This is a genomic window from Amycolatopsis arida (assembly GCF_900115565.1).
Classification (GTDB): Bacteria; Actinomycetota; Actinomycetes; order Mycobacteriales; family Pseudonocardiaceae; genus Yuhushiella; species Yuhushiella arida.
Genome location: NZ_FOWW01000002.1, coordinates 235,160 through 350,502 on the forward strand (window position 1 = coordinate 235,160; position 115,343 = coordinate 350,502).

Consider the following 115,343-nt stretch of genomic DNA (forward strand, 5'->3'; position numbering starts at 1 on the left):
ACCGCCGCGCGACGACCGCCGAGCATCGACCGAGCGCCCGCGAGGGAGGAGCGCAGGCGGGAGGAGTGCGGCCACGACAACGACAGCGACCGGAACGGCGGACACGCGGGTCAGGTGGTGTGGAGGTTGGTGAGCAGCTCGTCGGCGGCGGTGAACGGGTCCACCGCGCGGTCCACCACCCGCTCGGCCAGCTCGGTCAGCCGGCCCCCGCCGACTCCGGCCAGCTCGCCGCGCAACCGGTGCAGCGCGATCGCCTCGATCTCCCCCACCGCGCGGGCCGCCCGCCGTCGGCGCGACTCGCCACTGTCGGCCAGCCACTCGGCGTGCTCGTCGAGCGCGCGCAGCACGTCGCCTGCGCCCTCGCCGCGGGAGGCCACCGTGCGGACGATGGGCTGGCGCCACGGAGGTCCACCCGCCTCGCGATGCCCGAACGCGACCGCCTGGCGCAGCTCGCGCACCGTGGCGTCCGCGCCGTCCCGGTCGGCCTTGTTCACCACGAACACGTCGGCGACCTCCAGCACGCCCGCCTTCGCCGCCTGGACGCCGTCGCCCATCCCCGGCGCCAGCAGGAGCACCGTGGTGTCCGCCAGCCGGACTATGTCTATCTCGGACTGTCCAACCCCGACGGTCTCGATGAGCACGTCGTCGAACCCCGCGCCGTCCAGCACGCGCAGCGCCTGCGGCGTCGCCACGGACAGCCCGCCGAGGTGGCCTCGGGTGGCCATCGAGCGGATGAACACGCCGGCGTCCACGGCGTGCTCGGTCATCCGGATCCGGTCGCCGAGCAGCGCGCCACCGGAGAACGGCGAGGACGGGTCGACGGCGAGCACCCCGACCCGCCGGCCCGCCCGCCGCAGCGCGGAGACGAGCATGGACGTCGACGTCGACTTGCCGACCCCGGGCGGCCCCGTCAGTCCGATCACCCGCGCGTGGCCGGTGTGCGGCGTCAGCGCCGCGGCGATCTCCCGCAACTGGGGGTGGCCGTCCTCGACCAGGGAGAGCAGCCGGGCGATGGCCCTCGGTTGCCCCCGCCGGGCCCGCTCGACGAGCTCACCGACGTCGACCGCGGCCGGCACGCGCTCAGCTCTTCGGCACCCTGAGCAGCAGCGCGTCGCCCTGACCACCGCCGCCGCACAGCGCCGCCGCGCCGAGCCCGCCACCGCGCCGGCGCAGCTCGTGCACGAGGTGCACGGCCAGCCGCGCCCCGGAAGCGCCGATCGGGTGGCCCAGCGCGATCGCGCCGCCGTTGACGTTCACCTTCTCCGGGTCGACGCCGAGCTGCCGGGTGGACACCAGTCCGACCGCGGCGAACGCCTCGTTGATCTCCACCAGGTCGAGCGCGTCGACGTCCAGCTTCGCCTTGGCCAGCGCCGCCTTGATCGCGTTGGCCGGCTGCTCGTGCAGGCTGGCGTCCGGGCCGGCGACCACGCCGTGCGCGCCGATCTCGGCGAGTGGCGCGATGCCCAGCTCCTCCGCCTTGGCCCTGCTGGCGACGACGACCGCCGCCGCCCCGTCGGAAATCTGCGAGGACGAGCCGGCGGTGATGGTGCCGTCGGCGGCGAACGCCGGGCGCAGCTTCGCGAGGACGTCGACCGTGGTGTCGACCCGCACGCCCTCGTCGGCGCCGAAGACGACCGGATCACCCTTGCGCCGCGGGATCTCGATCTCCACCAGCTCGTCGGCGAACCGGCCGGCCTCGATGGCCGCGGCGGCGCGGGCGTGCGACCGGGCGGCGAACTCGTCCTGCTCCCGCCGGGTGAGCCCGTGGCGCGCGTTGTGCTTCTCCGTGGAGGCACCCATCGCCACCTGGTCGAACGCGCAGAAGAGGCCGTCGTAGGCCATGTGGTCGATTAGCGTGGTGTCGCCGTACTTGAACCCCGCGCGCGACTTCGGCAGCAGGTGCGGGGCCTGGGTCATCGACTCCTGCCCGCCGGCCACCACGAGGTCGAACTCGCCGGCGCGGATGAGCTGGTCGGCCAGCGCGATGGCGTCGAGCCCGGACAGGCACACCTTGTTGACGGTCAGCGCGGGCACGTCCATCGGGATGCCGGCGGCCACCGCGGCCTGCCGCGCCGGGATCTGTCCCGCACCGGCGGTGAGCACCTGGCCCATGATCGTGTACTGCACCTTCTCGGGTGCGACACCGGCCCGCTCCAGCGCCGCCCGGATGGCGAACCCGCCGAGCTGCGCTCCGGAGAAGTCCTTCAACGACCCCAGCAGGCGACCGATCGGGGTACGGGCGGCACCCAGGATCACCGAACCGGACACACTGGCCTCCCAAGCTCGTGGCGCGGACCTTCCGGACAACGATACCGCCGGTGCGTTCGAACTGAATCGAGCACTGTGAGCGGGCGCACGGGTCAGCGCGCCGGGAACGACCTATCCTCTCGTCGCATGAATGACGCGCTGCAGCCGTTCGTCACCACGATCGACCACGTCGGCGTCGCCGTCGCCGACCTCGACGCCGCGATCACCTTCTACGCCGACACGTTCGGGCTGCGGGCCACCCATGTCGAGGTCAACGAGGAGCAGGGGGTGCGCGAGGCCATGCTGCACGCCCCCGGCGACGACGCCGGGCCGGCCGTCCAGCTGCTCGCGCCGCTGCGCCCGGACTCGACGATCGCCAAGTTCCTCGACACCAGGGGCCCCGGCCTGCAGCAGCTGGCCTACCGGGTCACCGACGTCGACGCCGCGGCGGAGGCGTTGCGCGCCAGGGGAATCCGGCTGATCTACCCGGAGGCACGGCGCGGTACGGCGAACAGCAGGGTGAACTTCGTGCACCCCAAGGACGCCGGCGGCGTGCTGGTCGAGCTCGTGGAGCCCGCCGGCGAACGACCAGGTCACTGAGTAACCGGCGCCGCCTTCGCGGTGAGCGCGCCGGCGATGAAGCTCAGCTCCCGCTCCATCTCGTCCAGCGCGTCGTCGTCGGTGTGCCGAGCCATCGAGTGCCGGTAACTCACCGCCAGCGCGAGCAACGCGGAGGCGCTGTCCACGTCGGCGAGGGCGAGGCCGCCCGCCGCCGCGCCACCCGCCGCCGCCACGATCACCGAGCGGACCTGGTGCACCAGCACCTCGTACCGGGCCTGCAACGCGTCCCGCACCGCACGGTGGGTGTCGGCCTCCCGCCAGAGCAGGTGCGAGAGCATCCGGGAGGCCGACAGCCGCCGGTCGAGCTCGGCGACCAGCCGGCGCAGGCTCTCGGCGATGTCGCCGGGGACCACCACCCGGGAGGTCTCGATCCGCTCGTCGGGCAGCCGGTCCACCAGCGCGGTCAGCAGGTCGGACTTGCGGCGGAAGTAGTAGTGCACCAACCCCTTGGGCACGCCGGCCCGCTCGGCGATCCTGGAGGTGGGAGTGGCCTCGAAGCCGGCCTCGGCGAACAGCTCCTCCGCGGCGACGAGGATGCGCTCGCGCGCGGACGCGTCCGACTCCTGCCGCCTCGCGGCCCTGCCAGCCTTCGCAGGCTTCCCAGCCTTCGTGGCCTTCGACCGCCTCACCTCGGTACCCCTTCACGTGCATACGGGCCCACAACGTCGCCGTCGTGGGCCCGATGTCGACAGTTTCGACGGGTCGTCGCCTCAGTGCGAACCAGCCGTCCGACGGTGCACCGCGTTGGCGACCGGGAGGGCGGCGGCACCGGCGATCACGGTCAGCACGCCGATGACCCACGACGTCCAGGCCGCGCCGGTCAGCTCCGCGTAGCCCATGACCCACGGCGAGATGAAGAGTAGGGCGCCCAGCACGATCTGGATACCCTCGCCGTAGACCATCCCCGGCATCGCCAGCGACACCAGGCCGTCGATCGCGACCAGTGCACCGAGCACGATCAGCGTCCACATCGCGGCCGTGCTGGTCGTCAACCACAGCGGGGACAGCACCGCCACGACACCGAGTACGACCTCTGCCCAGTCGTGCGGCCTGGTCCAGGGACGTGCCGAGGTCTCGCGCATCGTCATCACCTCCGAGACGAACACTCCGGTAAGCACTCCTACAGTGCTTCCACCTGCCATTTTGCTCCTTGGTTGGCCGGCCGGTCAAGACGTTGGTCGGCCAGCCAGCCAACCAGGGGATCCCTCCGTCGACGCCGTTCCCGCGCCACCGGCGGGGCGGTCCAGGGGCGCGAGGCGCGCCGGCGGGGACCCACGACCCGGGTACCCACCGCGGCGGCGGCTGACCCGTCCGGGTGCCGCCCGTCCCATCTCGTTGTGCAACCGGTTACTCGCCAGTAGTTTCTCTGCTCTGGCCGCGACCACCCCGGAGGCACCGATGGCGCAGCACCCGCTCCGCGAGATCCAGCACGCCGTGCTGACCGACAACCTCGACGCGCTCGCGTCGCTGCCCGTCCCGGAGAGCTACCGCGGCGTCACCGTGCACGCCGACGAGACGGAGATGTTCGCCGGGCTGCCGACCAGGGACAAGGACCCGCGCGAGGCGCTGCACGTCGACGAGGTGCCCACGCCGGAGCTGGGCCCCGGCGAGGCGCTGGTGGCAGTGATGGCCAGCGCGATCAACTACAACACGGTGTGGACGTCGATCTTCGAGCCGCTGCCCACGTTCGCGTTCCTGCGGCGCTACGGGCGGCTCTCCCCGCTGGCGAAGCGGCACGACCTGCCCTACCACGTCGTCGGCTCCGACCTCGCCGGCGTCGTGCTGCGGACCGGGCCGGGGGTGCACACCTGGCGGCCGGGGCAGGAGGTGGTGGCGCACTGCCTCTCGGTCGAGCTGGAGGGGCCGGACGGGCACAACGACACGATGCTCGACAGCGAGCAGCGCATCTGGGGGTTCGAGACGAACTTCGGCGGGCTGGCCGAGCTGGCGCTGGTGAAGGCCAACCAGCTCATGCCCAAGCCGACGCACCTCACCTGGGAGGAGGCCGCGTGCCCCGGCCTGGTGAACTCCACCGCCTACCGGCAGCTGGTCTCGCGGAACGGGGCCGACCTGAAGCAGGGCGACGTGGTGCTGATCTGGGGTGCCTCGGGCGGGCTCGGCTCCTACGCCACCCAGTACGCGCTGAACGGCGGCGCCATCCCGGTCTGCGTGGTGTCCAGTCCGGAGAAGGCGGAGATCTGCCGGCGGATGGGTGCCGAGCTGGTCATCGATCGGGTGGCCGAGGGCTACCGGTTCTGGAAGGACGAGCACACCCAGGACCCCAAGGAGTGGCAGCGGTTCGGCGCCCGCATCCGGGAGCTCACCGGCGGCGAGGACCCGGACATCGTGTTCGAGCACCCCGGCCGGGAGACCTTCGGCGCGTCGGTGTACGCGGCGCGCAAGGGCGGGACGGTGGTCACCTGCGCGTCGACATCGGGATACCTGCACCAGTACGACAACCGGTACCTGTGGATGAACCTGAAGCGGATCATCGGCTCGCACTTCGCGAACTACCGGGAGTCGTGGGAGGCCAACCGGCTGGTAGCCAAGGGACACGTCCATCCGACGCTGTCCCGGGCCTACCCGCTGACCGAGACCGGGCAGGCCGCGCTGGACGTGCACCGCAACGCCCACCAGGGCAAGGTGGGCGTGCTGTGCCTGGCGCCGGAGGAGGGGCTCGGGGTGCGCGACCGTGAGCTGCGCGACCGGCACCACGCGGCGATCAATCGCTTCCGCGGAGCCTGAGTCGGCTCCGGCGCGACCCCGTCTGCGGCTAGGGTGGGACGCATGAGCCTTGGCGAGGAACGCGAGCTCGTACCCCTGGGTGCCGGTTTCGACTTCGAGAAGCGCGGATACAACCGGGCGCAGGTGGACGAGCATCTCGAACGGCTGGACGCCGACCTCAAGATGCTCGCCGCCGACCGAGACGCGGCCGTGTCGCAGGCCGGCGACCTCGCCCGGCAGCTCGAGATCGCCCGTGGCGAGATCGACGACCTGCGCGGCCAGGTCGAGCGGCTGGCGCAGCCGCCGACGACGTTGGAGGGGCTGTCCGAGCGGCTGCAGCGGATGCTGCGGCTGGCGCAGGACGAGGCCGCCGACACCAGGGCCCGCGCGGAGGCCGAGGCCGGGCACATCCGGGCGAAGGCGGAGAGTGACGCCAGCGCCATGCGGGCCCGCTACGAGGAGCTGTTGACCGAGCTGTCCGAGCGGCGCAAGGAGATGGAGGCCGAGCACCGCAAGGTGCTGGCCGAAGCCCGCGCCGAGGCCGAGGAGATCGTCAGCAAGGCCAAGGCCGAGCGGGACCGGCTCGACGAGGAGGCCGAGCAGCGGCGCACCCAGGTCGAGGAGGACTTCGAGATCGCGATGGCCGCGCGGCGCACCGAGGCCATGCGGGTGCTCGCCGAGCAGGAGGCCACCAGCAAGGCCGAGGCTGAGCGGCGGGTGCGCGAGGCCACCGAGGAGGCCAAGGCGATCCGAGCCAAGGTCGCCGAGGAGGAGACCACGGCGCGGGAGGAGATCGAGCGCCGCCGGCGGAAATCGGTCGCCGAAGCCAACCAGCGCAAGCAGAGTTCGATCAGCGAGGCCAACGCCCGCATCGCCGAGGCGACCGACGAGGCGAACCGCAGGGTGCGGGAGGCCACCGAGGAGGCCAACCGCAGGGTCAACCACGCGACAGAGCGGGTGAAGGCGCTGCGCGCGCTGCGGACGAGCATCGCCGAGCAGGTGCAGGCCGCCCGCTCGGTGCTCGCCGAGGCGGAGCAGCTGCTGGGTCAGGCGGCACCGGCCGAGCGCGCCATCGGCGGGCAGCGACGCGAGCCGGCGAGCTCCGGTGGGCGGCGGAGCGAGCCGGCCACCGCGGGCAAGCAGCGAGGACGGAAACCAACTCGCGAGTAGGTGGGGCCTGCGCCCGGGCCTCCGGCCCGCTAATCTCTGCGAGGAACACCGTCGCTACCGCCGAGTACGCTTCGCAGGAGGATCCGGATGGCCGCCTATCAGACCGTGGTCGTTGGCACCGATGGCTCGGACTCGTCGTTCGCCGCCGTGGACCGCGCGGCGAAGGTGGTCGCCGACTCCGGCGCGACCCTCGTCATCGCCTGCGCCTACTACCCCGCCAGCCGGCAGGACGTGGAGAAGGCCCAGGACGTGCTGAAGGACGAGGCCTACCAGGTGGTGGGCTCGGCGCCGGCCGAGGACACGTTGCAAACGGCCAGGGACCGCGCCGCGCGAGCGGGCGCGACGAGGATCGAGACCGCGCCGGTGCTCGGCGAGCCGGTGGAGGCGCTGCGCGAGGTGGTCGCCGAGCGGTCGGCCGACCTGCTGGTGGTCGGCAACCGCGGGCTGAACACGCTGGCCGGGCGCATCCTGGGGTCGGTGCCGTCGGAGGTGGCCCGCAAGTCCGGTGTGGACGTGCTCATCGTGCACACCACGTGAGTTGCCGGGCGAGGAGGGGGCGTGAACGGGGACTCGGCCGATCCCGCCGCCGGTGCCCTGCAGCGGCGGTTGGAGCGGATCCTGCTGGGTGGACGGCGCAAGCACACTCGGCTGCAGGTCGCGGCGAAGGCCGGGGTGCCGGAGGAGCGCACCCGACGGCTGTGGCGCGCGCTGGGGTTCGCCACCGTCGGTGACGACGAGGTGGTGTTCACCGACGCCGACATCGAGGCGGTGCGGATCGCCGACGGCCTGGTCCGCGCCGGGTTGATCGACGAGTCGGTGGAGACGTCGGTGACCAGGGCGCTCGGCCAGCACCTCTCCCGGCTGGCGGAGTGGCAGGTGCACCTGCTGTGGGAGCTGATCACCGAGAACCAGGAGCTCGGACGGAACGAGCGGCAGATCGCGCGGCTGGTGGATCAGCTGCTGCCGGAGCTGGAGCGGGTGCAGAACTACGTCTGGCGGCGGCACCTGGCGGCGTACGCCGGGCGGGCGCTGGCCAGCCCGGACGAGGACCTGCAGAGCCGTACCGAGGTGGTGGGCTTCGTAGACATGGTCGGCTACACGCGGCTGACCCGACGGATCGGGGAGGCGGAGCTGAGCCGGGTGCTGGACCGGTTCGAGACGCTGGCGACCGAGGTGGTGGCCGAGCACCGCGGGCGGGTGGTCAAGATGATCGGCGACGAGGTGCTGTTCGTGGCCGATTCCGCGGTGGAGGGGGCGGAGATCGCGCTGGCGCTGACCGAGCGGACCGCCGCGGACGCCGAGCTGCCGGAGGTACGGGCGGGGTTGGCGTGCGGGCGGGTGCTGAGCCGGTTCGGCGACGTGTACGGGTCGGTGGTGAACGTCGCCGCGCGGCTGACGTCACTGGCGCGACCGGGCACCATCCTGGTGGACCGGGACATGGCCACCGCGCTGGCCGACGAGCCGGCGTTCGAGCTGCGGAGCCGGCGACCAGCGGCGGTCCGCGGCTACCACCGGCTGCGGCCGGCGGCACTGCGCCGCGCGCGGCGGTCAGCGCGGTCGGGGCGCGAGGATTCCGGGAGTGCGGGCGGGGCGTTCGAGTCCGGTCAGCAACTCGCGGCCGAACTGCTCGGCCTGATCCGGCCGACGCCACCTCCGGGCTCCCCGCGCCGCCGCCCCGACGATTCCGATTGACCTCCTGGCCCTCCCCCGGGCTCCATCGCTCCCCGGTTCGGCGGACCTACCGCCGTGGGCATGGCCGGCGGCCGCGGTCGCCCGCGAGCCTCGACGGGAACTCCCCGTCCCACCGTGGATTTCGCCGTCCGCACCGTAGGGCTCGAGGTCCCGAATGTCGATCTCGCCGTTCCGGACGTGGGACTCGCGTCGGGTGGGTCAGAGGTTGGCGGGGAGGACGGCGTACTGGCGGACGTAGAGGTCGGTGTAGGTGACGGGGCCACGGGGGCCGGGGACCCTGTCCAGGTTGATCCCGGTCTCCGGCACGCCGAACAGCTTGAAGCCGTCGAGCAGGCGGGTCGGCGCGTTCCAGAACACGCCGGTGCCCTCGTAGGCGTCGAAGAACTCGGCCGCCGTGGCGGGATCCTCGGTGGCGATCCCGGCCGCGAGGCCGGAGGTTCGCTCGTTCGCGATCGCGGCGGCCTCGCGCAGGCCGTCCACCGGGGCCACGGTCACGGTGGCCTCCCGGTCGGCGTCGAGCGCCCACTCGTAGCCGATCGGATGGTCGTGCGGGGGCAGCGACGGCCGCACGTCCCGCTCGGCGAGCGCGTCCGCCACCACCGGCCACAGCCGGTCGTAGGCCGCGGCGTGGATCAGCAGCAGGTTCAGCCGGTTGCACACCCCGAGCCGGTCCAGGCTGTCGACGACCAGCGTGCGCACCCTGCCCTGGTCGGCGTCCTCGGCCAGGTACAGCACCCCACCACCGTCGGCGTGCGCGAGCGTGCGCACCCCGTGCCGGGCGGCCTCGGCCGCCAGCGACCGGGTGCTCTCCCCGCTGCCGCGCAGGATCACCAGCGGCACCAGGTCCGGCTGGCCCACCAGCGCCGCGGCGGCCTCGCGCTCGGCCCGCGGCACCAGCTGCACCACGTCGGCGTCGATGCCGGCCTCGGCCAGCGCCGGGACGACGACCTTCTCCAGCAGCCGTTGCGCCGAGCCCAGCGCCGCCGAGCCGGTGCGCAGCACCCCGGCGTTGCGCGACTTGACCAGCTGCGAGGCGACGTCCACGGTCACGTTGGGTCGGGCTTCGTAGTTGGCCCCGATCACCCCGACCGGGCGTCGGCGCTCCACCAGCCGCAGCCCTTCGGCCGGGCTGGACAGCGGGATCTCCCGCTCCGGATGCGGGGCGCCGGCGAGCAGCCGCAGCTGCTCGGCCATTCCGGTGAGTCGGGCGTCGGTGACGGTGAGCCGGTCCAGCAGGCCGGCGCTCATGCCCTCGTCCCTGGCCTTGGCGATGTCGGCCGCGTTCGCGTCGAGCACGGCCGCGCGCTCGGCGAGCAGCCGGTCGGCCATGCCCGTGAGCGCCGCGTCGACGGCGGCGCCGTCCGCCGCGGCGAGCGACGGCGCCGCCCGCCTCGCCGCGAGCGCGCACTCCCGAACCGCCTTCGCCACCTCGTCCGTCACGGCACTCGCCCTTCTCACCCGCGTTCTTCCCGGGCCATCAGTGTGCCGCACGGATCGCGCCACCCGTTCAGGCGGTCAGGGCGGCCACGGGCTCGAGGAGCAGCACCGTCCCGACGACGAGGCAGCAGACCGCCAGCACCCCGAGGATCAGCACCCACAGCAGCGCCGGCATCCCGGTGAGGCGGGCCAGCTGGTCGGCGTCGGAGTCGCGGGCGGCGCCGCGGCGGCGCTTGGCCTGCAGCTCGAAGACCGGCCGGACCGCGCCGAACAGCAGGAACCACGTCATCAGGTAGACGAACACGCCCTGCACGCCGGGCGGGGCGACCAGTGCGACCACGGCGAGCACCGCGGCCACGGTCACCACCGCGAACACCCCGTAGGCGTTGCGCACCATCACCAGCACGCCGAGCAGCAGCACGGCCGCGATGGTCAGCAGTGCGGCCATCCGGCCGGCGGCGAGGAGGCTGGCGAACGCCACCCCGAGCAGCGCGGGCGCCGGGTAGCCGGCGAACGTGGTGAGCACCATCCCGGGACCGGTCGGCTTGCCGCGGGACACGGTGACGCCGGAGGTGTCCGAGTGCAGCCGGATGCCGCGCAGCCGCCGGCCGCTGAGCACGGCGAGCAGGGCGTGCCCCGCCTCGTGCACGATGGTGATCACGTGCCGGGCGAGCCGCCACGGCCGGCGGGCCAGCACCAGGGCGAGCGCCGCCACCCCGGCGACGAGCGCCACCGCCGGCGGCGGTGGCGCCTGGGTGTCGAACAGCCGCCAGATTCCGATCGCGTCGGTCAGCTCCACCTGATCAGCTCATCACGACCCCCTTTCGTTCGAAGTAGGCACCCCCGCGGGGCGACGATGCCTGGCGCCCCGGACACCGACGGCCGATCCGTCGCCGCCGGCACGCCGACCCGCTAGACTCTGCGCCACAAAGTAAATGAAAACCGGCCTCGGGGCGCGGAAACCCGCAGGTCACGAAGTGTCTTCCCCGCACCCGCGGGGGTGGTCCCCCGCCGAGCACGTACAACACGGTGGTGTTCATGTCTTCCCCGCACCCGCGGGGGTGGTCCCGTAGGTGTCCAGGCCCCGGTACGACGACTGGGGTCTTCCCCGCACCCGCGGGGGTGGTCCGGACTGCTTCGTCCGCGCAGCGCTCGATACGAAGTCTTCCCCGCACCCGCGGGGGTGGTCCCCCGACGCCGAGCTTGCGGGTCTGCTGCCCGAAGTCTTCCCCGCACCCGCGGGGGTGGTCCGGCGGGGCGCGTCACCGACCAGCAGCGACGCCGGTCTTCCCCACACGCGCGGGGGTAGTCCCGTCACCAAGCGCGCCGGTGCGGGCTCGCGGTAAGTCTTCCCCGCACGCGCGGGGGTGGTCGTGCTGGTCGGGCGGCACGGGCAACCGCGTCATGGTGCGTCCCGGCGCGGCCGCACCGCCGGCTGGTCACGTCAGCCTCCCCCGCGGGCGGTCGGGCCCACCGGCTCGGGGGTGTCGTCGGCGAGGCGCACCAGGTGCGCCGCCCAGCCGCGGTACGGGCGCCACCGCTCGGCGAGGCGCTCCAGCGCGGGCACGTCCGCAGGGCCCACGCCGTACCGGCGCGCCATCGCCACGCGCAACCGCCAGTCGTCGCGCGGGAAGACGTCCGGGTGGCCCGCGCCCCGGCCCAGCACCAGCTGCGCCGAGTGCGGCCCCACCCCGGGCAGCTGCCGCAGCCGCCACAGCGCCTCCTCGGCCTCCATCCCGCGCAGCCGCTCCGCGTCCAGCTCGCCGGACCGGGCCGCCAGCGCGATCGCCCGCAGCCACTCGACCTTCCGCTCCGGCAGCCCGGCCACCCCGTCGACCTCGGCGAGGACCCCGGGCGCGGGGAAGGCGCACAGCACCGCCGTCCCCACCCGCACCCTCGGCCCGTGCCGGCGGGCGATCCGCTGCTTGACCGCCGTGGCGTAGCCGCCGCCCATCCGGTTGGCCATGATCGCCCAGCACGCCGCCTCGTAGGGCGAGGCGAACAGCACCGGGCGCATCCCCGGCCACCGCCGGTACAGCCCGTCGAGCACCGGGTCCGCCTCCGCCACGGCGGCGAAGTCACCGCCGTCGACGTCCAGGGACAGGATGCGCCCGGCCTGCACGGTCGCGGCGGGCACGACGTCCGGTGGCGCGCTCACCTCGATCCGCACCGGACCCGGGGCGCGCTGGCGCACCAGCACCCCGGCCGGCACCCAGCGGCCGTCGACCGGGAAGGCCAGCGCCAGCCCGTCCACCGCGGGATCGCGGGCGGGCGGCGGCACGTCGTCGAGAAACCCGGCGCTCGCGGCGAGGTCGAACGGGCCGCGAGCGGTGACATCGGTGACGATGCCGGCGTGCTCGGTCAGCGGCGCGGTCACGGCCCTGCTCCCGCCGCGCCGCGTCCCCACGAAAGCGCTCCCCCCGCGGCGGCCGGCCCGCGCGGGGCGGCCGATCCGCACCGGCCAGCGACAGCGACACAGTGGACCAGCGTGTCGGATCTGCTCACGGTGGACCTCGTCATTTCTGGACTCCCCTCCGGTCGTGGTGGTGTCCGACGCTAGGGCGGGGTGGCGACGAGGACCAGGAACAGTGGGAACGAAGGGACCACCCGGTCCCGGAAACCGCGCGAACGGGCACCTCGGACCCGTGCGAGCCGGCGCGAACGGGCGGGTCGGTCACCGGAGGAAGGGACGGCCGCGCCGGGGCATACTGGGGACGGCGGAAGGAGGAGCAGACGTGCCGACCAGCCCGAAAGCCCGCGAGCGGCTCCTGGACCTGCTGACCGAACCGGTGTCCGAGCCGGACCTCGCGCACGGCTACGTCGACCTCCTCGGCGGTGCCGAGCAGGCCGGCCCTTCCACCGGACTGGCCCAGCGGCTGATGCGCACCACGGCGGTGCCGATGGTCTACGAGCGGTACTGGCGCCCCGCGCTCGGCCGCGTCGCCAAGGGGCTGCGCGGGCCGAGCATGGAGCGCGAGGTCGCACTGGCCGTCGACCTGCTGCGGCCGCGCCCCGGCCGGACCGTGCTGGACGTCGCGTGCGGCACCGGCCGGTTCACCCGCGCGTTCGGCGAGGCGGTCGGCGCCGAGGGCCTCGCGATCGGGCTCGACGGCTCCCGCCAGATGCTGGCCAAGGCGGTCGCCGCCGAGCCGCAGCCGGAGTCGGTGGCCTACGTCCGCGCCGACGCCGTCACCCTGCCGCTCCGCCCCGCCTCCGTGCAGGGGCTCTGCTGCTTCGCCGCGCTGCACCTGTTCGCCGACCCCGACGCCGCGCTCGACTCGTTCACCAGCACCCTCGAGCCGGGCGGCCGGCTGGCCCTGTTCACCAGTGCCCGGCACGGCTGGCCGCCGGCGCGGGCGGCGATCACCCTCCTCGGCGCGACCACCGGCATGCGGATGTTCGACCGCGGGGAGATCGCCGCGAAGCTGCGCGACCGCGGCTTCACCGAGATCACCGAGGACTACGCCGGCGTCACCCAGATCGTGGCCGGCACCAGGGCCCCGTGACAGCCCTGACGCCGGGGATCCCCGGTCAGGACCGCAGGCCGAGCTCCCTGGCGATCAGCATCCGCTGCACCTCGCTGGTGCCCTCGCCGATCTCCAGGATCTTGGCGTCCCGGTAGAAGCGGCCCACCGGGAACTCGTTCATGAAGCCGTAGCCGCCGAAGATCTGGGTCGCGTCGCGGGCGTTGTCCATCGCCGCGTTGGAGGAGACCAGCTTGGCGATGGCCGCCTCCTTCTTGAACGGCTCGCCGCGCAGCATCTTCGCCGCCGCCGCGTAGTACGCCAGCCGCGCGGTGTGCGCCCTGGTCTCCATGTCCGCGACCTTGAACTGGATGGCCTGGTACTCACCGATCCTGCGGCCGAACGCCTCCCGCTCGTCGACGTAGCGCAGGCACTCGTCGACGCAGCCCTGGGCCAGCCCGACGCTCAACGCGGCGATCGCCACCCTTCCCTCGTCCAGAATGGACAGGAACTGGGCGTAGCCGCGGCCGCGGGAACCGAGCAGGTTCTCCTCCGGCACCCGGCAGTCGTCGAACGACAGCTCGTGGGTGTCCGAGGCGTTCCACCCGACCTTCGAGTACTTGGGCGCGACGGTGAACCCGGGCGTTCCGGACGGCACGATGATCGTGGAGATCTCCTTGCCGCCGTCGGGCTTGGTCCCGGTCACCGCGGTGACGGTGACCAGCCGGGTGATGTCGGTGCCCGAGTTGGTGATGAACGACTTGCTGCCGTTGATCACCCAGTGTCCCCCACCGTCGACGAGCTTCGCCGTGGTGCGGGTGGCCCCGGCGTCCGACCCGCCACCGGGCTCGGTCAGGCCGAACGCGCCCAGCGCCTCGCCGGCGCACAGCGCGGGCAGCCACCGCTCCTTCTGCTCGGCGGTACCGAACCGGTAGATCGGCATGGCGCCGAGCGACACCCCGGCCTCCAGGGTGATCGCCACCGAGGAGTCCACCCGAGCCAGTTCCTCCAGCGCGAGGCACAGCGCGAAGTAGTCGCCGCCCATGCCGCCGTACTCCTCGGGGAACGGCAGGCCGAACAGGCCCATCCGGCCCATCCGCGCGACGAGGTCGTACGGGAACTCCTCCCGCTCGTAGAAGCCGCCGATCACCGGCGCCACCTCGTTCTGCGCGAAGTCGTGGACGGTCTTGCGCAGTGCCTCGTACTCGTCGTCCAGCCTGAAGTCGATCACGGTGTCTCCTCGGGGGTGACCAGAGCAAGGGGTTCGTCCAGCGCGACCTGTTGGCCGGCCCGGACGTGCAGCTCGGCGACCACGCCGTCCACCGGCGCGGTGATGGTGTGCTCCATCTTCATCGCCTCCACGACGAGCAGCGGGGCGCCGGCGCGCACCACGTCGCCCTCGGCGACCTTCACCACGAGCACGGTGCCCGGCATCGGGCTGGTGACCGGGCCCGCCGCGGCCGACTCGCCGGAGGTGGCCAGCAGGTTCGGCCGCTCCCCGACCGGGAGGCAGAAGCCGTTGCGGGCCAACCAGAGCGTGCCGTCGGGGGCGCTGGTCCGGCGGAACCGGCGCAGCTCCCCGGCGTAGCGCAGCTCGAGCCCGGCGCGGGAGTCCGTCCAGCGGGCCGCGACCGGCACGGGCTCGGCGTCGTCGACGGTCACCGTGGCGTCGCCGGGCAGGCCCTCGACCCGCACCATCGCCTCGGTGTCGCCGGATCGCAGCCGGAACGTCACTCCGCCCGGCCCGCCGAGCCGCCACCCGCTGGGCACGTCCCACGGGTCCACCACCGGCCCGGTCGGGCTCAGCGACAGCAGCCGGTCCAGCGCGGCGGCGACGAAGAACTCCGCCGGGACCTCGACGCGCACCAACTGGTCCAGCCGCCGCTCGACCAACCCGGTGTCCAGCCGGCCCGCGCGCACCTCGTCGTCGGCGAGCAGCGCGCGCAGGAACGGCACGTTCGTGGGCACGCCGAGCACGGCGGTCTCGCCGAGCGCGTGGTCGAGCCGGTGCAGCGCGGCGTCCCGATCCGGTCCCCACGCGATGACCTTGGCCAGCATCGGGTCGTAGTGCGAGCCCACGGCGGTGCCCGCGCGCAGCCCCGAGTCCACCCGCACGTGCTCGGCGACCGGCTCGCCGACCGCGAGCACGGTGCCGCCGGTGGGCACGAACCCGCGGGCGGGGTCCTCGGCGTAGACCCTGGCCTCGACCGCGTGCCCGGTGAGCCGGACGTCCTCCTGGCGGAGGGCGAGCGGCTCGCCGGCCGCGACGCGCAGCTGCCACTCCACCAGGTCCATGCCGGTGACCAGCTCGGTGACCGGGTGCTCGACCTGGAGTCGGGTGTTCATCTCCATGAAGAAGAACTCGTCGGGGTCGTGCGCCGAGACGATGAACTCGACCGTGCCGGCGCCGACGTAGCCCACCGAGCGGGCGGCGTCCGCTGCCGCCGCGCCCATCCGGGCCCGTGCGGCGTCGTCGAGCAGCACCGAGGGCGCCTCCTCGATGATCTTCTGGTGCCGCCGCTGCAGGCTGCACTCCCGCTCGCCGAGGTGCAGCACCGTGCCGTGGGTGTCGGCGAGCACCTGGATCTCGATATGCCGCGGCGCGGTGACGAACCGCTCCAGCAGCAGCCGGTCGTCGCCGAAGGCGGCCCTGGCCTCCCTGCGGGCCGACTCCACCGCGCCGGCGAGCTCCTCGGGCCGCTCGACCAGCCGCATCCCCTTGCCGCCACCGCCGGCTGAGGGCTTGAGCAGTACCGGGTACCCCACCTCGGCCGCCGCGGCGGCGAGCGCGCCAGGGTCGTCGGCGTCCACATCGGACCTTCCTGGCACCACGGGGACGCCGGCCGCGGACACCGTGGCCTTGGCCCGGATCTTGTCGCCCATGGCCTCGATCGCCGCATCCGGCGGGCCGACGAACGCCAGCCCGGCCTCGGCGCAGGCACGGGCGAACGCGGCGTTCTCGGCGAGGAACCCGTAGCCGGGGTGCACCGCCTGGGCCCCGGTGTCCACCGCCGCACGCACCACGGCGGCGATGTCGAGGTAGCTGCGCGCGGCCTCGGCCGGCCCGATCCGGACGGCGACGTCGGCCTCCCGCACGTGCCGCGCGTCGGCGTCGGCGTCGCTGTAGACGGCGACCGAGCGCACGCCGAGCCGGCGCAACGTGCGGATGACGCGGACGGCGATCTCACCGCGGTTGGCGACCAGAACTGTGTCGAACATGCCTCACATCCGGAAAACGCCGTAGCCGACCGGTTCCAGCGGCGCGTTGGCCGCCGCGGACAGCGCGAGCCCGACCACCTGACGGGTGTCCGCCGGGTCGATCACGCCGTCGTCCCACAGCCGCGCCGTCGAGTAGTACGGGTTGCCCTGCTCCTCGTACTGGGTTCGGATGGGCTCCTTGAACGCCTCTTCCTCCTCGGCCGACCAGGTGCCGCCGCGGGCCTCGACCGCGTCCCGGCGGACGGTGGCCAGCACCGAAGCGGCCTGCTCACCGCCCATCACCGAGATCCGGGCGTTCGGCCACATCCAGAGGAAGCGGGGCGAGTACGCGCGGCCGCACATCGAGTAGTTGCCGGCGCCGAACGAGCCGCCGATGATCACGGTCAGCTTCGGCACCCTGGCGCAGGCCACCGCGGTGACCATCTTGGCGCCGTGCTTGGCGATGCCACCCGCCTCGTAGGCCTTGCCGACCATGAAGCCGGTGATGTTCTGCAGGAACAGCAGCGGCACCGAGCGCCGGTCGCACAGCTCGATGAAGTGCGCGCCCTTCATGGCGGACTCGGCGAACAGCACGCCGTTGTTGGCGATGATGCCCACCGGGTGGCCGTGGATCCGGGCGAAGCCGGTGACCAGTGTGGTGCCGTACTCCTTCTTGAACTCGGCGAACCTGCTGCCGTCGGTGATCCTGGCGATCACCTCGCGCACGTCGTAGGGGGTGCGCGGGTCGGTGGGCACCGCACCGTACAGCTCGGCGGGGTCGACGGCCGGCGGCTCGGTGGGCAGCACCTCCCACGGCCGCGGCGGGCGGGGGCCGAGCGTGCCGACGATGGACCGGACGATGCGCAGCGCGTGCGCGTCGTCCGTGGCGAGATGATCGGTGACTCCGGAGGAGCGGGCGTGCACGTCCCCGCCGCCGAGCTCCTCGGCGGTGACGACCTCGCCGGTGGCGGCCTTCACCAGCGGCGGCCCGCCGAGGAAGATCGTGCCCTGGTCGCGCACGATCACCGCCTCGTCGCTCATCGCCGGGACGTAGGCGCCGCCGGCGGTGCACGAGCCGAGCACCGCGGCGATCTGCGGGATGCCGCGGGCGGACATGGTGGCCTGGTTGTAGAAGATCCGGCCGAAGTGCTCGCGGTCCGGGAACACCTCGTCCTGCCTCGGCAGGAACGCGCCGCCGGAGTCGACGAGGTAGGCGCACGGCAGGTTGTTGTGCAGCGCCACCTCCTGCGCGCGCAGGTGCTTCTTGACGGTCATCGGGTAGTAGGTGCCGCCCTTGACCGTGGCGTCGTTGGCGACCACGACGCACTCACGGCCGGACACCCTGCCGACCCCGGTGATGATGCCCGCGCTGGGCGCCTCGTCGTCGTAGAGCCCGGTGGCGGCCAGCGGGGAGAGCTCGAGGAAGGGCGATCCCGGGTCGAGCAGCGCGTCCACCCGGTCCCTCGGCAGCAGCTTGCCGCGCTCGACGTGCCGGGTTCGCGCCTTCTCCGGCCCGCCCTGCCGCGCGACGGCCAACCGCTTGCGCAGGTCCTCGACGAGCTCGGCGTGCGCGGTGGCGTTGCGCGCGAAGGCCTCACCCCGCGGATCGACCGAGCTGGTGAGCACCGGCATGTCGGCCGGTCCACCTGGTGGCATGCCCGCCTCCTCCTGATGCGCCGGTGGAACGAATCCAGGTTAGCAGCCGTTAACTCCCCGCGGGATGTTAGCGACGGTTAACCCACCTGTCCAGGCAGCGGAAAGCAATGATGTTAGTCATCGCTAACCTGGCCGACTAGACTGGGGCGGTGACCCCGACCCCGCTCGTGAACGGCGAGAAGGCCAGCCGCAGGGAGCAGATCCTCGCGGCCGCGGCCGAGTTGTTCGCCCGGCACGGCTTCCACGGGGTGGGCATCGACGACATCGGCGCGGCCGTCGGCATCTCCGGACCCGCGCTGTACCGGCACTTCCGCAGCAAGGACGCGATGCTCGGGGAGATGCTCGGTTCGATCAGCCGGTTCCTGCTCGAGGGCGGCACGGAGCTCGCCGAGCGGGCCGGTGACCCGCCGGACGTGCTGGCCGAGTTGGTGCGCTTCCACGTGGACTTCGCGCTGACCCATCCGGCGCTGATCACCGTGCAGGAACGCAACCTCGCCAATCTCACCGACGCCGACCGCAAGCAGGTGCGCGCGCTGCAACGCCAGTACGTCGAGGTGTGGGTGACCGTGATCCGGGCCGCCATCCCCCGGGTGGACGAGGCACACGCCCGCTCGGCGGCACACGCCGTGTTCGGGCTGATCAACTCCACGCCGCACAACCGCCATCTGCCGGACACCGAGCTCGCCGAGTGGCTGACCCGACTCGCGCTCGGTGCCCTCCGGGCAGCGGGGTAGCCCAGCCCGCCCACCCGCCTGGGTGATCTTCACCCCGGCGCACGTATCCCACCGGTGCGGCGCCTGGTGTTTGATAGGCACGTGCAGCCCAACCGGAGCGAGGACGAGCGGCATCGGCTGGTCGAGAAGGCGCAGCGCGCACTGGTGGCCCTGCGGCTCGGCCGCGACGACGACGCGCTCGCCCACCTCATCCCCAGCATCGCCGACCCGGCCGACGCGCTCGCCGAGACCAGGGCGCTCATGCTGCTGCTGTTCGGCGAGTGCAGCGCGATGGTGGCCACCCTCGGCGACGGTGGCAGCGCACCGGTGAAGGTGCAGGTCTTCGACGAGGCCGGCGAGGAGGTGTCGATCGACCAGGCCGACCCGCCGGTGCGAACCGCCGTGCGCACCCTGCTGGCTGAGGTGCACGGCAACACCGAGGCGGCCGCGGAGCAGGTGGAGATCGCGCTGGCCAACGCGGCGCCGGACGAGGTGGACAGTCTCGTCCTGCAGGCCCTTCGCTGGACGGTCCGGCTGTCCGTCGAGTGCCTTGACCGCGGCCTTTCGGTGGCCCCCTGGATCGCCGAGGCACTGGCCGAGTAGCCGGCGGCGCGACTCCTCGACCAGGGCGGCGGCACTCGGTCTCATTGTCCATAATGGACATCTTGTCCCGCTGCTCGAGCCATCCGGCACTGGACGACGAGAGCTCCGACGGCCGCGAGGGTGCGCACCGCCGGGCGAGGCAGCCGCCGGCGGCGCCAACCGCCAGCGGGGCGCCGTCCGACCCGGTCCCCACTCGCGGGAGTGGGTCGTGATCAGTCCCGTTGCTGCAGCGCGTACCGGTTGCCCTCGGAGTCGAGGAACATCGCCCACCAGCCCCAGGGCTGCCTGGTGGGCTTGGCCGGAAACTCCACGCCCTTCGCGGACAGCTCGCGGTAGGTCCGCTCCACGTCGTCGGCGTAGAAGAAGAAGTTGGCCGTGGGCAGGTCGTCGCGGGTGGCGAAGTTGACCCGGTCGTCGGGATCGGCGCTGAGCACCAGCACCGTCTCCCTGTCCGCGGTGGTCACCTCCAGCCAGCGGTTGCCCTGGTCGTCGTAGGGGACGTCGGTGGCGACCTCGAAGCCGATGGTCTCGGTCCAGAACCGCTTGGCGCGGTCCTGGTCCCGGACCCCGATGACGGCCTTGCTGACACCCCGGATCGGCATGGCTCATCCCTCCGTGTTCGATATATCCACTTCGGATACAACGAAGTCGGAGTGTATTCTCGGCACATGGCGGACGGCACCCCCCCTGCGGTCACCCCCGCGGCGTTCCAGGTGCTGCTCGCACTGGCCCGTGGCCGCGCGCACGGCTACGCGATCATGGGGTTCGTCGGCGAGATCACCGACGGCGCCGTCCAACTCGGACCAGGCACGCTGTACCGGACGCTGGCCCGGCTCGCCGCCGACGGGCTGGTCGAGGAGGCCCCCGAGGAACGCGCCGACGAGCCGCACGATGCCCGCCGGCGCTACTACCGGCTCACCCGGCTGGGGTGGGAGGTGGCCCGCCGGGAAGCCGAGCTGGTGGACCGGCTGGCCGCGGCCGCCGCGGCCGCCGGGCTGCTGCCCGAGGCGCGAAGGGACACGGCATGACGACCCGGCCCCGGAGCCGCCCGATCGGCCTGGTGCCGCACCTGTTCGTCCGGGACGTGCCGGGGGCGCTGGCCTTCTACCGCGCGGCGTTCGGCGCCGTGGAGGTGTTCCGCAACGTCCTTCCCGACGGCACCGTCCTGTTCGTCGAGCTCGCCGTCGGCGACGCCCGGCTGCTGCTCAGCGAGGAGATCCCCCGCCTCGACGCGCTCTCCGCGGCCACCGTGGGCGGCTGCCCGATGCTGCTCGTGCTGGAGACCGCCGACCCGGACGACCTGGCTCGCCGCGCCGCCTTCGCCGGTGCCAGGATCGAGGCGCCGGTGACCGAGATGTTCTTCGGCGAGCGGTACGGCCGGATCGTCGATCCCGAGGGCTACCGGTGGGCGCTGACCACCAAGCGCGAGCAGTACACGCCCGACGACATCGACGCGCGCACTCCGGAAGCCTGAGCGATGGGTTCGGTGCGCGCCGTCGTCGACCGGGTCGGCCCCACCCTGCTGCACGTGGTGCACCTGCCCGAGCACTGCCCCACGGTCGCCGACGTGGTGATCGCCGAGCCGGGTGGTCGTGGCCACCTCGCCGCCGGTGACCTGGTGCTCGGGGTCGCGACCACCGATCCCGCCGAGGCGGTCGAGCTGATCCGGCACAGCGGCCAGCGCGCCGCGGCGGCGGTGCTGCTGAAGCCGCCGCTGCCCGGCCGTCCGGCGATCCGCCGCGCGGCCCGCTCCACCGGGATCGGCCTGGTCGAGGTGCACGCCGGCACGTCGTGGGCGCAGCTGGTGTGGCTGCTGCGCACGGTGCTCGACGCGATCGCCGACGAGTCGGAGACCCTGGAGAACGGGGGCGACCCCGGCGCGAGCGACCTGTTCCGGCTGGCCGACGCGGTGGCCTCGGTGGTGGACGCGCCGGTGACCATCGAGGACACCAACTCGCGGGTGCTGGCCTACTCGGCGCGGCAGGACCTCACCGACCCGGCGCGGGTCTCCACCATCATGGGCCGTCGGATTCCCGACGACGTGCTCGCCCGGTTCCGCTCCCGCGGGGTGTTCCGCGAGCTGTCCCGGGGCCGGCAGACGATCTTCGTCCCGGCCCAGCAGGACGGCACGCTGCCCCGGCTGATCGTGCCGATCCGGATGGGCGGGGAGCTGCTCGGCTCGATGTGGGCGGTGGTGTCCGGGCCGGTGTCCGACGAGCGCGCGGCCGCGTTCGCCGATGCCGCACCGGTGGTCGCGCTGCACCTGCTGCGGCGCAGGGCGCACGCCGACGCGCAGCGCCGCGCGTCGGCCGAGCTGCTGCGGGCGGTGCTGCAGGGCAAGGCCGGTCCGCGGGCGGCGCTCGCCGAGCTCGACCTCGCCGAGGGGCCGCACCGGGTGGTCGCCGTCGACACGGCGCGCGGCGACGGCCGTGACGTCACCGACGGTGAGGGGCTGCGGCTGGCCCTGCTCGAACGGATCTCGCACGGCATCGGGCGCCGACCGGTGGCCACCGAGCTCGGCGGCCTGCTGTACGCGGTCGTGCCGGAGGCGGGCGGGCAGGGCGACTGGCCGGAGCTGCGCGCGGCGCTGGGGTCGATCCCCGAGGTGCGCGCGGCCGCGGGGTCGGCGGGGGAGATCGACGCGCTGGCCCGCTCGCGGGCGGAGGCCGAGGAGGCGCTGGGGTTGTTGCGGGCCGGCCTCGTCCCCGGCCCGGTGGTCACCCACGACGACGTGTGGACCGCGCTGGTGCTGCACCGCGCGGCGACGGCGGCCGCGGGGGCGGACGTCACGGCGCTCGGCCCGCTCGACCGGCTGCGCGCGCACGACCGGACACAACGGACGGAGTACGTCGACACCCTGTACCAGTGGCTGCGGCACCCCGGCGATCCGCGGAGGGCGGCCCGGACCCTGCGGATCCACCCGAACACGTTGCGGTACCGGATGCGCCGGCTGCTCGAGCTGACCGGCGTGAACCTCGACGACCCGGACGTGCGGCTCGCGCTGCTCACGCAGCTCATCGCCCTCCACTGGCGCTGACACCGCGAGCTCACGCCCGGGAGCGCGAGTCTCACGTTCCGACCCGCGAGTTCCGGCTCGGGCACGCCCCCATGGCAGGGGGGCACGACCGGAAGGGAGCAATCATTCCCCTCCCCCAGATCCCGTCCGGCTCCAGGCGCCACACACCAGCGTGGGGGCACCATCCACTCCCCACCTCATCCGGCTCTGAGCCCCCCACCAAGCGTGGGGGCACCAGCCACTCCCCCTCCCCATCCCGATCCGAAGCCGTCAACACAATCCGGCTTCGGGATGGGGACCCGAGAGGACGCACCCTCCCCAGGATGGAAGGGGTGCACCGTCGCCGTCCCCTTCTGGAGCCGGCAGTGTGTTACGGGCTGGGGCTCGCGTCAAAGCCGGCAAGGACGAAGGGGACGGGGGAGAACCAAGGGGTCGCCACACTTCGGGCGATGTGGGGAGCTCCACGGCCAGCCTCGGCCAGGTGGGGCGGCTCCGGCGAAGGAGGCGGCGAGGACCAAGGCGGTGCCACGCCTCGAGGGTGCTTCGCGTGCCCTTACCGACCCGGGCCCCAACTTGAGGCATCGGGCACGCACCCCTGCCGCGTGCCGGACCCGCCTCTCAACCAGTGCCTTGCCTGGCTTGCTTCCGGCGGCCAGGTGCCGCTCTCGACAAACCAGGCGAAGCCCTTCGGTGGGTCAGAGCTCGACCGGGGTGTGGGACATGTCGTGGGCGACGGCGACCGGCTCGTTGGTCAGCCGGCCCGCGTGGGTGTTCAGCCCCTTGGCGAGGCTGTCGTCCGCGCGCAGCGCCGCGGTCCAGCCGTGGTCGGCGAGCTGCACGACGTACGGCAGCGTCACGTTGGTCAGCCCGTACGTCGACGTCCGCGGCACGGCGCCCGGCATGTTCGCCACGCAGTAGAACACCGAACCGTGCACCTCGTAGGTCGGCGCGTCGTGCGTGGTCGGCCGCGAGTCGGCGAAGCAGCCGCCCTGGTCGATGGAGATGTCCACCAGCACGCTGCCCTGCCGCATCCGGGAGACCAACTCACTGGACACCAGCCTCGGTGCCTTCGCCCCGGGCACCAGCACCGCGCCGACCACCAGGTCGGCCTCCAGCACGGCCTGCTCCAGTGCGAACGCGTTCGAGGTGACCGTCCGGATCCGCCCACCGAAGTCGTGGTCGATCTGCCGCAGCCGGTCGACGTTGGTGTCCAGCACCTCCACGTCGGACCCGAGACCGAGGGCGATCCGCGCGGCGTTCAACCCCGCGACGCCACCACCGATCACCACCACGCGCGCCGGGTGCACCCCCGGGATCCCGCCGGGCAGCACCCCGCGGCCACCGCTCGGCTTCATCAGCGAGTGCGCCCCCACCTGCGCGGCGAGCCGGCCGGCCACCTCGGACATCGGCGCCAGCAGCGGCAACGACCCGTCCGGCAGCTGCACCGTCTCGTATGCGATCGCGGTCGTGCCCGCGGCCAGCAGCGCCTCGGTCAGCGGCCGGTCGGCGGCCAGGTGCAGGTAGGTGAACAGCACCTGGCCGGAGCGCAGGAACCGGTACTCCGGCTCGATGGGCTCCTTGACCTTCAGCACCAGCTCGCCCTCGGCCCAGGTGTCCTCGGCGCTGGCGAGCACCTTGGCCCCGGCCGCGATGTACTCCTCGTCCGAGATCGCCGACCCGATGCCGGCATCGGTCTCGACGAAGACGTCGTGGCCACGCTGGGTCAGCTCGTGCACTCCGGCCGGCGTCAGCGCGACCCGGTACTCGTGTTTCTTGGTCTCACGGGGGACGGCGATACGCACGATGGTCTCCTGACGGGTTCGCGACGCTCTGGGGCTGGTGGGGTGTTGTTGCCCACGGTGAACCACCCGGACGGCGGTGTCATCGTGCCGCCCCGACAATCTTGCGCCCTTCGGATAGGTCTCGCACGACAAGCCTTGACCTCTCCTCAACTGGAGGTACGAGGCTGGGTCCACCACGTACACGAGGAGTAGGAGCAGGCATGCGTGCCGTGTGGTTGACCCGGTTCGGCGGGCCCGAGGTGCTCGTCGAGGGCGAGGCTCCGGACCCGGCCCCCGCCGCGGGACAGGCGCTGGTCGAGGTGGTGTTCGCGAACATCACCTTCGTCGAGACCCAGTTCCGCGCGAGCGGCCGGGGACCGTTCACCGGCACGCCGCCGGTGGTTCCCGGCAACGGAGTGGGAGGGGTGGTCAGCGCCCTCGGCCCCGATGTCGACCCCGACTGGGTGGGCCGACGGGTGGTGACGGCCACCGGAGGATCCGGCGGCTACGCCCAGCGAGTCGCGGTGCCGGCCGAGGGGCTCTTCGTGGTGCCGGAGGAGCTCGCCCTCGACGCCGCGGTCGCGCTGCTCGCCGACGGGCGGACGGCCGCGATGATGGTGGACGCCGCGCGACCGCGACCGGGGGAACGGGTGCTCGTCGAGGCCGCCGCGGGTGGCGTGGGCAGTCTCCTCGTGCAGCTGGCCGCGACGGCCGGCGCCAGGGTGGTCGCGGCGGCCGGTGGCGAGCGGAAGGTGGCGCTGGCCAGGGAGCTCGGTGCGGAGCTGGTTGTCGACTACCGCCAACCGGACTGGCCGGAGCGGGTCCGGGCCGCGGTCGGCGGGGTGGACGTCGTGTTCGACGGGGTCGGCGGGGAGACCGGACGGGTCGCCTTCGGCCTGCTCGACCGCGGGGGCCGGTTCGTCGGCTTCGGGCTGGCCAGCGGCAGCTGGGCGGACGTGCCGGCGGAGGCGGCCGCGGAGCGTGGGATCACCGTGACCTCGGGGCCGCCGGTGGATCCGGCCGCGGTACGCCGCTACACGGAGCACGCGCTGGCGGAGGCGGCCGCGGGCCGGCTGCGCCCGGTGATCGGGCAACGGTTCCCGCTGGCGCGGGCGGCCGACGCGCACGCCGCGATCGAGGCCAGGGCCACCGTCGGGAAGACCCTGCTGGAGGTGGCGTGATGGCGGGCGTGCGGATCGGCGTGGTGCTGCCGCCGTTCGGTGCCGACGCCGGGCGTGAGGTGGCCGCCGCCGCCCGGCACGCGGAGCGCCGCGGGCTGGACTCGGTGTGGACCGGCGACCATCTCGTCGCGGTGCGGCCGAAGCTGGACGCGACGATGGTGCTCACCGCCGCCGCGGCCGCGACCGAGCGGATCCGGGTCGGCTTCGGGGTGCTCGTGCTGGCGCTGCGGCCGGTGGCCTGGGCGGCGAAGCAGGTCGCCACGCTGCAGCACCTCTCCGGTGGCCGGGTGGTGCTCGGCGTCGGGGTCGGCGGTGACGTGCACGGCGACATCGGCTGGCACGCGGCCGGGGTGCCGTTCGCCGAGCGTGGCCCGCGCACCGACGCCGCGCTGGAGGTGCTGCCCGGCCTGGTCCGCGGCGAACCCACGGTGCTGGACGACAGGAAGGTCACCCTGGAGCCGGGCGCCCCGCTCCCGCCGGTGTTGGTCGGCGGTGGCCGGGCCGCGCTGCGCCGGGCGCTGCGGTTCGGCCACGGGTGGTACCCCGCGTTCACCGACGAGGCCGTGATCGCCGACGGCGCCCGCCGGCTCGCCGAGCGGGCCGCGGAGCTCGACCGGCCGGCGCCCGAGGTCACCGCCGGGGTGGTCGCGGTGCTCGGTGACGTACCGCGGGAGCGGATCGAGGCCGAGGCACGGTCGCTGGCGGGCTACGGGATGTCCGAGGACGAGGCGTTGCGCACCCTGCTCACCGGCGGCCCAGCCGCGGCCGCCGACCGGATCACCGCTCTGGCCGCCGCGGGTGCGACAGAGGTAGTCGCCCTCTGCCGAGGCGACGACTGGTTCCACCAGGTAGAACTCCTGGCCGAAACCCGCCGCCTGCTGACCACGGCCTGACCCCCCGGCCGCTCACCACTGGACCAGACCCCGCCCACCCCGGGGGCGGGCGGCCGGTCCAGCGTATCGGCGGACGGCCGCGGAACCCGCCACGCGCGAAATCTGTGGATGGTTTCGAGCGATGTGGACAACTCGACGGGCCGCTGCGGGTGCACCCTGCGGCGGGGTTGCCCCGTCGCGGGTGGTTGGGTCCCCACCCCGAAGCTGAATTGTGTTGACGGTCGTCGGTGCCGTGTCAAGGCGGGAAAGCGTGCCTTGACACGGCACCCCCGCCCGCAAGGCGGCTTCGGATCGGGGTGGGGAGGGGGAATGGCTGATGCCCCCGCGCCTACGGGGACGTACCGCGAGCCGGGTGGAACGGGGGCCGGCCACGTCTGAGGGCGTGCCCCGACCCGGGATGGAACGGCTAACGCCCCCACCGCTGAGTGAGGCGCACCCCGCCGAGGCTGTGTTCCCCGGGCAGCAACCTCGCGTCCTGACGGGGTGGGGACCTTGGCAGGACGCGAGCCGAAGGTGGCCTTTGGCTACCCACGCGATACTCGAGACCGCCGTGGGCTCGCAAGCAACGCCCCCCGAAAGCAGACCTCGCCGTCCCAAACGCGTAACTCGCGCTCCCGAACGAAGCGCTCGCGCTCTCGAGCCAGGCCCCTCACGCCCGGCCGCCCACGGCCCCCGCCGCGAGGCCCCAGCGAGCGAGCGCCAGCGAGCGAAGCGCCCCAGAAGTCCCAGAGCCAGCCCCAGCCAAACGCACCCTCACCCACAAGGCGCCCACCAACCCCACAGGTGACCCAGCGAGCGAGCGCCAGCGAGCGAAGCGCCCGACAGACATGGCACCCCCCGCATCGCTGGTCCACGACCAACGCCACCAGCGCTCGCCCAAGGCGAGGAGCTCGCACCGTGGGGGGTGTGGGGGGCTCGGCCCCCCACAGCGAAACAAGGAACCGGGAAGGTGGCGCGAAGCGACACCGAACAGGAAGGAAGGGGCGGCCCGCTCAACCAGCCTGGGGGTCACTGGGAGCGGGCCGCCGGGTACTAGCTTAGGGCGTCTCCGGAGATTTCGCGCGCCGGGGTGGGCAAGTCGTTGCAATTTTTTTGCCTCAGCGGGCCGAGCGGATTGCTCGACCCGACAAAGTCCCATGTCACGGGCTCGCCCCGACAGGAAGATTAATCGCCTTCGAGGCTGTCCCGCGTGAGTTTTCCGGGTCGGGAGGGTGAGCGAGATCGCCCCCGCGACACGCGGGAACGACCGGTGTACCCGATCGGTCCAACGGTGTGGTGCGGCAGGATGACGCCCACGAGCACGTGACGACACGGCGTAGGGAGCGGAATGCACGACGGCAGTGGCCGGATAGCGGTGCACGACCTCACCAAGCGGTTCGGGCCGGTCATGGCCGTGCAGAACCTGAGCTTCGCGGTGGAGCCCGGATCGGTGACCGGCTTCCTCGGCCCCAACGGCGCGGGCAAGACCACCACCCTGCGGATGCTGCTCGGGCTGGTGACCCCGACGGCGGGCACCGCCACGATCAACGGCCGCACGCACGACCAGCTCGGCAACCCGGCCAGGGTGGTCGGGGCGGTGCTGGAGAACGAGGGCTTCCACCCGCGCCGCGCGGCGCGCGACCACCTGCGGGTCTACGCGGCCGCGATCGGCGTGCCGGACCAGCGGGTGGATCAGGTGCTCGGCCTCGTCGGCCTGACCCCGGCGGCGACCCGCCGCGCCGGCGAGTACTCGCTGGGCATGCGGCAGCGGCTGGCGCTGGCCACGGCCCTGCTCGGCGACCCGCAGGTCCTCGTGCTGGACGAGCCGGCCAACGGTCTGGACCCGGAGGGCATCGCCTGGCTGCGCACCTTCCTGCGGTCCTACGCCAGCGAGGGCCGCACGGTCCTGGTCTCCAGCCACCTGCTGGCCGAGGTCGAGCAGACCATCGACCAGGTCGTCATCATCAACCGCGGCCAGACCATGTACCAGGGCAGGGTGGACCACCTCCGCGACGCCCAGCAGGCCCGCGTGGTGGTGCGCCCCGCAGACGCCGCCGCGCTGGCCATGGCGCTGCGGGAGGACGGCGTGTCGGACATCCAATCCACCCCGGACGGCGGGCTGGTGCTGACCGGCGCGACCCCGCGGCGGGTGGGCGACGTCGCCCTGCGGGCGGGTGTGGCGATCTACGGCCTGCACGAGGAGGCGGCCGACCTGGAGCGTATGTTCTTCCAGCTCACCAGCTCCCCGCCCGCCCCGGGCTGGGCGCCGCCACCGGCCCCTGGCCAGCCGCAGCCACCACCCGGCTGGGGCCCACCGCCGGGGTACCAGCAGCATCCGGGCGTGACGGGCCAGCAGGGTTGGGGAGGACAGGGCTGATGGGCCGGCTGATCAGGGCGGAGTTCCGCAAGACGCTGAGCCTGCACACGTGGTGGGTGCTGATCATCCCGCTGGTGGTGCTGTCCTTCGGGTTCTCCTTCGTCTGGGGCAGGATCACCAACGACTTCGTCGGCTACATCGGCAGCGGCACCGCCGGCGAGCTCGCCCGCGCGGTCGGGCTCGACCCGGACGCCTTCCCGGTGGGCCTGCTGTCGATCGCGCACGGCGTGAACATCGCCACGCTCGTCCCGCTGATCTTCGGCGTCTTCGCCCTCGCCGGCGAGTACCACAGCAGGACGATCACCACGACGTTCCTCACCGCGCCGAACCGGGTGTCCGCGCTGAGCGCGAAGATGATCGCCTACCTGGTGTGGGGCACGCTCTACGGTGTCCTGAGCTTCGGCGTGTCCGCGCTGGCCACGCTGATCACCGTGGACTCCGAGGGCCTGCCGACCGGCCCGCAGTGGCTGGGCGCGTTCGGCGGCACGGTGCTGGTCTCGGTGCTGGTGACGCTGTTCGGCATCGGGTTCGGCGCGGTGCTCAACAAGGTGACGCTCGCCGTGGTGCTGCTGCTGATCTACTTCCTCGCGGTCGAGAACGTGCTGGTGCTCATGCTCTGGGACACCACGACCGTGCTCGGCGGGATCCTGCCCAACGGCACGGCCAACGGCATCGTCGGCGGGATCGCCGCGGACGCCTTCGGCATCGACACGCTGAACCTGCCGGGCGCGGTGGAGACGTGGGAGCAGTACGGCCTGCAGATGGCCGCGGGCGCGCCGGGGGTGTTCTCGTGGTGGGCTTCGGCGCTGGTGTTCTTCTGCTGGACCATGGTGTTCTTCGTCGCCGGCTGGGCCGCCAACCAGCGCAGGGACATCACCTGAGACCCGCCGCTGTCGGACACCGCGCCTAACCTGGGCTCGTGATCAAGGCGAGCCCCGTTCCGGCGCGGCCCCGCGAGGCACCCGCCGACCACTCCGCCGATCCGGCCCCGCCGGCCACTCCGCCGGTCCGGACCGGCTGGATCCGCCGGTTGGTCGCGGCCTGCTGGCGGCACCCGGCGCTCGTGGTGCTGTCGCTGGCCGCCGCCGTCGTCGGGGTGGGGCTGCAGGCCGCCACCCCGCTGCTGGTGAAGGTCGCGGTGGACGACGCCGTGGCCGGGCGGACGGCGCGGCTGGGCTGGCTCGCCCTCGCGCTGGTGGGGCTGCAGCTGCTGACCTTCGGCGGCGCGTTCGCCCGCCGCTACCTCGGCGGCCGGCTCGCCCTGGACGTGCAGCACGACCTGCGCCGCTCGGTGTTCGGCGCGGTCTCCCGGCTGGACGGCGGCAAGCAGGACGCGCTGCGCACCGGGCAGATCGCCGCGCGGGCGATCACCGACCTGCAGCTCATCACCGGCATCCTGATGCAGGTACCGCTGTCCGCGGGCTCGCTGATCTTCGCGCTGCTCGCGCTCGGCGTGATGCTCGTGCTCTCGCCCGCGTTGACACTGATCGCGCTGGTGGTGGCACCCGCCATCGGCATCGTCGTCGCGGTGAGCCGGCGGCGGCTCTTCCCGGCCACCTGGTCGGCCCAGCAGCGCGCGGCCGACCTCGCCCAGCACGTCGAGGAGACCGTCACCGGCGTGCGGGTGGTCAAGGGCTTCGGCCAGGAGACCCGCGAGGTGAGCAGGCTGTCCGGGACGGCCCACCGGCTGTTCGCCGAGCGGCTGCGCGCGGCGAGGCTGTCCGCGGTGCCGACGGCCACCACGTCCGCGTTGCCGGCCGCCGGCCAGGTCGCGGTGCTCGGCCTCGGCGGGCTGCTCGCGCTGCGCGGGGAGATCTCGCTCGGCACGTTCCTGGCCTTCGCCACCTACGTCACCGCCCTCGTCGGTCCTTCTCGGATGCTCGCCAGCCTCGTCGTACAGGCGCAGCTCACCCGCGCCGGCGCGGAGCGGGTGTACGAGCTGATCGACGCCCAGCCCGAGGTGCGCGACCGACCGGAGGCGCGGCCGCTGCCGGAGGGGCCGCTGGAGGTCGAGCTGTCGGGCGTGCGGTTCGGCTACACCCGGGCCGAGCCGGTGCTCGACGGCCTGTCGCTGCGCGCCCGGCCCGGCGAGACGCTCGCGCTGGTGGGCACCGCGGGCTCCGGCAAGTCGACGGTGTCGCTGCTGCTGCCCCGGTTCTACGACCCGCACGCCGGGACGGTACGGATCGGCCCGCCCGGCGCGGCCGTGGACATCCGCGGATACCGGCTGGCCGAGCTGCGCCGGGCCATCGGCGTGGTGTTCGAGGAGGCGTTCCTCTTCTCCGCGTCGGTGCGCGACAACATCGCCTACGGCCGGCCGGACGCCACCGACGAGGAGGTGATCGCCGCCGCGAAGGCGGCCGAGGCGCACGAGTTCATCACCCGCCTCCCGGACGGCTACGACACCGCGGTCGGCGAACGCGGGCTGACCCTGTCCGGCGGGCAGCGGCAGCGGCTCGGCCTGGCCCGCGCGCTGATCACCGACCCGCGGATCCTGGTGCTCGACGACGCGACGTCGGCGGTGGACACGGCGACCGAGGCGGCGATCCACGACACCCTGCGCGCGGTCACCGCGACTCGGACGACGCTGCTGATCGCGCATCGCAGATCGACGCTCGCGCTGGCCGACCGGATCGCGGTGCTCGACGCCGGCCGGGTCGTGGACGTCGGCACCGCCGAGGAGCTCACCGGGCGCTGCGCGCTGTTCCGGGAGCTGATCGCCGACGACACGCTCGACACGCGGCACGCGCCGCCCCGCACCGCCGGCCCGGCGCGGGACGGTGTGACACCGGAGCTGTGGCCGGAGGTCGGCGGCCGGGACGACGTCGCCGAGCTGGCCGAGTCGGCGGCCCAGCGCGCGCCGGCCACCACGCCGCAGGGTTCGGGCGGGCCCCGCGCGTCCGCCGAGGTGCCGCCGACGCCCGAGCTGCTCGCCGGGGTGCGGGCCCTCCCGCCGGCCACCGACGCCCCGGAGCTGCCCGGCGTCGACCCGGCGGCACCCGACCCCGCGTTCCGGCTCGCCCGGCTGCTGCGCCCGGTGCGGGGCCTGCTGGTCGCCGTGGTGGCGCTGGTCGGCGTCGACGCGCTCGCCACCATCGCGCTGCCCTCGTTGTACCGGTACGGGGTGGACTCCGGAGTGACCGCGGGCGCGGTGTCGGCGGTGTGGATCGCCGCGGGGATCGGCGCGGCGGTGATCGCCGCCGACTGGTTGGTGATCGCCGCGCAGACCCGGCTCACCGCGCGGGCCGGCGAGTCGGTGCTGTACCTGTTGCGGGTGCGCAGCTACGCGCACCTGCAGCGGCTGGGTCTGGACTACTACGAGCGGGAGCTGTCCGGGCGGATCATGACCCGGATGACCACCGACGTGGACGCGCTGTCCACGTTCCTGCAGACCGGGCTGGCCACCGCCGTGGTGAGCGTGCTGACCATCGCCGGCATCGGGGTCGCGCTGCTGGTCACCGACCCGGCGCTGGCCCTGTACGCGCTGGCCGTGTTGCCGGTGCTGGTCGTGGCGACGGTGATCTTCCGCCGGCTGGCCTCCGCCGCGTACACCGAGGCACGGGAGCGGGTCAGCGCGGTGAACGCGGACATGCAGGAGAACATCAGCGGGCTGCGGGTGGCGCAGGCCTACACCCGGGAGGAGCGGTCGGCCGCGGCGTTCGCCTCGCGCAGCGACGCCTACCGGCGCTCCCGGTTGCGCGCGCAGCGCTACGTCGCGACCTACTTCCCGTTCGTGGCGCTGCTGTCCGGGGTCGCGGAGGCGATCGTGCTGGTCGCCGGGGCACACCGGGTGGCGGGCGGCACGCTGTCGCCGGGTGTGCTGCTGGCGTTCCTGCTCTACCTCGGGCTGTTCTTCTCCCCGATCCAGCAGCTGTCCTCGGTGTTCGACGGCTACCAGCAGGCGAAGGTGGGGCTGCGCCGGATCGGCGACCTGCTGCGCACGCCGACGTCGGTGCCACCGGCGGCGGACCCGGTGCCGGTGCGCGGGCGGCTCCGCGGGGACGTGGTGTTCGACCACGTCGACTTCCGCTACCCGGGCACCGAGGAGCCGGCGCTGCGCGACGTGTGCCTGGAGGTGCCGGCGAGGAGCACGGTGGCGCTGGTGGGGGCGACCGGCGCCGGGAAGTCGACCGCGGTGAAGCTGGTGGCCCGGTTCTACGACGTGACCGGTGGCGCGGTGCGAATCGACGGAGTGGACGTGCGGGACTACGACCTCGCGGCGCTGCGCGGCCGGCTGGGGGTGGTGCCGCAGGAGGCGCACCTGTTCTCCGGCACGGTGGCCGACAACGTGCGGTACGGCCGGCCCTCGGCGAGTGACGCCGAGGTGGAGGCCGCCGTGCGGGCGGTGGGCGCGCTCGACGCGGTGGCCGCGCTGCCGGCGGGGTTCCACCAGCCGGTCGGCGAGCGGGGCCGCTCGCTGTCGGCGGGGCAGCGGCAGCTGGTGGCGCTGGCCAGGGCGGAGCTGATGGACCCGGACGTGCTCCTGCTGGACGAGGCGACCGCGGCGCTGGATCCGGCGACCGAGGCGGCGGTGCTGCGGGCCACCGAGCACGTCACCCGCCGCCGCACGACGTTCGTGGTCGCCCACCGGCTGGCCACGGCCGCCCGCGCGGACCGGATCGTGGTGCTCGACCACGGCCGGGTGGTCGAGCAGGGGGGCCACGCCGAGCTGCTGGCCGCCGAGGGCCACTACGCCCATCTCTGGCGCCTCGGCTCCTGACGGCGCCGACAACGCCTACAACCGGTAGGTGTCGATGACCCGCTTCTGCTCGTCGGCCTGTGCCACCAGGAAGTCCACCAGCGACGGCCAGCTCCGGGTCACCGACTCCTCACCCTCGTCGTACCAGTGCACCCGCCCGGACGGCTCCCCCGGCTCCATCCAGTACACCTGATAGCCCTGGTGCAGGCCGACGACCACCGATCCAGGGAGCATCAGGTGCGCGACGTCGTTCTCCGCCAGCAGGTCGCGGGCCTCCTCGACCAGCTCGACGAGCTGAGGGTAGAAGAAGTCGCTGCCGCGGAGGAACCGGCCCGCGGACCGGCCCATCGTCCGGAGGAAGTCCACGTACTGCCCGGGCAGGGCCGGCACCCGCTGGACCGCTCGGATCTCCTCGATCTCGGTCGCCGAGCACGGCACCAGGTCCTCCCTGGCGGCCAACCCCAACGACACGAGATGCTCGACGACGTCATCGACCGTGTCCGGCACCGGTGGTCCTCCCGGGTCAACGCCCATAGTCCGAATAGGTCACCTCGATGTTCGGGAACGCCTCCCGGAACTGGCGGATGACGCCCTGGCAAGGGTCGCACACCGGCCGCTCCGAGTAGATGTGGATCCTGCCCTTGGCGGAGGGGTCGAGGTTCTTCGCGATGTCCTCCAGCATCTTCCACTCCGAGTCGGCCTGCTTCCACCCGGGATCGAACCTCGACGACTCGGGCATCGGCACCGAGCCGGGATACTGGTGCTTGCCGCTGACCCCGATCGACTCGCCCGAGACCCCGTCGATCTCGTAGCGGGCGATCGCGATGTTCTTGCTCTTGCCGACCTGGTTCCGCTCGCGGTAGTTGTCGATCTGCTCGCGCGGGCACGGGGACAACCCGAGCGGGTCGGCCTCCACCAGCGGATTCGGCGCGTAGCCGTACGGGTTGGGTCCCGGTGCGGCGCCGAGCGGGTCCGGACTGACGTACTGCCCGATCTCCGGGTCGTAGTACCGCTGGAAGTTGTAGTTGAGCCCGGTCTCCGGATCGTGGTACTGCCCGGGGAACCGCAACGGCGTGGACGCGGTGTAGTCCAGCCGGGCGAGCGCCTTGCCCCACACCGTGGTCCGCTGGGTCCAGGCGATCTCGCCGTTCTCGTACAGCAGCTCCGTGGGCGTGCCGATCAGGTCGGTGACGATCGAGTAGAACTGCTCGTCCACCCACTCCTGCGGCAGCTCCGCGGAGCGCACCCGCTCGACCTGGGCCAGCGGCCGGAACGTCTCCGGCTCGAAGTTCCACGTCGTCGCCCGACCGCCGGTGTCGATCTGCTCGGCCAGCTGGATGCCGTCCCAGACGAAGTGCACCGCCTCCAGCACCGTGCCGTCGGGTCCGAGCCGCTCCTTGCCGACCCGGCGACCGAGCGCGTCGTAGGAGTAGCGCCACCGGCTGCCGTCCGGGGTGACCACGGCGACCAGCCGGTCCTCGGAGTCCCAGGTGTAGTGCCACGTGTCGGGCTTCGCGGAGAGCCGCCGCTTCTGCCGAACCGTGATCCTTCCCTGGGCGTCACGTCGGTAGTGCACGCGCCCCGCCCTGCGGACCATCGTGCCGGCGTACTCACGCTCACCCTGCGATTCCTCCGCGCCCGGCCAGCTCGCCAGCACGGTGTTCCCCACGGCGTCGTAGGCGTAGCGCTCCCGCCAGCCCTGCCCGGCCACCGCGCTCACCCGACCGAGCCGATCGAGCTCGAAGCGCCGGGTGCCGGCCAACTGGTCCGCGACGAGGGCGAGTTGCCCGTCCGCGTGGTAGCGGTACTCGCGGTGCTGGACCAGGCTCGCCCGGTGGGATTTCGGGCCGCGGTTGGCGACGGTCGACACCGTCTGCGCGACGAGCCGGTGGTTGGCGTCCCAGGACTGCGCCAGAACCGTCCCCGTGTCCAGCAGGCGCTCGACCTCGCGGCCGGCCGCGTCGAAGCCGAACATCATCGTGCGGCCGGCGGTGCGCAGCGTCACGTGCCTGCCGTTGCCGTCGTAGTCCCAACCGCTCACGGACCCGGTCGGGGTGACCCGGCGGACCCGGCGCCCGACGGCGTCGTAGGTGGACCGGACCGCCCTGCCGTTGATCGTCTCCACCAGGACACGGCCCACGGGGTCTCGGTGGAACTCGACGTCGGCGGCACCGTTGACCGCCCGCACCATCCGGCCGATCGGGTCGTAGCGAAACTCGGCGGTGGTGTCGGCCGACTCCCGCCGCACCAGGTTGCCGAGCTCGTCGTAGTGGAACCGGGTGACCTGCCCCGCGCCGTTGACCCGTTCGACGAGCTGCCCCGCCGCGTCGTAGGTGTAGCGCAGTTCGCGGCCGGACGAGTCGGTCTCCCGCACCAGCCGTCCCGCGGCGTCGTAGGTGTAGCGCCAGGACAGTCCCGCGGCGTCGTCGACGGCGACCACGCGGAGGTCGGCGTCGTAGGTGAACGTGGTGCGCGAGCCGTCGGGCCTGGTCTGCGTCGCGGGGAGGTCGAAGTGCGTCGTCTCGGACCGGAAGGCCCGGCCCAGCACGTCGACGTGCTCGATCTGGTTGCCTTCGCCGTCGTACCGCCACCTTTCGGTGCCGCCGTCCGGCCTGGTCCGCGAGAGCAGCCGGCCCTCGACGGTCCAGGAGAACCGGGTCACCCCGCCCATCGGGTCGGTGACCGCGACGATCCGGCCGAACTGGTCGCGGTCGTACCGCGTCGTGGCGCCGAGCGAGTCGGTGACCGCGATCGGCAGCCCGGCGGCGTCGGTGACGACCTCGCGGACGTTGCCCAGCGCGTCGGTCACCCGCCGGACCCGGCCGAGCTCGTCGTAGTCGTAGCGGGTGACCGCGCCCGCCGGATCGGTGACGGCGACGACGTTGCCACGCTCGTCGTGCTCCCGGTGCCACGTTCCGCCGTCCGGGTCGACGACGACGGTCGGCGACCCGTCCTCGGTGTACTCCACCTCGGTGCGGCTGCCGTCCGGCCGGACGATGGCGACGAGGTCACCGGCGTCGTCGTAGTCGAACCGGGTGGTGCGACCGAGCGGATCGGTCCGGGAGCACAGCCGGTCGAGCTCGTCCCACTCCTGCCGAGTGGTGTTGCCGAGCGGGTCCGTCTCCGCGACGACCTGGTTCGCGGCGTTCAGCTGGTAGATGGTGGTGTGCCCGAGCGCGTCGGTGAACCGGGTGACCAGGTTCTCCCGCTCGTAGGAGAACGTGCCGTTCAGGAAGCCCCCGGAGCCCTGGTTGGCGATGCAGCGTCCGTCGGCGTCGTAGAAGTAGCGGTACCACTCGCCGTTGCGGTCGGTCCACTGGGTGAGCCGCCCGGCGGTGTCGTAGGAGAACCGCATGGGCCGGTTGGACGAGTTGCGGACCTCGGTGAGATGGCCGGCGTCGTCGTATCCGAAGCGGACGAGCGGGACGTCCGGCCCGCTCGCACCGCGCAACCGGAGCTCCCTGACCCGGGAGCCGGCGATGTCCACGTCGATCCGGTAGCCGCCGCTGTGCCGGACCGAAGCGACCATTCCCTCGGAATCCCGGTCGAAGTCGATCCGGTTTCCGTTGCGGTCGCCGACCGCGGTCAGCGGCGCCTCGGTCGGCCCCGCGGGGAAGTGCAGGGTCTGGCCGCTGTCCCGCCGGGTGATCGTGTACCCCTCGGCGGTCCGGCACAGCGGCCACCGCGGACCCACCCGCGGCAGCACCGCCTCGGTGTTGGTCGTGGCCGGGTACACCAGCAGCATGCCGTCCTCGGCGACGTACACCACGCCCTGGTCGTCGAACTCCAACCGCTGGTCCAGTGTGGACGCCCAGGACCGGCCGAAGCTCCGGCCGACCCGGTAGGAGGACACGTGCGTCCGGCGCAGCACCAGCGGAAGCACGCCGGGCAACTCGACGTCGACCTGCCCCGCCACCACCTCGCCGGTGGCGATGTCGATCGGGTCGTTGCAGGTGTTGCGCGAGCCCTCCGGGGTCTTCGTGTCGTGCGGGTTGTCCGGGCGGCTCGGGGTGCTCGACCCTGCCGACGACCGCTGGGTGCCGTCGGGGCTCCGCCCGCCGGGCGGCGAGTCCGGGCCGGTGCCGGACGGGCTGGTGCCGTCCGGTGACCTGGTCGGGCCGGGGGTGTCCGGGGAGCGGGTGCCGGACGGTGTGGTGGGCGCGTCGGGGGTCGACGACGGCGTGGTCGCCGAGGACGGGGTGGTGCCGCCGTCCGGCGTGCGGACGGTCGGCGCGTCGACCTTCGGCCCGCTGGGCGCCGCCGACGGCGTCGTGCCGCCGCCACCGCCGGCGCGGCGGGCGAGTTTGGCCAGCTTCTTTATGATCTCGCCGAGCTTGTCGACGATCTTCCGGATCCGCGGCGTGACGTTGGAGATCGTCTTCAGCAGCTTGCGGATGAACTCCGAGATCCGGTTCACCGCCTTGGTGATGGCCGCGGTGGCCTGCACCGCGATCGCCGGGGTCGCGAAGCCCAGCGTCGCCGCCGCCTCGAGCGCCCAGGTGATCAGCTTGCCGACCAGCTCGGCCACCAGGTCGCGGACCAGCTCGCGCACGGCGGCCACCACCGTACCCATGATCATCACGCCGGTGGAGATGCCGTCGGCCAGCGTGGCCGCACCGGCCAGCGCGTCGGCCTGCTCGGCGCCGGCCTGCCGGTAGGCGTCCGCGGCGTCGCCCCGCCAGCCGGAGGTACCCGCGTCGACCTCGTTGGCCAGGTCGCCGGCCACGGTGTTCACCTCGGCGGCCACGTTGGCCCAGGTCTCGGAGAACGACTGGATCACCGGCGGGTCGCCGGCCAGCCAGTCCAGCGCCTCCTTCAGCGGCTGGACGTGCTCGATCAACCACGACACGCCGTACTGGAGCAGGGTGCCGATGGGGTCGATTACCATCGACAGCACCTCGAGGCCGACGCCGACCACGCCGAGGCCGGCCTCCACCCAGCTGCCGTCGGCCACCCCGTTGGCCAGGTCGGCCGCGGACTCGGCGATCCCGATGCCGGTCACCGCGGTGGTCTGCGACCGCGGCTGCGCGACGAGCGGGTTCCCCTCGGGCATTACGGCGCACCCCCGGTTTTGGTGATGGCCGCGGCGGTGTCGTCCTCCCTGGCGGCGTACTCGGTGGCGGCGTCGCGCACCTTGCCCGCGCCGTCGCCGACCGACTCGGCCCCCTGCCGCAGCACCCGCACGCCCATCTGCTCGAACGGGTCGAGCAGCAGCGCGAAGGGCTGGCAGATGACCCCGTAGGCACTGTTGTCCATGGTCACCTGCTGCGCGGCCTGCACCGCCGTGCGCAGCCGCTCGGCGAGGCCCTCGACCTTGCCGGCGTGCGTCCGCAGCTCGTCCTCGAGGATCTCGAAGCCCTGCCCGTTGCCCATCCCTACCCCTCCAGTGGTGGCGCCCTACTCAGTCCCGTCCTCAGTCCCGTCCTCAGTCCCGTCCTCAGTCCCGTCCTCAGTCCCGCCGCAGGAACGACTGGTCGCCGAAGTCCTCGTCGTCGTCATCGGACCGTTGGGGGCGGCGCCGGTCCTGTCCCCGCTGCCCCTGCTCCGGGCCGGGTGGGGCGGTCCGCGGCGGCCGGGGCGGCCGGGGCGGTGCCTCCTGCTCGTCGGCCTCGGTCTCCACCCGGAGCTCGCGGCCGGACGGCTCCGGCGCGGCCGGCTCGTCCTCCTCCGGTGGGCTGGGGAACTGCTCGTAGGCGGTGGCGACGAGGTGCCGGGTGGTGTCGTCGTCGCCGACCGTGGCCGCGGTGATCTCCCGCAGCCGCTCCGGGTACCGGGACTGCGCCCTGCGCATCGCGCGCAGCACGTTGGCGGCGATCTCGTCCGGGCTCATCGCGCGCACGGCGTCGGTCATCCTGACGTCGGTGGGCAGGCCGTTGTGCCCGACCGTCACGCTCACCGCACCCGAGGCGACCGACTCGGTGATCGAGATCTGCTCCACCTGCTGCTGCATCCGCTGGTAGCGCTCGGCCGTCTCGGCGGCGCCCCGCTCCCAGTTCCGCACCATGCGCTCGACGTCGTCGAGATCGGCCACGGCGGCCCCCTTTCGTCCCAGGGACAGACGGCGCGCGAGGCGCGCCGGTTCCCACCCTGGCGCACGGCCGCACGCGGGTGGCGCGCTTCCGGCAAGGCCTACCCGACTGGCCCATCCGCGACCGCGGAGCGCGAGCAGCACGCCTGGTCAGAATCGATTCAGTGAGAAATCCCAACGACCGGCGGCTCCGCTCGCGCCAGTTCGCTCACATGGCGCTACGCGAGGGGGTTAGCCTGGTAGGCGCGTAGTCGGACAAGTTCAGGCCACAGGTGACGAGTTGCTCGAGGCGAGTGGTGGGCCCGCGACTCGGCGGCGCCCCTGCCGTCGGGAACCACTGGCCGTGGTCACGGCTGGCTCGGCGCATCCGGCGGCGCTGCAGTACCCAGACCACGAGATCGAGAATGGATAGAGGCGAGTCTCTGCCGTGTCCAGCAGCAGCAGTCCTGCGTCACAGTTCGGCCCCAACGAGTGGCTCGTCGAGGAGATGTACGACAAGTTCCTCGCCGACCCCTCGTCCGTAGATGCCGCCTGGCATGACTTCTTCGCCGACTTCAAGCCGACGCAGGCTGCCCGGTCGACCCAGTCATCCACCGCTACCCCCACCGAGCCGGCGGGCGGCTCGAGCAACGGCCAGGCACCGACGCGCGCGCCGCAACCGGCGAAGCCGGCGAGCGCGGGGCAGGAGGCCAAGGCCAGGTCCGCCGCCGAGCAGCGCGCGGCCAGCAAGCCGGCGGCGGCACCGGCCGCGAAGGCGCCGAGGACGGAGCGCCCCGCCCAGCCCAGGGCCGAGGAGAAGGCCCAGCCGGAGTCGAAGCCGCTGCGTGGCGCCGCCGCGGCCATCGCCAAGAACATGGACGCCTCGCTGACCGTGCCAACCGCGACCAGTGTGCGCGCGGTGCCGGCCAAGCTGATGGCGGACAACCGGATCGTGATCAACAACCACCTGAAGCGGACCCGGGGCGGAAAGATCTCCTTCACCCACCTCATCGGGTACGCGATGGTGCGGGCGTTGCACGACTTCCCGAACATGAACCGGTACTACGCCCTGATCGACGGCAAGCCGCACGCGGTGACGCCCGAGCACGTCAACCTCGGCCTCGCCATCGACATGAAGGGCAAGGACGGTTCCCGCTCGCTGGTGGTGGCGTCGATCAAGAACTGCGAGGACATGACGTTCCTGCAGTTCTGGCAGGCCTACGAGGAGATCGTCAAGAAGGCCCGCAACAACAAGCTCACCGCCGACGACTTCGCCGGCACCACGATCTCGCTGACCAATCCCGGCGGCATCGGCACCAACCACTCCGTGCCCCGGCTGCAGGCCGGCCAGGGCGCCATCATCGGCGTCGGCGCCATGCAGTACCCGGCGCACTTCGAGGGCACCAGCGAGCAGACCCTGGTCGGGCTCGGGGTCAGCAAGATCATGACGCTGACCTCGACCTACGACCACCGGATCATCCAGGGCGCGGAGTCCGGCGAGTTCCTCAAGCGGATCCACCAGTTGCTGCTCGGCGAGGACGGCTTCTACGACGACATCTTCACCTCGCTGCGGCTGCCCTACGAGCCGGTGCGCTGGGTCGAGGACATCCCCGAGGGGGAGATCGACAAGACCGCCCGGGTGCTCGAGCTGATCGACGCCTACCGGATGCGCGGCCACCTGATGGCCGACACCGACCCGCTGAACTACCGGCAGCGGCGGCACGAGGATCTGGACATCCTGTCCCACGGCCTGACCCTGTGGGACCTCGACCGCGAGTTCGCGGTCGGCGGGTTCGCCGGGCAGCAGCGGATGAAGCTGCGGGACGTGCTCGGTGTGCTGCGCGACTCGTACTGCCGCACCGTCGGCATCGAGTACACCCACATCCTCGACCCGGACGAGCGCCGCTGGATCCAGGACCGGGTCGAGATCCCGCACGCCAAGCCAGACCCGGCCGTGCAGAAGTACATCCTGTCCAAGCTCAACGCGGCCGAGGCGTTCGAGACGTTCCTGCAGACGAAGTACGTCGGGCAGAAGCGGTTCTCGCTGGAAGGCGGCGAGACGGTGATCCCGCTGCTGGACACCGTGCTGGACAAGGCGGCCGAGCACGAGCTGGACGAGGTCGTGATCGGGATGCCGCACCGCGGCCGGCTGAACGTGCTGGCCAACATCGTCGGCAAGCCGATCTCGCAGATCTTCCAGGAGTTCGAGGGCAACCTCGACCCCGGCCAGGCGCACGGCTCCGGTGACGTCAAGTACCACCTGGGCGCCGAGGGCAAGTACTTCCGGATGTTCGGCGACGGTGAGACGAAGGTGTCGCTGACCGCGAACCCGTCGCACCTGGAGGCGGTCAACCCGGTGCTCGAGGGCATCGTGCGGGCCAAGCAGGACATCCTGGACAAGGGCGGCGAGGGCTTCACCGTGCTGCCGATCCTGCTGCACGGCGACGCCGCGTTCGCCGGGCAGGGCGTCGTCGCCGAGACGCTGAACCTGGCGCTGCTGCGCGGCTACCGCACCGGTGGCACCGTGCAGGTGATCATCAACAACCAGGTGGGCTTCACCACGGCGCCGGAGAACGCGCGGTCGACCCAGTACGCCACCGACGTGGCGAAGATGATCGGCGCGCCGGTGTTCCACGTCAACGGCGACGACCCGGAGGCGGCGTTCTGGGTGGCGCAGCTGGCGGTCGACTACCGCCAGGCGTTCAACAAGGACGTCGTCATCGACATGATCTGCTACCGGCGCCGGGGCCACAACGAGGGCGACGACCCTTCGATGACGCAGCCGGCGATGTACGACATCATCGACACCAAGCGCAGTGTCCGGAAGACCTACACCGAGTCGCTGATCGGCCGCGGGGACATCTCCATGGAGGAGGCCGAGGCCGCGCTGCGCGACTTCTCCAGCCAGCTCGAGCACGTGTTCAACGAGGTGCGCGAGCTGGAGAAGCACCCGGTGAAGGCCAGCCCCTCGGTGGAGGAGGAGCAACAGGTCCCGGCCAAGGTGCCCACCGCGGTCTCCCACGGGGTGGTGGAGCGGATCGGCGACGCGTTCGTACAGCTGCCCGAGGGCTTCACCCCGCACCCACGGGTGAAGCCGGTGCTGGAGCGCCGGTACAAGATGTCCCGCGAGGGTGGGATCGACTGGGCGTTCGGCGAGCTGCTCGCGTTCGGGTCGCTGGCGATGGAGGGTCGGCTGGTGCGGCTGTCCGGGCAGGACTCCCGGCGCGGCACGTTCACCCAGCGGCACTCGGTGCTGATCGACCGGAAGACCGGGCAGGAGTACTCGCCGCTGCAGCACCTGGCCGAGCACCAGGGCCGGGTGATGATCTACGACTCGGCGCTGTCGGAGTACGCGGCGGTCGGGTTCGAGTACGGCTACTCGGTGGCCAACCCCGAGTCGCTGGTGATGTGGGAGGCGCAGTTCGGCGACTTCGTCAACGGCGCACAGACGATCATCGACGAGTACATCTCGTCGGGTGAGGCCAAGTGGGGGCAGCGGTCCGACGTGGTGCTGCTGCTGCCGCACGGGCACGAGGGGCAGGGCCCTGACCACACGTCCGGCCGGATCGAGCGGTTCCTGCAGCTGTGCGCCGAAGGGTCGATGACGGTGTCGGTGCCGTCGACGCCGGCGAACTACTTCCACCTGCTGCGACGGCACGCGCTGGACGGGGTGAACCGGCCGCTGGTGGTGTTCACCCCGAAGCGGCTGCTGCGGGACAAGAACGTGAAGTCGTCGGTCGAGGAGTTCACCGACCAGTCGAAGTTCCTCTCGGTGATCGACGACGCCGAGGTCGACCCCGGCACGGTGCGGAAGGTGCTGCTGACCTCGGGCAAGTTGTACTGGGAGCTGGCGGCCGAGCGGGAGAAGCGGGGCGTCGACGACGTCGCGCTGGTGCGGGTCGAGCAGTACTACCCGCTGCCGAAGAAGAAGCTGCTCGCGGCGGTGGAGCGCTACGCGAACGCGAGGGAGATCATGTGGGCGCAGGAGGAGCCGGAGAACCAGGGCGCGTGGCCGTTCTTCGGGTTGCACCTGCCGCGTAAGTTCCCGGACGTGTTCGCCGAGCTGCAGGTGGCGGCGCGCCGCCCGATGGCGGCCCCTTCGGCCGGCTCGTCGAAGGTGCACGAGGTGGAGCAGAAGGCGATCATCGACAGGGCACTGGGCTGAGTCTGGTGAGCTGAACCGGCCCGGGTGCTCCACCGGAGCACCCGGGCCGGTGCTCATTCGGGTGGCGTGGCGTTCAGCTGCCCGCGGCGACGCCGCACCACCGCGCGGTCCCACCGTCGACGTGGACCGTGAACACGAGCCGTACCGTGGAGCCGCCGCCGGTCCCGGTGAACAGCACGTGGTAACCGTCGGGTTCGGCGGGGGTGACCCGCCCTTCCGCGAAGTGGACCTTCACCCGGTGCTCCGGGTGCGCGGGATCCAGGGCGGGCCAGTGCCGGAGCAGGTCGGCGCGGGCGGCGCCGCCGCGGTGGCCGTCCTCGCACACGAACTGCAGCAGCCCGTCGACGTTCTTGTAGTTGAGGTTGGACTGCAACGCGATCCCCAGGCGCCGCACCTGGTCGATCTCCGCCGGGCGGGTTTCCGGTCCGGGTCGGGTATCCGTCGGCTCGGCCCGGGGCCGGTCAGGCGACGGCATCGGGTGGCTGGAGGGCTGGGCGAAGACGGTGAACGGTGCCCAGCGCGCCGGGTCGGGGCGGCCGAGCAGCAGGGCCGTGCCGAGCACGGCACCGAGCGCGGCCACGGCCGCCAGCGTAACGACGACGGTCACCAGGACACGGCGGGACACGGATGGCTCCCCTCCTCATGCCGACTGGTCGAGCCGGGCGGCAGAACTTGGGAGGGGGAAGAGTTCGTTGACCCAGGTGATGGCGCACTCCGGGCAGGGGCGATGGCCGGGTGGGCGATGCCGCCAGTGCTCGTCCACCGGCATCGAGCACAGCCCGGCGGCCCGGCCGCGCGGGACGAGGTGGGCGCGGCCGATGTAGTAGTCGGTGGTGCCCCAGGCCACGAGGGCCCGTGGATCCTCGGCCAGGAACAGGCTGCCGGGTGCAGTGGTGGACATGCTTCTCCTTGCTCGTTTCAACTCGGTTGATTAACCTCTTCCAGTAGCATGAGCGGGTTGATTAACCGAGTCAATCACACGAAAGAGTGCGGAATCTCGAGCCGCTCTCCCGTTAGCATTCAGACGTTCCGCGTCCCGGAAGGAGCCTCGTGCCGTCGTCCCCCACCGTCGCCAGTTGGGAGCTGGGCAGCCGGCTGCGCGCCAAGCGGGAGCTGCTGGGCCTGCGCAGCTCCGTTGTGGTGAAGAACCTCGGGATGTCAGTGCAGTTCCTGAGCGCGGTCGAGCACGGCAAGAAGAAGCTGCCGATGGACAAGCTCGACGCGCTGATCCGGGTCTACGAGGTGGACGCCGACGAGGCGGTGGAGCTGCGGGCCCTGCGCGAGGCCGCGGGGCTGCGCGGTTGGTGGAGCCAGTTCTCCGCGCTGTTCAGCGAGGAACTGCTGCGGATGTTCGGTCTGGAGCACGGCGCCGAGTCGGTGCGGGCGTTCGACAACGGCCTGATGAACGGCCTGCTGCAGACGGAGGACTACGCGCGGGCGATCATCGAGGCGGGTAGCCCCAACGTCCGGCTGGCCGAGGTCGACCGAAGGGTACGGGCGCGGATGATCCGCCAGCGCCGGCTCACCGGGGAGGAGCCGCTGCAGCTCACCGCGGTGATGAGCGAGTCGACCATCCACCAGCAGGTCGGTGGGCCGGCCGTGCTGGCCGACCAGCTACGACACCTGCTCGATTTGGTGGACACCCATGCGGACACCCTGGACCTGCGGATCGTCCCCTTCACCGCCACCGGCCATCACGCCATGGGCGGATCGAGCTTCAATCTGATGACGTTCCCCTCCAGCTTCCTTGGCACTCTTGTGTGGCAGGAGACGGTCACGTCGACCGAGCTGATCGAGGACGACCTCACAGTGCGTGAGTACAGCCTCGCCTACGCCGAGGTGTGCAAGTCGGCGCTGAGCCAGCAGGAGAGCGTGGACCTGATTCGGCAGGCCGCCAAGAAGCTAGAATGAGGGTATGACGCGCCGCGAGACCGTACCCACAGGGCCGCGGACTGAGTGGTACAAGTCGTCGTTCAGCGCGAACAACTCGTCCTGTCTCGAGGTGAAGTTCACTGCGGGAACGGTCCGGGTGCGAGACAGCAAGGACCACGTGCCCGGCCCGACGCTGAGCGTCAGCCGGGGCGGCTGGGCCGCGTTCATCAGCGCCCTGCGCGGCTGACCACATCGTCACACCGTGCTCACAGCCCGTTGCGCTACCGTGGACGAGTCGTGGCAGGACGGTAGGGGGTTCACGTTGGCGGCGTCGTTCAGCGCGCACCTGGCGGAGATGGACATCCTCATCGAGGATCTTGGCCTCCCCCGCTTCGTCTTCCCCTACGAGATCCCCTACGCGAGTTCCACGTTCCCGGAACGCGCCGAGCAGCGGCAACGCACGTGGAAGCGGCTCAGGGAGAGCGGGCTCGCGGACGCGGAGGCCCTCCACGACGAGGACCTGCTCACGGCGTGGGCCGATCCGGAGATGCTGCTGACCCAGCTCGCCTCGGTGCTGGACACCGGGGCGCGGTACCTCTACCGAGGCGGCTGGCGAAACGACCTCGGGTTCATGTCGAGGCAGGAAGGGGAGACCCTGATCATCGAGCGGCTGCGGCCGGAGCAGGTGGTGGCGGCCATGGTGGGCTTCCTGCCCGACTGGCCCGCCCTGCGGGTCCGACCGGTGACCACGACCACGGCACCGCCCTCGCGGCGGCCGGACGACGAGGCCGAGCCGCTACCGGTGACCGAGGAACCGGCCGATGTCCGAGGCGCCGAACACTTCCTCACCGCCCCGGTCCTGCGCTACGGGATGATGGCCTGTACCGCTCGCGAGCCGGGCACCGGCCTGCGCCGCGCCACCGAGCACGCACTGGGCGCCATGACCTGGATCGACACCTCCGACGGGCGGTTCTTCATCATCACCGAGGACCTCCCCGACGGAAGCCAGCGGCGCAGCTACGTGCCCGCGGACAACACCAGGCTGGCCCAGTGGCTGCGGGAACGGTTCAACGCGGTGCTGGCATCATGAGCAGCCGGAAACCCGGGACAGGGTGTCGCGTCATTGATACCGTGGGTGCGCGGCCGGTGACCGCGCCAAGGATGTCCAGGAGGTGCAGGGGTGGGCGCTGACGGAGACTCTGGGAACTCGTTCCTGCAGAACGTGCTCGCCGAGGGACTCGAGCCCGACAAGGTCAACAACTTCGCCGACGGCGCGAAGAACATCCTCGCCCAAGCCAAGGCTGGAAAGTGGGCCGTAAGCGAAGAAATGGGCGAAGCCTTATTCTCCGCCATCAAGACAGCCGAGGAGAAGGTAGCCTCAATTGATCCCAGGCTATGGAACCTCGTACAGACCCCAAAATTGGGGAATGACAAATACGCACAGCAAGTTTCTCAGCAAGTACTGCTGGCTTTGGATTCGGATGACCGGTCACTTGTCCCGACTTTCAGAACATTTCAGGAAGGCCTGGGCGACGTTCGTCACGCCATAGAAGCGGCAAAGAAGAACTACCAGATGGCTGACGAGGAATCTGCCCTACGACTTGGGCCACTGATGGACGGAAACCAGTGACCACAGCATCAAGGCGGCAAATCGCCGGCGTCGTGCTCACAGCTTGCACGGTGATCTCCGCGTGCTCTCCCACAGAGAACGGCAGCGCGGTTCCCATCCCCATCGAGCATAGTACAACGGCACCAGGCAATGATGTCTTCGCCGGACTGAACGCCTGCCGGGTGATAGACGACCTACTTGATGACCAGGGCTTCAACCCGGGAGAAAACAAGACCGCTCGCAACGAATGCGTGGCAAGCAAGCTTGAGTACGGAGGAATTGGTCTCGCGCTCGACAGTACTCAAGGAATTGCCGAGCTGGCCAAAAGAAGCCCGGATGCCGTTGAGCTGAAAATCAACGGCCGAAAGGCCTTGCAAACTCCTACGAACATCGGTACAGGATGCGCCGTCGCCCTGGAAGTAGACCAACACGCCCGAGCGATGGTTACCGTATCTCCAGTGGGCAGCTCGGATCTGGACGCGTGCGCCGAGGCCCGTCGCTATGCCGAAGAGCTGGAGCCGAAGTTGCCCGAGGCTCGGTAGGGAGAAGACGCCGTGGGTGAAGAGCAGAACTACGTGCCTCGGAAGTACGAGGCTCAGGTCTTCAACGAGACGGCCGGGAGCCCTCTCGGGCAGTTCTCCGTGTTCGATCCCGAACGGGTCGCCGGGCAGTACGCCCAGGCCGAGCGCGACCGGCTGATGGCGGGCCAGGAGTTCCGGCCCGGCGCGGAACCCCCGGTCATCGACTACCGGAGCAGGCCGCACGAGGAGCTGTACCGGTACGTGCACGACGGGGTGGACCCGGGCGCCGTCGACGAGCAGGGCATGATCGCCAACGACCTCGGGAACGCACAGAAGGAACTCGCCGAGGGGTTCCGGCAAGCCGCCGCCAAGGAGGAAGCCGCCTGGCAGGGTGAGGGTGCCGAGGCCGCCTTCACCTTCTTCAAACAGCTGGCGGACTGGTCGGACAGCGCGGGCGACGCGACACATCTGGCGGCCAACCGGCTCTCCCAGCAGTCGGCGGCCGTGGTCGTGGCGAAGAACAACATGCCCGAACCGTCCGGCCGCAGCGTCGAAGCCACGATGAACCAGGCCAACGAAGCCTTCACCAACGGCGACGTCTACGCGGGGGCCGTACTGCTGCAGACCGCGGAGACGGAGGCCCGCAAGCAACAAGAAGCCCACGAGCACGCCGCCGCGGTACTCACGGCCAGGGACCAAGCCTTCTACAGCACCGCGTCCACGCAGCCGACCTTCGCGCCGCCGCCCAGCCTCGACGGCTCGACGGCCACCGTGCCGAGCGGCGATATGGGGACCCGGGCGGCTGGTTTCAGCGGCGGTCCTTCCATCCCGGTCGGCGGCGCTCCCGGTACGCCCGTGCCCACCGGAGGTACGCCCGCGCCAGGCACCAGCAGCGGGGCCGGGCCCGTGCACGCGGGTGGCCCGCCGGTGGGTAACCCGCCGGGCGGGGGTGGGGTGCCGCGGGTGCCGGCGGCCAACCTCGGTGCTTTGGGTGCCATGCCCCCGGGCGGTAGCAACCTGGGGCGGCTCGGCTCCGAGACCACGCGCGGCACGCCCAACCGGGGCAGCTTCGCCAACCGCGCTGGGAAGTTCGTCTCCGGCTCGGCCGGTGGGCGGGGTGGCGCGGGCGGCCGCGTCGCGGGAGGCGGCGCCGGCGGCAAGGGAACTCCGATCGGACGCGGACCCGGCGGCCCGCCACTCGCCGGTGGCAAGGGCTCCGGGCTGGGCGAACCCGGCCGCGGCCCGAACGAGATCGCCCGCGGCGCGCAGGCCGCCGCCGGCTCCAAGTCGACCGGCCCGATGGGCGCCGGCGGTCCCGCCGCCGGCCGTGGCAACAAGGACGAGGACAAGGACCACAAGCGCGCCGAGTACCTGCAGGAGGAGAACCCCAACGAGTACTTCGGCACCGACGGCCTCGGCAAGACCACCCCACCCGTCATCGGCGAGACGAAACCGCGCCGGGACTGACCGCGGGATACCGCCGGCATGAGCGCACCACCGCACGGCCTGCCCCGCTACCGCCTGCTCACCGGCCCCGACGACGAGACGTTCTGCCGCCGGGTCAGCGAAGCCCTCGACCTCGGCTACCGGCTGCACGGCTCGCCGGCGCTCACCAGCACCGGCGACCGGGTCGTCGCCGCCCAGGCCGTGGTCTGGCCCGACCAGGACTAGCCAGCGGCACCGGTTCACGCGCCAGCGGGCCCCTCCGACAGACGCCAACCGCGGCGATCGACGAGACACGAGGCCGACACACCCGGCGGCGCAGCCGCGGCGCGGTCAGCGCCAAACCCCGGGGCGAGCGCATGCTCGACCAGGCGGGAAAGCAGGAGCCACGAACCGAGCAGCCGGCAGGCACGCACGTCACATCCTCGCGCGCACCTGCCGGTCCACGTCCCTTCGCTCGGTGAGAGACCGACGAGCCGCCAGCGACGCTCAGCCGCGGCAACACCTCCCCCGGCCCAGCCGCCACAGCATCCATCACCGCAGGTGCACGCCCCCGCGGCAGCACGATCCGGCGACAACGCCCATCAGATTCGTCGCTCCCGGCGCCTCCGGTAGCAGGAGAACCGAAGGTCGCGGCGAACGGCGAACCACCATGGCAGGAACGCCGCGAAGCCGTCGGGCTGGCTCCGCTCGGCTGCGCCGGAGGCCGGGCACCCCTCCGCTCTCGAGGCCGAGGAGTCCCGCCCGTACGGCGCGACGGCAGGGCCGCCGGCCCCGGGGAGACCGGGGTCGACGGCCCTGCGGTTCAGCTCAGCCGAGCCGGTGGCGAGTGGAGCCACCCGCCGGGTCACGGGGTGAAGGTCCACGACTCCAGGTAGCCGACGTCGTACCGGTACACGTCCTGCACCCGCAGGTTCCACGTCCCGTTCGCCTGCTCACCGGAGACGTCCACCGTGTACGTCGCGTCGACGTTGTCCGCCGAGTCGTTGCTCGCGTTCTTCAACCGGTAGCTGCTGCCGTCCGGCGCGACCAGGTCGATCACCAGGTCACCGCGGTAGCTGTGCTTGATGTGCACCTCCACCTTCGCGCTCGCCGCCGCCGCGCGGTTGCAGTTGCCCACCGTCACCGGGCTGGTCACCGCCGACCCGGCGTCCGGAATGTCCACCCGCGAGTTGTTCGTCACCGACGCGCACGCACCCGGGTCCGGGTCCGGCGGCGTGCTCCCGCCCCCGGTGTACAGCAGCACGTTCGGCGACCCCGAACCGGCGTTGCCGACCTTGTTCTTCGTCCCGTTGTTCACCAGCGCGTCGCGTACCCGCTGCGGCGACGCCGACGGGTTCGCCGCGAGGTGCAGTGCCGCGGCACCGGCCACGTGCGGCGTGGCCATCGACGTACCACTGATCGTCCTGGTCGCGGTGTTCCCACCGATCCACGCCGATGTGATGCTCGACCCCGGCGCGAAGATGTCCAGGCAGGGCCCGATGTTGGAGAAGCTCGACCGCGAGTCGGAGCTGGTGGTCGAGCCGACGGTGATGGCCTCCTGGGTCCGGGCCGGTGACACGTTGCAGGCGTTGGCGCCGTTGTCGTTGCCCGCCGCGAGCGCGTACGTCACGCCGGACGCGATCGAGCGCCGCACGGCGTCGTCGACCGAGGTGGACGCGCCACCGCCCAGGCTCATGTTCGCCACGGCCGGCTTCACCGCGTTGCGGGTCACCCAGTCGATCCCGGCGATCACGCCCGAGTAGCTGCCGGAGCCGCTGCAGTTCAGCACCCGCACGCCGTACAGCGTGACGCCCTTGGCCACGCCGTGCGCGGCGCCGCCGACCGTGCCGGCGACGTGCGTGCCGTGCCCGTTGCAGTCGTTGGCCACGGAATCGTTGTCGATGAAGTCGTAGCCGTTTCTCGCCCTACCGCCGAAGTCGTTGTGCGACGTCATCACACCGGTGTCGATGATGTAGGCACTCACGTTCGAGGCCGTGGTGGCGTAGCCGTACTTCCTGTCCAGCGGCAGGTCCCGCTGATCCACCCGGTCCAACCCCCAGGACGGCGGGTTGAGCTGGTCAGCGCTCAGCCGCACCACCCGGTCCTGCTCCACGTAGGCCACGGCCGGGTCGGCCGCCGCCCGCCTGGCCTGCCGCTCACTCATCGTCGCGGAGAACCCGCGCAGCGCGCTCGCGTAGGTCCGCTGCACCGTGCCGCCGTGCCGCTGGGCCACCGTCCGCGCGACGCCGGTCACCGACTGCGCCGACATCTCGTCCTTGAGCACGACGATGTAGCTGTCCTTGATCGCGTCGGCGGCGCCGGCGCCCAGGATCGCACCTTCCTGCGCCTGCGCGACGTTGCCGCCCAGCACGGTCAGCGCGGCGACCGCCGCGCCCACACCGAGACCGGCGAGTCTCATCCGTTTGCCGTTCACATTGTCCCGCACGGGTTCATTCCTCCTAGGCAGGGTGAGTCCAACAGCCCATGTGCTCGAGCCGCCTGACCACTAGGGGTGGAAACGCGTCCTGACGAACGCTGCGCGACAGCGTAAGTCGGAAAATCCCCCGAAGGAAGACCTTGCAACTTCGCCGGAGACGCGGTAGGCCGCCGCCGTCACTCGCTGGACCGCATCAGTGCAGGTCACGAGCACCCTTTTGCCGCGCGGGCGCTACCAGGGGTGGTTGTTACTGAGTCCATGCGGAGCAGTACGCAAAGAATTTCCACCCGATCGGACCACGACGAAAGTCGGTTTTTTTGCGGGCGGAACTTCCGACTTTCGCAGGTCGACAACGCCCCCGCGAGATGCCATCGCAACCAATTCTTGCCAGTCCGACCCCGGCGGAAACGAACCCACTACAACAATTCAGTAACTCGCCGCGAGCAACCCGTTCTCCCGGAGGAAATCCTCGGCGATGTCCAACGGGTTGCGCTTCAGCTCGGTGAACTCGACGTTGAGCCGGGTGAGCTTCTCGGTGGTGAGCACGGCGGACAACTCGTCGAGCGCGCGCACCTCGCGCTCGCCCAGCGTCCCCCGAGCGGCCAGCGGCACGATGTTCTGCGCCGGGAACATGTTCCGGTCGTCGACCAGCGGCACGAACCCGTTGCTCTCGATGGTCGCCGAGGTGCTGAACAGGTCGGCCACGTCGATCTCGCCGGAGCGCAGCGCCGCCACCGTCACCGGCCCGCCCGTGTCGGTCACCCGGATCTCCCGGAACCGGCAGCCGTACACCTGGTCGATCTTCTCCTTCCACCGGTCGGCCCACTGCCCGGGGCCGCCGAACACCAGCTCGGGACACCGCGGCGCGAGCTCGGAGATGGTGGAGATGCCCTGCGCCGCCAGCTCCGGGCGGATCACCAGGACGTCGGTGTCCTGCGCGGGCGCGGGCTCGAGCACCTGGAACCGCTCCGGCAGCACCCGCCGCAGCTCGGCGTACACCTCCTCGGGTGTGGTGGCCGTGGTGTCCGGATCGAAGTAGCGGAGCAGGTTCCCGCTGTACTCCGGCACCAGCGACAGCGACCTGTCCCGCAGCGCCTTCACCACCACCTCGCGGCCACCGACCGGCGGCCGTACGGTCACGTTCTCCGCGCCGGCGTGCCGCAGGGTCCCGGCGTAGATGTGCGCCAGCAGCAGCGACTCCCCCACGTCCGAGGACCCGATGACGATCTCCCCGCCGGACACCCCCTCGGCACCACCCTCCAGCGGGTTCGCGCACGCCGCCAGGAGCAGCAGTACCACGGCCACCACACCGAGCCTCACGCCACACCTCCCGAGGCCGTCGGACGTTGGGCCGCCGTGGCGAGCCGCACGCCGCGCGGCACGGCGGCCCGTTGCAACCCGGCGAACACCAGGTCGAGCACGACGGCGAGCAGAGCGGTCAACACCGCCCCGGCCGCCACCTCGCCGTAGTCGAGGATCGCCAGCCCGTCGAGCACGTACCGGCCGAGCCCACCCAGCCCGATGTACGCGGCCACCGCCGCGGTGGCCACCAGTTGCAGCGTCGCGTTGCGCACCCCGCCGAGCACCAGCGGCAGCGCGATCGGCACCTCGACCTGCCAGAGCCGCTGCCGCCCGGTCATCCCCATCCCCTCGGCCGCGTCGACCACCCGGTCCTCGGTGGCCTGCACCCCGGCGTAGGTGCCGGCCAGCACGGACGGCACCGCCAGCACCACGAGCCCGACCAGCGCGGCGGCCTCGCTGTCGGTGAGCAGCAGGAACAGGAAGGTGACCAGGCCCAGCGTCGGCAACGCGCGGACGGAGTTGCCGAAACCCACCAGCACCAGGCCGCCGCGGCCGGTGTGCCCGACGAACAGCCCCACCGGCACCGCGATCAGCACCGCGATCACCAGCGCCGACAGCACGTACCCGAGGTGTTGCAGCACCCGCCACGGCACACCGTCGACGCCCTGCCAGTTCGCCGGGTCGGACAGCCACCCCCACAGATCCGCGATCACGCCGCACCTCCCGTCACCGGCGCGGGCCGCTGCCACGGGGTCAGCAGCCGGCGCAGCAGCACCAGCAGGACGTCCATCACCAGCGCCAGCACGAGGGTGAGCACGATCCCGACGACGATCGGGGCGAAGTACTCGCGCTGGAAGCCGTCGGTGAACAGCACGCCCAGCCCGCCGATGCCGATCAGCGCGCCGACGCTGACCAGGCTGATGTTGCTCACCGACGCCACCCGCACGCCGGCGGTGAGCACCGGCACGGCCAGCGGCAGCTCCACGCCGAGGAACCGGCGCGCCGGTCGGTACCCCATCGCGGTGGCCGCCGCGACCACGGGCGACGGCACGGCGTCGAGCGCGTCGAGCACCGGGCGCACCAGCAACGCCGCGGTGTAGAGGGTCAGCGCCAGCACCACGTTGACGCTGTTCAGGATCTTCGTCCCGATGATGCCGGGGATCACCACGAACAGCGCCAGCGACGGGATCGTGTACAGCACGTTCGCGCCGACCAGCAGCGCCTTGCGGGCCGGTCGGAACCGGATGCCCAGCCACCCGGCCGCGACCGCGGCGAGCACGCCGAGCAGCAACGGCAGCAGCGCCAGATACAGGTGCTCCAGCAGGGCGTCCCACAGCTGCGCCCGGTTGTTCGCGCTGCCGAGGTAGTCACCCAGCTCGTCGAGGACGCTACCCATGGGCCACTCCCTCGGGATGGTTCTCGATCACGTCCAGCACCTGCCGCGCGGTCACCGCGCCGATCACCTCGCCGCCGGCGTCCACCACCACGCCCAAACCGGACGGCGAGGACAGCGCGGCGTCCAGCGCGCCGCGGATGGGCGCCCCACGCTGGTAGAGCGAGCCGCCCGCGACCAGATGCCCCTCGGTCAGCTTCTCGTCCACAGTGGAACCCGGTGGGAGCCAGCCGCGGGGCTCGCCGGCCGCGTTCACCGCCAGCAGCCACCCTTCCGTGGGCCCGCCCGGCACGTCGCCCAGCGGCACGGTCGGCACCTCGTCGATCCGCACCCGCTCGGCGGACAGGAACGACAGGCCGCGGTAGCCGCGGTCGCGGCCGACGAACCCGGCGACGAAGTCGTCCACCGGGTGCCGCAGCACGTCGGCGGGCGTGCCGTACTGGGCCAGCGCGCCGCCGACCCGCAGTATGGCCACCCGGTCGCCGAGCCGCACCGCCTCGTCGATGTCGTGGGTGACGAACACGATCGTCTTGCCGAGCCGCGACTGCAGCCGGAGCAGCTCGTCCTGCAACCCCTCGCGGACCACCGGGTCCACCGCGGAGAACGGCTCGTCCATGAGCAGCACCGGCGGGTCCGCGGCGAGCGCCCGCGCCACCCCGACCCGTTGCTGCTGGCCGCCGGAGAGCTGGGCCGGGTACCGGGCGCCGAGCTCGGCGGAGAGGCCGACGGTCTCCAGGAGCTCCTTCGCCCGCTCCCTCGCGCGCGCCCGGCTCCAGCCGAGCAGCAGCGGCACCGTGGCCACGTTGTGCAGCACCGTCCGATGTGGAAAGAGCCCGGCGTGCTGGATGACGTAGCCGATCCCCCGGCGCAGCAGTGCCGGGTCCTGGGTGGCGACGTCGGTGCCGTCGAGCAGGATCCGGCCCGAGGTCGGCTCGACCATCCGGTTGATCATCCGCAGCGAGGTCGTCTTGCCGCAGCCGGACGGCCCCACCAGTACGGTGATCGTGCCGTCCGGCACGGTGAGACTCAGGTCGTCCACCGCCACGGTCCCGTTCGGATACCGCTTGGTCACGCCCGCGAACTCGATTCCCACATCCAGCTCCCCTCGCCGCACGCCGCCCGACCGTAACCCACGCCACCGACAACGAGCGGGATGTCCCAGGATCTAGGCTCGGCCGGGTGCACCCGCTCGACGAGTTGTTCGCCGCGCACGGCGTCGCCACCCACCCGCTGCGCCTGGCGCTGGCCAGGCTGGCCGCCGGGTGGTGGGACCTCGACGCCCTGGTCCTGGAGACGGCCGCGCCCCGCCGCAGCGTGCAGGAGCTGCTGGCCGCGCTGGACGGCGACCTCGACCGCGACGGCGACCGGGTGCGGTTGCGGCCGTCCGTGGCGCCGGCCTACGAGCGGTACCAGGTGCCGCCGGCGCCGCCGCCGGACCCGGACACCGTGGCCGGATGGATCGCCGCCGCGCCGCCCCCGCTGCCGGCGCTGGACCACGTGCCGGCCACCCCGGAGACCGTGGTCCGCCGCGCCCGGTGGCTGGACGAGCGGTACGACCTGCGGAACACGCGGCTGGTCTTCCTCGGCGACCACGACCTGACCTCGCTCGCGGTACGGGCGCTGCGCCCCGAGGCGCGGCTGACCGTGGTGGACGTCGACGACCGGGTGCTGGAGTACGTCGACCGGCGCACCGACCGTTCCGTCCGCACCGTGCACGCCGACCTGCGGATCGGGCTGCCGCCCGCGATCGCCGGCGGCGCCGACCTGGTGTTCAGCGACCCGCCGTACACGCCGGAGGGCATGGGCCTGTTCGCCGCGCGGGGCGTCGAGTGCCTCGCCGAGCCGGCCAGGGGGCACCTGCTGCTGGCCTACGGGTACAGCCCGCGGCATCCGGCGCTCGGCGCCAAGGTGCAGCGGGCGCTGGCCGAGCTGGGCCTGGTCTTCGCGGCCATCCTCCCCGGCTTCCACCGCTACACCGGCGCGCAGGCCATCGGCGGCGCGGCCGACCTCTACGTCTGCCAGCCCACCGGCCGCCCGGGCCGGGGCAGGGGCAAGGGCAGGAGCAAGGACAGGAGCAAGGACGACGCCGGGATCTACACGCACGGGCCCCAGTCGGTGGAGGCGGCCGCGAGCCCGGCCGGGCTGATGGACGCGGTCACCGAGCTCGCCGACGGTCGTGAGGTGGTGCGCCGCCGGGCGGACTGGTCGGCGCCGGTCGCCGCGCCGGCCGTGGCACTCGACCTCGGCACCGACCCCGGGCCCTGGCTGCTGCGGGCGCTGCTCGCGGTGAACGCCGACCGGCTGGCCGTGCTGGTGCCCAACCGGCACCCCGACCTCGCCGACGCCGCCGCCCAGGCCGAGCTGCGCCGGCTGGTGGCGCCGAAGTACCGGCTCCGGTTGCTGCGCAGCACCCCGGACGGCACGCACGCCGTGGTGCTCGCCGAGGCCGCTCCGGCGGGCGCGCTCTCCTCGGTGTGGACGCGGGCGCACGGCAAGCTCGGCAACACGCTGCGCGAGGCGCTCGCCGCGACCGGCGCGCTCACCAGGAACGCGGCCAGGCAGCGTGCCACCGAGCTGGTGCCGGACGTCGCCGACCTGCGGCTGCTCGACCTGCCCCGGCACCGGATCGCCGAGCTGCTGGCCGCCACGTCGTAGTGGCCGGCGCCCCGCCGACCGGGCTCAGCCGGTGACCGCGTCGGCGACGGCGGCCTCCGCCACGGCCGCGGCCACCGCGGGCGCCACCCGCGGGTCGAGCGGGCTGGGCACGATCCGGTCGGCGGCGAGATCATCGCTCGCGACCGCCACGATGGCGTCGGCGGCCGCGATCTTCATCCGCTCGGTGATCGCCCGCGCCCCCGCGTCCAGCGCGCCGCGGAACACGCCCGGGAAGGCCAGCACGTTGTTGATCTGGTTCGGGAAGTCGCTGCGTCCGGTGGCCACCACCTTGGCGTACTTCGCCGCCACGTCCGGGTGCACCTCGGGGTCCGGGTTGGACAGTGCGAACACGATGGCGTCGTCCGCCATGCTCTCCAGCAGCGTCTCGTCGATGGTCGAGCCGGACAGCCCGAGGAACACGTCCGCGCCCTTCAGCGCGTCGGCCAGCCCGCCGCGCAGGCCGTGCGTGTTGGTGCTCTCGGCGAGCTCCGCCTTGATCGGGTTCAGGTGGCCCCGGCCGGCGTGGATGATGCCCTTGGAGTCGAGCAGCACCACATCGCCGACGCCGGCCGCCCGCAGGATCCTGGCGCAGGCCACCCCGGCCGCGCCGGCGCCGGAGATGACCACCCGCTGGTCGGCCATGCTGCGGCCGAGCACCAGGTTGGCACCGCGCAGCGCGGCGAGCGTGACGATGGCGGTGCCGTGCTGGTCGTCGTGCATGACCGGGCAGTCCAGCGCCTCCTTGAGCTTGTCCTCCAGCTCGAAGCAGCGCGGCGCGGAGACGTCCTCGAGGTTGACGGCACCGAACGACGGCCGCAGCCGCACCAGGGTCTCGACGATCTCGTCCACGTCGGTGGTGTCCAGCACGAGCGGGATCGAGTCCAGCCCGGCGAACGTCTTGAACAGCACGGACTTGCCCTCCATCACGGGGAGGGAGGCGCTGGCGCCGATGTCGCCGAGGCCCAGGACCGCCGTGCCGTCGCTGACCACGACCACCAGCCGGGCCGCCCAGGTGTAGCGCTCGGCGAGCGCGGCGTCCTCGGCGATGGCGCGGCTCACCTTGGCCACGCCGGGGGTGTAGGCGACCGACAGGTCCCTCGGCTGCGCGATGGGCCGGGTGGCCGCCGCGGAGAGCTTGCCGCCCTCGTGCCCGCGGAAGATCTCCTCGTCGGTCACCGGGGTGTCCCCCGCGACCGACCCGGTGCCGGTGGCGTCCTTACTGGCCTGGTCGTTCATCGCGATTCCCGTCGTCGTTTCCGTCACGGTTCCAGCATCGGCGACCGGCCTCGTGACTCGAGCATAAGACACTTGATTTCTCCGGAACTTACAGCGGAGCCGGCACGACGTCGGAAGACGTCGCCGGCCCCGACGATCAGGGCTCCTCCAGCGGGGCGGGGCGGTGCGGTAGCACCGTCCGCCGGCGAGGGCGTCCGTCGATGGCCTGGTGCGGCGTGACCGCGAACGCGGCGGTTGTACCAGTGTGACAGGCCGGCATCGGGATGCGATGCCTCGGTGCGGTTCACGTCACACGAGAGGCTTCCCGAGCACCCTTTCCCAAGACGTCCATCCGGCTTGTTTGGTCCTGGATAGGGTGTCCGCCATGGATGTGCGCGAGCTGGCCGTACGGGACGCCTACGAGTTCCGTCCCCGTACCTTTCCCGACCACCGCGGAGTTTTCGTCGCGCCATTCCAGGAGGCGGCACTCGTCGAGGCCGTGGGCCACCCGCTGCGGCTGGCCCAGAGCAACCACAGCCGGTCGGTCCGCGGCACCATCCGCGGTGTCCACTTCGCGGAGACGCCGCCGGGCCAGGCGAAGTACCTCTACTGTCCCCGCGGTGCGCTGCTCGACGTCGTGCTGGACGTGCGGGTCGGCTCACCCACGTTCGGGCGGTGGGAAGCGGTACGCCTGGACGACACCGAGTTCCGCGCGGTGTACCTGGCCGAGGGACTCGGCCACGCCTTCCTGGCACTGGAGGACGACACGGTCATGTCCTACCTGTGCTCGATGCCGTACAACCCCGCCATCGAGCACGGGATCAACCCGCTGGACCCCGAGCTCGACCTGCCGTGGCCGGCCGAGCTGACCCCCGTGCTGTCCGAGAAGGACGTGAAGGCGCCCACGCTGGCCGAGGCGCTCACCACCGGGATCCTGCCGGACTACGAGGCGTGCGTCACGCACTACGAGAAGCTCAGGGCGGGGTGAGCAGGTCCTCGGCCAGCACCCGCTCGATGTTGCGCTCGGCCAGCGCGGTGATGGTCAGGAACGGGTTCACCCCGACGTTGCCCGGCACGAGCGCGCCGTCGGTGACGTAGAGCCGGTCGTAGCCGCGGACCCGGCCGTATCCGTCGGTGGCCCTGCCCAGCACGACCCCGCCGAGCGGGTGGTAGGTGAACCGGTTCTCGAACTCACGGGTGTCGCCGAACAGTTCGGAGCGGTAGATCGTCCCGTTCGCCCGGTTGACCTTGTCGAACAGGGCCTTCGCCATGTCGATCGAGGGCTGGCCCTGCGCCGCGGTCCAGCGCAGCCGGGCCGAGTCGCTGGCGGCGTCGTAGGTGAAGTGGCCGCGCTCCGGGTTCCTGGTGATCGCCAGGTAGACGCTCACCCACGTCTCCGTGCCCGCCGGCAGCGGCGCGACCTCGGCGAACACCGGGTGCGCCGGATCGTCCCACGCGTCGATGCCCAGCGCCGGCATCCCGGACTGGGTGGCGCCGGTGGTGTCCCACATGTGGTTGGCCCTGCCCAGCATGACGTTGCCGTTGGTCCCCCAGCCGTGCCCGACCTCCGCGCTCAGCGCGGGCAGCGCGCCGGTCTCCCTGGCCCGCAGCAGCAGCTCGGTGGAGCCGAGGCTGCCGGCGCCGAGGAACAGGTGACGCGTGCCGATCCGCCGGGTGCCGAGCACCGCGCCGACGTCGTCGAGCAGCCGCACGGTCAGCACGTAGGTGCCGTCCGGCTCGCGCTCGATGGAGTGCACCTGGTGCAGGGTGCGGATCGTCACGTTGCCCGTGCCCAGCGCGGCCGCCAGGTAGGTCTGGTCCAGCGACCTCTTGCCGTGGTTGTTGCCGTAGATGACCTCGGCGGCCAGCGCGGAGCGGGGCACCTCGCCGGCCTCCTCGCGCCGCATGTGGTCGAAGTCGTACACGCTCGGCACGAACGTGGTGCGCAGCCCGGTCCGGTGCGCGTGCGTGCGGGACACCCTGGCGTACCGGTACACCTCGCACGTCTCGAACCACGCCGGGTCGACGTGGTTGACCCCCAGCATCGCGCTGGCCCTGGGGAAGTACGTGCGGTACAGCTCGTCGACGTCGATCCCGGGCAGGACCTCGGCGAGGTAGCCGCGTTTCGGGGTCACCGCCATGGCGCCGTTGACCAGCGACCCGCCGCCGACGCCACGGCCGACGTAGACCGACATCTCGCCGTGGTCGACGCGGTCGAGCACGCCGGTGTAGCGCTCGACGTCGCGGTTGACGTCGGCCCAGAGGAAGGTCGCCAACGGCGCCTGCGTGCGGGTCCTGAGCCACGTCGAGCGGCGGTCCGGCTGGAGCATGTCGCAGAAGATCCGGCCGTCCGGGCCCCGCGTGTTCCACAGCCGCCCCATCTCGAGCACGAGGGTGGGGACGCCGGCCTCGCCCAGCCGCAACGCGGTGACCGCGGCACCGTAGCCGGTGCCGACCACGAGGGCCGGGACAAACTCGCGGTCGGTGGCTTCCGCGGTGGGAGTGGTGCCGATCGTGGTCAGGCCGAGCGCCGCGGCGGAGTTGAGCGCGGCGAGGCCGAGGAACCGGCGGCGGGACAGGGCGGAGGGCGACACGGCGGCGGGCATGCGGCGAGCGTTTTGCGCGGACGGCGCCGGCACAAGCACGAAATTGAAACATGTTCTACCAAAGCCGTCTACTTCACCCATCCGGCTCAACGGCTCGGGAAGATCCGGGACGCCCCTCGGGAGCTTCCCGGATGTGCGCGGTCCCGGAACCGGACACCCTGCCGGAATGACCGTAACGCCCAGGAGACCCCGTGCCCACCACCTCGCCGCCGGACTCGCCGCGGTGGCCAGCGCCCTCGCGCTGACCGCCGCCCCGGCGGCCGCGAGTCCCCTTCCCGAGTTCGACTTCACCGACTGCCCCACGCTGCCCGCCGGCGCCGACCCGGCCCGCTGGCGCTGCGAGGTGCTGGTGTCCACCGGCACGCTGCGCATCAGCCGCCGCGAGGTGCCGCTGCGGGCGATGCGGCTGACCTTCGCCGAGGGCCGGCTGGACGGCCGCTACGCCCAGGTCTTCGGCTCGCTGGTGGCCGAGCCCAGCCCCGTCCCCTGGCTGCCCGGGGTCACCCTGCGGCCGCGGTATGCGGGCCACTCCGACTTCGAGAGCAACGACGAGCGCAAGGGCGAGATCGACCTCGCCTTCACCGTCCGCGGCCCGCTGCCGGGAGCGAGCTGCGCGATCGGCAGCGAGGTCGAGCCGGTGCACTCGGAGATCCAGCAGGTGGGCGAGACCGAGCTGCTCTCGCCGGACCCGCCGGTGCTGCGCTTCCGGTCGGTCGACGAGCGCCTGGCGCTGCCCGCGACGACCGGCTGTGGGCCGCTGGCCCGGCTGCTCGACCACCGGCTCGGGCTGCCCTCGCCGAGCGGCCGGAACAGCCTGCGCCAGGTGACCCTCGTCGGCCTGCGGCCCTACGCCTGAGCGCGCTCCTTCTTGCGGGTCACCCAGATGGTGATGGTCCCGGTCACCACCGGCGTGCCGGCCGTGTCCGTGATGGTGACCGGGACGTCGAGGTCGACGCCCTCGTCACCGAACTCGGGGATCGCCGGCAGCTCGGCCACCGCGGTGAGCGAGGTCTCGGCCTTGGCCACGTAGCGCACCGTCATGCCCTTGGGCAGCCAGCGATGGGTGGGCGGCACGGTCGCCTCGGCGAGCATGCCCATGGCGATCTCGGCGAGGTTGCACGCGGCGATGGCGTGGAAGGTGCGGATGTGGTTGTACACGCCCCACCACTTGGGCGCGCGCACCACGCACCGCCCCGGCCGCAGCTCCCGCACCGAGGGCAGCACGGTGCGGAAGTAGGGCACCCGGAGGCACAGCGCGGCGGAGAACAGCTGCCGCCCTCCCGGTTTGCCGGACAGCCGTCGCCACATCGCGAAGGTCGGGTTCTCCGCCATCGTGCACACTCCGTTCCCGGCCGAATGTTACTGATCGGTAGCCAACCAGAGGGGCGGCTATATTCGCAACGTGGCGCACGTCCTGTACCTGCTCCGGCACGGTGAGACCGAGTGGTCGGCCACCGGCCGGCACACCGGCCGCACCGACATCCCGCTGACCGGGGCCGGGCGGGAGCAGGCCCGCGCCGCCGCCACCACGTTGGCGGCGCTGCGCGGCGACGCCGCCCCCGCGCTCGTCCTCACCAGCCCGCGGCGGCGCGCCCTGCACACCGCGGAGCTGGCCGGGCTTCGGGTGACCGAGACCACCGAGGACCTCGCCGAGTGGGACTACGGCGAGTACGAGGGCATCACCACCGCCGACATCCGCCGGACGGTGCCGGGCTGGACCGTCTGGACCCACCCGAGCCCCGGAGGGGAGGGCCCCGAGCAGGTCGCCGATCGGGCCGACCGGGTGCTCGACCGGGTCGCCGCGACACTGCCGGAAGGGGACGTCGTCCTGGTCGGGCACGGCCACTTCGGCAGGGTGCTCGTCGCCCGCTGGCTCGGCCTGCCCCCGGGCGCCGGCGTCCACTTCGGCCTCGCGCCGGCGAGCGTCAGCGCGCTCGGTCACGAGCGCGGCCGGCCGCAGCTGCGACACCTCAACGTCCCCCCGCCCTTCCGGACCCAGCCGAGCAGGAGAGGACAGCCGTGACCGACGAGCGCGTCCACCGAGTACGGGAGTCCGATGTGGAGGCGGTGGTCGGGCTCGTGCACGAGCTCGCCGAGTACGAGCGGGCGCCCCGCGAGTGCCAGCTCGCCGAACGCGGCTGCTGACCGACCGCGATCCCGACGTCCGGGGACACGGACAGCCCGTGCGGCTAGCCGGCGTCGCGTCGCTCGTCGCGTTCCCTGGCCTCCACGCGACCGGCGTACCCGCCGCGCCGAGCGGCCTCCTCCTCCGACTCACCCTCCCGCATCCCGAGCGCCCAGGCCCGGGAGGGGCGGCGGAAGAGCAGCACGACGACCAGCACTCCGGCGGCCATCAGCGGCACGCCGAACTCGGGCCGCGCCGAGGGGCCGGTGGCGTACCAGCCGACCCCGACCACCACCAGCGCCAGCACCACGGCCGGCGAGCGGGCCCACGTCCTGCCGAGCAGCAGGCCACCCGCGCAGGCGAGCACCCCGGCGGCGAGCAGCGCGTAGTAGGCCACCTCGGCGTAGATGTCGCCGCCCACCGTCGACTGCCCCCGCAGGGCCGTCACCAGCAGCAACACGGCGAGGGCGAGCGCGGCGAGCCCGGGCAGCGCGGTGAGCGCCCCGGCGACGCGTACCTCGCGCGGCGCCGGCGAGATCCTGTCGACGAGCGGCACCCCTGCTGGCCTTCCTCGAACGCTGGACGCACGGCCTCCGAGTGACCGTGTGTGAACGGTTTCGATCGTATGCCACCCGGTCGGCCGTTGGCCCGCGGCCTTCCACGAGTCATGATCTGAACAGTCGTCGACGAGCGGGCGGTCGGCCCGGGTGCACTTGTCACGACAGCGGAAGGTCGCTGGACGAACGGAGGGCAACCGGCAGGTACGGGCAGGAGTCGACACATCCCTCACGCGCGCGGACGGATCACGACCGGTGGCGTGCCGGCACCGGTCGCGGGCCGGGCTTTCGCCCAACGCCCACTTCCCCGGATCGGACGCCTCCCCGATCGGGCGCTGCGCCGGTGGAAGACACCGTCTCGGCCGGCGGGTTCGACGTGACGAGTTTCCCAGCGCCACCCGATCGGGGCGCCCGGTCACTTACTCTCGAGTAATGCGCGCAGTCCTCGTGGTGAACCCGCAGGCGACCGCGACCACCGCGGGGGGTCGTGACGTGCTCGCCCACGCGCTGGCCAGCCAGCTGAAGCTGGACGTGGTGGAGACCGAGCACCGCGGCCACGCGATGGCCGTCGCCACGGCCGCGGCCGGCGACGACATCGACCTGGTGGTCGCCCACGGCGGCGACGGCACGGTGAATGAGGTCGTCAACGGGTTGCTCGCGGGCATCGGCGGCCGGCCGGGCGTCGCCGACACCGTACCCATGCTCGGGGTCGTGCCCGGCGGCTCGGCGAACGTGTTCGCCCGCGCGCTCGGCCTGCCTCGCGACCCGGTGGAGGCCACCTACCGGCTGCTGCACGCCATCGAGGAGCACCGGAGTCGCCGGGTCGGGCTCGGACTCGCCGACGGCCGCTGGTTCACCTTCAACGCCGGACTGGGTTGGGACGCCGACGTGGTGGCCGGCGTCGACCGGCGCCGTGGCAAGCGCACCGGGCCGTCGCTGTACCTGCGGATGGCCGTGGCGTGCTATCTGCGTCCCCCGGCGGGCCGACCACCGCTGACCGTACGGGTGCCCGGCGCGGAGCCGGTGACGGTGCGCACGGTGTTCGTCTCCAACACGGATCCGTGGAGCTACCTCGGCTCCCGGCCGGTGCACCTCAACACCGAATGCTCGTTCGACACCGGACTCGGCGTGTTCGCGCTGCGCGGCCTCGCGCTGCCCACCGTGCTCCGGCACCTTCGGCAGGCGTTGCGGGCCAATGGCCGGCACCGGGGCCGCCGCCTGGTCCGGCACGACGACATGCCCATCGTGCGGGTCGATTCCCCCGAACCGGTGAACTTCCAGGTCGACGGGGATCTCGTCGGTCAGCGCACCGGCGTGGAGTTCGTCAGCGTGCCCAACGCGCTCAGGGTCGTGCTCTGACGGTCGAGGGCATCCCGTTGATCGCTCGCGGCAAACTCACGGTTGCCGTTCGTCGACGGAGACGCTCCGCTCACCGCATCACTCCTTCCGACGGGTGGCGCATTTCGGGCGGAAACCGCTGGTCAGGACGGTAGCTCGGGCGGGTGAGCTGACTCACCGATCTCCGGAAAACCCTTGTCGAACTCTCTGCTTCGTGAAAGCATTCACAAGCACCCCAAAAACGACCGCCATGACGACTGTGGCGCGGCGTGCCGCGCCCCCTCGAAGGAGCTCACAGAAATGGACTGGCGCCACCGCGCAGCCTGCCGAGACGAGGACCCCGAGCTGTTCTTCCCCGTGGGAACCAGCGGTCCCGCGCTCTCGCAGATCGCCCAGGCGAAGGCCGTGTGCCACCGCTGCACCGTCGCGTCGGACTGCCTGGCCTGGGCCTTGGCCAGTGGTCAGGACGCCGGCGTGTGGGGCGGCATGAGCGAGGACGAGCGTCGCGCCCTCAAGCGGCGTCGCGCGCACATCGGTACCCGTTCCAACGCCTGACACAACATCACGCCCGCCGACCGGCACCGGACTCCAGCACCCGATGCGCCGGGTACGGCAGGGCACCCCGGAAACACCCAGTGACTTCTGCCGGAAACGGCAAGTCCTCCCGCGGAATACGTTCGAGGGTCGGCACCGATGCGGTGCCGACCCTCGAACGTCTCCACCTCCGGCCAGCCCACCAACGTGGACGGCGAACACGCCGACGCGAGCGGCAAACACGAGGTTTGAGCGTCGAACTCGGGGGCGGCGAAGGTAGAGCTCCGGGGGTCAGCGGAAGGCTCGGCTGAGGGGGATGCGCAGGGCCGCCTCGGTGCCGCCCTGCCGCCGCACGGTGTCCACTGTATCCTGCTCGCCGCCCTGTCCGCTTGGGACGGTGGGGGAGGGCGCGATGCCGCGCAGCGACAGGGATCCGCGCAGTTCGGACTCCACGAGAGTACGCACGATCTGCAACCCCAGCCCCTCGGCGCGTTCCAGCGAGAACCCCGACGGCAGCCCGCGGCCGTTGTCCCGGATCAGCACGTCCATCCGCCGTGCGGAGCGCTCCACGACGATCTCCACCTTGCCGGGCCGGCTGTCCGGAAAGGCGTGCCCGAGCGCGTTCTGCACCAGCTCGGTGATCACCATCACCAGCGGCGTCGCGATCTCGGCAGACACCACACCGAACGACCCGGTCCGCCGCAGCGACACCTGCGACTCCGCGGTGGCCACCTCGCCGACCATCGGCAGTACGTTGTCCAGCAGCTTGTCCAGGTCGACCCGCTCGTCCACCGACATCGACAGCGCCTCGTGCACCAGCGCGATCGACGCGACCCGCCGCACCGACTCCTCCAGCGCCTGCCGGGCCTCGGGGCTGGACGTGCGGCGGGACTGCAGCCGGAGCAGCGCGGCCACGGTCTGCAGGTTGTTCTTCACCCGGTGGTGGATCTCCCGGATGGTGGCGTCCTTCGACAGCAGCGCCCGGTCCCGCCGCTTGACCTCGGTGACGTCGCGGACGAGCACCAGCGCGCCGGCCGGCTGCCCCGCGGGCCGCAACGGCAACGCGCGGAACAGCACCACCGCGCCGCGCCGGCTGTCCACCTCGATCCGGTTGGTCGGCTTGCCGGCCAGCGCGTCGAGGATCCGGTGGGACACCTCGGTGGCGTCGAACGGGTCCCGGACCAGCGACCGGGTCAGTGGCGCCAGCCGGACCCCGACGAGGTCGGACTCGTGCCCCATCCGGTGGTAGGCCGACTGCCCGTTGGGGCTGGCGAACACCACCGATCCGGCCGAGTCGAGCCGGATGAGGCCGTCCCCCACCCGTGGGCTGGTGTGCACGTCCGTGGTGGTGCCGGTGCCGGGGAACGTGCCGTCGGCCACCATCTGGCAGAGATCGGCGGCGCTGCCCAGGTAGGCGATCTCCAGCGGACTGGGCACCCGCGGCGCGGCCAGGTTGGTCTCCCGGCTCAGCACGGCGATGACCTGGTCGCGGAAGGCGACCGGAATGGCCTCCCGCCGCATCGGCAGGTCCAGGTACCAGTGCGGGTCCTCCTCCCGGCAGATCCGGACCTCGCGGATCGCCCTGGCGAGCTGCGGGTGGTCCTCGGTGGTGAACCGGGTCCCGACGACGTCCTCGGGGTGCGCGGTGGGCGCCGTGGTCGGCCGGGCCTGCGCGACGCAGACGAAGTCGCCCTCGCCGTCGGCGGCACTGTCGACCGGCACCCAGAGCAGGAAGTCCGCGAACGACAGGTCGGCGAGCAGCTGCCACTCCGCCACCACCAGCTGCAGGTGGTCGGCCGCCTCACCGGAGAGACCGGTGTGCTCGGCGAGCAGCTCAGCGAGTGTGGACACCTCGGACTCCATCCCCTCCCGGCACCGCGCGTGCCGGCGCCCATGACACACTAGGACGGTAGCCCGAGCGCCGTCCCGGTCCGCGGGCGGTGCGCCACGGGCGCCGCCGTGCTCCGGGCCGTGTGCGCACCGGCCACCGGTCGACCGGACGACCCGAACCCGAGGAGTGAGAGATGTCGAAGCGAGCCCGCAAGCGTCGCGACCGCAAGAAGCGCGGCGCCAACCACGGCAAGAAGCCCAACGCCTGAGCCAGGCTCGGCAGCTCGCGAGGACCCCGGTACCGCCACGGCGCCGGGGTCCTTTCGCGTGGTGCTAGTCCGTGCGCTGCTCGATGCTGATCTCGGTGCGCTCGACGGTCAGGTCGCGGCGCTGCTCGACCGTCTTGCGGATGGTGGCACGCAGCCGGCGCCTCAGGTCTTCCGGCGCGTGCTCCCCGCCACACTTGCGGGCCAGCAGCTGCTTGATCTGCTCGTCGATGCCGTACTGCTCCAGGCACGGTGGGCAGCGCTCGAGGTGCCGACGAAGCTCGGCCTCGTGGTCCGGACTGCACTCCTTGTCCAGCAGCAGGTAGATCTCGGCCAGCGCCTCGTCACAGTTCACCTTGTCGGAGTCCCCGCAGCCGCTCATCGCCCAGCCACCTCCTGTTGGGCCGAACGGACGAAGCCACGGTCACGGGCCACGTCGGCGAGCAACGTGCGGAGCTGGCCCCGCCCGCGGTGCAGGCGGGACATGACAGTGCCGATCGGCGTGTCCATGATCTCGGCGATTTCCTTGTAGGCGAAGCCTTCGACGTCGGCGAGGTACACCGCCAGCCGGAAGTCCTCGGGCAGCTGCTGCAACGCGGCCTTGACGTCGGAGTCCGGCAGCTTGTCCATCGCCTCCACCTCGGCCGAGCGCAGGCCGGTCGAGGTGTGGCTCTCCGCCTTCGCGAGCTGCCAGTCGGTGATCTCCTCGGTCGGCTGCTGCACGGGCTGGCGCTGCCGCTTCCGGTAGCTGTTGATGTAGGTGTTGGTGAGGATCCGGTACAGCCACGCCTTGAGGTTGGTGCCCGCCCTGAACGAGGAGAACGCGGCGTAGGCCTTCAGGTACGTCTCCTGCACCAGGTCCTCGGCATCGGCCGGGTTGCGGGTCATCCGCAGGGCGGCCGAGTACAGCTGGTCCAGCAGGGGCATCGCGTCCCGTTCGAAGCGCTCGGCGCGTTCCTCGGCGGTCTCGTCCGTGGTCTCCGCGGGATCCTGCGTGCTCGGCAAACCGTTCCCTTCCCGATCGCGGGTGTCGGCGCCCGGCGTGCCCACGCGGCGGGGCGCGCGCGTGGTCGGGTGCGCATACGACAGTTCCGAGGATACGCCCCCCGATGCAGACCGCGCGTCGCCGCGGTCGGGACGGAGCTCGGTGGGTTCGAGGGTGGCCAGCACGTGGCGTTCCAACGCGTGACCTCGGCCGGGAATTCCCGCGCGCCGCCGCGCGGGGCCGTCCTAGGATTCGGCCCATGGCAGGCAAGGGCACGCCAGCGACGGCACTGCTGGCGAAGCGGAAGGTGGCGCACACGCTGCACGCCTACGAGCACGACCCGCGGCACGAGTCCTACGGGACGGAGGCCGCCGAGGCGCTCGGCCTCGATCCGGACCGGGTGTTCAAGACGCTGGTGGCCGAAGTGGACGGCCGGCTCACCGTGGGTGTGGTGCCGATCACCGCGCAGCTGGATCTCAAGGCGCTCGCCGCCGCGGTGGGTGGCAAGAAGGCCAGGCTGGCCGACCCGGCCGCCGCGCAGCGCGCCACCGGCTACGTCGTGGGCGGCATCTCCCCGCTCGGCCAGAAGTCCCGCCTGCCGGTGGTGGTGCACTCCTCGGCGACACGGTTCCCCACGGTGTACTGCTCGGCCGGTCGGCGCGGGCTGGAGGTCGAGCTGGCCCCCGCCGACCTGGTCGCGCTGTCCGGCGCCACCGTGGCCGACATCGCCGCCCGAGTTCCCGCCAGGGAGTGAGCGAGCTCCGACCGCAAAGGGGGGACGGCCGCCGCCCGGTCGGCGAGGGTCGGGCGGAACGCCGCGGCGGGCTGGCACACCGCCGGCGACACCGGTGCGCCGTCGGGTGGCTACAGCAGCGGGCGCAGCACCCGGGGCAGCCACTCCGCGACCGCGCGGTGCACGGCGTCGAGGTCGGCCTCGAGGCTGTGGTCGCCCGGCACCACGACGACCTCGTGGTGCCGGCCCGCCGCCGGCCGGCCGAACGGGTCGCGGTCGCCCTGGACGACGAGGGTGGGCACCTCCACGGCGTCCAGCTCCGGTTGCCGCGACCGGTCCGGCCGGCCCGGCGGATGCACCGGGAAGGCCAGGCAGAGCACGGCGACGGCCTGGCCGGGCGCGGCCGTGCGGCAGGCCACCCTGGCACCGGAGGAGCGCCCGGCGAACACCAGCGGGAGGTCGGCGAACCACCGCCCGCCCAGCTCCTCGGCCACGGTCAGCCACGCCTCGTCGAGCTGCTTGGCCGGTGCCGGTGCCCGCCGGCCGGCCACCCGGTACGGCTGCTCGACCAGCGCCACGTGCACCCCGGCGGCCTGCGCGGCCCTCGTCGCGGCGACCAGGTCGGGGGCGGCGAGCCCGCCGCCGGCGCCGTGCCCGAGCAGCAGCGCGGCGGAGCCCTCCTCGGCGCAGTGCAGCTCGGCCCGGGCCGGGCCGTACGCGGTGTCGATCGTCGCGCGGGTCATCGCCCCGGCACGTCGAACAGGGTGTCCTCGGCGGGGGCCCCGTCGAGCGCGACCGGCTCCGGCTCGACCCGCTCGAGCAGCTCCGGCCCGTTGTTGCGCACGTTGTTCACCTTGGTCGACACCGGGCGCAGCTCGAGCGCGTCCACCACGTCGAGTGGCGGCGGCGCGAGCAGGTCGGTGGCGTCGGCGTTGTCCGGGTCGAGCCACGCGTCCCAGCGGTCCCGGGGCAGCAGCAGCGGCATCCGGTCGTGGATGTCGGCGAGCTGGCCGACGGCGTCGGTGGTGAGCACCGAGAAGGTGACGAGCGGCTCGGTGTCCTGGTCGTCGCTCTTCGGGTCCCGCCAGCTCTCCCAGATTCCGGCGAACGCCAGCGAGGAGCCGTCCCGGCGGGTCGTGTAGAACGGCTCCTTCGGCGCCTTCTTCTCCCCGGTCGCCCGCCACTCGTACCAGCCGTCGGCGGGAACCAGGCAGCGGCGGCGGGCCAGCGCCTTGCGGAACGCCGGCTTCTCCGTCGCCGTCTCCGCCCTGGTGTTGATCATCCGGTTGCCGATGGCCGGATCCTTGGCCCAGAACGGCACCAATCCCCAGCGCATCACCCGCAGGCTGCGCACGGCCGGCTCCTCCTCGAGGACCTTCCCCTCGGCGTCCCGCGGGTGCCGCTGTACCACGGTGACCGCGTTCCTGGTCGGCGCCTTGTTGTAGTCAGGGGTGCCGGCTTGCCCCTCGGTGGCGTCGACCGCGTCGAACTCCGCGGCGAGCTTGGCGGGGTCCTTGGTCGCGGCGTAGCGACCGCACATCGCAGTCCTCCTTCTGGGCGTCCTTCCCTCACCTTATGCAGGTGACCGACAGCCGGCAGCCCGCCACGCCCCGAGCCGCGGGACGGGACCGCACGGCAGGAGTCGCGCGACCGGCACCGGTGGGATGGGGGATCATCGGTGCTGTCCGCCGAACACCATGGCAACGCAGAACGGCAGGGAGGCGAGCACGGTTTGGCCCGCAGGGACTGGCGCAGCCTCGACGAGTCCGACGTCAGGGTCCGCCCCGGCAGGGGGTCGCGGCCCCGCAGCAAACGCCGTCCCGCGCACGCCGACGCCCGGCCCGCCATGGTCGTCGGCGTGGACAGGGGCCGCTGGACCTGCGCGCTGGACTCCGACCCGGAGCGGCTGGTCGTCGCCATGCGGGCGCGCGAGCTGGGCCGGACGCCGGTGGTGGTCGGCGACGTGGTGGGCCTGGTCGGCGACGTCAGCGGCCAGCCGGACACCCTGGCCAGGATCGTGCGGGTGGAGGACCGGTCGAGCGTGCTGCGCCGCACCGCCGACGACACCGACCCCTTCGAGCGGGTGGCCGTCGCCAACGCCGAGCAGCTGCTCATCGTCACCGCGCTGGCCGACCCGCCGCCGCGCACCGGGTTCGTCGACCGCTGCCTGGTGGCCTGCTACACCGGTGGGTTGGAGCCGGTGCTGTGCCTGACGAAGGCCGACCTCGCCAGCCCGGACGAGTTGCTCGCCCAGTACGCCGACCTGGACGTGCCCTGGGTGGTCACCCGCTACGACCAGGACTCCCCCGAGCTCGCCGAGCGGCTGCGCGGCCGGGTGTCCGCGCTGGTCGGCCACTCCGGTGTCGGCAAGTCGACACTGGTGAACCGGCTGGTGCCGGACGCCGGGCTGCGCACCGCCGAGGTGAGCGCGGTCGGCAAGGGGCGGCACACCTCGGTCAGCGCGGTCGCCCTGCCACTGCCCGGCGGCGGCTGGGTGGTCGACACCCCGGGGATTCGGTCGTTCGGGCTCGCGCACGTCACGCCGGACGACATCGTGGCGGCGTTCCCCGAGTTCGCCGCGCCGGCGGAGGAGTGCCCGCCGGGCTGCGGGCACCTCGGCCCGCCGGAGGACCCGGACTGCGTGCTCGACGACGTGGTGGCCGCCGGGCAGGCCCGGCCGAGCCGGTTGGAGTCGCTGCGCCGACTGCTGGCGTCGCGGGCGGGCGTGGATGCCGAAACCGGGGACCCGACGTGAGAACCTGCGGTAGATTTCGGCGACGAACACCTTCGTGTGGAGAGGTCGCACGACGAGAGGAAAGCAGGTTCGCATGCGTAGGACGGCCCTGACGGCCGCCGGTGTCGCGCTGGTCATCGCGCTCGCCGGATGTGGTGGCAAGGACGGTGGCTCGGCCACCCCGATCGACAACCCGGCGCAGGGCGGCGGCGCGACGATGTTCGCCTCGATCCAGGAGCTGGCCCAGGCGGCGACGGCCCAGACCCAGAAGAGCCAGTCGGCGAGGTTCACCTTCGAGATGGACATGGCCGGCCAGAAGGCGTCCGGCTCCGGCCAGGGCCGGTTCGTGGGGGAGAACCCGGCGATGTCCATGACGATGGGCATGGGCGGGCAGTCGATGGAGGTGCGGCTCGTCGACAATGCCCTGTACATGAAGATGCCGGAGGGCTCGGCCCCCGAAGGCATGAAGCCGTGGATCAAGACCTCCCTCGACGGCGACGACCCGATGTCGCAGAGCGTTCGCCAGTCGCTCGGGCAGAACGACCCGGCCAAGACGTTGGACATGATCCAGGAGGCCGGCGGCAAGATCGTCAAGAGCGAGCAGGCCCAGCTCGACGGGCAGCCGACCACGCACTACGTGATCGAGGTCGACGCCGTGAAGATGATGGAGAAGCAGGGCCAGGCCAACCCCATGCTCGACTCCGCGGAGGGCCGTCAGGCGATGGAGCAGATCGGCACCATCCCGATGGAGCTCTGGCTGAACGGCGACCAGCTGCCGGTGCAGGTGGTCATGGACATGTCGAAGATGATGGAGGCCGCGGGCCAGGCGGGGCAGACCGGCAAGATGACCATGAAGTACACCGACTGGGGCGCACCGGTGACCATCGAGGCGCCGCCGGCCGACCAGGTGACCGAGCGCTGAAGCAGCCCTCGCTCCGACTGACCCACCTCGACGGCGCTCCCGGACTCACCGGGAGCGCCGTCGTCGCGTCTGGTGGTGTAACGCCGGGCGCGGTGGAGCGAACAACATGCCGAACGGCGGTGTCGAAACTTCTCGCGGTGGCGCCGGTCACTCATCCAGGCCCTCTCGCAAGGAGTCACCATGCGCTCACGTCCCCGGCTCGCCGGTGCCCTGGTCACCGCGGCCGCCGTGCTCGCCCTCACCGCCTGCGGCAGCGAGCCCACCCCATCGGCACCGCCGGCCAGTCCGTCGCCGACCAGCGAGACACCGAAACCACTGACCGATTTCGCCGAGCTGAACCGGCTCACCCACGAGCGGTTCATGAACTCGGGCACCGGCAGGCTCGCCATGACCCTGGACGCGCCGGGCATGCGCGGCACCACGATGAACGGTGTGTACCGGGTCGACGGCGACGAGCTGTCGTTCGACATGGAAATGGTCGTCCAGGGCTCGGACCTCCGGTTCGTCACGCTGCCCGGTGAGTCCTACCTCCGGCTGCCGGAAGGGCAGGCCCCCGACCCGAGCACGCCCTGGATGAAGGTCGACCCCGACTCCACGGACGAGGACATGCGGGACATGGCCGAGATGCTCGCGGGCATGCGGGAGCAGGTCGCCGAGTTGGACACCGCGTTCGGCGACGCCGGCCGGATCACCGGCAGCGAGGTGACCGAGCTGGACGGCCGGCCGGCCGTCAGGTACGACTTCGTCGTCGATCTGGCCACGTACGCCGCGAGCGCCCCGAAGAGCGAGAAGGAGACGATGGAGGAGCTGGTCAAGGACGGCGCCACCGAGCTGCGCGGCACGATGTGGACGACGCCGGACCACCTGCCGCTGCAGTTGGAGACCGAGGGTGTCGGCGGCTCCTCGTCGATGAAGTCCTCGGAGAAGCACACCGGGCACGGCGAGCCGGTGACCATCGAGGCACCGCCCGCCGACCAGCTCATGGCCAGCTGAGCCGGCCGGCCCCGGCACGCCCTCCGCGGCGTGCCGGGGCCGACGCCCGCCTCAACCCATGTCTCAGCCCATGTCTCAGCCCACGTCTCAGCCCATGTGGGGGTAGCGGATGTCGGTCGGCGCGTCGAAGGTCTCCTTGATCGACCGCGGGCTCGTCCAGCGGAGCAGGTTGAACATCGACCCCGCCTTGTCGTTGGTGCCCGAGGCCCGGGAGCCGCCGAACGGCTGCTGCCCGACGACCGAACCGGTCGGCTTGTCGTTGAGGTAGAAGTTGCCGGCGGTGAACCGCAGCGCCCGGTGCGCCCGCTCGATCGCCCGCCGGTCGTCGGCGAACACCGCGCCGGTCAGCGCGTAGGGCGCCGAGCTGTCCACGACCTCCAGGATCCGCTCGTGGTCGGCGTCCGGGTACACGTGCACCGCCATGATCGGACCGAAGTACTCGGTGCGGAACATGGTGTGGCCGGGGTCGTCGGACAGCAGCACCGTCGGCTCCACGAACCAGCCGACGCTGTCGTCGCAGTGCCCGCCGACGAGCACGCTCAGCGCCGGGTCACCGTCCACGCCGGACAGCGCGTCGCGGTGCTTGGCGAACGCCCTCGCGTTGATCACCGCGCCGCCGAACAGCGAGAAGTCGGAGATGTCGCCGTACTTCACGGAACGGGTGACGTCGGCGAGCCGCTCGCGCAGGCCGCCGTCCCACAGCGACCGCGGCAGGTAGGCTCGCGAGACCGCCGAGCACTTCTGCCCCTGGTACTCGAACGCGCCGCGGACCAGCGCGGTGACCAGCTTGTCCGGGTTCGCCGAGGGGTGCGCCACCACGAAGTCCTTGCCGCCGGTCTCCCCCACGATCCGCGGGTAGCCGCCGTAGGTGTCCAGGTGCTCGGTGATCGTGCGCCACAGCAGCTTGAACGTGGTGGTGGACCCGGTGAAGTGCAACCCGCCGAACCCGCTGTCGGCCAGCGCGACCCTGCTCACCGCGTGCCCGTCGCCGGTGACCATGTTGATCACGCCCGGCGGCAGCCCGGCCTCCTCCAGCACCTGCATCGTGTAGTGCGCGGCGAGCTGCTGGCTGGGCGTGGGCTTCCACACCACGGTGTTGCCCATCAGCGCCGGCGCGGTGGGCAGGTTGCCGGCGATCGCGGTGAAGTTGAACGGGGTGATCGCCACGACGAACCCGTCCAGCGGCCGGTACTCCATCCGGTTCCAGGCTCCCGGCACCGAGTTCGGCTGCTCGGCGAGGATTCGCCGGGCGTAGTGCGCGTTGAACCGCAGGAAGTCGATCAGCTCGCAGGCGGCGTCGATCTCCGCCTGCTGCACCGACTTGGACTGGCCGAGCATGGTGGCCGCGTTCAGGGTGTCCCGGTACGGCCCGGAGATCAGCTCCGCCGCGCGCAGGAAGACCGCGGCGCGCTCGTCGAAGGGCAGCTCGCGCCACCCGGGCGCGGCCTGCTTGGCGGCCGCGACCGCGTCGGCGACGTCCTCGTCGGTCGCCTGGGCCGACACGCCGAGCACGTGCGCGTGGTCGTGCGGTTGCACCACGTCGAAGGTCTCCCCGCCGGCGAACCGGCGGCGGCCGCCGATGGTCTGCGGCAGCTCGTGCTTCTCCGCCGCGAGCTCGGCCAGCCGGCGCTGCAGCGACTCGCGCTCGGTGGTTCCGGTCGCGTAGCTGTGCACCGGCTCGTTGACCGGGGTGGGCACGGACGTGACGGCATCCATGTCTGCATCGCCTCCTCGGGCCTGCCTCGTGGGCTGGTGTCCGCCCCCCATCCTGACACTCGGCGCGCGGAACTACATCAGGTCGAGCAGGAACGGCAGCTCCTGGGTGGCGTACCAGGCGAGCTGGTGGTCCTCGGTCTCGCCGATGGCGAACTCGGCATCCGGGTCGCCGAGGTCGGCCGCGTCCACCACGTCCGCGGCGGCCCGCACCGCCGGCTCGGCCTCCGCGGTGTCGACGTGCACCGCCACGATGTCGGCCAGCGACACCGGGCCGGACACCCGGACGGCGGCGCTGTCCAGGTCCGGACGCAGCGTGGCGGCGGAGTCCCCGACGTCGGCGGACACCACCACCCGCCGGGCCGGCTCGGCGCCGTCCTCGGCGGCGATCAGCCGCAGCGACGCGCGGGCGGCCTCGAGCAGCGCGGCGTACTCCAGCTCCTCGGTGTCACCGCTGGTGTAGGACTCCCGCAGAGCGGGGGTCAGCGCGAAGCCGGTGCCGTTGACCGGCGTGAACACCTCGTCGGCGACGAGCTGGCGCAACGTGCCGACGGTGGCCGGCAGATAGACCCTCACGAGCTCTTCCTTTCCGCTGGCGGGTCGGGTTCACCAGGCGGCACGGACCTCGCCCAGCTCCGCCAGCGACTCCGCGATCATGCCGGCGAGCACGTCCACGTCGGAGACCGCTTTCCGGTCACCGTTGAGTCCGAAGTAGACGCCGCCGGCGTACGAGGTGACGCCGATGGCCAGCGCCTGGTTGCGCACCAGCGGCATCACCGGGAACATCTCGATCATCCGCGCCGAGCCGGCGTACAGCGGCCGCTGCGGGCCCGGCGAGTTGGTGACCAGCAGGTTGAAGATCCGCCCGGACAGCGAGCCGGCCGTCCTGGCGCCCAGCGAGTGCAGCGTGGCCGGGGCGAAGCCGCCGACTCGCAACAGCGCGCGGGCGCCGACCGAGCGGCCCGACGCGACGTGCTCGGCCATGGCGTGGCCGACGTGTTGCAGCCGGAGCACCGGGTCGGGCTCGCCGACCGGGAGATCCACCAGGTGGGCGATCACCTCGTTGCCGATCAGCGCGGCCGGGGAGAACTCGGCGAGCTCGGCGTCCCGGACGGCCAGCGGGACCAGCGCGCGGACGGTGCCGTCGGCGGTGAGCTCCATCCCGCGGGAGAGCAGCCACTCGCGCAGCGCGCCGGTGACGGCGGTGAGCACGACGTCGTTCACCGTGCCGCCGTGCCGGGCGCGGATCCGCCGGTAGTCCTCTAACCGGGTGCGGACCACCGCGAAGACCCGGCCACCGGAGACGGGCACGTTGAGCGGGCCGCTGGGCGCGGGCCGGACCATGGTCCGCAGCGCGGACGCGAGGTCGCCGACCGTGCCGGCCACCTTCCCTGCCGTGGCCGCGGCGTCCTGCGCGGCGGCGCGGACGTTCTCCACCAGCTCACCCGGGCGCTGCACCGCCTCGGTGACCGCGTCGAGCACGAGCTGCGCCCTGCTCGGCCGGTGCCGCGGCGTCCAGGTGTCCTCGAAGGGCACGCGCTCCTGCGGCTGGGCGTCCAGGATGAGCTGGCCGAGCTCGATGGTGCCGATGCCGTCCACCACCGACTGGTGGGTCTTGGTCACCAGCGCCACCCTGTCGCCGGCGAGCCCCTCGACGAAGTAGGCCTCCCACAGCGGTCGCTCCTTGTCCAGCGGGCGCGACATCAGGCGGGCGACCAGGTCGAACAGCTGGCGGTCGGTGCCGGGCGCGGGCAGCGCCGAGCGGCGGACGTGGTAGTTCAGGTCGAAGTCCACATCGTCCGCCCAGACCGGGCGGGCCAGGTGGCCGGGTACCGGCAGCACCCGCTGCCGGTACCGGGGCAGGTACGACAGCCGCTGGCCTACCAGGGCGAGGAAGTCCTCGTAGCCGAAGCCTTCCCGCGGCCGCTCGAAGACGGCGACACCGCCGACGTGCATCGGTGTCGCCGCGTCTTCCATGTACAGGAACGACGCATCCAGCGCGGAGAGGCGGTCGAACATGCTCCGATCCTGACACAGGTGCCAGACTTGCCGCCGTGGGTGATCGTAGCGAGGTGTCGCCGAAGGACCGGTTCCTCACCGTCTACGGCCGCAAGCCGGTGCTCGAGGCACTGGTCGACCCCGGGCTGACGGTGGACAAGGTGGTGCTGGCCGACACGGCGCGCGGCCCGGCGGTCGCGGAGATCCAGCGCGCGGCCCGCGCGGCGGGGGTGCCGGTGCGGCGGGCCAGCGCGCATCGGGTGAAGGTGCTCGCCGGCAACGGCAAGCAGGACCAGGGAGTGCTCGCCGACGTGGTGGCGCCGCGGATGCGCCCGCTGGCCGCCGCGCTGTCGGCGGCCCGGCCGCCGGCGCGGGTGCTCGTGCTCGACGGCATCACCACGCCGGCGAACGTCGGGATGATCCTGCGCACCGCGACCGCGGCCGGCGTGCCGGGGGTGGTGGTGCCTCGGCGTGGGGTGGCGGCGCTCGACCCGCTCGTGGTGAAGGCGTCGGCCGGGGTGGCGTTCCGGACGCCGGTGCTGCGCTGCGGGACGGCGCTCGAGGCGGCGGAGCGGCTGGTGGCGGCCGGTTACGCGCTGTTCGGGCTGGGTGCGGCCGAGGGGACGTCGGTGTTCACCGCCGAGTTGCCCCGGCGGGCGGCGTTCGTGCTCGGCGGGGAGAGCGTCGGGGTCGGCCCGGAGGTGCGCGAGCTGGTCGCCGGGTGGTTGACGATTCCGATGCCGGGGGAGGTCGAGTCGCTGAACGTCTCCGCGGCGGCGGCCGTGCTGTGCTTCGAGCTGGTCCGCCGGGGCGGTTGAGGGCACGCCGGCGTGCCGGGCAGGGGGTCCCTCGCCGGCGCAGCCGGGCCTCCGGGTGCCGAGGTGAGACCGTGTCCCCGATGCTCGGGTGGTCGTGGGCCTCGGCCGCCGGCTGGTGTCCTCGGATCAGCCGGAGGTCCGGGGGTGACCCGGGTCGCGGCTCGGAGCGCGGGTGTGCCGGTGGCCCGGTCGCGACGGGCCGATTTCACCGGCGGTGGTGCAGCGCGACCGACGCCGGTGGCACCCGACCTCTCCTTCCCGCGGGGGACGGCCGCAGGAGCCGTTCGGAGGGGAGTCGAGGATGAGCGGGCAGCGGGCGCCGGAGACGGTGCGACGGTGGGACGGATGCGACCCGCGGCGGCAGGGCCGGGACACGGTAAGCGTCGCCGGTCACAGCCGCCGGGGGCAGGGGGCCGCGACGCGGGCGGCAGGGCCCGGCACGGACGTACCCGACGCGGGGCTGGCGGCCGCGGTGGCCGCACCGGGACGGGCACGGACCGACCCCGCCGCATCGAGTCGGACGGCGCCGCCGCCCGGAACGGCGGGCAGGGCCACGATGCCGAGCCAGCGCGGCGGACCGGGTCAGCCGACACCAGCGGACTGGTCCGCGGCACCGGGCCGGCCGGGGACACCGGACCGGCCAGCGCTGGCGAGCCGGGCGGCCACGCGGGGCCACGCGACGCCACCGGACCGGACGGCGCCACCAGACCGAACCGCGGCACCAGGCCGCGCGACGGCATCGAAGCGATCCGCGCTGCGGGGCGGCGCGGCGGCGCGGGAGGACCGCGCTCACCACACGCCGAGCCGCCAGCGAGTGGGGGCGGTGCTGGCGCTGATCCTCGAGGTGTACGGGGGCAGCCGGCCGGTGGAGCAGCTGCGTCCGCTGCTGGCGAACACGCTGTACCTCCGCCTCGCGGCGCGAGCGCGCACGGGCACGGTGCGCTACACACTGCGGTCCCTGCACCTGACCCGCCCGGCACCGGGGAGCCTGGAGGTGTGCGGCCGGATCTCCGCGGCGGGCAGGGCGCTCGCGCTGGCCACCCGCTTCGAGGCCACGGGAGACCGGGGCTGGCGCTGCACCTGGTTCGGCCTGGTGGAGTCCCGACCACCGCGTCGGTTCCGCCCCTGACGGTGCCGTGGCGGGGACGGCTGCCGGGTCGAGTCCCATGGAACGGCACGAACGCCACCGCGGCCCCTGTGCGCCATGACGGACCGGGCGGAGAGCGTCGGCGCTGTGCAGGTCACCCTGCCCCCTGCCGCGGCCACGGCGAGGCCGTGGTGGGGGCGCCGGACGCATGAAGCGGCCCGCATGGCCGACCGTACGTGCTCGGAGCCGGTGCGCGCCGCTGACGGCGGCGCGCCGGCGACGAGCACGTCGGCGGTCCCGCTGCCGAGGCCGGCCCGGCTCACGCCAGCGGCGCACCTTCTCGGGCACACCACCAGCGAGAACGACCGCAGCACACCACCGCCACCGCCGAGGCCGGCTCGGCTCGCGCTAGCGGCGGGTCTTCTTGTTCTTCTTGGCCTGTGCGCGCGCGGCCGCGCGACGCTCCCGGCGGGTGCCGCCACCGGACCCGGCACCGTCCCCGGTGGCCTCGGCGGCGCCGCCGCGCTGCGCGACACCGCCGCCCTCCGCGGGACCCGAGTAGGTCAGCCCCCGCTGCGGGCCGTCCTGGCCGAGGCCCTTGCCGCGCAGCGCCGTGGGCACCGCCTCGCCGTCACCGCCCTCCCGGGCGGCCGGCGACGGCGACGGCACGGGCTGCGGCGGCGTGGGCCGCGCGTGCCGCCCGTTGCCGGTTTCCACGGGCACGGCCGTCGGCGCGGCGGCGGCCGGTGCGGCCGCCGGCTCCTCCCGCTCCACCTGCAGGTTGAACAGGAACCCGACCGCTTCCTCCTTGAGCGACTCCAACATGGCGTTGAACATGTCGAAGCCCTCCCGCTGGTACTCGACCAGCGGGTCGCGCTGCGCCATCGCGCGCAGCCCGATGCCCTCCTTGAGGTAGTCCATCTCGTAGAGGTGCTCGCGCCACTTGCGGTCCAGCACCGACAGCACGACCTGCCGCTCCAGCTGCCGCATGGCGCCCTCGCCGACCTTGCCGTCGATCTCCGCCTCGCGCTGGTCGTAGGCCCGCTGCGCGTCCTCCACCAGCGCTTCCTTGAGGCGCTCGGCGTCGAGGTCCTCGTCGCCCTCGACCAGGTCCTCCCACTCGATCCCCACCGGGTACAGCGTCTTCAACGCCGTCCACAGCTTCTCGTGGTCCCAGTCCTCGGCGTAGCCCTCGGCCGTCGCACCGTCCACATAGGCCACGACGACGTCACGCAGCATGTGCTCGATCTGCTCGCGCAGGTCCTCGCCCTCGAGCACACGGCGGCGCTCGGTGTAGATCACCTTGCGCTGGAGGTTCATCACCTCGTCGTACTTGAGGACGTTCTTGCGAATCTCCATGTTCTGCTGCTCGACCTGCGTCTGCGCGCTCTTGATCGCGCGCGAGACCATCTTGTGCTCGATCGGCACATCGTCCGGCAGCCGCATGGTGGTCATGACCCGCTCGACCAGCGCCGCGTTGAACCGGCGCATCAGGTCGTCGCCGAGGGACAGGTAGAACCGCGACTCACCGGGGTCACCCTGCCGGCCGGACCGGCCGCGCAGCTGGTTGTCGATCCGCCGGGACTCGTGCCGCTCGGTGCCGAGCACGTACAGCCCGCCGGCTTCCTTGACCTCCTCGGCCTCGGCCTTGACCTCGGCCTTGACCTCCTCGAGCACCCGTGGCCACGCCGCCTCGTACTCGGCCGAGTTCTCCACCGGGTCCAGCCCGCGCTCGCGCAGCACCTCGTCGGCGATGATGTCCGGGTTGCCGCCGAGCACGATGTCGGTACCGCGACCGGCCATGTTGGTGGCCACCGTGACGGCGCCCTTCCGGCCCGCCTTGGCGATGATCAACGCCTCCCGGTGGTGGTGCTTGGCGTTGAGCACCTCGTGCGGGACGCCGCGCTTCAGCAGCAGCTTCGACAGGTACTCCGACTTCTCCACGCTCGTGGTGCCGACCAGCACCGGCTGGCCCTTCTCGTGCCGTTCGGCGATGTCCTCGGCGACCGCCTCGAACTTGGCCGGCTCGGTCTTGTAGATCAGGTCCGGCTGGTCGGTGCGGATCATCGGCATGTTCGTCGGGATCGGCACCACACCCAGCTTGTAGGTCTGGTGGAACTCGGCCGCCTCGGTCTCGGCGGTACCGGTCATCCCCGAGAGCTTGTCGTAGAGCCGGAAGAAGTTCTGCAGCGTGATCGTGGCCAGCGTCTGGTTCTCGGCCTTGATCTCGACGCCTTCCTTGGCCTCGATCGCCTGGTGCATGCCCTCGTTGAACCGGCGACCGGCCAGGATGCGGCCGGTGAACTCGTCGACGATCAGCACCTCGCCGTTGCGGACGATGTACTCCTTGTCCTTCTTGTAGAGCTCCTTGGCCTTGAGCGCGTTGTTCAGGTACCCGACCAGCGGGGTGTTCGCCGCCTCGTAGAGGTTGTCGATGCCGAGTTGGTCCTCGACGAGCTCCACGCCCTTCTCGGTGACGCCGACGGCGCGCTTGCGCTCGTCCACCTCGTAGTGCACGTCCCGCTTCATCAGCGGCGCCATCCGGGCGAACTCGGTGTACCAGCGGGACGACTGGTCGGCTGGACCGGAGATGATCAGCGGCGTCCTGGCCTCGTCGATGAGGATCGAGTCGACCTCGTCCACGATCGCGTAGTTGTGCCCGCGCTGCACACAGTCGGCCAGACTCCACGCCATGTTGTCGCGCAGGTAGTCGAAGCCGAACTCGTTGTTCGTGCCGTAGGTGATGTCGGCGTTGTAGGCCTCCCGACGCGCGTCCGGCGGCATGTCGGCCAGGATGACCCCGACCTCGATGCCGAGGAAGCGGTGGATGCGGCCCATCCACTCTGCGTCACGCCTGGCCAGGTAGTCGTTGGTGGTGACGAGGTGCACGCCCTTGCCGGACAGCGCGTTGAGGTAGGCCGGCAGCACGCTGGTGAGCGTCTTGCCCTCACCGGTCTTCATCTCGGCGACCTGGCCGAGGTGCAACGCCGCGCCGCCCATCAGCTGCACGTCGAAGTGCCGTTGGCCGAGCACTCGCCAGGCGGCCTCCCTGCCCACGGCGAACGCCTCGGGCAGCAGGTCGTCAAGGGACTCCCCGTCGGCGTGCCGCTTGCGGAACTCGTCGGTCTTGGCCCGCAGCTCGGCGTCCGAAAGGTCCTTGACGTCGTCTTCGAGGGTGTTGATGTGGTCGGCGATGCCGCGCAGCCGCTTCACCATCTTGCCCTCGCCCGCGCGGAGCAGGCGGTTCAAAACCATCCGGTCGACCTCACTGTGTCTCTAGTCCGACTCCGGTCCACGCTACGCTCCCCCACCGGTTGCGGGGGAGGACGTAGGCGGACGGGCAGCATGCCGCGCACTGGTCCTGCGACACACGTTGCCACCATCGTAGGGAACCCGCCCGCTCCCGTGCACGCACCGTAGGTAGTGCGCATGGCAGCGGCCCGCACGCCAGCGCGTGCGGGCCGCCACGGTCGGGGTATCAGCCGAGCCTGATCACGCCGTAGTCGAAGCCTTTCCTCCGGTACACCACGCTCGGCCGGCCGGCCTCGGCGTCGTTGTACAGGTAGAAGTCGTGTCCGACCAGCTCCATCTCGTAGAGAGCCTGGTCGATGGTCATGGGTTCCGCGGAATGTTGCTTCTCGCGAACGATGCGGCCGGGTTGGTGGTCGGTCACACCGTCGTCCCAGCGCTGCCCCGGCAGCTCGATGTCCCCTGCCGTCAGCTCGTCCACGGGCGGCTCCGCGCGTGGAGCGTCCAGCACGGCCGTGCCCGAGGCGGGGGCGCGACCGTTGGCCGTGGACCCGCCGGCGGCCATCGCGGCGGCACCGGGGACGGAGGTCGCCTCGGCGACCGATTCGGGGCAGCGTCGCCCGTAGTGCACCCGCCGCCGGTCGTGCATCCGGCGAAGGCGGTTCTCCAGCTTGTTCACCGCGGCGTCGAGCGCGGCGTAGAAGTCGCCGGCGGAGGCCTCCGCCCGCACGACCGGGCCCTTGCCCTTGCCGGTGATCTCGACCCGCTGGCAGCTCTTCGACTGGCGGCGGTTGGGCTCGTGGAACAGCTCCACGTCGTACCGGATCACCTTCCGGTCGTAGCGCTCCAGCCGGGACAGCTTGTCGCTGACGTGCTCCCGGTAGTGATCGGGCACCTCGACGTTGCGACCCTTGACAACGATGTCCATACACGACCTCCCTCGCGAAATGTCTGCGAGACGTTTGTTCACTGGGACGCCGGTGAAAGCGGGGACCTTGGCGCCGGTTTCCGCGGATTCGGCGGTGAACCGGGGCCCGGACACAGGCGATGAGTGACCCGGCGCCGCGACACGACGTCTCGTGCGCGCCGACCGGGCGCGACCTCAGCGCTCCTCCGGCGTCAGGGACATCGGCTTCTCACCTCCCTGCCAACCGGGACAGCTGATAGCGGAGCACGTTAGCCCGCTCCTGCCAGGAAATACAGCCCCCGAGGCGGGGGATGTCAAGCGGTAAACCGCGGTCACGGAACGCAGTGTCCGATTCGTGACCATTCGGTCGACGTGGACCGATCGGAGCAATCCGCGGGCGAGAGCTTCACGCGGATGGAGCATTCGGCGATCGGGAAGCAACCGGTCGGTGAGAGCCGCGCTCCGGAGATCCGCCACCCCGGTGGGGTGGTCTGCCGTTCGGGGCAACGCCACGGGCGATCTCATGTCGGGTCAACGGACGGGCGCGACCGAATGGTTCCCGGCCCAGGACCACTCGGACGAGTGATGAAGTGGGTGCGGCAGTCACCCGCCCACGGTCAGCACGAACACCGCGGTGTCGGCGGACGACCGACCTGCCGGGCACGGACCGCGTGAGCACGGTGGACGTGCGAGAGCAATCGCGGCGACCGCGGGCGAGAACGTCATCCGGCCACGGTCAGCGTGAGCACCGCGGTGACCGTCAGCCCGCCGGTGGCGAGCGCCTGCCGGCACGCGGTCACCGTCGCGCCGGTGGTGAGCACGTCGTCCAGCAGGACCACCGGCGTGCCCGGGGGCGGCAGCCGGGTGGGGATCAGGCGCACCCGCCCGGCGAGGTTGGCCGCGCGTTGCCGGTGGTCGAGGCCCACCGCGTCGCGCACGCCGGGGGCCAGCCGCAGGCCGGCCGCGACCCGCGCCGCCGGCAGCCGGCGGGCGGCCGCGACGGCCAGCGCGCGCACGTGCGACCCGCCGCGCATCCGCGCCGCCGAGCGGCGGGAGGGCGCCGGGACCAGCCACCACACCCCGGCGGTGTCCGGTCGCGCACCGGGGAGGTACGGGAGGGCGGCGGCGAGCGCGGCCCCCAGCGGCGCGGCGAGGTCCCGGCGGCCACGCTCCTTGTGCGCGAGCACCAGCCGCCGGGCCACCCCGCGGTACCGGGCCAGTGCGTACGCCGGGGGCCGCGGGCCGAGGGCGCTCCTGGCCACGGGCAGCACCGACGTCCACACCGCGGCGCATCCGGCGCAGCAGGCCGCGCCGGGGGCGCCGCAGCCGGCGCAGGTCGCCGGCAGCACGAGGTCCAGCACCGCCCGGCCGACCGCGGGTAGGCGCAGCGAATGGGACATGCCGGCCAGTGTGGCGCCCGGGTCGGACAGTTCCGCCGCCTCGCACCCGGCGATCCCACCGACCCGGGCTCGGCGGCTCCGTCGGTGGCGTGGTGGTCGATCGGACGCCGGCCCGGAGCGGTGGCCGGGGCACACATCGGACGCCGGCCCGGAGCGGTCGCCGGGGCACACATCGCACGGTTCCGCCAACTCGCACCCGACGATCCCACCGACCACCGACGGTGAGAGAGCGTCGATCGAACCGCCGGCCGCGACGGCGGCCCGGCCGCGCATCGGCCGCCGACACCGCCCGACGACGAGCCGCCGGCACCTCACCACGACGAGCCGGCGAACCCTGCCCAGCGACAGGCGCCGACCACGGCTGGCAGCGAGCCACGAACGGGCGAAAACCGACCCGAGAGAACCATTGGCTGCGCCCGAACCCCCGAAGTTGTCCACAACTTCGCGCGACGCCCCTCCACCGCCCTGACCAGCGGTAGAATGGACGTGGGGCCGGCCCCCGGGTTCAGGGTGGGGGATGCTTACTGGGGGTTGGGGCTTCGTCGACGGCCTTCGATCACGCGTTCCGGGGGTTGATTCTCCCGTCTCGGGCGGCCTGCGCCCGCCCGGGGCGATACCTGAGCGACCGCCGGGCGACACCCGATCAACCACCGGACGGCACCAGAACGACCGCCGGACGACACACCCCAGCAACCACCGGACGACACCCCGGCAACCGCCGAGCGGCACCCGAACGACCGTGGACGCCGAGCGACCTCCGCGGCCGATCGGCAGCCGAGCGGCGCCCGGGACTCAGCCGGGGTAGAAGGGGCGGGCCTCGGGGCCCTGCGGGAAGTCGTGCGGGCGCCACACCTCGCCGATGTCGTTGGCGGTCCACAGGCCGATCGAGTCGGCCACCACCACCGCGCGGCTGGGCGCCGCGGTCACCGCGTGCACCGGCGGGGTGAGGTTCGAGCTGTTGAACTTGTCCATCCGCAGCCCGTCCACCGGCACCCTGGCCACCGGCAGCGCGGTGGTCGAGGTGGCGACCACCAACGTGTCCTGGGTGGCCCAGTCGACGTCGACCACACCGGTCAGCCGGCTCGGCTGCAGGATCCGCGGCGAGCGCAGGTTCACCGAGTCGGGGGTGCGGATCACCGACGCCACCACCAGCTGCCCGCCGGCGACCACCGCCGCGCGGGTGCCGTCCCGGGACAGCCGCAGCGCGGTGATCGTCCCCAGCGCGGTGACCTCGGTGGCGCTCACCGTCTGCGACACCCACCCCCCGGCCGGTGTCCGCAGCACCCGCACCACCTGGCCACCGTCCCGCACGGTCCACACCTCACCGGACGGCGTGCCGGCACCCGCCGACGGCCGCCAGCTCGGCCGGGTCAGCGAGTCGCCGGTCAGGTCCACCGACACGGCCTCCCGACCGAGGTCCCCGATCCGCAACCGGGCCCTGCCGTCCACCCGCTCGACGATCGCCAGCTGCTGCCCGTCGATCGACTGCGCCGCGGTCTCCACCGGGTACACCCCGGCGCCGGCCGGACCGTGGATCGGCGTTCCGTCGGCCAGCGACCGGATCCGGCCACTGACGCTGACCAGCCCGGGCAGGTCGGAACTGGGCACGGTGAGCGCGTCGTAGGCGGGCAGGTCGCTCGGCCGCCACTCGGGCTGCCCGCTCACCAGCGACGTGCCGTCGGAGAGCAACCGGATCCGGCTGCTCGTCACCGGCTGCAGCGACCGCACGATCTGCGCCGCGATGAGCTCCTTGTCCTCCTTGCTCCGGCCCTGCACACCCTTCAACGGCACCACCAGCGCGCCGTCGGCCACCACGGTGACGTTGCCTTCGGTCCGCACGTCGTCACCGAGCGGGTTGCGCACCGCGCCGGCGAGCCCCTGCGAAGGGCCGGACAGCAGCAGGTCCACCACCCGATCCGGCAGCCCGGACTGCGGCCGCTTCGGCACGTACCGCAGATCGGGCACGAGCGTGACCGGCTCCGGCGCCACGAAGTACAGCGGCACCCGCAGGTAGTTCTCGCCGAAGTCGCTCTCGGTGACCACCACGTTGGTCGGCGGGTCGACGATGCGCCACTGCCCGTCGGCCTGCCGGCGCACCCGGAACTGCTGCTGGAACACGTCCCGGGTGGGGATGAACGCGCTGTCCTGCCCGAGCCGGCCCACCTGCACCCCGCGCAGCACCACGACCTGCTCGTTCGGGTCCGCCGGCTGCTCCTCGCCGACGGCGTACACGGTGTCGAACTTGTCCTCGATCACGGTGACGCCCTTGGCCGGCCGCCACATCTTGCGCGCGTCGCTGTCCAGGTACACCCGGGCGGTGGCGTAGTCGTTGGTCGACCGGGCACTGGCCCGCACGAAGTCACGGACCAGGGTGAGCACGTCGAGGTCCTTGGCCGGCTCCGGGATGTCCGGCGCCATCTGCCCGAGCCGCTCCCCGGTGACGACCTCGGGCTGCGACTCGGCCGGCACCGTGGCGCAGCCCGTGACGAGCGTGAGCCCCGCGAGCACGGCCAGTACCGCGCGCATTCCTCGGGCTCCGGCGCGACTCACCCGACCTCCTCGTGTTCGACCTGGGGTTCCGGTGCGCCCGGCCCGACGGGTGTCTCGGGCTCCACCCACCGGCCGGGACCCTCGGGCGCGGGTGGCGGCGGGTCCGGCGGCAGCCCGACCGGGCTCTCCCCGATCGGCTCGCCCTGCCGGCACGGCAGGGTCAACCGGAAGCACGCGCCGCGGTCCGGCTCGCCCCACGCCTCCAGCATGCCACCGTGCAGCCGGGCGTCCTCGTGGCTGATCGCCAGCCCCAGCCCGGTGCCGCCGGTGCGCCGGTTCCGGGAGGGGTCGGCTCGCCAGAACCGGTTGAACACCAGCTCGGCCTCGCCCTGGCGCAGGCCGACACCGTAGTCGCGGACGGCCATCGCCACCGCGGTGTCGTTGGCCGCCACGACCAGCCGGACCGGCTCGCCCTCGCTGTGGTCGACGGCGTTGGCCAGCAGGTTGCGCAGGATCCGCTCCACCCTGCGGGCGTCGACCTCGGCGGTCACCTGCTCGTCGGGCAGCTCGACCTCGATCGTGCTGCCCGCGGTGCCGGCGATCACCCGCACCTGCTCGACGGCCCGCTCGGCGACCGGTCGCACGTCGATCACCTCGGCGGCCAGCTCCTCGACGCCGGCGTCCAGCCGGCTGATTTCCAGCAGGTCGCCGAGCAGGGCCTCGAACCGGTCCAGCTCGTCCACCAGCAGCTCGGTCGACCGGGCGAGGCCGGCCGGGAACTGCTCGCGCGAGGCGTGCAGCACGTCGGCCGCCATCCGCACGGTGGTCAGCGGCGTGCGCAGCTCGTGCGAGACGTCCGAGGTGAACCGGCGCTGCAGCTGGCCGAACTCCTCCAACTGGCGGATCTGCCGCTGGATGCTCGCGGCCATCTCGTTGTACGACACGGCCAGCTTCGACAGGTCGTCCTCGCCGAGGACGGTGAGCCGCTGGTCGAGGTCGCCGCCGGCGAAGCGCTCGGCGGCGGCGGCCGCCTGCCGCACCGGCCGCACGACCTGCCGGGTGACCAGGTTGGTGATGCCGGCCAGCAGCAGCAACAGCACCAGGCCACCGACCAGCAGCGTGTTCTGCACGGTGGTGACCGTGTTCTGCTCGGTGGACAGCGGGAAGAGCAGGTACAGCTGCACCGGCCGGATGGTGTTCACCGGCGCGCCGACGATGAGGTAGGTGTCCCGCGCGTGCTCGGGGCCGACGGTGTGGATCTGCCACGCGGTCTGCCCCGCCTCGACGAACTTGCGCAGCGGCGGCGGCACGTGCTGGTACGGACCGGCGTGGATGGTGTCCTCGGTCGGCCGGTCCGGGCCGCCGGCGGCGAGCACCGGCTCGAACGCGCCGGCCGCGGACGCACCGAGATCCTGCGAGGCGACCGAGCTGCTGGTGATCGTCTTGAGCGCGTTCTTGAGCTTGTCCTCGAGCGCGTTCGGGTCGGCGTCGATGCTCGCCAACTCCCGCTCGCCGATGCCGACCACGGCCCGGGTCTGCGCCACCGCGGCCCGCTGCTTGGTGTCCAGCAGCCGGTCGGTGATCTGGTTCTGCAGCACCATGCCGAGCACGAACACCACCGCCGAGGACAGCGCCAGCGTCGACACGGTGACCCGGAACTGCAGCGAGGTCCGCCACGCCTCGCCGAACACGACGGCGCGCTGCCGACAGAAGGTGGCCACACGCTGGGCGAGCTCGACCACGCGTGGACCCAGCGCGGCCAGGCGTCGCCTCATCCTCGGCCCGCCCTCCCGGCGTCGACGGGGTCGGCGACGGTCACGGTGGACCCGCTTTGTACCCCACGCCGCGCACGGTGAGCACCACCTCGGGATGCTCGGGGTCCTTCTCGACCTTGGACCGCAGCCGCTGGACGTGCACGTTCACCAGCCGGGTGTCGGCCGCGTGCCGGTAGCCCCACACCTGCTCCAGCAGCACCTCGCGGGTGAACACCTGCCGGGGCTTGCGGGCCAGCGCCACCAGGAGGTCGAACTCCAGCGGGGTGAGCGGGATGGACTTGCCGTCCCGGGTGACCTCGTGGCCGGGCACGTCGATGGTGAGGTCGCCGATGGACAGCGTCTCGGCGGGCTCGGACTCGGTGCGCCGCAGCCGGGCCCTGACCCTGGCCACCAGCTCCTTCGGTTTGAACGGCTTGACCACGTAGTCGTCGGCACCCGACTCGAGGCCGAGCACGATGTCCACGGTGTCGCTCTTCGCCGTGAGCATGACGATCGGCACGCCGGACTCGGCGCGGATGGCCTTGCAGACGTCGATCCCGTTCATCCCGGGCAGCATCAGGTCGAGCAGCACCAGGTCGGGCTTGAGCTCACGCAGCGCGGGCAACGCCCGGGAGCCGTCCGCCACCACCGCGGTGTCGAACCCCTCCCCACGCAGCACGATGGTGAGCATCTCCGCCAGAGCAGGGTCGTCGTCGACGACCAGCACACGTGCCTTCATGACCACATATTCGCATTGTGCGCACGTCCGGCGCGCACGACCCGGTCATACACCGCCCTGGACTCGCCCGGTTGGCGCAGTCCCGCGGGTGCTCAGCCCAGCCGGGCGGCCAGCGCGACGGGGTCGACGTCGGCCACGCCGTCCACCGCGTGCCACGGCGCCACCCACTGCCGCTGGGCCAGCTCGTCGTACACCTTGGCGCAGCGCACCTGCAGGTCGGTGTCGGACTCGAAGGCGTCCTTCCGGCGGTCGGTGTCGGCGACCGCGCGGCGGTCGGCCCTGGCGGCGGCGACCTCCGGCGGCACGCGGAGCAGGAGGTGGGCGTCGGGCACCGGGAGACCGAAGCGGTCCAGCTCCAACGCCCGCACCCAGGCCACGACCGGCCCGTCGGCGTCCTGGTGCAGCCGGGCGGCCTGGTAGGCGGCGTTGGAGGCCACGTACCGGTCGAGCAGCACCACGTCGTGCTCGCGCAGGCCGGCGCGGATCTCGTCGGCCGCGGCCCTGCGGTCCAGCGCGTAGAGCAGGCCCATGCCGTACACCGAGGCGGCGAGGTCGCCGTGCTCGCCGTGCAGCGCCTCCCGGACGAGGTCGGCGTAGACGCTGCGGCCGTAGCGCGGGAACGCCAGCCGAGTCACCCGCGCACCGCCGGCCTCCAGCGCCGCGGTCAACGCGGCGGCCAGGGTGTGCTTGCCGGCGCCGTCCAGGCCCTCGATCACCACCAGTCGCCCCACGCCGCCCACCCTACGGGGCGCTCGGCGGCGTGGCCTCGATGGTCACGTACCCCGCTCCGGCGCCGGTCGGGGTCCCGCTGGCGAACGGTCGGAGGCCCCCTGGCGAACCCCGTCGCGGGAGCGAAACCCCCACCTCGTAACCCACCGCACCCTGGGGGCCATCCCCGAGTCCAGTCTATCGCTGGGCAGGAGGCCGTGGAGGCGTTGCGGGAAGATGTGGACAACGTCGGGTGCTCGGGCGGCGCGAGCGGTCGAGTCGGGCCGGGTTTCACCCGGACGTGGAGGCGGGAGCCGCTGGCCCACCGACCGCCCGGTACCGCCGCTCAGTACCGGTAGTGCTCGGACTTGAAGGGGCCCTCCACGTCGACGTCGATGTACTCGGCCTGCTCCTTGGTCAGCTTGGTGAGCTCGCCGCCGAGGGCCTCGAGGTGGATGCGGGCCACCTTCTCGTCGAGCTTCTTCGGCAGCCGGTACACCTCCTTGTCGTACTCCTCGTGCTTGGTGAACAGCTCGATCTGGGCGATGACCTGGTTGGAGAAGCTGTTCGACATCACGAACGACGGGTGCCCGGTGGCGTTGCCGAGGTTCAGCAGGCGCCCCTCGGAGAGCACGATGATCGAGTGCCCGTCCGGGAACACCCATTCGTCGACCTGTGGCTTGATGGTGATCCGCCGGACTCCGGGGTACCGGGCGAGCCCGGCCATGTCGATCTCGTTGTCGAAGTGCCCGATGTTGCCGACGATCGTCTGGTGCTTCATCCGGGCCATGTGGTCGACCATCACCACGTCCTTGTTCCCGGTCGTGGTGATCACGATGTCCGCCTCGGGCAGGGCCGACTCCAGCGTCTTGACCTGGTAGCCGTCCATCATCGCCTGCAGCGCGCAGATCGGGTCGATCTCGGCGATGATCACCCTGGCGCCCTGGCCGCGCAGCGACTCCGCCGCGCCCTTGCCCACGTCGCCGTAGCCGCACACCACCGCGCACTTGCCGCCGATCAGCACGTCGGTGCCCCGGTTGATGCCGTCGATCAGCGAGTGCCGGATGCCGTACCGGTTGTCGAACTTCGACTTGGTCACCGAGTCGTTGACGTTGATCGCCGGGAACAGCAGCTCACCGGCGGCGGCCAGCTGGTACAGCCGCAGCACGCCGGTGGTGGTCTCCTCGGTGACGCCACGGATGCCCGCACCGATCCGGGTCCACTTGCCGGCGTCGGCGGCCAGCGACTCGCGCAGCAGGCCGAGCACGACCTTCCACTCGTCGGGGTCGTCGTCGGCGGGGTCGGGCACCACGCCGGCCTTCTCGTACTGCGTGCCCTTGTGCACCAGCAGCGTCGCGTCGCCACCGTCGTCGAGGATCATGTTCGGGCCAGCAACGCCACCGTCGTCCCAGGTGAGCATCCGCTCGGTGCACCACCAGTACTCCTCCAGCGTCTCGCCCTTCCAGGCGAACACCGGGACACCCCGCGGTTTCTCCGGGGTGCCGTTCGGCCCGACCACCACGGCCGCCGCGGCGTGGTCCTGGGTGGAGAAGATGTTGCACGAGCACCAGCGGACCTCGGCGCCGAGCGCCACCAGCGTCTCGATCAGCACCGCGGTCTGCACGGTCATGTGCAGCGAGCCCGAGATCCGTGCCCCACGCAGCGGATAGACCTCCGCGTACTCCCGGCGCAACGCCATCAACCCGGGCATCTCGTGCTCGGCCAGCCGGATCTCCTTCCGGCCGAACTCGGCCGCCTCCAGGTCGGCCACCGCGAACTCGACACCGTTGCGGGTCTCGTGGCGTTTGGCAACGCTTTCGGGGGTCATCAGGCATTTCCTCCCAGACTCGACGTCACCCAAACAGTACCGTTGTCCGCTCGATCCCCGTTCGAGACAGTGAGCGCGCCGACACTGGTGGCCCACGGCAACCGAAAGGAGCGCCAGCGGTGCCGATCCCGGGACCCGACACCCGCGTCGTGGAGTTGCGCGTCCCGGGCCTGGCCGGCACCAGCGGCGAGGCGCTGCTGGACTCGGCCGGCACCGTGGACGTCGCCGGTGACGGCGTCGGGCGGATCATCCGACCCGCCGACCGGCTGCGCCGCCCGGCGCCGGGACCGGTGCTGCAGGCCCTCGGCCGGGCCCTGCCCCGCACGCTGGAGGGCTACCTCTGGAGCGGGATGACCGGCGGGGTCGGCAAGGCCGCGTGGGCGCTGCTGTTCCCGTTCTCGCTGGCCAACGTGGCGTTCTGGATGCTGCCGCCGGTGCCCGCGCCGGCCACCCTCCGCGGCAGGACCGCCGCGGTGGTGGGCGAGGCGTGCCGGCTGCTGCTCCGGGTCGCCGGCCTGCTGCTGACGATGCTGCTGGTCAGCCAGCTCGCGGTGGTGAGCCTGGACCTGCTGGCCGGCCAGTGCCTCGCCAGGACGTCCGGCTGCCTCGACGTCGCGCCGCCGCAGCTGCGGGAGCTGGAGCCGGTGCGCACCGCGGTCGGGGTGCTGCCACTGCTGGCGCTGGTGCTCGTGCTGCACCGGGCCTCGGGCACCAGGTGGGCGGTGACGGTCGACGAGGGCGCCCCGCGGCCCGGGCCCGCGCTTCCGGGCGACGAGCTGCGCGCCGCGCGGGGCATCCCGCTGCTGCGCTGCGTGCACACCGTCGCCGCGCTGGGCACCCTCGCGCTGATGCTGCTCGGCGGGCCGGCGCACCCACCGGCCGCGATGGTCGGCAGGGTCGCCTGGGCCGTCGCGCTGGTCCTGGTCGGGCTGTCGGTGCTGGCCGCGGCCGTCTGCCTGGAGCGACTGTTCGGCCGGGTGGCCCGCGCGCTGCTGCTCGCCGTGGCGGTGGCGCTCGTGCTGGTCGCGGCCGTGCTCGCCACCCCGCTGCCGACCGCGTTGCCGGGCACCGACGGCACCGTGGAGGGCGTCGGCGCCGCGCTGGTTCTGGTGTGCGTGCTGTTCGCCGTGCTGCTGGTGCCCGCGGCGCTGCTGGCCCGGCCGGCGTGGCGGTCCCTGCCGCACCGACTGCGGCCGTGGGCCGGCGGATGGCTCGCCGCCCCCGTGCTGCTCCTGGCCGCGCTGCTCGGTGGCGGGTTCGGCGCCGGGCTCGCGGTGGCGTTGCGGCACCTGGTCGGCGGGCCGGACATCCGGCTACCACAGAGCTACGCGCTGATCATGGTGCTCTGGGGCGCGGGGCTGGTGCTGGCCGTGGTGCTCGGCGCGATCGGGTTCGCCGTCGCCGTGCCGCTGCGCCGGCGCCGCCGCGGCATCCCCGAGGTGGTGCGGATGCTGCAGACCGGCGAGCGGGAGCGGCGGGAGGCGGCCACCGCGTGGGCACGGGCGAGCTGGGAGCGCAAGTACCTGCACCGCGTCGTGCTCGCCGTGGCGCTGGCGATGGCCGCCGGCGCGGGGGTGCTGCTGCTGGTGCGGCTCGGGGTCGGCACGGTGCCGTCCTGGCTGGACCCGCTGTACGGGGTGGGGGTCGCGGCGCTCGGCGGTCTCGCCGCGGGGCTGCTGCGCGTGGTGTACACCGCGGCGACCAGCCCTGAGCGCGACCGGCACCTGGGCGCCTTCGCCGACCTGGTGTCGTTCTGGCCGCGCGCCGCGCACCCGGTGGTGCCGCCGTCGTACGCGCTGAAGGTGATGCCGGAGCTGGCCGCGCGGGCCCGCGAGCACCTCGCCGACCCGCACACCCGGGTGGTGCTCGCCGGGTACCACATCGGCGGCCTGCTCGCGGTGATCGCGGCCGGCCGGCTGGTGGCCGACCTCCCGCCGGCGGACCGGGAGCGGGTCGGGGTGGTCACCGCGGGCGCACCGCTGCAGTGGGGCTACCAGCGGGCGTTCCCCGCGGTGCTGCCGCCCGAGACGCTGGCCGCGGTGTACGGCTCGCTCGCCGGCCGTTGGCGCGGGCTGTGCCGGGGTACCGACACGTTCGGCGGCGGGGCGACCACCTGGCGGCACCAGGTGGTCGCCGGCCGGCTGCTCGGCATCGGGTACCTGCCGGACGGGCACGTCGGCCCGCTGGCCCCGGCCTCCCGGTCGCCGACCGGCGCGCTGGTGCTCGGCGGCGACCACTGGCTGCCCGACCCGATGCGCGGGCCGGTGGTCGGCCGGCGCTGGGTGGCCGGGGTGCGCGAGAACGCGGACTACGTGGTCGACCCGGAGTGGGACCGCGCGGTGGCGATGGCCGCCGGGCTGGAGCAACCCGGCCGGGTGCCCCGCCCGGTGGCGGAGCAGGTCCCCCTGTTCGGCGACATCTGCCTGGGAGACCCGCCCCGCCAGGAAGGCGACTCGTCAGGCCTGGCCGCGGCGGAGGCGCAGCAGGACGAGAACGGTGGCGCCGCCCAGCACCAGTAGGGCGCCGACCCAGATCAGCCAGCCGCTGTCGAAGCCGGTGGAGGCCAGGTTGTCGGTGTCCTCCACGGCGACGGCCGCCGGGGTGGTCGTCGTGGTGGCGCCGGCCGGCGGCGTGGACGTGGTCGTGCTCGACGATGGGGCGCTGCTCGAGGTCTCCCCCGGCGTCGACGGCTCGGTCGGCGGGGTGGCCGTCGCGCTGGTCGGCGGCGTGGTGCTGGTGTCCGGTGTGGTGGTGGCGCAGACGAACCAGTGGCTGATCGCCGGGATCTTGCCACCCTTGTTCAGCGGAGCCCGCAGCTCCGTCCACGGCGGAGTCTCCGGCAGGCCGCGCTCACCCGGCTCGTACACGTTGTAGGCGTCGCCGCCCTTCACCACGATGCCGGTGACGGTGACGCCGTCGGGCACGGCGGTGATGTCGAGGAAACGGTTCTCCTCACCGTGGAGGGTGGACTCCGGCAGCTCCACCGGCTGCCCGGCGAGCCCGGCGCGCTCGCACGCGTCCTTCTGGCCGCCGTCGACGTTGCCCTCGTGCCGGGTCGCGCGGTCGTCCTCGGTGAACGTCGCGTGCGCCGTTCCCGCGGTGGGAAGCAGGACCGCGAGGGCGAGCGGCAGGGCGGCGAGGACGGTCCGCGCGGATCTCCGGGCAAGGCTCATGGGGACACTCCTGGATGGAACGTGGGTTTCGGGGGATGCCGAGGCCCGTGGCGTACCGGCCGTGGAGCGAACCACAACGGACAGTGCCACCAGCGGGCGAACGGGCGCCTGGAACCTACCCCATCAGGGGGAGCTGGTGACACTGTCCGTTGATCAGTAACAGATTCGAGGCCCGGCGGTGACCCGGTCGAGCCCGGGGGCCGGCTCGACCGGGTCCACTCCGGAGGGTCAGTTCAGCCGGTCCGGCGTCTCCTTCGAATCGCCCTCGACCACCGGCGGCGCTGTCTCGGTGACGCCGTCCCGCTGGCGCTTCCCGAGCAGCGCGTGCCGCCGGCCGTAGGCGAAGTAGAGGATCACGCCGAGCGCCATCCAAGCCAGGAACCGCAGCCAGGTGAGCACGGTCAGGTTGATCATCAGCCAGGCGCACGCGGCGATCGCCAGGATCGGCACGAGCGGCACCAGCGGCACCCGGAACCCGCGCCGCAGGTCCGGCCGCTTCCGGCGGAGCATCAGCACGCCGGCGGAGACCAGGATGAACGCGAACAGGGTGCCGACGTTCACCATCTCCTCGAGCCTGCCGGCGTCGAAGAAGGTGGCCGCGACGGCGACGACGACGGCGACCAGGACGTTGACCCGCACGGGAGTGCCGTGCTTGCCGGTCTTCGCCAGCGGGCGGGGCAGCAGCCCGTCCCGGGACATCGCGAAGAGCACCCGCTGCTGGCCGAGCAGCAGCACCATGACCACGGTGGTCAGCCCGGCCAGCGCACCGATCGAGATGACGTTGGCCGCCCAGTCCACCCCGTGGAAGGAGAACGCGGTGGCCAACGTCTTGCGGCCCTCCGGCTCGGCGTCGGTGGCCAGTTGCTGGTACGGGACCATGCCGGCGACCACCAGCGCGGTCGCGACGTAGAGCACGGTGACGATGGCCAGCGAGCCGAGGATCCCGCGGGGCACGTTGCGCTGCGGGTTGCGGGTCTCCTCGGCGGTGGTGGCGACGATGTCGAAGCCGATGAACGCGAAGAACACGATCGAGGCGCCGGCCAGCAGGCCGAAGCCGCCGTACACGCTGCCCTCGCTGCCGAAGATCGCCGACAGCAGCGACTGCTCCAGCCCGCCACCGGCCTCGGCGCCCTCCGCGGCCGGCGGGACGAACGGCGTGTAGTTGTCCGGGTTGATGTAGGCGATGCCCAACACGATCACGAGCAACACGATGACCACCTTGATCGCGGTGATCACCAGGCTGAACCGCGAGGACAGCTTGGTGCCCATGGTGAGGATCGTGGCCAGCACGACCACCAGCAGCAGCGAGCCCCAGTCCACGGTGACGCCGAGGATCTCCGCGCTGGTGGCGATGTCCTCGCCGAACACGTACCGCAGCACGGTCTGCAGGTAGACCGACCATCCCTTGGCGACGGCCGCGGCGGCGACGGAGAACTCGAGGATCAGGTCCCAGCCGATGATCCAGGCGAGGAACTCGCCGAACGTGGCGTAGGAGTAGGTGTAGGCGCTACCGGCCACCGGCACCGTCGAGGCGAACTCCGCGTAGCACAGCGCGGCCAGCGCGCACGCGACGCCGGCGAAGACGAACGCCAGCGCGACGGACGGCCCGGACAGGTCGCCGGCGACCCGCGCGGTGAGGGTGAAGATCCCCGCACCGATCATGACGGCGACACCGAAGACGGCCAGGTCCCACGCGCTCAGGTTCCTGCGTAGCTTGGTGTCCGGCTCGTCGGTGTCCGCTATGGACTGTTCGACCGATTTCGTGCGCCACAAACCCGTTCCGGGCAACGTCGACCTCCTCGGGTGACCTGGATCTCAGGGCCGCCGGCCACCCTAGCGGTAGTCACGACGGAAGCCCACCCGGCCGGGTGAATCATTCCCGGGCCAGTGATTCCCGGTAGAGGTCGGGCTCCAGGTACATCAGCCGCGCGGCCGGCACCTTCGCCCGCACCCGGCTCTCGGCGGCGTCGATGGCGCGGGCGATCTCCGCGGTGGCCAGCCCGGGGGCCAGCTCGAGCTTGGCGGCCACCAGCAGCTCGTCGGGGCCGATGTACTGGGTGCGAATGTGAATGACCCTGCGCACGTCGTCCTTGGCGGCGAGCTCGTCGACGATGGTGCGCAGCTCCTGCTCGCCGGAGCCCTCGCCGATCAGCAGGCTCTTCATCTCGATGATCAGCACGATGGCGATGACCCCGAGCAGCACGCCGATCATGACCGTGCCCACGCCGTCCCAGATCGGGTCGCCGGTGAGCACCGCCAGGCCGACGCCGATCAGCGCGAACACCAGGCCGAACAGCGCGCCGGCGTCCTCCAGCAGCACGACCGGCAGCTCGGGCGACTTGGACTGGCGGACGAAGCCCCACCAGGTGGCGTCACCCTTGACCAGCCGGGATTCCCGGATGGCGGTGCGGAAGCTGAACGTCTCCAGGACGATCGCGACCACCAGGATGATCACCGCGACGATCGGGGTGGTGAGTGACTCCGGGTGCTGGATCTTGTGGATGCCCTCGTAGAGCGCGAACACCGAGCCGAGGGTGAACAGCAGCAACGCGACGACGAACGCGTAGAAGTAGCGGTCGCGCCCGTAGCCGAAGGGGTGCTCGCGGGTGGCCTCGCGCTTGGCGGTCTTCTGGCCGAGCAGGAGCAGGCCCTGGTTGGACGTGTCGGCGACCGAGTGCACCGACTCGGCCAGCATCGACGACGACCCGGTGATCAGGAAGCCGACGAACTTGGCCACCGCGATCCCCGCGTTGGCCAGCAGGGCCGCCATGATCGCCTTGGTTCCACCACTCGCCGCCACGCCGTCCCCCACCTGAAGTTCGGGCGCCCGTGCCGCCGAGCGCCGGTTTGCCGCAATGGTCGCGTGCAGCTTAGAGGTCTCCACCTCAGCGCCATCAAGGCCATCAAGGCCACCATCATCGCACTCGACGCCAGCAAGGTGGCCTTCATGGCGTTCCCGCCACCCAGGCCCCTTGATGCGCGCACCGGCGGCACGCGGGCCGGAGCCGGGCGGGTCAGGAGCGGCGGCGGGGCCGTCGGCCGCGGCTCGGGTTGCCACCGCGGCTGGAGCGGCGCCGGGTGCCGGGCGGAGCGGGCGTGGCCGGGGACGCCGGCCCGGTCCAGTGCTCGGGGCGGGTCAGCGCGGCGGGGATCGTGGTGGCCGCGTCACCGCGGGCGGCGGCGAGCTGCGGCTGGGTGAGGAACAGCGCGCCGGCCAGCCGCGTGCCCCGCAGGTCGGCCGCCCGCAGGTCCGCGCCGAGGAGGTCGGCCCCGCGCAGGTCCGCGCCGCGCAGGTCGGCACCGAGCAGATAGGCGCCCCGCAACCCGGCGTCCCGCAGGTCCGCGCCCCGCAGCCGGGCGCCCACCAGGTCGGCGCCGGTGTGGTCGGGACCGCCGGCGGAGCGCACGGCGGCGCTCACCCTGGCCAGCAGCGGGCCCACCTGTCGCCGACGCGCGGCCGGGTCGACCTCGGCCAGCTCGGCGGGCGACGCCGCGACCAGCCGCTCGGTCTCCGCGCGAACGGCTCGCAGCTCGTCGGCCAACGCGCCGTCCCCGACCAGGTCCAACGCCTCGTCCAGGTACCAGAGCAGCTCGTGCAGCTGCCGCTGCACGCCGAACACCCGGAACATCTCCCCGGCCACCGCGGGGTCGTCCCGCCAGCTCCGGCCGCCGAAGGTCACCTGGGTGACGTGCTGCCCCGCCCCGAAGCAGTCGAACACCGCGCAGCCGGGGAAGCCACGCTCGCGCAGGCCGTCGTGCACGCCGCAGCGGAAGTCGGCGAGCAGGTTCGGGCACGGCCGCCCGGCCGGCTTGTCGATCGCGAAGTCGGCCGACGCCGCGAACGTCGGCGCCACGCAGCACAGCGCGGCGCAGCGGGCACAGTCCGCCCGCAACCGGGACCGCTCGGGCACGACCGCTACCGGCTCACTGTGTCGAATCGTTCGCTCGCACGCTCGCTCACACCCCCTCCTCGCTGACGCTCGTCAGCGGCGTTCGCCGGGCTGCTGCGTTGAATCGTTCGCTCGCACGCTCGCTCACGCCGGGCGTGGCGCGGAACAGGCAGGCCGGCTCGCCGCCCGCGGGACACACCCGCACCGCGGGGTCGGCCGCGGCCAGCCACATCGACTCGCCCCGACGCAGCACGAGCTCGCGGCCGTCCTCCGCGCACACCAGCAGCTCGCCCGCGGTGCACAACAGGATCTGCGGCCCGGCGCAGCTCAGGGTGAGCTCGTCCCGCTCGCCCGCGGCCCACTCGGCGCGGGACAGCTCGAACTCGGGCGCGTCGGTGCGGTACACGGCCATCCGCCCCTCGGCGTGCCCACGCAGCACCGGCATGTCGCCGCAGGCGAAGTTCACCACGCGCAGCAGCTCGGGCACGTCGACGTGCTTCGGGGTGAGCCCGCAACGCAGGATGTTGTCCGAGTTGGCGAGGATCTCCACCGCGGTGCCGTGCAGGTAGAGGTGCAGGTTGCCGGCCGGGAGGTAGATCGCCTCCCCGGCGTGCAGGGTCAGCCGGTTCAGCAGCAGCGCCGCCAGCACCCCGGCGTCGCGCGGGTGCGTCTCGCCCAGCTCCAGCACCGTGCGGCACTCGAGGTCGAACTCACCGCGGTCCTTGACGTGCCGCACGCACGCCTCCAGCACCTCCGGCAGCAGCTCGTCCAGCGCGGGCTGCGGCAGGGTGATCCAGGTGGTGAACAGCGCCCGCATGCCGTCGGGGTCGGGCTGCCCGGCGAGCAGCTCGGTGTACTTGGTCAGCCCCGGCGTCTCCACCGCCCGCAGCAGCTTCACCGTACGGTCCGGGTCGCGGAACCCGGCCAGCGCGTGGAACTCGGTGAGCGCGCAGACCAGCTCGGGCTTGGCCGTCGGGTCGGGGTAGTTCCGGTTGGGCGCGTCCCGCGGGATGCCGGCGGCCTCCTCCCGCGCGTATCCCTCCGCCGCCTGCTCGGCCGAGGGGTGCGCCTGCATCGACAGCGGCTCCTCGGCGGCCAGGATCTTCAGCAGGAACGGCAGCCGGTCACCCCACCGCCGCGCGCACCGGTCGCCGAGCTGGCCGACCGGGTCGGCGGTGACCAGGTCGAGCAGGCTGCGCTCCACCCCGTCGGCGCCCACCACCCTGGACGGGTCACCCGGGTGGGCGCCCATCCACAGCTCCGCCTCCGGGTGCGGCGCCGGGACCGGTCGCCCGAGCAGCTCCGGAATGGTGGTGCGGGACCCCCACGCGTACGGCCGCACGGCGTTGCGCAGTAGCTCCACGTCTCACCTCATACCCTTCGCCGGACGCCTTGCCCGCCCGGCACCTCGTTGCCGACGCCTCACGCCGTGGCGGACGTGAACCGGCCGGCTCCCCCGATGGTCCCCGCGGCCAGGCCGAGGTACACGGCGGCCAGCTCGCAGCGCAGCGCGAGGACCGCGGCGCGACCGACCTCGTCCGCGTCGATCTCCTCCGCCGGGGCGACCACGTCGGCGCCCGGCAGCAGCTCCTCGGCCCGGTACCGGGCGGCGTCAGCGGCCGAGCCGGCGCGCACGGCGAGCAGCAGCACCCGCGGCGGGAACCCGCCCCCGGCGGGCTGGTCCTCCGGGTCGGCGAAGATGTCGCGCTCGCCGCCGGCGGTCATCGCCGCGTGCAGCAGCGCGGACCGGGCCATGGCCTGGCGGTGGTCGGCGGCGTCGCAGACTCGCCCGGCGTGGGCGGCGAAGGCGTGGGCCGCGTGCTCGGCCACCGCGGTGGCGAGCGGATCCAGCCCCCACAGCAGTGGGGTGCGCTCGGCCAGCCGCAGCGCCAGCGACTTCGCCGGGTTGGTGAACGACTCGTGCCCGGGGTGGCAGCGTTCGGCCTCGCCGTCGAGGTGGTCGGCCAGCGCCTCGACGTCGGCGACCAGCAGGCCCAGCGCGTTCGCGGTGAGCAGCCCGGCGGCCAGCGCGCGGGGGAACGTCAGCTCGGGCGGCACCGGCACCCGCGGCGCGAGCAGCAGTCCGCGGCCCGCCACCGCGGAGGCGATCGGACCGTCCGGCGGGGCGGAGAGGACCACGGTGGCGCCGTAGCGGGCGGCCCGCTCCAGGGAGGTGGCGAGCTCGTGGTCGCCCCCGTCGTCGGTATGCGCCAGTACCACGTCCAGCGCCCCGATCCAGCTCGGCACCACGTCGGACAGGACCAGCGGCACCGGGCACGCGGGGCCGAGCAGGGCGGCCAGCAGATGCAACGCGCCCCGGCTGACCCCGGGCCGGGACACCAGCACCATCGCCCGCGGCCGGCCCAGGTCGAGCCGGTCGACGAGCTCGACCTCGGCGGCGGTCTCGGCGGTGGCCCGGACCTGGGCGCCGGCCATCGCGGCCGCGCGCAGCGTGCCCGCCACGTCCGCCTCGGCCAGCCGCACCGGGTCGTCGAGCAGGGAGTCGTCAAGCACCATCGCCACGGGGACCATCCCGCTGTGCCTCGGGCTCCGTTGGGCCACCCTCCGCCTCGTCCAGGAGCAACACCGGGATCCCGTCACGGACCGGGAACACCCGACCGCACGAGGTGCAGGTGAGCGCGTCGGCCTGGGGGTCACTCGGGGTCCCGACGCGCAGGGGCGCGTGGTCCTCGGAAGGACACGCGAGGATCTCCAGCAACTGCTCGTCGAGAGTGACAGCCATCGTTCCTCCATACCATCCCGGGGCACGGGATAAACTGCCCGTTACTGCCATGCAACCGAGGTGATCCCCGGTGCCGCGGGCGGCTCGGCCGACTCACCCACGCACGATCGCCAGCACCTCGTCGGCCAGCGCCGTCACCCGCGCCTCCGTCGGCGCCTCGATGTTCAACCGGAGCAGCGGCTCGGTGTTGGACGGCCGCAGGTTGAACCAGCCCGCCTCATCGAGGTCGACGGTGAGGCCGTCCAGCTCGTCGATCACCACCCCGCTGCGCCCCGCGAAGGCGTCCTTCACGGCGAGCATGCGGGCGACCTGGTCGTCCACCGTCGAGTTGATCTCGCCGGACGCGGCGTACCGGGTGAACTCGGCGGTCAGGTCCGACAGGGTGCCGTCGTGCTCGCCCAGCGCGGCGAGCACGTGCAATGCGGCAAGCATACCGGTGTCGGCCCGCCAGAAGTCCCGGAAGTAGTAGTGCGCGGAGTGCTCGCCGCCGAAGATGGCGCCGGTCTCGGCCATCTTCTCCTTGATGAACGAGTGGCCGACGCGGGTGCGCACCGGCTTCCCGCCGTGCTCGGCCACGATCTCCGGCACGGCCTTCGACGTGATCAGGTTGTGGATGATCGTGCCGCCGGGCTCCTTGCGCAGCTCGCGCACGGCGACCAGCGCGGTGACCGCGCTCGGCGGCACCGGGTCGCCGTTCTCGTCGACCACGAAGCAGCGGTCGGCGTCGCCGTCGAAGGCCAGCCCGGCGTCGGCGCCGACCTCGCGCACCTTGGCCTGCACGTCCACCAGGTTGGCCGGGTCGAGCGGGTTGGCCTCGTGATTGGGGAAGTTGCCGTCCAGCTCGAAGTACAGCGGCACGATCTCGATCGGGAGTCGCTCGAAGACCTTCGGCACGGTGTGCCCGCCCATGCCGTTGCCGGCGTCGACGACGACCTTCAGCGGCCGGCTGGCCGAGAGGTCCACCAGCTCGCGCAGGTAGGCCGCGTAGTCGGCGAGCACGTCCCGCTCGGTGACCGTGCCGGGCTGGCCGGCGAACGGCGGCACGCCCTGCTCCACGGTGTCCCGGATCTCGGCGAGCCCGGAGTCCTGCCCGACGGGCGCGGCGCCGGAGCGGCACAGCTTGATGCCGTTGTACTTCGCCGGGTTGTGGCTGGCGGTGAACATCGCGCCCGGCATGTTCAGCGACCCGGACGCGAAGTAGAGCATGTCCGTGCTGGCCAGGCCGATCGACACCACGTCGAGACCCTGCGAGGTGACGCCATCGGCGAACGCGCGGGCCAGCCCCGGGGAGGACTCGCGCATGTCGTGACCGACCACCACCGACGGCGAGTCCGGCTTGATCAGCAGCGCGAACGCCGCCCCGAAGTCCCGGACGACGTCGGCGTCGAGCTGCTCACCGACGACCCCGCGAATGTCGTAGGCCTTCACGATCCCCGACAGGTCCGACACGCCCGCTCCCCGCACTGTCTCGTTGGTGGCTTTCCATCCGACGCGGGGAAGCCTACCGGCGGACGGTGCTCAGGTGCGGCCGGGCAGCACGCGCAGGTGACCGCGGCGGCCCGAGGGCGCCTCCGGCTCCGCCTGCGTGGCGGGGCGGTCCGGCCGGCCGGCCTCGCGGACCGCCTCGGCCAGCGCGGTGAGCTCGTCGCTGGACGGCTCGGGCGCGGCGAACCCGCCCTCGTGGCGCACGACCTCCCAGCCCTTCGGGGCGGTGAGGCGCAGCGCGTGCTCCTCGCACAGGTCGTAGGAGTGTGGTTCCGACGCCGTAGCCAGTGGCCCGACCACAGCGGTCGAATCGCTGTAGGCGTAGGTCAGCGTGGCAACGGCGGGCTCGAGGCAACCCGTCCGCGAACACTTCCTTACGCTCGGCACGGTTGATCACGATAGCCGGTCCGGCGCCGCGGGTGGCGCAGGCGCACCGATAACACACCGACTCGCACCGTGCCACGCGGCGGGGTTGCTCCGCCCGGCCCAGTGGGCACCCGCGAGGGCGCCAGCGTGGGTACGGCGTGGGCACGCACCGCCCCCGGCGCCGGTGGGCGCACCCCGCGTACCCTTTCCGTTCGTGGCGATGGCTCGTGGATCCCGGCGGCGGTACCGGTTGCGGCGCGACCGGCACGGCCGCGGGCTGCGCGGACCGCTGTACCCAGCGTCGCTGCCCGCCGCGGCGAGCCGGGCCGAGCGGTTCGACGCGCTCGTGCTGGACGCCCTGGAGCCGATCGAGGCGCGCTGGCGGCACGAGTTGACGAAGCTGGACGTCGCGGTGGACGACGTGCCCGAGGTGCGCAGGGGCGACGCGGCCGCGGAGGGCGTGCTGCACGACGGGGCGGTGCCGCTGTCCCGGCTGGTGCCGGCGGGGGTGGACCGGGCGGGCCTGCCCACCCGCGCGCGGATCGTGCTGTACCGGCGGCCGCTGGAGGCCAGGGCCAAGGACGCCGCCGAGCTGGCCGAGCTGGTGCACGACGTGCTGGTCGAGCAGGTCGCCGGCTACCTCGGCGTCGACCCGGACATCATCGAGGGCGGCTGAGCAGGGCTGACTAGGACCAGGCAGGGACTGGGCGGGAAACGGAGCTCGCCGAGGTCGCGCTGGACCTGGTGACGGTTGGTGGCGGCTAGGACCCGCCGGCGCTGGGCCGCCCCGGCCTCGCCGTGCCACCGCGCGCCGGCACGGCGGTGAGCGCGGCGAACAGCACCGCGGCGAGCTGCCCGAGCAGCAGCACGCCGTGCCAGGTGCCCGGGTACTCCACCACCACCTCCGACTGCCGGGTCGGCACCGCCACGGAGACCAGGTGCCCCCAGGCCGGCACGATCGGCTCGCGCCGGCCGTCGACGGTGGCCCGCCAGCCCGGCTCGACGTTGGCCGCGAGCACCAGCAGCCGGCCGGCCGGCCCGTCGGACACCCGCACCCGCACGGTCGGCAGCTCGGCATCCACCGGGGCGACCGAGGTGCCGCCCCGCAGGTCCCCGCTCGGCGGCTGCCCGCTGACGGCACGCCGGGCCTGCTCCGGCGCGATCAGCGTCACCGGGCCGCCGGTGGGCAACAGCCGGACGACCTCCCGGCCGTCGTCGGTGGGTGGCGCACCGGCCACGAGGTCCGGCGCGGCCTGCCGCAGCCGCTCCGCGCCCTGCCCCGGCGGCAGCACGACGAGCAGCACGCCGGCGGCGGCCGCGGCGGTCACCGCCTCCCGGGACCCGGCCAGCAGGCCACGCCGCCAGGCGGCGAGCCGCTCGGTGCTGCCGGCCACCGGGACCAGCGCGTCGTCGCCGTGGCGGGGTAGCCGGCCGGCGACCTGGCGCACCGACTCGCCGGGCCCGCCGAGCACGAGCACGGACCGGCCGGTCTCGGTGAGCTCGCGGGTGAGCGAGGACGCGAGCTCGAGGCCACCGTCGGCGCGCAGCGGGCCGGACCGCGCGCTCACCGCGGCCCCGGCGACCAGTGCGACCAGCACCGCGACCCCGCCGGCGGCGGCGATCCTCGGCAGCAGCGCCGGCACCGGAGCGGTGACGGGGCCGGTGGTCGGGTCGGTGGTCACGGCGCCGAGCACGACCAGCAGTAGCCCGGCCGCGACCACCAGCAGCGGCACCGCGGGGTCGCCCGGCACCGGCTCGCCGCCCCCCGCCGGCGGGATGGTCACCAGCCGGGTGGCGACGACCCCCGCGGCGCCCAGCGCCACCACCCCGAGTCCGGGCAGCGCCCGCCGGCTCGGCCGCAGCACCAGCGCGACCAGCGCGGCCACCACCAGCAACACGCCCAGCGGCTGCGCGCCGGGGCCGCCGGGGTCGAGCCCCACCAGCTCGGCGGGTGCCGGCGGCACCGGGTCGGCGCCGGAGAGGCCGTGCGCCAGCAGCGCCGGATGGGCCAGCACCGCGGGCAGCCACGGCAGCAGCAACGCCAGCGGCAGCAGCACGGTGATCGCGATCGCGGCGATCCGCCGGGGCAGCCGGCCGGAGCCCGGCAGCACCACGAACCCGCCGGCGAGCCCGAGCAGCGCCAGCGCGTGCACCTGCGGAGAGAACGCCCCGACCAGGGCCAGCACGATCGCGCACAGCGCCGCCGTGCTCAGCCAGCGCCGGTCCGCCCTGGTGAGCACCGCGGCCAGCAGGGCGACGAGGGCGGGCAGCAGGATGTGCACCACCACGACGTCCAGCCGGCCCTGGGCGACCGCCGCGGTCGCGACTGGCAGCAGCCCGTAGGCCGCGGCCGCGCCGGCGCGTACCCAGCGGCGCACCCGCAGCCGCCGGGTGGCGGCGTAGGCCACCAGCGCGGCCAGCGGGGCGTCGGTGATCAGCAGTAGCGCGACGGCGGCGGCGGGTCCGCCGAGCGGCGCGAGCGGGGCCCCGAGCACGCCGAGGACGGCCAGCGTGACCGGCGCCGCCGCGGCCGTGCCCCCCGCCACCGGGTGCCACGCGGCGAGGTAGGTGGACCACACCTGGCCGAGGTCGCCGACCGGCAGCAGCCGGCCACCGGCGAGGTCGAGGCCGAGCCGCCCGGCGTGCACGACCAGCGCGAGCGCGGTGAGCACCACGGTGAGCACCACCGGCGGGGCGAACACCGTGGCCGCGAGCACCCTGCGGCGGTCAACCTCGACGAACACCAGCTCGCGGTCGACGCGCCGGCCCGGTGAGGGGCGCGGCACGGCTTCGCCGGCGGGCTCCCGCTCCGCGGGGTGGTCCCGCGCCGCGCGGTCCGGGAGGGCGACCGCCACCACACCACCCGGCCGGCGCAGGCCGAGGCCGCGCACCCCGCCTCGCCCTCCGCCCCGGACGGCGCCCGCGGGCAGGGCCTCCGGTCCCACCGGACGTGCCCGCGGGCCGCGGCCGGCCATCGCCTCCGGCGGGATCCACGCGGCGGTGCTGGCGCCCTCGACCACCTCGGCCGGGAGCCGGCCCAGCGCGGCCTCGCTGGCCACCCCGCGGCGCACCAGGTGCACCACCCCGCGCCGAACCGCGGCCCGCAGCCGGGCGAGCCTGCTGGTGAACAGCCCGCGCACGGGCCCGCCAGGACCGGTGCCGGCGGCCCGCCGGACGGAGCGGGCGGCCCGCAGCTTCGCCCTGCCGGAGAGCAGGTAGCCGGCGGCGGCGAACTCCGCACGGGCCCTGGTGGCGTCGCGCAGCACGGCGAAGCCGAGCCCGCGCAGCACGGACAGCACCACCAGCCGGGGGACACCCAGCAGGAACGACAGGGTCGAGCAGTTCACCAGAAAGGTGCGCAGGCCGTGGGCCCGGTCGGCGGCGGCCAACGAGCCCGGCAACGCGGCGGTCGCGCGCAGGCCCCGGCTCGCCGCGCGGGCGTGCCGCACCCGGGCCAGCGGCACCGAGAGCACGAGCGCGCCGGCGGCGTTGGCCCGCCAGCCGAAGTCGAGGTCCTCGCGCAGCAGCGGCAGCGCCGGGTCGAAACCGTCGAGCCAGGTCCACAGCCCTCGACGGATCAGCGCGCCCGCGCTGGGCACGGCGAGCACCTCGGTGCTCTGCTCGGGTGCGGCGCCGCGCTCGCCCTCGCCGGTGGCGACGTGCCGGCGGTGCCCGGACGCGTCGGTGGACAACCCGGCCGAGACGATCAGCCGCGGGTCGGCCCAGTCGACGCCGAGCGGGCCGAGCACGGCGGCCGACGGCGCGGCCTCGGCGGCCCTGAGCAGGATGTCGAGGCAGTCCGGCTCCGGGGCGCAGTCGTCGTGCAGCACCCACAGCCAGGTGCCGGGGTCGCCCCAGCGCTCCTCCGCGTGCGCGACGGCCGCCGCGACCGCCGCGCCGAACCCGGTGCCGGCCGGCAGGGTCAGCACCCCGGACAGGACCGGCTCGGCCCGCCCGCCGCCGGCATCTTCCCGAGCGGCCGCCACACCCTCGACCGCGGTGCCCTCGACTACCGCGTCCTCGATTGCGGTGGCCTCGATTGCGGTGGCCTCGGCCACGGCGTTCTCGACCACGGTGTCCTCGACGGCCGTGCTTTCGACCGTGATGCTGTCGACCGCGGCGCCGCGGACCGCCTCGGCCAGCAGCTCGGGTGTGCGGTCGGTGGAGCCGGTGTCCACGGCCAGGACGTGCCGCGGCCGGATCGTGCCGCGGCGCAGCGCCGACAGCGCGAGCGGGAGCCAGGCTTCGCCGTTGTGACACACGAGGATCGCCAGCACGGGCGCGGTGCGCAGCGGTGGTGTGGGGGTGCGGGGCAAGAACCCCTCCAGGAACGAGCGCGGAACGGTTGGGGTGGGCCCAGCCTACGACGCGGTGTCACCGCTCAGTCGGGTCGCTCCCGGGCGGGTCGCTCCCGGGTCACCCGCGCGCCGGTCATCCGCACCGGAGCGCGCCACCCCGCCGGACACCGCACCCTCCACTGTGTCCATTCGAGGTCCAGCCGAGATGCCCGCCCGAGGCGTCCACCTCAGGCACGGCGTCCACGCTCGGCACGGCGCGGCCCTCTCCGCCGGACCCCTCTTCCGGCCGGGCGGGCCGATCCGGCTCAGCCGGCCCGCTTCTTCAGCTTCCGACGCTCGCGTTCGGACAGTCCGCCCCAGATGCCGAAGCGTTCGTCGTGCGCCAGGGCGTACTCGAGGCACTCGTCCTTGACCTCGCAGCCCTGGCAGATCCGCTTGGCCTCGCGGGTCGACCCGCCCTTCTCCGGGAAGAACGCCTCGGGGTCGGTCTGCGCGCACAGCGCGCGGTCCTGCCACTCCGGCGGCTCCTCCGCGTCGAACAGGTCCGGCAGAACGCCCAGCTCCTCCTCCGGGTGTTCGCCGGAATCCATGACGCGCCCCCATTCCCTTCCATCTGCTGCTAACCGCACGTCCGCCTCCTCGCTTCCACGCACTCCCCAGGCTGGCGGTGTTGAACGATGGGCACCGGCACGACTCGCGATCACCCGGCGCTCGATCATCCGGAACTTCGGCACCCGACCGGCCTGCGCGCGGAGTGGTCCGCCGCCGTCCCCGTACCGGGTGGACACCACCGACGCCCCCCTGTGCGGCGCCGAATGACATCAATGTGATTACACCCGTGTCATGCGGCCAGGTCAAGCCGAGTCGCAAGTTTGGGGGATACTTCGCCGCCCGTGCGCAAGCGGACACGCCGGGAACTTCACAACAGCTGTACGACGGGTGTCACCCAGCCCACCCGCACGGCCCGCCGAACACGATCGCGTGACCGGAGAGCCGTAAGGAAGACTGTGGGCGTGCAACGATCCGCAGTGCGTCCCAGTCCCCTGTTCTTCCTCATTCTGGCCGTGACCGCGGTCGGCGGCATCCTGGCGGCCGTCCAGGCCCCGTTTCCGGTGGTCGACTTCGGCGGTGAGACGCTGCCGATCTCGCTCGACCACCAGCTGCTCGGCACGCTGGGCATCGTGCTGCTGGTGATCGGCGGCTGGGCGGCGTCGCTGACCCTGCACGAGTTCGGGCACGCCGTCGTGGCCTACCGCGGCGGCGACCACGAGGTGGCCGCCAAGGGCTACCTCACGATGGACATCCGCCGCTACACCGACCCGGTGCTGTCCCTCGTGTTGCCGCTGCTGATCCTGGCGATCGGCGGGATCCCGCTGCCCGGCGGCGCGGTGTGGATCAACCATTGGGCGCTGCGCAACCGGTCGGTGGCGTCCTGGGTGTCGCTCGCCGGCCCGCTGACCAACCTGGCCCTCGGCGCCGCCCTCACCGCGGTGGTCGTGCTCGTGCCCATGCCGTACGGGCTCGCGGTCGGACTCTCCTACCTGGCGATGCTGCAGATCATCGCGTTCGTGCTGAACATCCTGCCGGTGCCCGGCCTGGACGGCTACGGCGCGCTCGAGCCCTACCTGTCGCCGCAGGCCCGCGAGCTGGGCGCGAAGGCCCGCCCGTGGGCGCCGCTGGTGCTGTTCGCCCTGATCATCGCCGTGCCCACGGTCCGCGAGCTGTTCTTCGACCTCTCCTTCCTGGTCTTCGGCGCCGTGGGCGGCGACGAGCAGGCCGCGGCGGTCGGGCAGACTGCCTTCATGTTCTGGCGCTGATCAGAGCGGATCAGGAAGCCGGCCCGGACAGCGCGCCCCGCCGCTCCAGCCACCGGCAGGCCCGCCGGGCCAACCGCTTGAGCGCCGAGCGCTCGCCGAGGTAGTCGGCGAGCATGCCGACCACCGGCAGCATCCCGAACAACCGGTGGTAGAAGCGCCCGCGCGGCCGCTTCTCCAGCTCGCCGGGGAAGGCCAGCAGGGAACGGCCCAGCCGCCACAGGGTCCGCGCGGCCGCCTTGAGGGTGAGTTTGCCGTGCCGGCGCTCGGCCTCGGCCACCTCCTCGGTGAGCTGGGCGGTCTCGGCGTCCTCCGCCGCGCGGTCGTGCTCGGCGGCCCTTCCCGCGGCCAGCGCGGGGTCGACGTCGCGCTGGAACAGCACCCAGGCCAGCAGCCGCACCCGGTCGCCGGTGTCGACCACGCCGTACTCCCCGGCGATGGCGCAGAGCAGCAGCCCCTGGCTGGCCGCGCCCACGGCGTCCTGGATCGGCAGCCGGTCGGCCAGCACGCCACCGAGGCCGGGCACGGCGGTGAGCAGGGAGGTGAACCGGCCCACCCGGTTGACCCACCAGCGGGTGCGCTGATCCGGGGTCATCCGGGTCCACGCCTGGGTGCCCGGCACCCTGACCGCCCTGAGCCGGCGGACCAACCACCACCGCCGCGCGCGCGGCACCGCGGCGAGCTCGGCCGCGCCGTCCCCGTCCTGGACGCCACCGCTCTCGGCATCCCTCTGCCCGGCACGCCGCCGCCGGGTGGACCGCAGGCCGAGCGGCTCGGCCTCGCGCAGCGCGTCGAGCAGCGGCCCGGTCGCCCGCACGAAGGGGCGAAGCACCGCCACCACCTGGGCGTCGGAGATCACCTCAGCCATCCTCGCCTCCTGCGCCTTGCGGGACACCCGCACCCGGTCGGCAGACACGACCAACTTCACGATCATCGGCCATGCCCGCCTCCTGCCGTCCTGGCGCGGGCCCTGCCGAGCGTGCCGCCCAGCGCCACCGCCGCCGGGAGCACCCCGCCGGCGAGCAGGAGCAGCGTGCGCCAGTCGGCGAGCAGCACCAGGTCGCCGCCGGGGCCGAGCAGCCCGACGGACAGCACGGTCACTACCCACACCGCGAGCGGAACAATCGCGGCGCGCGGATGAACCAGCCGCGCGGCCGAGGTGACCAGCAGCGGCGTGGTCAGCGCCGCCAGCACCACGGTGACCGGGAAGGGCACGTCGCCGAGCCGGGGCAGGATCAGCCCGTCCAGCCGCAGCGGCAGGTAGAGCAGCTCGAGCGTGGACAGCAGGACGGCGTCGAGCACCAGCAGCGCGAGCAGCGCGAACCGGACGGCACCGGAAGCGGTCATCGGTCGAGGCCGGCGAAGAGGTCCCGCTCGACGCCCTGCTCGATGTCCCCAGCCCGACCGCGCTCACGTGCGGCGACAACGTAGTACTCGGTGTCCAGCAGCGGCTGGGCGATGCCGTTGGACAGCGCGAAGCAGGTAGCCGGCTCGGGCACGCTGACCTGGGTGGCGTGCGCCCGCAGCGCGGCGACCTTCGCGTCAAGGTGGGCACCGATGTCGACGGCCGTGGTGACCCGTGCGTCCGGCACGGCCGGCAGCTCACCGGCGGCCGGCACCCGGAACGGCACGTCCGGCCGGTCGCGCAGCGCGGCGAGCCCCTCGGCGAGCGCCGTCGCCGGCTGCACCACGTGGAACACTCGCGGCACGTCGCACTCGTCGGCCGCCGCCATGGTGATCTCGTGGGCGCGGATGTGGTCGGGGTGGCCGTAGCCGCCGAACTCGTCGTAGGTGACCACCACCTGCGGCCGCACCTCGGCCAGGATCTCGGCGAGCTGCGCGACCTGCTCGGGCTGGGAGCCCTGGACGAACGCCCGCGGGTGCTCGATGCTCGGCGTGCCGGCCATCCCGGAGTCACGCCACCGGCCGATCCCGCCGAGGTAGCGCTGGTCGGTCACGCCCAGCGCGGCGCCCGCAGCGGCCAGCTCTCCGGCGCGGTAGCCGCCGAGCTGGTCGGCCTCCGCGGGGCCGAGCCGCGCCAGCTCGGGCGGGATGATCTCGCCCTCCTCGCCGAGCGTGCAGGTCACCAGCGTCACTCGCACGCCCTCGGCGGCGTACCGCGCGATCGTGCCGCCCGTGGCGATGGTCTCGTCGTCGGGGTGGGCGTGCACGAGGAGTAGCCTGCGGGATCCTGCGGAGGTCACGGCTGCAGATTAGTTCCTTCGTCGTGACCACAGCCGGCGGCGCCTCGGTTATCCTCGCGCGAGTGCCGTCTACCTGCGGTGACGTCTAGTACCCCCACGAAGGGCATGTGGTGAGCACTGAAGCAACAACGGCGAACCTCGCCGGCACGTCGGGTTCCGTCCTGTCCATCGCCGACCTGCGCATCTCGTTCCGGACCGAGGACGGGATCGTCGACGCGGTCAAGGGCATCGGCTTCGACGTGGCGCCCGGCGAGATCGTCGCGGTCGTGGGCGAGTCGGGCTCGGGCAAGTCGGTGACCTCGATGTCGGTGCTCGGCCTGCTGCCGAAGACGAGCGACATCGAGGGCGAGCGCCGGCTCGGCGAGCTCGATCTCGGCCAGATGGCGGACAAGCAGCTGCGCAGGATCCGCGGCAACGAGATCGCGATGATCTTCCAGGAGCCGATGACCGCGCTGAACCCGGTCTACACGGTGGGCTGGCAGCTGCGCGAGGCGCTGCAGACCCACCAGGACCTGTCCAGGGCCGCCGCGGACAAGCGGGCCGTGGAGCTGCTCGAGATGGTCGGCATCCCGGACCCGGAGCAGCGGTTCCGGCAGTACCCGCACCAGCTCTCCGGTGGGCTGCGGCAGCGGGTGGTGATCGCCATGGCGATCGCCTGCGACCCGAAGGTCATCATCGCCGACGAGCCGACCACCGCGCTGGACGTCACCGTCCAGGCGGAGATCCTCGGCCTGCTGCGCGAGCTGCGCGACCAGCTGAACACCGCCATCGTGCTGATCACCCACGACATGGGCGTGGTGGCCGACCTCGCCGACCGGGTCGTGGTGATGTACCAGGGCGAGATCGTGGAGCAGGCGCCGGTGCGGGAGCTGTTCGCCAACCCGCGGGAGGAGTACACCCGCAAGCTGCTGGCCGCGGTGCCGGTACTGGGTCAGCGGCCGGAGGGCCGCCGGCTGCTGGAGGGCGAGGCCCTCGAGCGGGTGGCGGCGGCCAAGGTCGTCGAGGACGTCCGGCTGGACGACGCCGAGCTGGCGGCGCGGCTGGAGGCCGACGCGCCGGCACTGGAGATCAAGGACCTGGTGCTGGAGTTCCCCGGCCGGCGCGGGCAGGGTAAGAACCGCGCGGTGGACGGCGTCTCGCTGCACATCGACAAGGGCGAGATCCTCGGCCTCGTCGGCGAGTCCGGCTCCGGCAAGTCCACCGTGGGTCGCTGCGCGATCCGGCTGCTCGACCCCACCGAGGGCACCGTGTCGATCGCCGGCAGGGACATCACCCGGCTCTCACACAAGGAGCTGCGGCCGCTGCGCCGGTACTTCTCCATCGTGTTCCAGGACCCAGCGTCCACTCTGGACCCGAAGATGACCATCGGCGAGTCGATCGCCGAGCCGCTGGTGCTGCACAAGGTGCTCTCCTCGGGCAAGGCGCTGGACGAGCGGGTCACGGCGCTGCTGGACAAGGTGGAGCTGTCCGGCCACTACCGCAACCGCTACCCGCACGAGCTCTCCGGCGGGCAGCGGCAGCGGGTGTCGATCGCCCGCGCGCTGGCGCTCGACCCGAAGCTGCTCATCGCCGACGAGCCGACCTCGGCGCTGGACGTGTCGGTGCAGGCTCGGGTGCTCGACCTGTTCCTGGACCTGCAGCAGACGCTGCGGTTCGCGTGCCTGTTCATCAGCCACGACCTGGCGGTGGTCGACCTGCTGGCCGACCGGGTCGCGGTGATGCAGCACGGCAAGCTGGTCGAGGTGGGCACCCGGGACGAGGTGCTGCACGCGCCGAAGGAGGACTACACCCGGCGGCTGCTGTCCGCGGCGCCGGTGGCCGACCCGATCCTGCAGGCCGAGCGCCGCCGCGCCTGGGAAGCCGGCCGCCTCGCCCCGGTCGCCGACTGAACCACACTCCGGCCGGACCTGCCATGAAGGCCACCTTCATCGCGTTGAGCGCGATGAAGGTGGCCTTCATGGCGTTCACCCGGGTAAGCGTCAGGCCTTCATGCGGCGCTGGCGCGGGTCGAAGGCGTCCCGCAGGCCGTCACCGATGAAGTTGATGGTCAGCGAGATCAGCACCAGCACGAGGAACGGGCCCCAGAACAACGCGGGCCGTTCGTAGAGCTGGGCGTAGTTCTCCTCGATGATCCGGCCGAGCGAGGTGTCCGGCAGCTGCACGCCGAGGCCGATGAACGACAGCGCCGCCTCGGCCAGCACGGCCTGCGCCACCGCGAGCGTGGCGTTCACCGTGATGCTGCCGACCATGTTCGGCACCAGGTGCTTGAAGATGATCCGCCCGGTGCCGGCGCCGGCGGCGCGGGCCGCCTCGATGAACTCCCGCTGCGACAGCGACATCGTCTCGGCACGGGTGATCCTGGCGATCTGCATCCAGGCGAACGAGGCCAGCACCAGCGCCACCACGTACCAGCTCCCGCTGAACACCTTGACCAGGATGGCCGCCGCGGCGATCTGCGGGACGATCAGGAACAGGTCGGTGAGCCGGGAGACGGCCGAGTCGGTGGTGCCGCGCAGGTAGCCGGCCAGCGCGCCGAACACCACGCCGACCAGCGTCGCCAGGACCGACACGGTGAGCGCGATCGCCAGCGAGTACTGGGTGCCGCGCAACACCTGGGCCACCATGTCCTTGCCCACCTGCGTGGTGCCCAGCGGATGCTCGGCCGAGGGCGGCAGGAAGCCGCCGACCGTCTCCTCGTGGCTGTACGGCCAGAACAACGGCAGGAGCACGACCGCGAGCACGAGCAGCACCAGTACGCCGAGGCTGCCCATCGCCAGCTTGTGGTGCAGGAACTTGCGCAGGACGAGCTGGCCCTGGCTGCGCGGCTTCGGCAGCGCCTTCTCGGGGGTCTCATCGTCCGGTCCCGCCGGGTGGCCGCTGCTGGTGGCCCCGGCGAGCAACGAGTTCATGTCAGCCAACGCGAATCCTCGGGTCCAGGATGCCGTACATCAGGTCGGCGATCAGGTTGAAGGTCACCACGGTCACGGCCACGAGCACGATCCAG

The 115,343-nt window shown here is 72.8% G+C and carries 99 protein-coding genes, 2 pseudogenes and 1 CRISPR repeat array (1 of these 102 cut by a window edge); of the genes and pseudogenes, 42 read left to right on the forward strand and 59 right to left on the reverse strand.

Going from position 1 to position 115,343, the window contains the following annotated elements:
* Nucleotides 1–110: 110 nt before the first annotated feature.
* Nucleotides 111–1,076, reverse strand: a complete 966-nt coding sequence (meaB, locus tag BM051_RS05990; protein ID WP_092528964.1) for a methylmalonyl Co-A mutase-associated GTPase MeaB — start codon at nt 1,074–1,076, stop codon at nt 111–113.
* 4 nt (nt 1,077–1,080) lie between these two features.
* A complete protein-coding gene (locus BM051_RS05995) occupies nt 1,081–2,268 on the reverse strand; it encodes an acetyl-CoA C-acetyltransferase (RefSeq protein WP_092528966.1) in 1,188 nt (395 codons plus the stop codon).
* A gap of 126 nt (nt 2,269–2,394) precedes the next feature.
* On the opposite strand from BM051_RS05995, the gene mce reads away from it, so the two are divergent.
* Entirely contained in the window at nt 2,395–2,847 is a 453-nt protein-coding gene (gene mce, locus BM051_RS06000; protein WP_092528968.1) for a methylmalonyl-CoA epimerase, read from the forward strand.
* Here the strand turns inward: mce and BM051_RS06005 are convergent.
* Together BM051_RS06005 and BM051_RS06010 are read right to left on the reverse strand one after the other, a co-directional pair.
* Nucleotides 2,841–3,404, reverse strand: coding sequence for a TetR/AcrR family transcriptional regulator (locus BM051_RS06005; RefSeq protein ID WP_243859249.1), 564 nt, complete (start codon nt 3,402–3,404; stop codon nt 2,841–2,843). The two genes, mce and BM051_RS06005, sit on opposite strands and share 7 nt — an antisense overlap.
* A gap of 174 nt (nt 3,405–3,578) precedes the next feature.
* Entirely contained in the window at nt 3,579–3,950 is a 372-nt protein-coding gene (locus BM051_RS06010) for an SPW repeat protein (protein ID WP_092529613.1), read from the reverse strand.
* Nucleotides 3,951–4,266: 316 nt separating this feature from the next.
* Between BM051_RS06010 and ccrA the strand changes: the two genes are divergently transcribed.
* From ccrA to BM051_RS06030, 4 genes are all read left to right on the forward strand, one after another.
* Nucleotides 4,267–5,613 carry a crotonyl-CoA carboxylase/reductase gene (gene ccrA, locus BM051_RS06015; protein ID WP_092528972.1) on the forward strand — a complete coding sequence of 449 codons (1,347 nt, stop codon included), beginning with the start codon at nt 4,267–4,269 and terminating at the stop codon, nt 5,611–5,613.
* A 42-nt stretch (nt 5,614–5,655) separates the two neighbouring features.
* Nucleotides 5,656–6,762 carry a coiled-coil domain-containing protein gene (locus BM051_RS06020; protein ID WP_092528974.1) on the forward strand — a complete coding sequence of 369 codons (1,107 nt, stop codon included), beginning with the start codon at nt 5,656–5,658 and terminating at the stop codon, nt 6,760–6,762.
* An 87-nt stretch (nt 6,763–6,849) separates the two neighbouring features.
* Nucleotides 6,850–7,299: a universal stress protein gene (locus BM051_RS06025; RefSeq protein WP_092528976.1), complete on the forward strand. Its 450-nt coding sequence runs from the start codon at nt 6,850–6,852 to the stop codon at nt 7,297–7,299.
* Between the two features lie 21 nt (nt 7,300–7,320).
* The gene (locus tag BM051_RS06030; RefSeq protein WP_208325821.1) at nt 7,321–8,454 is read left to right on the forward strand and encodes an adenylate/guanylate cyclase domain-containing protein; all 1,134 of its coding nucleotides are present in this window, start codon (nt 7,321–7,323) and stop codon (nt 8,452–8,454) included.
* A 198-nt stretch (nt 8,455–8,652) separates the two neighbouring features.
* On the opposite strand, the gene BM051_RS06035 is transcribed toward BM051_RS06030, so the two are convergent.
* The 3 genes from BM051_RS06035 to BM051_RS06045 form a co-directional block, all read right to left on the reverse strand.
* On the reverse strand, nt 8,653–9,894 hold the full coding sequence (locus BM051_RS06035) for an aldehyde dehydrogenase family protein (protein WP_092528978.1): 1,242 nt from the start codon (nt 9,892–9,894) through the stop codon (nt 8,653–8,655).
* Between the two features lie 67 nt (nt 9,895–9,961).
* Entirely contained in the window at nt 9,962–10,684 is a 723-nt protein-coding gene (locus tag BM051_RS06040) for a M50 family metallopeptidase (protein ID WP_424923230.1), read from the reverse strand.
* A gap of 186 nt (nt 10,685–10,870) precedes the next feature.
* A CRISPR array of direct repeats spans nt 10,871–11,265; the repeat unit is 28 nt; unit sequence GTCTTCCCCGCACCCGCGGGGGTGGTCC.
* Nucleotides 11,266–11,335: 70 nt separating this feature from the next.
* A complete protein-coding gene (locus tag BM051_RS06045) occupies nt 11,336–12,268 on the reverse strand; it encodes a DNA-3-methyladenine glycosylase family protein (RefSeq protein ID WP_243859187.1) in 933 nt (310 codons plus the stop codon).
* Between the two features lie 358 nt (nt 12,269–12,626).
* On the opposite strand from BM051_RS06045, the gene BM051_RS06050 reads away from it, so the two are divergent.
* Nucleotides 12,627–13,397: a class I SAM-dependent methyltransferase gene (locus BM051_RS06050; RefSeq protein WP_092528982.1), complete on the forward strand. Its 771-nt coding sequence runs from the start codon at nt 12,627–12,629 to the stop codon at nt 13,395–13,397.
* A 25-nt stretch (nt 13,398–13,422) separates the two neighbouring features.
* Here BM051_RS06050 and BM051_RS06055 read toward each other — a convergent pair whose 3' ends face one another.
* From BM051_RS06055 to BM051_RS06065, 3 genes are read right to left on the reverse strand one after another with little or no spacing between them, the layout of a single operon-like run.
* Nucleotides 13,423–14,586, reverse strand: a complete 1,164-nt coding sequence (locus BM051_RS06055; protein WP_092528984.1) for an acyl-CoA dehydrogenase family protein — start codon at nt 14,584–14,586, stop codon at nt 13,423–13,425.
* Nucleotides 14,583–16,574, reverse strand: a complete 1,992-nt coding sequence (locus BM051_RS06060) for an ATP-binding protein (protein WP_092528986.1) — start codon at nt 16,572–16,574, stop codon at nt 14,583–14,585. Before BM051_RS06060 ends, BM051_RS06055 begins: the two co-directional genes overlap by 4 nt.
* Nucleotides 16,575–16,577: 3 nt before the next feature.
* Nucleotides 16,578–18,209, reverse strand: coding sequence for a carboxyl transferase domain-containing protein (locus tag BM051_RS06065; protein ID WP_092528988.1), 1,632 nt, complete (start codon nt 18,207–18,209; stop codon nt 16,578–16,580).
* Between the two features lie 167 nt (nt 18,210–18,376).
* On the opposite strand from BM051_RS06065, the gene BM051_RS06070 reads away from it, so the two are divergent.
* Both BM051_RS06070 and BM051_RS06075 read left to right on the forward strand, forming a co-directional pair.
* Nucleotides 18,377–18,943: an SACE_7040 family transcriptional regulator gene (locus BM051_RS06070; RefSeq protein WP_092529616.1), complete on the forward strand. Its 567-nt coding sequence runs from the start codon at nt 18,377–18,379 to the stop codon at nt 18,941–18,943.
* 81 nt (nt 18,944–19,024) lie between these two features.
* Nucleotides 19,025–19,525, forward strand: coding sequence for a hypothetical protein (locus BM051_RS06075; RefSeq protein ID WP_166677554.1), 501 nt, complete (start codon nt 19,025–19,027; stop codon nt 19,523–19,525).
* 212 nt (nt 19,526–19,737) lie between these two features.
* Here the strand turns inward: BM051_RS06075 and BM051_RS06080 are convergent, their stop codons facing one another.
* The gene (locus BM051_RS06080; protein ID WP_092528990.1) at nt 19,738–20,127 is read right to left on the reverse strand and encodes a VOC family protein; all 390 of its coding nucleotides are present in this window, start codon (nt 20,125–20,127) and stop codon (nt 19,738–19,740) included.
* A 66-nt stretch (nt 20,128–20,193) separates the two neighbouring features.
* Here BM051_RS06080 and BM051_RS06085 point away from each other — a divergent pair, with 66 nt between their 5' ends.
* The 3 genes from BM051_RS06085 to BM051_RS06095 are packed head-to-tail and all read left to right on the forward strand — an operon-like array spanning nt 20,194 to nt 22,562.
* Nucleotides 20,194–20,553, forward strand: a complete 360-nt coding sequence (locus BM051_RS06085) for a PadR family transcriptional regulator (protein ID WP_092528992.1) — start codon at nt 20,194–20,196, stop codon at nt 20,551–20,553.
* Nucleotides 20,550–20,999, forward strand: coding sequence for a VOC family protein (locus tag BM051_RS06090; protein WP_092528994.1), 450 nt, complete (start codon nt 20,550–20,552; stop codon nt 20,997–20,999). The genes BM051_RS06085 and BM051_RS06090 overlap by 4 nt, the downstream gene beginning before the upstream one ends.
* A 3-nt stretch (nt 21,000–21,002) precedes the next feature.
* Nucleotides 21,003–22,562: a PucR family transcriptional regulator gene (locus BM051_RS06095; RefSeq protein WP_092528996.1), complete on the forward strand. Its 1,560-nt coding sequence runs from the start codon at nt 21,003–21,005 to the stop codon at nt 22,560–22,562.
* A gap of 674 nt (nt 22,563–23,236) precedes the next feature.
* On the opposite strand, the gene ald is transcribed toward BM051_RS06095, so the two are convergent.
* On the reverse strand, nt 23,237–24,343 hold the full coding sequence (gene ald, locus BM051_RS06100) for an alanine dehydrogenase (protein WP_092528998.1): 1,107 nt from the start codon (nt 24,341–24,343) through the stop codon (nt 23,237–23,239).
* Nucleotides 24,344–24,543: 200 nt separating this feature from the next.
* Here ald and BM051_RS06105 point away from each other — a divergent pair, with 200 nt between their 5' ends.
* The 5 genes from BM051_RS06105 to BM051_RS06125 all read left to right on the forward strand — a co-directional run bounded on the left by BM051_RS06105 (nt 24,544) and on the right by BM051_RS06125 (nt 33,472).
* A complete protein-coding gene (locus tag BM051_RS06105; RefSeq protein WP_092529000.1) occupies nt 24,544–25,503 on the forward strand; it encodes a zinc-binding dehydrogenase in 960 nt (319 codons plus the stop codon).
* A complete protein-coding gene (locus tag BM051_RS06110) occupies nt 25,503–26,396 on the forward strand; it encodes an LLM class flavin-dependent oxidoreductase (protein WP_243859189.1) in 894 nt (297 codons plus the stop codon). The genes BM051_RS06105 and BM051_RS06110 overlap by 1 nt, the downstream gene beginning before the upstream one ends.
* Before the next feature lie 1,327 nt (nt 26,397–27,723).
* On the forward strand, nt 27,724–28,752 hold the full coding sequence (locus tag BM051_RS06115; protein WP_092529003.1) for an ABC transporter ATP-binding protein: 1,029 nt from the start codon (nt 27,724–27,726) through the stop codon (nt 28,750–28,752).
* On the forward strand, nt 28,752–29,633 hold the full coding sequence (locus BM051_RS06120) for an ABC transporter permease subunit (RefSeq protein WP_092529005.1): 882 nt from the start codon (nt 28,752–28,754) through the stop codon (nt 29,631–29,633). The genes BM051_RS06115 and BM051_RS06120 overlap by 1 nt, the downstream gene beginning before the upstream one ends.
* A 140-nt stretch (nt 29,634–29,773) precedes the next feature.
* Entirely contained in the window at nt 29,774–33,472 is a 3,699-nt protein-coding gene (locus BM051_RS06125; RefSeq protein ID WP_243859251.1) for an ABC transporter ATP-binding protein, read from the forward strand.
* A gap of 15 nt (nt 33,473–33,487) precedes the next feature.
* Here BM051_RS06125 and BM051_RS06130 read toward each other — a convergent pair whose 3' ends face one another.
* The 4 genes from BM051_RS06130 to BM051_RS06145 all read right to left on the reverse strand — a co-directional run bounded on the left by BM051_RS06130 (nt 33,488) and on the right by BM051_RS06145 (nt 39,482).
* On the reverse strand, nt 33,488–33,958 hold the full coding sequence (locus tag BM051_RS06130; protein WP_092529007.1) for an SMI1/KNR4 family protein: 471 nt from the start codon (nt 33,956–33,958) through the stop codon (nt 33,488–33,490).
* Between the two features lie 16 nt (nt 33,959–33,974).
* Nucleotides 33,975–38,504, reverse strand: a complete 4,530-nt coding sequence (locus BM051_RS06135; RefSeq protein WP_092529009.1) for a DUF6531 domain-containing protein — start codon at nt 38,502–38,504, stop codon at nt 33,975–33,977.
* Nucleotides 38,504–38,824, reverse strand: coding sequence for a type VII secretion target (locus tag BM051_RS06140; RefSeq protein ID WP_092529011.1), 321 nt, complete (start codon nt 38,822–38,824; stop codon nt 38,504–38,506). The genes BM051_RS06135 and BM051_RS06140 overlap by 1 nt, the downstream gene beginning before the upstream one ends.
* 76 nt (nt 38,825–38,900) lie before the next feature.
* Nucleotides 38,901–39,482, reverse strand: a complete 582-nt coding sequence (locus tag BM051_RS06145) for a YbaB/EbfC family nucleoid-associated protein (RefSeq protein WP_092529013.1) — start codon at nt 39,480–39,482, stop codon at nt 38,901–38,903.
* Between the two features lie 484 nt (nt 39,483–39,966).
* Between BM051_RS06145 and BM051_RS06150 the strand changes: the two genes are divergently transcribed.
* Nucleotides 39,967–43,623 carry a multifunctional oxoglutarate decarboxylase/oxoglutarate dehydrogenase thiamine pyrophosphate-binding subunit/dihydrolipoyllysine-residue succinyltransferase subunit gene (locus tag BM051_RS06150; protein WP_243859252.1) on the forward strand — a complete coding sequence of 1,219 codons (3,657 nt, stop codon included), beginning with the start codon at nt 39,967–39,969 and terminating at the stop codon, nt 43,621–43,623.
* 73 nt (nt 43,624–43,696) lie between these two features.
* On the opposite strand, the gene BM051_RS06155 is transcribed toward BM051_RS06150, so the two are convergent.
* Nucleotides 43,697–44,248 (reverse strand): hypothetical protein, encoded by a 552-nt coding sequence (locus BM051_RS06155; RefSeq protein ID WP_092529017.1) that lies wholly within the window; start codon nt 44,246–44,248, stop codon nt 43,697–43,699.
* 15 nt (nt 44,249–44,263) lie between these two features.
* Nucleotides 44,264–44,524, reverse strand: a complete 261-nt coding sequence (locus BM051_RS06160) for a hypothetical protein (RefSeq protein ID WP_092529019.1) — start codon at nt 44,522–44,524, stop codon at nt 44,264–44,266.
* 149 nt (nt 44,525–44,673) lie between these two features.
* Between BM051_RS06160 and BM051_RS06165 the strand changes: the two genes are divergently transcribed.
* From BM051_RS06165 to BM051_RS06190, 7 genes are all read left to right on the forward strand, one after another.
* Complete coding sequence (locus tag BM051_RS06165) at nt 44,674–45,534, forward strand: helix-turn-helix domain-containing protein (protein WP_208325822.1); 861 nt, start codon at nt 44,674–44,676, stop codon at nt 45,532–45,534.
* Between the two features lie 4 nt (nt 45,535–45,538).
* The gene (locus tag BM051_RS06170; protein WP_092529021.1) at nt 45,539–45,742 is read left to right on the forward strand and encodes a DUF397 domain-containing protein; all 204 of its coding nucleotides are present in this window, start codon (nt 45,539–45,541) and stop codon (nt 45,740–45,742) included.
* Between the two features lie 15 nt (nt 45,743–45,757).
* A complete protein-coding gene (locus tag BM051_RS06175; protein WP_134045853.1) occupies nt 45,758–46,585 on the forward strand; it encodes an ESX secretion-associated protein EspG in 828 nt (275 codons plus the stop codon).
* A gap of 90 nt (nt 46,586–46,675) precedes the next feature.
* Nucleotides 46,676–47,125 carry a hypothetical protein gene (locus BM051_RS28350; RefSeq protein WP_134045855.1) on the forward strand — a complete coding sequence of 150 codons (450 nt, stop codon included), beginning with the start codon at nt 46,676–46,678 and terminating at the stop codon, nt 47,123–47,125.
* The gene (locus tag BM051_RS06180) at nt 47,122–47,646 is read left to right on the forward strand and encodes a DUF3558 domain-containing protein (RefSeq protein ID WP_243859190.1); all 525 of its coding nucleotides are present in this window, start codon (nt 47,122–47,124) and stop codon (nt 47,644–47,646) included. The genes BM051_RS28350 and BM051_RS06180 overlap by 4 nt, the downstream gene beginning before the upstream one ends.
* Before the next feature lie 12 nt (nt 47,647–47,658).
* Complete coding sequence (locus BM051_RS06185) at nt 47,659–49,092, forward strand: hypothetical protein (protein ID WP_092529025.1); 1,434 nt, start codon at nt 47,659–47,661, stop codon at nt 49,090–49,092.
* Nucleotides 49,093–49,110: 18 nt separating this feature from the next.
* Complete coding sequence (locus tag BM051_RS06190; RefSeq protein ID WP_092529027.1) at nt 49,111–49,296, forward strand: DUF1737 domain-containing protein; 186 nt, start codon at nt 49,111–49,113, stop codon at nt 49,294–49,296.
* Between the two features lie 619 nt (nt 49,297–49,915).
* Here BM051_RS06190 and BM051_RS06195 read toward each other — a convergent pair.
* From BM051_RS06195 to BM051_RS06215, 5 genes are all read right to left on the reverse strand, one after another.
* Nucleotides 49,916–51,469 carry a S8 family peptidase gene (locus BM051_RS06195; RefSeq protein ID WP_092529029.1) on the reverse strand — a complete coding sequence of 518 codons (1,554 nt, stop codon included), beginning with the start codon at nt 51,467–51,469 and terminating at the stop codon, nt 49,916–49,918.
* Between the two features lie 444 nt (nt 51,470–51,913).
* On the reverse strand, nt 51,914–52,807 hold the full coding sequence (locus BM051_RS06200; RefSeq protein ID WP_092529032.1) for an ABC transporter substrate-binding protein: 894 nt from the start codon (nt 52,805–52,807) through the stop codon (nt 51,914–51,916).
* The gene (locus tag BM051_RS06205) at nt 52,804–53,502 is read right to left on the reverse strand and encodes an ABC transporter permease (protein WP_092529034.1); all 699 of its coding nucleotides are present in this window, start codon (nt 53,500–53,502) and stop codon (nt 52,804–52,806) included. The genes BM051_RS06200 and BM051_RS06205 overlap by 4 nt, the downstream gene beginning before the upstream one ends.
* A complete protein-coding gene (locus tag BM051_RS06210; RefSeq protein ID WP_092529036.1) occupies nt 53,499–54,185 on the reverse strand; it encodes an ABC transporter permease in 687 nt (228 codons plus the stop codon). The genes BM051_RS06205 and BM051_RS06210 overlap by 4 nt, the downstream gene beginning before the upstream one ends.
* A complete protein-coding gene (locus tag BM051_RS06215) occupies nt 54,178–55,275 on the reverse strand; it encodes an ABC transporter ATP-binding protein (RefSeq protein ID WP_092529038.1) in 1,098 nt (365 codons plus the stop codon). Before BM051_RS06215 ends, BM051_RS06210 begins: the two co-directional genes overlap by 8 nt.
* 86 nt (nt 55,276–55,361) lie before the next feature.
* Between BM051_RS06215 and BM051_RS06220 the strand changes: the two genes are divergently transcribed.
* Nucleotides 55,362–56,837, forward strand: coding sequence for a bis-aminopropyl spermidine synthase family protein (locus BM051_RS06220; protein ID WP_092529040.1), 1,476 nt, complete (start codon nt 55,362–55,364; stop codon nt 56,835–56,837).
* 24 nt (nt 56,838–56,861) lie between these two features.
* Here the strand turns inward: BM051_RS06220 and BM051_RS06225 are convergent, their stop codons facing one another.
* A complete protein-coding gene (locus BM051_RS06225) occupies nt 56,862–58,073 on the reverse strand; it encodes an NAD(P)-dependent malic enzyme (RefSeq protein WP_092529042.1) in 1,212 nt (403 codons plus the stop codon).
* A gap of 364 nt (nt 58,074–58,437) precedes the next feature.
* Between BM051_RS06225 and BM051_RS06230 the strand changes: the two genes are divergently transcribed.
* Nucleotides 58,438–59,040, forward strand: a complete 603-nt coding sequence (locus tag BM051_RS06230; protein WP_092529044.1) for a dTDP-4-dehydrorhamnose 3,5-epimerase family protein — start codon at nt 58,438–58,440, stop codon at nt 59,038–59,040.
* Here BM051_RS06230 and BM051_RS06235 read toward each other — a convergent pair.
* A complete protein-coding gene (locus BM051_RS06235) occupies nt 59,027–60,658 on the reverse strand; it encodes a GMC oxidoreductase (protein WP_092529046.1) in 1,632 nt (543 codons plus the stop codon). The two genes, BM051_RS06230 and BM051_RS06235, sit on opposite strands and share 14 nt — an antisense overlap.
* A gap of 166 nt (nt 60,659–60,824) precedes the next feature.
* On the opposite strand from BM051_RS06235, the gene BM051_RS06240 reads away from it, so the two are divergent.
* The gene (locus BM051_RS06240) at nt 60,825–61,514 is read left to right on the forward strand and encodes a hypothetical protein (RefSeq protein ID WP_092529048.1); all 690 of its coding nucleotides are present in this window, start codon (nt 60,825–60,827) and stop codon (nt 61,512–61,514) included.
* Here the strand turns inward: BM051_RS06240 and BM051_RS06245 are convergent.
* Nucleotides 61,505–61,990: a hotdog fold domain-containing protein gene (locus BM051_RS06245; RefSeq protein ID WP_092529050.1), complete on the reverse strand. Its 486-nt coding sequence runs from the start codon at nt 61,988–61,990 to the stop codon at nt 61,505–61,507. The two genes, BM051_RS06240 and BM051_RS06245, sit on opposite strands and share 10 nt — an antisense overlap.
* 70 nt (nt 61,991–62,060) lie before the next feature.
* Here BM051_RS06245 and BM051_RS06250 point away from each other — a divergent pair, with 70 nt between their 5' ends.
* Nucleotides 62,061–62,681 carry an acid phosphatase gene (locus tag BM051_RS06250; RefSeq protein WP_092529052.1) on the forward strand — a complete coding sequence of 207 codons (621 nt, stop codon included), beginning with the start codon at nt 62,061–62,063 and terminating at the stop codon, nt 62,679–62,681.
* A pseudogene (locus BM051_RS06255) lies at nt 62,678–62,785 on the forward strand (GNAT family N-acetyltransferase); the annotation flags it as partial. The gene BM051_RS06250 and the pseudogene BM051_RS06255, both read left to right, overlap by 4 nt.
* A gap of 62 nt (nt 62,786–62,847) precedes the next feature.
* Here the strand turns inward: BM051_RS06255 and BM051_RS06260 are convergent.
* Nucleotides 62,848–63,339, reverse strand: coding sequence for a hypothetical protein (locus tag BM051_RS06260; protein WP_092529054.1), 492 nt, complete (start codon nt 63,337–63,339; stop codon nt 62,848–62,850).
* Between the two features lie 433 nt (nt 63,340–63,772).
* Between BM051_RS06260 and BM051_RS06265 the strand changes: the two genes are divergently transcribed.
* Both BM051_RS06265 and BM051_RS06270 read left to right on the forward strand, forming a co-directional pair.
* The gene (locus BM051_RS06265; RefSeq protein ID WP_092529056.1) at nt 63,773–64,699 is read left to right on the forward strand and encodes a diacylglycerol/lipid kinase family protein; all 927 of its coding nucleotides are present in this window, start codon (nt 63,773–63,775) and stop codon (nt 64,697–64,699) included.
* Between the two features lie 279 nt (nt 64,700–64,978).
* Nucleotides 64,979–65,233 carry a WhiB family transcriptional regulator gene (locus BM051_RS06270; RefSeq protein WP_092529058.1) on the forward strand — a complete coding sequence of 85 codons (255 nt, stop codon included), beginning with the start codon at nt 64,979–64,981 and terminating at the stop codon, nt 65,231–65,233.
* A gap of 270 nt (nt 65,234–65,503) precedes the next feature.
* Here BM051_RS06270 and BM051_RS06275 read toward each other — a convergent pair whose 3' ends face one another.
* Entirely contained in the window at nt 65,504–67,063 is a 1,560-nt protein-coding gene (locus BM051_RS06275; RefSeq protein WP_092529622.1) for a sensor histidine kinase, read from the reverse strand.
* 173 nt (nt 67,064–67,236) lie between these two features.
* Between BM051_RS06275 and BM051_RS30620 the strand changes: the two genes are divergently transcribed.
* Complete coding sequence (locus tag BM051_RS30620; protein WP_424923231.1) at nt 67,237–67,311, forward strand: 50S ribosomal protein bL37; 75 nt, start codon at nt 67,237–67,239, stop codon at nt 67,309–67,311.
* 64 nt (nt 67,312–67,375) lie between these two features.
* Here BM051_RS30620 and rsrA read toward each other — a convergent pair whose 3' ends face one another.
* Together rsrA and BM051_RS06285 are read right to left on the reverse strand one after the other, a co-directional pair.
* Nucleotides 67,376–67,690, reverse strand: a complete 315-nt coding sequence (gene rsrA / locus BM051_RS06280) for a mycothiol system anti-sigma-R factor (protein WP_092529060.1) — start codon at nt 67,688–67,690, stop codon at nt 67,376–67,378.
* Nucleotides 67,687–68,313, reverse strand: a complete 627-nt coding sequence (locus BM051_RS06285) for a sigma-70 family RNA polymerase sigma factor (protein WP_092529623.1) — start codon at nt 68,311–68,313, stop codon at nt 67,687–67,689. Before BM051_RS06285 ends, rsrA begins: the two co-directional genes overlap by 4 nt.
* Nucleotides 68,314–68,552: 239 nt before the next feature.
* Between BM051_RS06285 and ybaK the strand changes: the two genes are divergently transcribed.
* Nucleotides 68,553–69,047: a Cys-tRNA(Pro) deacylase gene (gene ybaK, locus BM051_RS06290; RefSeq protein ID WP_092529062.1), complete on the forward strand. Its 495-nt coding sequence runs from the start codon at nt 68,553–68,555 to the stop codon at nt 69,045–69,047.
* A 110-nt stretch (nt 69,048–69,157) separates the two neighbouring features.
* Here ybaK and BM051_RS06295 read toward each other — a convergent pair whose 3' ends face one another.
* The gene (locus BM051_RS06295; protein WP_092529064.1) at nt 69,158–69,769 is read right to left on the reverse strand and encodes an alpha/beta hydrolase family protein; all 612 of its coding nucleotides are present in this window, start codon (nt 69,767–69,769) and stop codon (nt 69,158–69,160) included.
* Nucleotides 69,766–70,566, reverse strand: a complete 801-nt coding sequence (locus tag BM051_RS06300) for an SOS response-associated peptidase (RefSeq protein ID WP_092529066.1) — start codon at nt 70,564–70,566, stop codon at nt 69,766–69,768. Before BM051_RS06300 ends, BM051_RS06295 begins: the two co-directional genes overlap by 4 nt.
* A 192-nt stretch (nt 70,567–70,758) precedes the next feature.
* Between BM051_RS06300 and rsgA the strand changes: the two genes are divergently transcribed.
* The 3 genes from rsgA to BM051_RS06315 all read left to right on the forward strand — a co-directional run bounded on the left by rsgA (nt 70,759) and on the right by BM051_RS06315 (nt 73,675).
* Nucleotides 70,759–71,781, forward strand: coding sequence for a ribosome small subunit-dependent GTPase A (rsgA, locus tag BM051_RS06305; RefSeq protein WP_092529068.1), 1,023 nt, complete (start codon nt 70,759–70,761; stop codon nt 71,779–71,781).
* A 73-nt stretch (nt 71,782–71,854) separates the two neighbouring features.
* The gene (locus BM051_RS06310) at nt 71,855–72,682 is read left to right on the forward strand and encodes an SCO4651 family lipoprotein (RefSeq protein WP_092529070.1); all 828 of its coding nucleotides are present in this window, start codon (nt 71,855–71,857) and stop codon (nt 72,680–72,682) included.
* Between the two features lie 180 nt (nt 72,683–72,862).
* Nucleotides 72,863–73,675, forward strand: coding sequence for an SCO4651 family lipoprotein (locus BM051_RS06315; protein ID WP_092529072.1), 813 nt, complete (start codon nt 72,863–72,865; stop codon nt 73,673–73,675).
* A gap of 87 nt (nt 73,676–73,762) precedes the next feature.
* Here BM051_RS06315 and pruA read toward each other — a convergent pair whose 3' ends face one another.
* The 3 genes from pruA to BM051_RS06330 all read right to left on the reverse strand — a co-directional run bounded on the left by pruA (nt 73,763) and on the right by BM051_RS06330 (nt 77,407).
* Entirely contained in the window at nt 73,763–75,391 is a 1,629-nt protein-coding gene (pruA, locus tag BM051_RS06320) for an L-glutamate gamma-semialdehyde dehydrogenase (protein ID WP_092529074.1), read from the reverse strand.
* A 72-nt stretch (nt 75,392–75,463) separates the two neighbouring features.
* Nucleotides 75,464–75,964, reverse strand: a complete 501-nt coding sequence (locus BM051_RS06325) for a DUF6912 family protein (protein WP_092529076.1) — start codon at nt 75,962–75,964, stop codon at nt 75,464–75,466.
* 30 nt (nt 75,965–75,994) lie between these two features.
* A complete protein-coding gene (locus BM051_RS06330; protein WP_092529078.1) occupies nt 75,995–77,407 on the reverse strand; it encodes a WS/DGAT/MGAT family O-acyltransferase in 1,413 nt (470 codons plus the stop codon).
* Nucleotides 77,408–77,442: 35 nt separating this feature from the next.
* Here BM051_RS06330 and BM051_RS06335 point away from each other — a divergent pair, with 35 nt between their 5' ends.
* A complete protein-coding gene (locus BM051_RS06335) occupies nt 77,443–78,204 on the forward strand; it encodes a TrmH family RNA methyltransferase (protein WP_092529080.1) in 762 nt (253 codons plus the stop codon).
* Between the two features lie 556 nt (nt 78,205–78,760).
* Complete coding sequence (locus BM051_RS30310) at nt 78,761–79,333, forward strand: Rv3235 family protein (protein WP_279587021.1); 573 nt, start codon at nt 78,761–78,763, stop codon at nt 79,331–79,333.
* Nucleotides 79,334–79,699: 366 nt separating this feature from the next.
* Here the strand turns inward: BM051_RS30310 and secA are convergent, their stop codons facing one another.
* The 8 genes from secA to ahcY all read right to left on the reverse strand — a co-directional run bounded on the left by secA (nt 79,700) and on the right by ahcY (nt 92,366).
* Nucleotides 79,700–82,546: a preprotein translocase subunit SecA gene (secA, locus tag BM051_RS06345; protein ID WP_092529085.1), complete on the reverse strand. Its 2,847-nt coding sequence runs from the start codon at nt 82,544–82,546 to the stop codon at nt 79,700–79,702.
* 223 nt (nt 82,547–82,769) lie between these two features.
* Complete coding sequence (gene hpf, locus BM051_RS06350; RefSeq protein ID WP_092529087.1) at nt 82,770–83,468, reverse strand: ribosome hibernation-promoting factor, HPF/YfiA family; 699 nt, start codon at nt 83,466–83,468, stop codon at nt 82,770–82,772.
* Nucleotides 83,469–84,169: 701 nt separating this feature from the next.
* Nucleotides 84,170–84,847 carry a ComF family protein gene (locus BM051_RS06355; RefSeq protein WP_092529624.1) on the reverse strand — a complete coding sequence of 226 codons (678 nt, stop codon included), beginning with the start codon at nt 84,845–84,847 and terminating at the stop codon, nt 84,170–84,172.
* Nucleotides 84,848–85,639: 792 nt separating this feature from the next.
* A complete protein-coding gene (locus tag BM051_RS06360) occupies nt 85,640–87,373 on the reverse strand; it encodes an LpqB family beta-propeller domain-containing protein (protein ID WP_092529089.1) in 1,734 nt (577 codons plus the stop codon).
* Between the two features lie 20 nt (nt 87,374–87,393).
* The gene (gene mtrB / locus BM051_RS06365) at nt 87,394–89,112 is read right to left on the reverse strand and encodes an MtrAB system histidine kinase MtrB (RefSeq protein ID WP_092529091.1); all 1,719 of its coding nucleotides are present in this window, start codon (nt 89,110–89,112) and stop codon (nt 87,394–87,396) included.
* Nucleotides 89,113–89,152: 40 nt separating this feature from the next.
* A complete protein-coding gene (mtrA, locus tag BM051_RS06370; protein ID WP_092529093.1) occupies nt 89,153–89,830 on the reverse strand; it encodes an MtrAB system response regulator MtrA in 678 nt (225 codons plus the stop codon).
* A gap of 92 nt (nt 89,831–89,922) precedes the next feature.
* Entirely contained in the window at nt 89,923–90,561 is a 639-nt protein-coding gene (locus tag BM051_RS06375) for a dTMP kinase (protein WP_092529625.1), read from the reverse strand.
* 323 nt (nt 90,562–90,884) lie between these two features.
* The gene (ahcY, locus tag BM051_RS06380; protein WP_092529095.1) at nt 90,885–92,366 is read right to left on the reverse strand and encodes an adenosylhomocysteinase; all 1,482 of its coding nucleotides are present in this window, start codon (nt 92,364–92,366) and stop codon (nt 90,885–90,887) included.
* Nucleotides 92,367–92,485: 119 nt separating this feature from the next.
* Between ahcY and BM051_RS06385 the strand changes: the two genes are divergently transcribed.
* Nucleotides 92,486–94,885: a hypothetical protein gene (locus BM051_RS06385; protein ID WP_243859191.1), complete on the forward strand. Its 2,400-nt coding sequence runs from the start codon at nt 92,486–92,488 to the stop codon at nt 94,883–94,885.
* Here the strand turns inward: BM051_RS06385 and BM051_RS06390 are convergent.
* The 9 genes and pseudogenes from BM051_RS06390 to BM051_RS06430 form a co-directional block, all read right to left on the reverse strand.
* Nucleotides 94,823–95,539 (reverse strand): LPXTG cell wall anchor domain-containing protein, encoded by a 717-nt coding sequence (locus BM051_RS06390; RefSeq protein ID WP_092529097.1) that lies wholly within the window; start codon nt 95,537–95,539, stop codon nt 94,823–94,825. The two genes, BM051_RS06385 and BM051_RS06390, sit on opposite strands and share 63 nt — an antisense overlap.
* A 228-nt stretch (nt 95,540–95,767) precedes the next feature.
* Nucleotides 95,768–97,327, reverse strand: a complete 1,560-nt coding sequence (locus BM051_RS06395; protein ID WP_092529099.1) for an amino acid permease — start codon at nt 97,325–97,327, stop codon at nt 95,768–95,770.
* An 85-nt stretch (nt 97,328–97,412) separates the two neighbouring features.
* A complete protein-coding gene (locus BM051_RS06400; protein WP_092529626.1) occupies nt 97,413–98,339 on the reverse strand; it encodes a cation diffusion facilitator family transporter in 927 nt (308 codons plus the stop codon).
* Nucleotides 98,340–98,553: 214 nt separating this feature from the next.
* Nucleotides 98,554–99,450 carry a pentapeptide repeat-containing protein gene (locus BM051_RS06405; RefSeq protein WP_092529101.1) on the reverse strand — a complete coding sequence of 299 codons (897 nt, stop codon included), beginning with the start codon at nt 99,448–99,450 and terminating at the stop codon, nt 98,554–98,556.
* Nucleotides 99,451–99,568: 118 nt separating this feature from the next.
* Nucleotides 99,569–100,792, reverse strand: a pseudogene (gene manA / locus BM051_RS06410) (mannose-6-phosphate isomerase, class I); the annotation flags it as partial.
* A 59-nt stretch (nt 100,793–100,851) separates the two neighbouring features.
* Nucleotides 100,852–101,946, reverse strand: a complete 1,095-nt coding sequence (locus BM051_RS06415; RefSeq protein WP_166677577.1) for an SIS domain-containing protein — start codon at nt 101,944–101,946, stop codon at nt 100,852–100,854.
* Nucleotides 101,936–102,172, reverse strand: coding sequence for a Trm112 family protein (locus tag BM051_RS06420; RefSeq protein WP_092529105.1), 237 nt, complete (start codon nt 102,170–102,172; stop codon nt 101,936–101,938). The genes BM051_RS06415 and BM051_RS06420 overlap by 11 nt, the downstream gene beginning before the upstream one ends.
* A gap of 93 nt (nt 102,173–102,265) precedes the next feature.
* Nucleotides 102,266–103,621: a phosphomannomutase/phosphoglucomutase gene (locus tag BM051_RS06425; protein WP_092529107.1), complete on the reverse strand. Its 1,356-nt coding sequence runs from the start codon at nt 103,619–103,621 to the stop codon at nt 102,266–102,268.
* Between the two features lie 69 nt (nt 103,622–103,690).
* The gene (locus BM051_RS06430; protein WP_092529109.1) at nt 103,691–104,044 is read right to left on the reverse strand and encodes a DUF3499 domain-containing protein; all 354 of its coding nucleotides are present in this window, start codon (nt 104,042–104,044) and stop codon (nt 103,691–103,693) included.
* A gap of 199 nt (nt 104,045–104,243) precedes the next feature.
* Here BM051_RS06430 and BM051_RS06435 point away from each other — a divergent pair, with 199 nt between their 5' ends.
* Nucleotides 104,244–104,699, forward strand: a complete 456-nt coding sequence (locus BM051_RS06435) for a metallopeptidase family protein (RefSeq protein ID WP_092529111.1) — start codon at nt 104,244–104,246, stop codon at nt 104,697–104,699.
* An 85-nt stretch (nt 104,700–104,784) separates the two neighbouring features.
* Here BM051_RS06435 and BM051_RS06440 read toward each other — a convergent pair whose 3' ends face one another.
* Together BM051_RS06440 and BM051_RS06445 are read right to left on the reverse strand one after the other, a co-directional pair.
* Nucleotides 104,785–108,339, reverse strand: coding sequence for a glycosyltransferase (locus tag BM051_RS06440; RefSeq protein ID WP_166677555.1), 3,555 nt, complete (start codon nt 108,337–108,339; stop codon nt 104,785–104,787).
* A 287-nt stretch (nt 108,340–108,626) separates the two neighbouring features.
* A complete protein-coding gene (locus tag BM051_RS06445; protein WP_166677556.1) occupies nt 108,627–108,911 on the reverse strand; it encodes a WhiB family transcriptional regulator in 285 nt (94 codons plus the stop codon).
* A gap of 423 nt (nt 108,912–109,334) precedes the next feature.
* Between BM051_RS06445 and BM051_RS06450 the strand changes: the two genes are divergently transcribed.
* Complete coding sequence (locus BM051_RS06450) at nt 109,335–110,138, forward strand: site-2 protease family protein (RefSeq protein WP_092529629.1); 804 nt, start codon at nt 109,335–109,337, stop codon at nt 110,136–110,138.
* Between the two features lie 10 nt (nt 110,139–110,148).
* Here the strand turns inward: BM051_RS06450 and BM051_RS06455 are convergent, their stop codons facing one another.
* The 3 genes from BM051_RS06455 to mshB all read right to left on the reverse strand — a co-directional run bounded on the left by BM051_RS06455 (nt 110,149) and on the right by mshB (nt 112,339).
* Nucleotides 110,149–111,003: a hypothetical protein gene (locus tag BM051_RS06455; RefSeq protein WP_092529630.1), complete on the reverse strand. Its 855-nt coding sequence runs from the start codon at nt 111,001–111,003 to the stop codon at nt 110,149–110,151.
* Between the two features lie 62 nt (nt 111,004–111,065).
* A complete protein-coding gene (locus BM051_RS06460) occupies nt 111,066–111,482 on the reverse strand; it encodes a hypothetical protein (protein ID WP_092529114.1) in 417 nt (138 codons plus the stop codon).
* The gene (gene mshB / locus BM051_RS06465) at nt 111,479–112,339 is read right to left on the reverse strand and encodes an N-acetyl-1-D-myo-inositol-2-amino-2-deoxy-alpha-D-glucopyranoside deacetylase (protein WP_092529115.1); all 861 of its coding nucleotides are present in this window, start codon (nt 112,337–112,339) and stop codon (nt 111,479–111,481) included. Before mshB ends, BM051_RS06460 begins: the two co-directional genes overlap by 4 nt.
* Before the next feature lie 110 nt (nt 112,340–112,449).
* Here mshB and BM051_RS06470 point away from each other — a divergent pair, with 110 nt between their 5' ends.
* On the forward strand, nt 112,450–114,228 hold the full coding sequence (locus BM051_RS06470) for an ABC transporter ATP-binding protein (protein ID WP_092529631.1): 1,779 nt from the start codon (nt 112,450–112,452) through the stop codon (nt 114,226–114,228).
* A 90-nt stretch (nt 114,229–114,318) separates the two neighbouring features.
* Here BM051_RS06470 and BM051_RS06475 read toward each other — a convergent pair whose 3' ends face one another.
* Both BM051_RS06475 and BM051_RS06480 read right to left on the reverse strand, forming a co-directional pair.
* A complete protein-coding gene (locus BM051_RS06475; protein WP_166677578.1) occupies nt 114,319–115,248 on the reverse strand; it encodes an ABC transporter permease in 930 nt (309 codons plus the stop codon).
* Nucleotide 115,249: 1 nt separating this feature from the next.
* Nucleotides 115,250–115,343, reverse strand: partial view of an ABC transporter permease gene (locus BM051_RS06480; RefSeq protein ID WP_092529117.1) — the 3' end only. 923 nt of this gene lie beyond the right edge of the window; only the last 94 of its 1,017 coding nucleotides appear in the window; its start codon lies off the right edge, out of view — the gene reads right to left on this strand; the stop codon is at nt 115,250–115,252.

Bases quoted from the DNA above. Each gene is read 5' to 3' on its own strand.
- pruA (WP_092529074.1), bottom strand. From the start codon at position 75,391: ATGGATGCCGTCACGTCCGTGCCCACCCCGGTCAACGAGCCGGTGCAC.
- BM051_RS06160 (WP_092529019.1), bottom strand. From the start codon at position 44,524: ATGTCCACCACTGCACCCGGCAGCCTGTTCCTGGCCGAGGATCCACGG.
- BM051_RS06170 (WP_092529021.1), top strand. From the start codon at position 45,539: ATGACGCGCCGCGAGACCGTACCCACAGGGCCGCGGACTGAGTGGTAC.
- ahcY (WP_092529095.1), bottom strand. From the start codon at position 92,366: ATGACCCCCGAAAGCGTTGCCAAACGCCACGAGACCCGCAACGGTGTC.
- BM051_RS06060 (WP_092528986.1), bottom strand. From the start codon at position 16,574: ATGTTCGACACAGTTCTGGTCGCCAACCGCGGTGAGATCGCCGTCCGC.
- BM051_RS06105 (WP_092529000.1), top strand. From the start codon at position 24,544: ATGCGTGCCGTGTGGTTGACCCGGTTCGGCGGGCCCGAGGTGCTCGTC.
- BM051_RS06295 (WP_092529064.1), bottom strand. From the start codon at position 69,769: ATGACCCGCGCGACGATCGACACCGCGTACGGCCCGGCCCGGGCCGAG.
- BM051_RS06315 (WP_092529072.1), top strand. From the start codon at position 72,863: ATGCGCTCACGTCCCCGGCTCGCCGGTGCCCTGGTCACCGCGGCCGCC.
- BM051_RS06135 (WP_092529009.1), bottom strand. From the start codon at position 38,504: ATGCCCGAGGGGAACCCGCTCGTCGCGCAGCCGCGGTCGCAGACCACC.
- BM051_RS06310 (WP_092529070.1), top strand. From the start codon at position 71,855: ATGCGTAGGACGGCCCTGACGGCCGCCGGTGTCGCGCTGGTCATCGCG.
- BM051_RS06435 (WP_092529111.1), top strand. From the start codon at position 104,244: ATGGCTCGTGGATCCCGGCGGCGGTACCGGTTGCGGCGCGACCGGCAC.
- BM051_RS06080 (WP_092528990.1), bottom strand. From the start codon at position 20,127: ATGCCGATCCGGGGTGTCAGCAAGGCCGTCATCGGGGTCCGGGACCAG.
- BM051_RS06360 (WP_092529089.1), bottom strand. From the start codon at position 87,373: ATGCGCGCGGTACTGGCCGTGCTCGCGGGGCTCACGCTCGTCACGGGC.
- BM051_RS06230 (WP_092529044.1), top strand. From the start codon at position 58,438: ATGGATGTGCGCGAGCTGGCCGTACGGGACGCCTACGAGTTCCGTCCC.
- BM051_RS06460 (WP_092529114.1), bottom strand. From the start codon at position 111,482: ATGACCGCTTCCGGTGCCGTCCGGTTCGCGCTGCTCGCGCTGCTGGTG.
- BM051_RS30310 (WP_279587021.1), top strand. From the start codon at position 78,761: ATGCCGAGCCAGCGCGGCGGACCGGGTCAGCCGACACCAGCGGACTGG.
- BM051_RS06330 (WP_092529078.1), bottom strand. From the start codon at position 77,407: ATGTTCGACCGCCTCTCCGCGCTGGATGCGTCGTTCCTGTACATGGAA.
- BM051_RS06085 (WP_092528992.1), top strand. From the start codon at position 20,194: ATGGCGGACGGCACCCCCCCTGCGGTCACCCCCGCGGCGTTCCAGGTG.
- BM051_RS06265 (WP_092529056.1), top strand. From the start codon at position 63,773: ATGCGCGCAGTCCTCGTGGTGAACCCGCAGGCGACCGCGACCACCGCG.
- hpf (WP_092529087.1), bottom strand. From the start codon at position 83,468: ATGGACATCGTTGTCAAGGGTCGCAACGTCGAGGTGCCCGATCACTAC.
- ybaK (WP_092529062.1), top strand. From the start codon at position 68,553: ATGGCAGGCAAGGGCACGCCAGCGACGGCACTGCTGGCGAAGCGGAAG.
- BM051_RS06115 (WP_092529003.1), top strand. From the start codon at position 27,724: ATGCACGACGGCAGTGGCCGGATAGCGGTGCACGACCTCACCAAGCGG.
- BM051_RS06415 (WP_166677577.1), bottom strand. From the start codon at position 101,946: ATGGTGCTTGACGACTCCCTGCTCGACGACCCGGTGCGGCTGGCCGAG.
- BM051_RS06010 (WP_092529613.1), bottom strand. From the start codon at position 3,950: ATGCGCGAGACCTCGGCACGTCCCTGGACCAGGCCGCACGACTGGGCA.
- BM051_RS06235 (WP_092529046.1), bottom strand. From the start codon at position 60,658: ATGCCCGCCGCCGTGTCGCCCTCCGCCCTGTCCCGCCGCCGGTTCCTC.
- BM051_RS06090 (WP_092528994.1), top strand. From the start codon at position 20,550: ATGACGACCCGGCCCCGGAGCCGCCCGATCGGCCTGGTGCCGCACCTG.
- BM051_RS06355 (WP_092529624.1), bottom strand. From the start codon at position 84,847: ATGTCCCATTCGCTGCGCCTACCCGCGGTCGGCCGGGCGGTGCTGGAC.
- BM051_RS06300 (WP_092529066.1), bottom strand. From the start codon at position 70,566: ATGTGCGGTCGCTACGCCGCGACCAAGGACCCCGCCAAGCTCGCCGCG.
- BM051_RS06110 (WP_243859189.1), top strand. From the start codon at position 25,503: ATGGCGGGCGTGCGGATCGGCGTGGTGCTGCCGCCGTTCGGTGCCGAC.
- mtrB (WP_092529091.1), bottom strand. From the start codon at position 89,112: ATGAGGCGACGCCTGGCCGCGCTGGGTCCACGCGTGGTCGAGCTCGCC.
- BM051_RS06475 (WP_166677578.1), bottom strand. From the start codon at position 115,248: ATGAACTCGTTGCTCGCCGGGGCCACCAGCAGCGGCCACCCGGCGGGA.
- BM051_RS06065 (WP_092528988.1), bottom strand. From the start codon at position 18,209: ATGCCACCAGGTGGACCGGCCGACATGCCGGTGCTCACCAGCTCGGTC.
- rsrA (WP_092529060.1), bottom strand. From the start codon at position 67,690: ATGAGCGGCTGCGGGGACTCCGACAAGGTGAACTGTGACGAGGCGCTG.
- BM051_RS06150 (WP_243859252.1), top strand. From the start codon at position 39,967: ATGTACGACAAGTTCCTCGCCGACCCCTCGTCCGTAGATGCCGCCTGG.
- BM051_RS06445 (WP_166677556.1), bottom strand. From the start codon at position 108,911: ATGGATTCCGGCGAACACCCGGAGGAGGAGCTGGGCGTTCTGCCGGAC.
- BM051_RS06455 (WP_092529630.1), bottom strand. From the start codon at position 111,003: ATGGCTGAGGTGATCTCCGACGCCCAGGTGGTGGCGGTGCTTCGCCCC.
- BM051_RS06120 (WP_092529005.1), top strand. From the start codon at position 28,752: ATGGGCCGGCTGATCAGGGCGGAGTTCCGCAAGACGCTGAGCCTGCAC.
- BM051_RS06390 (WP_092529097.1), bottom strand. From the start codon at position 95,539: ATGAGCCTTGCCCGGAGATCCGCGCGGACCGTCCTCGCCGCCCTGCCG.
- BM051_RS06025 (WP_092528976.1), top strand. From the start codon at position 6,850: ATGGCCGCCTATCAGACCGTGGTCGTTGGCACCGATGGCTCGGACTCG.
- BM051_RS06140 (WP_092529011.1), bottom strand. From the start codon at position 38,824: ATGGGCAACGGGCAGGGCTTCGAGATCCTCGAGGACGAGCTGCGGACG.
- BM051_RS06245 (WP_092529050.1), bottom strand. From the start codon at position 61,990: ATGGCGGAGAACCCGACCTTCGCGATGTGGCGACGGCTGTCCGGCAAA.
- mce (WP_092528968.1), top strand. From the start codon at position 2,395: ATGAATGACGCGCTGCAGCCGTTCGTCACCACGATCGACCACGTCGGC.
- BM051_RS06020 (WP_092528974.1), top strand. From the start codon at position 5,656: ATGAGCCTTGGCGAGGAACGCGAGCTCGTACCCCTGGGTGCCGGTTTC.
- BM051_RS06225 (WP_092529042.1), bottom strand. From the start codon at position 58,073: ATGAACGACCAGGCCAGTAAGGACGCCACCGGCACCGGGTCGGTCGCG.
- BM051_RS06195 (WP_092529029.1), bottom strand. From the start codon at position 51,469: ATGAGACTCGCCGGTCTCGGTGTGGGCGCGGCGGTCGCCGCGCTGACC.
- BM051_RS06270 (WP_092529058.1), top strand. From the start codon at position 64,979: ATGGACTGGCGCCACCGCGCAGCCTGCCGAGACGAGGACCCCGAGCTG.
- BM051_RS06210 (WP_092529036.1), bottom strand. From the start codon at position 54,185: ATGGGTAGCGTCCTCGACGAGCTGGGTGACTACCTCGGCAGCGCGAAC.
- ccrA (WP_092528972.1), top strand. From the start codon at position 4,267: ATGGCGCAGCACCCGCTCCGCGAGATCCAGCACGCCGTGCTGACCGAC.
- BM051_RS06190 (WP_092529027.1), top strand. From the start codon at position 49,111: ATGAGCGCACCACCGCACGGCCTGCCCCGCTACCGCCTGCTCACCGGC.
- secA (WP_092529085.1), bottom strand. From the start codon at position 82,546: ATGGTTTTGAACCGCCTGCTCCGCGCGGGCGAGGGCAAGATGGTGAAG.
- BM051_RS06240 (WP_092529048.1), top strand. From the start codon at position 60,825: ATGACCGTAACGCCCAGGAGACCCCGTGCCCACCACCTCGCCGCCGGA.
- BM051_RS06095 (WP_092528996.1), top strand. From the start codon at position 21,003: ATGGGTTCGGTGCGCGCCGTCGTCGACCGGGTCGGCCCCACCCTGCTG.
- mtrA (WP_092529093.1), bottom strand. From the start codon at position 89,830: ATGAAGGCACGTGTGCTGGTCGTCGACGACGACCCTGCTCTGGCGGAG.
- BM051_RS06420 (WP_092529105.1), bottom strand. From the start codon at position 102,172: ATGGCTGTCACTCTCGACGAGCAGTTGCTGGAGATCCTCGCGTGTCCT.